Origin of the sequence: Arcobacter siniprincipis (SeqCode), from assembly GCF_048571125.1 — a bacterium.
In the GTDB taxonomy this organism is placed as follows: domain Bacteria; phylum Campylobacterota; class Campylobacteria; order Campylobacterales; family Arcobacteraceae; genus Arcobacter; species Arcobacter siniprincipis.
In genome coordinates, this window is record NZ_CP182343.1 from 3051735 (window position 1) to 3167077 (window position 115343).

At 28.8% G+C, this 115343-nt stretch carries 123 protein-coding genes and 1 rRNA gene; 38 read left to right on the forward strand and 86 right to left on the reverse strand.

Annotation, left to right across the window (positions count from 1 at the left end; all coding sequences use genetic code 11):
* Nucleotides 1-173: 173 nt before the first annotated feature.
* The 29 genes from ACNI3D_RS15510 to ACNI3D_RS15650 all read right to left on the reverse strand — a co-directional run bounded on the left by ACNI3D_RS15510 (nt 174) and on the right by ACNI3D_RS15650 (nt 21799).
* Nucleotides 174-410 carry a hypothetical protein gene (locus ACNI3D_RS15510; RefSeq protein ID WP_419767231.1) on the reverse strand — a complete coding sequence of 79 codons (237 nt, stop codon included), beginning with the start codon at nt 408-410 and terminating at the stop codon, nt 174-176.
* Nucleotides 352-792 (reverse strand): hypothetical protein, encoded by a 441-nt coding sequence (locus tag ACNI3D_RS15515; RefSeq protein ID WP_419767232.1) that lies wholly within the window; start codon nt 790-792, stop codon nt 352-354. Before ACNI3D_RS15515 ends, ACNI3D_RS15510 begins: the two co-directional genes overlap by 59 nt.
* Before the next feature lie 9 nt (nt 793-801).
* On the reverse strand, nt 802-1371 hold the full coding sequence (locus tag ACNI3D_RS15520; RefSeq protein WP_419767233.1) for a hypothetical protein: 570 nt from the start codon (nt 1369-1371) through the stop codon (nt 802-804).
* Complete coding sequence (locus ACNI3D_RS15525) at nt 1337-1651, reverse strand: hypothetical protein (RefSeq protein WP_419767234.1); 315 nt, start codon at nt 1649-1651, stop codon at nt 1337-1339. The genes ACNI3D_RS15520 and ACNI3D_RS15525 overlap by 35 nt, the downstream gene beginning before the upstream one ends.
* A gap of 10 nt (nt 1652-1661) precedes the next feature.
* The gene (locus tag ACNI3D_RS15530) at nt 1662-2099 is read right to left on the reverse strand and encodes a phage holin family protein (RefSeq protein ID WP_419767235.1); all 438 of its coding nucleotides are present in this window, start codon (nt 2097-2099) and stop codon (nt 1662-1664) included.
* 5 nt (nt 2100-2104) lie between these two features.
* A complete protein-coding gene (locus ACNI3D_RS15535) occupies nt 2105-2827 on the reverse strand; it encodes a hypothetical protein (RefSeq protein ID WP_419767236.1) in 723 nt (240 codons plus the stop codon).
* A gap of 12 nt (nt 2828-2839) precedes the next feature.
* Entirely contained in the window at nt 2840-3820 is a 981-nt protein-coding gene (locus ACNI3D_RS15540; RefSeq protein ID WP_419767237.1) for a hypothetical protein, read from the reverse strand.
* A gap of 2 nt (nt 3821-3822) precedes the next feature.
* Nucleotides 3823-4719 carry a hypothetical protein gene (locus ACNI3D_RS15545; protein ID WP_419767238.1) on the reverse strand — a complete coding sequence of 299 codons (897 nt, stop codon included), beginning with the start codon at nt 4717-4719 and terminating at the stop codon, nt 3823-3825.
* Entirely contained in the window at nt 4720-9588 is a 4869-nt protein-coding gene (locus tag ACNI3D_RS15550; protein ID WP_419767239.1) for a tape measure protein, read from the reverse strand.
* A complete protein-coding gene (locus tag ACNI3D_RS15555; RefSeq protein ID WP_419767240.1) occupies nt 9581-9823 on the reverse strand; it encodes a phage tail assembly protein T in 243 nt (80 codons plus the stop codon). The genes ACNI3D_RS15550 and ACNI3D_RS15555 overlap by 8 nt, the downstream gene beginning before the upstream one ends.
* Nucleotides 9824-9882: 59 nt before the next feature.
* Nucleotides 9883-10269: a hypothetical protein gene (locus ACNI3D_RS15560; protein WP_419767241.1), complete on the reverse strand. Its 387-nt coding sequence runs from the start codon at nt 10267-10269 to the stop codon at nt 9883-9885.
* A gap of 61 nt (nt 10270-10330) precedes the next feature.
* Nucleotides 10331-10807 (reverse strand): hypothetical protein, encoded by a 477-nt coding sequence (locus ACNI3D_RS15565; RefSeq protein ID WP_419767242.1) that lies wholly within the window; start codon nt 10805-10807, stop codon nt 10331-10333.
* Nucleotides 10808-10816: 9 nt separating this feature from the next.
* On the reverse strand, nt 10817-11179 hold the full coding sequence (locus ACNI3D_RS15570) for a DUF3168 domain-containing protein (protein WP_419767243.1): 363 nt from the start codon (nt 11177-11179) through the stop codon (nt 10817-10819).
* Nucleotides 11176-11655, reverse strand: a complete 480-nt coding sequence (locus ACNI3D_RS15575) for an HK97-gp10 family putative phage morphogenesis protein (protein WP_419767244.1) — start codon at nt 11653-11655, stop codon at nt 11176-11178. The genes ACNI3D_RS15570 and ACNI3D_RS15575 overlap by 4 nt, the downstream gene beginning before the upstream one ends.
* Nucleotides 11652-11969, reverse strand: coding sequence for a phage head closure protein (locus ACNI3D_RS15580; protein ID WP_419767245.1), 318 nt, complete (start codon nt 11967-11969; stop codon nt 11652-11654). Before ACNI3D_RS15580 ends, ACNI3D_RS15575 begins: the two co-directional genes overlap by 4 nt.
* The gene (locus ACNI3D_RS15585) at nt 11969-12529 is read right to left on the reverse strand and encodes a head-tail connector protein (RefSeq protein WP_419767246.1); all 561 of its coding nucleotides are present in this window, start codon (nt 12527-12529) and stop codon (nt 11969-11971) included. The genes ACNI3D_RS15580 and ACNI3D_RS15585 overlap by 1 nt, the downstream gene beginning before the upstream one ends.
* Complete coding sequence (locus tag ACNI3D_RS15590; RefSeq protein WP_419767247.1) at nt 12530-12928, reverse strand: hypothetical protein; 399 nt, start codon at nt 12926-12928, stop codon at nt 12530-12532. It abuts the gene before it with no gap.
* A gap of 9 nt (nt 12929-12937) precedes the next feature.
* On the reverse strand, nt 12938-14077 hold the full coding sequence (locus tag ACNI3D_RS15595) for a phage major capsid protein (RefSeq protein WP_419767248.1): 1140 nt from the start codon (nt 14075-14077) through the stop codon (nt 12938-12940).
* Nucleotides 14074-14808, reverse strand: coding sequence for a head maturation protease, ClpP-related (locus tag ACNI3D_RS15600; protein ID WP_419767249.1), 735 nt, complete (start codon nt 14806-14808; stop codon nt 14074-14076). Before ACNI3D_RS15600 ends, ACNI3D_RS15595 begins: the two co-directional genes overlap by 4 nt.
* Nucleotides 14801-16000 carry a phage portal protein gene (locus ACNI3D_RS15605; RefSeq protein WP_419767250.1) on the reverse strand — a complete coding sequence of 400 codons (1200 nt, stop codon included), beginning with the start codon at nt 15998-16000 and terminating at the stop codon, nt 14801-14803. The genes ACNI3D_RS15600 and ACNI3D_RS15605 overlap by 8 nt, the downstream gene beginning before the upstream one ends.
* A gap of 258 nt (nt 16001-16258) precedes the next feature.
* Nucleotides 16259-17893, reverse strand: coding sequence for a terminase large subunit (locus tag ACNI3D_RS15610; protein ID WP_419767251.1), 1635 nt, complete (start codon nt 17891-17893; stop codon nt 16259-16261).
* On the reverse strand, nt 17883-18443 hold the full coding sequence (locus ACNI3D_RS15615; protein WP_419767252.1) for a P27 family phage terminase small subunit: 561 nt from the start codon (nt 18441-18443) through the stop codon (nt 17883-17885). Before ACNI3D_RS15615 ends, ACNI3D_RS15610 begins: the two co-directional genes overlap by 11 nt.
* A 95-nt stretch (nt 18444-18538) precedes the next feature.
* Nucleotides 18539-18880 carry an HNH endonuclease gene (locus ACNI3D_RS15620; protein ID WP_419767253.1) on the reverse strand — a complete coding sequence of 114 codons (342 nt, stop codon included), beginning with the start codon at nt 18878-18880 and terminating at the stop codon, nt 18539-18541.
* Nucleotides 18877-19257, reverse strand: a complete 381-nt coding sequence (locus tag ACNI3D_RS15625; protein WP_419767254.1) for a hypothetical protein — start codon at nt 19255-19257, stop codon at nt 18877-18879. Before ACNI3D_RS15625 ends, ACNI3D_RS15620 begins: the two co-directional genes overlap by 4 nt.
* Nucleotides 19254-19862, reverse strand: a complete 609-nt coding sequence (locus ACNI3D_RS15630) for a hypothetical protein (protein WP_419767255.1) — start codon at nt 19860-19862, stop codon at nt 19254-19256. Before ACNI3D_RS15630 ends, ACNI3D_RS15625 begins: the two co-directional genes overlap by 4 nt.
* Nucleotides 19859-20794, reverse strand: coding sequence for a hypothetical protein (locus ACNI3D_RS15635; RefSeq protein ID WP_419767256.1), 936 nt, complete (start codon nt 20792-20794; stop codon nt 19859-19861). The genes ACNI3D_RS15630 and ACNI3D_RS15635 overlap by 4 nt, the downstream gene beginning before the upstream one ends.
* A gap of 131 nt (nt 20795-20925) precedes the next feature.
* Nucleotides 20926-21072: a hypothetical protein gene (locus ACNI3D_RS15640; RefSeq protein WP_419767257.1), complete on the reverse strand. Its 147-nt coding sequence runs from the start codon at nt 21070-21072 to the stop codon at nt 20926-20928.
* A gap of 2 nt (nt 21073-21074) precedes the next feature.
* The gene (locus ACNI3D_RS15645; RefSeq protein ID WP_419767258.1) at nt 21075-21575 is read right to left on the reverse strand and encodes a phage regulatory CII family protein; all 501 of its coding nucleotides are present in this window, start codon (nt 21573-21575) and stop codon (nt 21075-21077) included.
* Entirely contained in the window at nt 21572-21799 is a 228-nt protein-coding gene (locus tag ACNI3D_RS15650) for a hypothetical protein (RefSeq protein ID WP_419767259.1), read from the reverse strand. The genes ACNI3D_RS15645 and ACNI3D_RS15650 overlap by 4 nt, the downstream gene beginning before the upstream one ends.
* A gap of 98 nt (nt 21800-21897) precedes the next feature.
* Here ACNI3D_RS15650 and ACNI3D_RS15655 point away from each other — a divergent pair, with 98 nt between their 5' ends.
* On the forward strand, nt 21898-22518 hold the full coding sequence (locus tag ACNI3D_RS15655) for a S24 family peptidase (RefSeq protein ID WP_419767260.1): 621 nt from the start codon (nt 21898-21900) through the stop codon (nt 22516-22518).
* A gap of 119 nt (nt 22519-22637) precedes the next feature.
* Here ACNI3D_RS15655 and ACNI3D_RS15660 read toward each other — a convergent pair whose 3' ends face one another.
* Nucleotides 22638-23303 carry a hypothetical protein gene (locus ACNI3D_RS15660; protein WP_419767261.1) on the reverse strand — a complete coding sequence of 222 codons (666 nt, stop codon included), beginning with the start codon at nt 23301-23303 and terminating at the stop codon, nt 22638-22640.
* On the reverse strand, nt 23296-23475 hold the full coding sequence (locus ACNI3D_RS15665) for a hypothetical protein (RefSeq protein WP_419767262.1): 180 nt from the start codon (nt 23473-23475) through the stop codon (nt 23296-23298). The genes ACNI3D_RS15660 and ACNI3D_RS15665 overlap by 8 nt, the downstream gene beginning before the upstream one ends.
* A gap of 337 nt (nt 23476-23812) precedes the next feature.
* On the opposite strand from ACNI3D_RS15665, the gene ACNI3D_RS15670 reads away from it, so the two are divergent.
* Nucleotides 23813-23995, forward strand: coding sequence for a hypothetical protein (locus ACNI3D_RS15670; protein ID WP_419767263.1), 183 nt, complete (start codon nt 23813-23815; stop codon nt 23993-23995).
* Between the two features lie 686 nt (nt 23996-24681).
* On the opposite strand, the gene rrf is transcribed toward ACNI3D_RS15670, so the two are convergent.
* Nucleotides 24682-24797: ribosomal RNA gene (rrf, locus tag ACNI3D_RS15675) — 5S ribosomal RNA — on the reverse strand.
* Between the two features lie 609 nt (nt 24798-25406).
* Between rrf and ACNI3D_RS15680 the strand changes: the two genes are divergently transcribed.
* From ACNI3D_RS15680 to ACNI3D_RS15810, 27 genes are all read left to right on the forward strand, one after another.
* On the forward strand, nt 25407-26168 hold the full coding sequence (locus ACNI3D_RS15680; protein WP_419767264.1) for a hypothetical protein: 762 nt from the start codon (nt 25407-25409) through the stop codon (nt 26166-26168).
* Nucleotides 26169-26171: 3 nt separating this feature from the next.
* Nucleotides 26172-26345, forward strand: a complete 174-nt coding sequence (locus ACNI3D_RS15685; protein WP_419767265.1) for a hypothetical protein — start codon at nt 26172-26174, stop codon at nt 26343-26345.
* Nucleotides 26338-26547: a hypothetical protein gene (locus ACNI3D_RS15690; RefSeq protein WP_419767266.1), complete on the forward strand. Its 210-nt coding sequence runs from the start codon at nt 26338-26340 to the stop codon at nt 26545-26547. Before ACNI3D_RS15685 ends, ACNI3D_RS15690 begins: the two co-directional genes overlap by 8 nt.
* A 21-nt stretch (nt 26548-26568) precedes the next feature.
* A complete protein-coding gene (locus ACNI3D_RS15695) occupies nt 26569-26829 on the forward strand; it encodes a hypothetical protein (protein WP_419767267.1) in 261 nt (86 codons plus the stop codon).
* Nucleotide 26830: 1 nt separating this feature from the next.
* Nucleotides 26831-27109, forward strand: a complete 279-nt coding sequence (locus ACNI3D_RS15700) for a hypothetical protein (protein ID WP_419767268.1) — start codon at nt 26831-26833, stop codon at nt 27107-27109.
* A gap of 32 nt (nt 27110-27141) precedes the next feature.
* Nucleotides 27142-27282: a hypothetical protein gene (locus tag ACNI3D_RS15705; RefSeq protein WP_419767269.1), complete on the forward strand. Its 141-nt coding sequence runs from the start codon at nt 27142-27144 to the stop codon at nt 27280-27282.
* 650 nt (nt 27283-27932) lie between these two features.
* Entirely contained in the window at nt 27933-29177 is a 1245-nt protein-coding gene (gene dcm, locus ACNI3D_RS15710) for a DNA (cytosine-5-)-methyltransferase (protein ID WP_419767270.1), read from the forward strand.
* A 9-nt stretch (nt 29178-29186) separates the two neighbouring features.
* Nucleotides 29187-29429: a hypothetical protein gene (locus tag ACNI3D_RS15715; protein ID WP_419767271.1), complete on the forward strand. Its 243-nt coding sequence runs from the start codon at nt 29187-29189 to the stop codon at nt 29427-29429.
* Nucleotide 29430: 1 nt separating this feature from the next.
* Complete coding sequence (locus tag ACNI3D_RS15720) at nt 29431-29787, forward strand: hypothetical protein (protein WP_419767272.1); 357 nt, start codon at nt 29431-29433, stop codon at nt 29785-29787.
* Nucleotides 29784-30047, forward strand: a complete 264-nt coding sequence (locus tag ACNI3D_RS15725; protein WP_419767273.1) for a hypothetical protein — start codon at nt 29784-29786, stop codon at nt 30045-30047. Before ACNI3D_RS15720 ends, ACNI3D_RS15725 begins: the two co-directional genes overlap by 4 nt.
* Nucleotides 30044-30454, forward strand: coding sequence for a YopX family protein (locus ACNI3D_RS15730; protein WP_419767274.1), 411 nt, complete (start codon nt 30044-30046; stop codon nt 30452-30454). The genes ACNI3D_RS15725 and ACNI3D_RS15730 overlap by 4 nt, the downstream gene beginning before the upstream one ends.
* 4 nt (nt 30455-30458) lie before the next feature.
* The gene (locus ACNI3D_RS15735) at nt 30459-30689 is read left to right on the forward strand and encodes a hypothetical protein (RefSeq protein ID WP_419767275.1); all 231 of its coding nucleotides are present in this window, start codon (nt 30459-30461) and stop codon (nt 30687-30689) included.
* On the forward strand, nt 30631-31734 hold the full coding sequence (locus tag ACNI3D_RS15740) for a tyrosine-type recombinase/integrase (RefSeq protein ID WP_419767276.1): 1104 nt from the start codon (nt 30631-30633) through the stop codon (nt 31732-31734). The genes ACNI3D_RS15735 and ACNI3D_RS15740 overlap by 59 nt, the downstream gene beginning before the upstream one ends.
* Before the next feature lie 144 nt (nt 31735-31878).
* On the forward strand, nt 31879-32190 hold the full coding sequence (locus ACNI3D_RS15745; protein WP_419767639.1) for a hypothetical protein: 312 nt from the start codon (nt 31879-31881) through the stop codon (nt 32188-32190).
* On the forward strand, nt 32187-34655 hold the full coding sequence (locus ACNI3D_RS15750; protein WP_419767640.1) for an FkbM family methyltransferase: 2469 nt from the start codon (nt 32187-32189) through the stop codon (nt 34653-34655). The genes ACNI3D_RS15745 and ACNI3D_RS15750 overlap by 4 nt, the downstream gene beginning before the upstream one ends.
* Nucleotides 34656-34681: 26 nt before the next feature.
* A complete protein-coding gene (locus tag ACNI3D_RS15755) occupies nt 34682-35269 on the forward strand; it encodes a class I SAM-dependent methyltransferase (protein WP_419767641.1) in 588 nt (195 codons plus the stop codon).
* A gap of 62 nt (nt 35270-35331) precedes the next feature.
* Complete coding sequence (locus ACNI3D_RS15760; RefSeq protein WP_419767642.1) at nt 35332-36045, forward strand: FkbM family methyltransferase; 714 nt, start codon at nt 35332-35334, stop codon at nt 36043-36045.
* 1 nt (nt 36046) lies between these two features.
* Entirely contained in the window at nt 36047-36910 is an 864-nt protein-coding gene (locus ACNI3D_RS15765) for a glycosyltransferase family 10 domain-containing protein (RefSeq protein WP_419767643.1), read from the forward strand.
* Nucleotides 36907-37866, forward strand: a complete 960-nt coding sequence (locus ACNI3D_RS15770; protein ID WP_419767644.1) for a glycosyltransferase family 25 protein — start codon at nt 36907-36909, stop codon at nt 37864-37866. Before ACNI3D_RS15765 ends, ACNI3D_RS15770 begins: the two co-directional genes overlap by 4 nt.
* A gap of 2 nt (nt 37867-37868) precedes the next feature.
* Nucleotides 37869-38057, forward strand: coding sequence for a glycosyltransferase family 25 protein (locus tag ACNI3D_RS15775; RefSeq protein ID WP_419767645.1), 189 nt, complete (start codon nt 37869-37871; stop codon nt 38055-38057).
* A 59-nt stretch (nt 38058-38116) separates the two neighbouring features.
* Nucleotides 38117-39355, forward strand: a complete 1239-nt coding sequence (locus ACNI3D_RS15780) for a glycosyltransferase family 2 protein (RefSeq protein ID WP_419767646.1) — start codon at nt 38117-38119, stop codon at nt 39353-39355.
* A 78-nt stretch (nt 39356-39433) separates the two neighbouring features.
* Complete coding sequence (locus tag ACNI3D_RS15785; protein WP_419767647.1) at nt 39434-40120, forward strand: NAD-dependent epimerase/dehydratase family protein; 687 nt, start codon at nt 39434-39436, stop codon at nt 40118-40120.
* 8 nt (nt 40121-40128) lie between these two features.
* Nucleotides 40129-42300 (forward strand): glycosyltransferase, encoded by a 2172-nt coding sequence (locus ACNI3D_RS15790; RefSeq protein WP_419767648.1) that lies wholly within the window; start codon nt 40129-40131, stop codon nt 42298-42300.
* A 9-nt stretch (nt 42301-42309) separates the two neighbouring features.
* Nucleotides 42310-42717, forward strand: a complete 408-nt coding sequence (locus tag ACNI3D_RS15795) for a class I SAM-dependent methyltransferase (RefSeq protein WP_419767649.1) — start codon at nt 42310-42312, stop codon at nt 42715-42717.
* Nucleotides 42718-42738: 21 nt separating this feature from the next.
* A complete protein-coding gene (locus ACNI3D_RS15800) occupies nt 42739-42972 on the forward strand; it encodes a hypothetical protein (RefSeq protein WP_419767650.1) in 234 nt (77 codons plus the stop codon).
* 18 nt (nt 42973-42990) lie between these two features.
* Nucleotides 42991-44082, forward strand: coding sequence for a glycosyltransferase family 2 protein (locus tag ACNI3D_RS15805; protein WP_419767651.1), 1092 nt, complete (start codon nt 42991-42993; stop codon nt 44080-44082).
* Nucleotides 44075-45133 (forward strand): glycosyltransferase family 2 protein, encoded by a 1059-nt coding sequence (locus tag ACNI3D_RS15810; protein WP_419767652.1) that lies wholly within the window; start codon nt 44075-44077, stop codon nt 45131-45133. The genes ACNI3D_RS15805 and ACNI3D_RS15810 overlap by 8 nt, the downstream gene beginning before the upstream one ends.
* Here the strand turns inward: ACNI3D_RS15810 and ACNI3D_RS15815 are convergent.
* From ACNI3D_RS15815 to pseB, 20 genes are read right to left on the reverse strand one after another with little or no spacing between them, the layout of a single operon-like run.
* Nucleotides 45123-47456, reverse strand: coding sequence for a hypothetical protein (locus ACNI3D_RS15815; protein ID WP_419767653.1), 2334 nt, complete (start codon nt 47454-47456; stop codon nt 45123-45125). The genes ACNI3D_RS15810 and ACNI3D_RS15815 overlap by 11 nt on opposite strands.
* Nucleotides 47457-47461: 5 nt before the next feature.
* Nucleotides 47462-48592 (reverse strand): methyltransferase domain-containing protein, encoded by a 1131-nt coding sequence (locus ACNI3D_RS15820; RefSeq protein WP_419767654.1) that lies wholly within the window; start codon nt 48590-48592, stop codon nt 47462-47464.
* Nucleotides 48585-49898, reverse strand: coding sequence for a capsular polysaccharide export protein, LipB/KpsS family (locus tag ACNI3D_RS15825; protein WP_419767655.1), 1314 nt, complete (start codon nt 49896-49898; stop codon nt 48585-48587). Before ACNI3D_RS15825 ends, ACNI3D_RS15820 begins: the two co-directional genes overlap by 8 nt.
* On the reverse strand, nt 49895-51340 hold the full coding sequence (locus tag ACNI3D_RS15830; protein WP_419767656.1) for a CDP-glycerol glycerophosphotransferase family protein: 1446 nt from the start codon (nt 51338-51340) through the stop codon (nt 49895-49897). Before ACNI3D_RS15830 ends, ACNI3D_RS15825 begins: the two co-directional genes overlap by 4 nt.
* A gap of 8 nt (nt 51341-51348) precedes the next feature.
* Nucleotides 51349-52230 carry a class I SAM-dependent methyltransferase gene (locus tag ACNI3D_RS15835; protein WP_419767657.1) on the reverse strand — a complete coding sequence of 294 codons (882 nt, stop codon included), beginning with the start codon at nt 52228-52230 and terminating at the stop codon, nt 51349-51351.
* Nucleotides 52223-52942, reverse strand: coding sequence for a phosphocholine cytidylyltransferase family protein (locus ACNI3D_RS15840; RefSeq protein ID WP_419767658.1), 720 nt, complete (start codon nt 52940-52942; stop codon nt 52223-52225). Before ACNI3D_RS15840 ends, ACNI3D_RS15835 begins: the two co-directional genes overlap by 8 nt.
* Nucleotide 52943: 1 nt before the next feature.
* Nucleotides 52944-54005, reverse strand: coding sequence for a pyridoxal-phosphate-dependent aminotransferase family protein (locus tag ACNI3D_RS15845; protein ID WP_419767659.1), 1062 nt, complete (start codon nt 54003-54005; stop codon nt 52944-52946).
* The gene (locus ACNI3D_RS15850) at nt 54002-54889 is read right to left on the reverse strand and encodes a nucleoside-diphosphate sugar epimerase/dehydratase (RefSeq protein WP_419767660.1); all 888 of its coding nucleotides are present in this window, start codon (nt 54887-54889) and stop codon (nt 54002-54004) included. The genes ACNI3D_RS15845 and ACNI3D_RS15850 overlap by 4 nt, the downstream gene beginning before the upstream one ends.
* Before the next feature lie 5 nt (nt 54890-54894).
* A complete protein-coding gene (locus ACNI3D_RS15855) occupies nt 54895-56232 on the reverse strand; it encodes an ANL family adenylate-forming protein (protein ID WP_419767661.1) in 1338 nt (445 codons plus the stop codon).
* On the reverse strand, nt 56232-56933 hold the full coding sequence (locus ACNI3D_RS15860; protein ID WP_419767662.1) for an SDR family NAD(P)-dependent oxidoreductase: 702 nt from the start codon (nt 56931-56933) through the stop codon (nt 56232-56234). Before ACNI3D_RS15860 ends, ACNI3D_RS15855 begins: the two co-directional genes overlap by 1 nt.
* Nucleotides 56933-57220 carry a hypothetical protein gene (locus ACNI3D_RS15865; RefSeq protein ID WP_419767663.1) on the reverse strand — a complete coding sequence of 96 codons (288 nt, stop codon included), beginning with the start codon at nt 57218-57220 and terminating at the stop codon, nt 56933-56935. Before ACNI3D_RS15865 ends, ACNI3D_RS15860 begins: the two co-directional genes overlap by 1 nt.
* A gap of 8 nt (nt 57221-57228) precedes the next feature.
* The gene (gene pseI / locus ACNI3D_RS15870; protein WP_419767664.1) at nt 57229-58251 is read right to left on the reverse strand and encodes a pseudaminic acid synthase; all 1023 of its coding nucleotides are present in this window, start codon (nt 58249-58251) and stop codon (nt 57229-57231) included.
* Entirely contained in the window at nt 58248-58805 is a 558-nt protein-coding gene (locus ACNI3D_RS15875) for a hypothetical protein (protein WP_419767665.1), read from the reverse strand. The genes pseI and ACNI3D_RS15875 overlap by 4 nt, the downstream gene beginning before the upstream one ends.
* Complete coding sequence (gene pseG / locus ACNI3D_RS15880; protein ID WP_419767666.1) at nt 58802-59698, reverse strand: UDP-2,4-diacetamido-2,4,6-trideoxy-beta-L-altropyranose hydrolase; 897 nt, start codon at nt 59696-59698, stop codon at nt 58802-58804. The genes ACNI3D_RS15875 and pseG overlap by 4 nt, the downstream gene beginning before the upstream one ends.
* Complete coding sequence (pseF, locus tag ACNI3D_RS15885) at nt 59695-60396, reverse strand: pseudaminic acid cytidylyltransferase (protein ID WP_419767667.1); 702 nt, start codon at nt 60394-60396, stop codon at nt 59695-59697. Before pseF ends, pseG begins: the two co-directional genes overlap by 4 nt.
* On the reverse strand, nt 60389-61528 hold the full coding sequence (pseC, locus tag ACNI3D_RS15890) for a UDP-4-amino-4,6-dideoxy-N-acetyl-beta-L-altrosamine transaminase (RefSeq protein WP_419767668.1): 1140 nt from the start codon (nt 61526-61528) through the stop codon (nt 60389-60391). Before pseC ends, pseF begins: the two co-directional genes overlap by 8 nt.
* Nucleotides 61525-62628, reverse strand: coding sequence for a GDP-L-fucose synthase family protein (locus tag ACNI3D_RS15895; protein ID WP_419769004.1), 1104 nt, complete (start codon nt 62626-62628; stop codon nt 61525-61527). The genes pseC and ACNI3D_RS15895 overlap by 4 nt, the downstream gene beginning before the upstream one ends.
* A 1-nt stretch (nt 62629) precedes the next feature.
* Nucleotides 62630-63751 (reverse strand): GDP-mannose 4,6-dehydratase, encoded by a 1122-nt coding sequence (gene gmd / locus ACNI3D_RS15900; RefSeq protein ID WP_419767669.1) that lies wholly within the window; start codon nt 63749-63751, stop codon nt 62630-62632.
* A gap of 19 nt (nt 63752-63770) precedes the next feature.
* Nucleotides 63771-65189: a mannose-1-phosphate guanylyltransferase/mannose-6-phosphate isomerase gene (locus tag ACNI3D_RS15905; protein WP_419767670.1), complete on the reverse strand. Its 1419-nt coding sequence runs from the start codon at nt 65187-65189 to the stop codon at nt 63771-63773.
* An 11-nt stretch (nt 65190-65200) separates the two neighbouring features.
* The gene (gene pseB / locus ACNI3D_RS15910) at nt 65201-66193 is read right to left on the reverse strand and encodes a UDP-N-acetylglucosamine 4,6-dehydratase (inverting) (protein ID WP_419767671.1); all 993 of its coding nucleotides are present in this window, start codon (nt 66191-66193) and stop codon (nt 65201-65203) included.
* 104 nt (nt 66194-66297) lie between these two features.
* On the opposite strand from pseB, the gene ACNI3D_RS15915 reads away from it, so the two are divergent.
* From ACNI3D_RS15915 to ACNI3D_RS15935, 5 genes are all read left to right on the forward strand, one after another.
* Entirely contained in the window at nt 66298-66510 is a 213-nt protein-coding gene (locus tag ACNI3D_RS15915; RefSeq protein ID WP_419767672.1) for a hypothetical protein, read from the forward strand.
* Between the two features lie 87 nt (nt 66511-66597).
* On the forward strand, nt 66598-67638 hold the full coding sequence (gene recA, locus ACNI3D_RS15920) for a recombinase RecA (protein WP_419767673.1): 1041 nt from the start codon (nt 66598-66600) through the stop codon (nt 67636-67638).
* A 151-nt stretch (nt 67639-67789) separates the two neighbouring features.
* Nucleotides 67790-69067 (forward strand): phosphopyruvate hydratase, encoded by a 1278-nt coding sequence (eno, locus tag ACNI3D_RS15925; RefSeq protein ID WP_419767674.1) that lies wholly within the window; start codon nt 67790-67792, stop codon nt 69065-69067.
* Between the two features lie 12 nt (nt 69068-69079).
* Complete coding sequence (locus ACNI3D_RS15930; RefSeq protein WP_129100856.1) at nt 69080-69337, forward strand: septum formation initiator; 258 nt, start codon at nt 69080-69082, stop codon at nt 69335-69337.
* Nucleotides 69334-70143, forward strand: coding sequence for an AMIN domain-containing protein (locus ACNI3D_RS15935; RefSeq protein WP_419767675.1), 810 nt, complete (start codon nt 69334-69336; stop codon nt 70141-70143). The genes ACNI3D_RS15930 and ACNI3D_RS15935 overlap by 4 nt, the downstream gene beginning before the upstream one ends.
* Here the strand turns inward: ACNI3D_RS15935 and ACNI3D_RS15940 are convergent.
* From ACNI3D_RS15940 to ACNI3D_RS15965, 6 genes are all read right to left on the reverse strand, one after another.
* Nucleotides 70117-71274 (reverse strand): cation:proton antiporter, encoded by a 1158-nt coding sequence (locus tag ACNI3D_RS15940; protein ID WP_129100854.1) that lies wholly within the window; start codon nt 71272-71274, stop codon nt 70117-70119. The genes ACNI3D_RS15935 and ACNI3D_RS15940 overlap by 27 nt on opposite strands.
* 13 nt (nt 71275-71287) lie before the next feature.
* Nucleotides 71288-72139 (reverse strand): biotin synthase, encoded by an 852-nt coding sequence (locus ACNI3D_RS15945; RefSeq protein WP_419767676.1) that lies wholly within the window; start codon nt 72137-72139, stop codon nt 71288-71290.
* Nucleotides 72126-72641 (reverse strand): YfcE family phosphodiesterase, encoded by a 516-nt coding sequence (locus ACNI3D_RS15950; protein ID WP_419767677.1) that lies wholly within the window; start codon nt 72639-72641, stop codon nt 72126-72128. The genes ACNI3D_RS15945 and ACNI3D_RS15950 overlap by 14 nt, the downstream gene beginning before the upstream one ends.
* Before the next feature lie 2 nt (nt 72642-72643).
* On the reverse strand, nt 72644-75037 hold the full coding sequence (gene topA, locus ACNI3D_RS15955; protein WP_419767678.1) for a type I DNA topoisomerase: 2394 nt from the start codon (nt 75035-75037) through the stop codon (nt 72644-72646).
* 89 nt (nt 75038-75126) lie between these two features.
* Nucleotides 75127-75906, reverse strand: coding sequence for a UDP-N-acetylmuramate dehydrogenase (locus tag ACNI3D_RS15960; RefSeq protein WP_419767679.1), 780 nt, complete (start codon nt 75904-75906; stop codon nt 75127-75129).
* 2 nt (nt 75907-75908) lie between these two features.
* Nucleotides 75909-76772 (reverse strand): menaquinone biosynthesis family protein, encoded by an 864-nt coding sequence (locus ACNI3D_RS15965; protein ID WP_419767680.1) that lies wholly within the window; start codon nt 76770-76772, stop codon nt 75909-75911.
* Nucleotides 76773-76917: 145 nt separating this feature from the next.
* Between ACNI3D_RS15965 and ACNI3D_RS15970 the strand changes: the two genes are divergently transcribed.
* Nucleotides 76918-77274, forward strand: a complete 357-nt coding sequence (locus tag ACNI3D_RS15970) for an EF-hand domain-containing protein (protein WP_419767681.1) — start codon at nt 76918-76920, stop codon at nt 77272-77274.
* A gap of 39 nt (nt 77275-77313) precedes the next feature.
* On the opposite strand, the gene nuoN is transcribed toward ACNI3D_RS15970, so the two are convergent.
* From nuoN to ACNI3D_RS16040, 14 genes are read right to left on the reverse strand one after another with little or no spacing between them, the layout of a single operon-like run.
* A complete protein-coding gene (nuoN, locus tag ACNI3D_RS15975; protein ID WP_419767682.1) occupies nt 77314-78795 on the reverse strand; it encodes an NADH-quinone oxidoreductase subunit NuoN in 1482 nt (493 codons plus the stop codon).
* Nucleotides 78795-80321 (reverse strand): NADH-quinone oxidoreductase subunit M, encoded by a 1527-nt coding sequence (locus ACNI3D_RS15980; RefSeq protein WP_419767683.1) that lies wholly within the window; start codon nt 80319-80321, stop codon nt 78795-78797. Before ACNI3D_RS15980 ends, nuoN begins: the two co-directional genes overlap by 1 nt.
* Nucleotides 80322-80334: 13 nt before the next feature.
* A complete protein-coding gene (nuoL, locus tag ACNI3D_RS15985; RefSeq protein WP_419767684.1) occupies nt 80335-82266 on the reverse strand; it encodes an NADH-quinone oxidoreductase subunit L in 1932 nt (643 codons plus the stop codon).
* Nucleotides 82267-82566, reverse strand: coding sequence for an NADH-quinone oxidoreductase subunit NuoK (gene nuoK, locus ACNI3D_RS15990; protein WP_129100844.1), 300 nt, complete (start codon nt 82564-82566; stop codon nt 82267-82269). It lies immediately after the preceding gene.
* The gene (locus ACNI3D_RS15995) at nt 82563-83135 is read right to left on the reverse strand and encodes an NADH-quinone oxidoreductase subunit J (protein ID WP_129100843.1); all 573 of its coding nucleotides are present in this window, start codon (nt 83133-83135) and stop codon (nt 82563-82565) included. The genes nuoK and ACNI3D_RS15995 overlap by 4 nt, the downstream gene beginning before the upstream one ends.
* Nucleotides 83136-83143: 8 nt before the next feature.
* Nucleotides 83144-83767, reverse strand: coding sequence for an NADH-quinone oxidoreductase subunit NuoI (nuoI, locus tag ACNI3D_RS16000; protein WP_129100842.1), 624 nt, complete (start codon nt 83765-83767; stop codon nt 83144-83146).
* Complete coding sequence (nuoH, locus tag ACNI3D_RS16005) at nt 83764-84771, reverse strand: NADH-quinone oxidoreductase subunit NuoH (protein ID WP_419767685.1); 1008 nt, start codon at nt 84769-84771, stop codon at nt 83764-83766. Before nuoH ends, nuoI begins: the two co-directional genes overlap by 4 nt.
* 1 nt (nt 84772) lies before the next feature.
* The gene (locus ACNI3D_RS16010) at nt 84773-87247 is read right to left on the reverse strand and encodes an NADH-quinone oxidoreductase subunit G (protein WP_419767686.1); all 2475 of its coding nucleotides are present in this window, start codon (nt 87245-87247) and stop codon (nt 84773-84775) included.
* Nucleotides 87244-88068 (reverse strand): hypothetical protein, encoded by an 825-nt coding sequence (locus ACNI3D_RS16015; protein ID WP_419767687.1) that lies wholly within the window; start codon nt 88066-88068, stop codon nt 87244-87246. The genes ACNI3D_RS16010 and ACNI3D_RS16015 overlap by 4 nt, the downstream gene beginning before the upstream one ends.
* Complete coding sequence (locus tag ACNI3D_RS16020) at nt 88043-88339, reverse strand: NADH-ubiquinone oxidoreductase subunit E family protein (RefSeq protein ID WP_419767688.1); 297 nt, start codon at nt 88337-88339, stop codon at nt 88043-88045. The genes ACNI3D_RS16015 and ACNI3D_RS16020 overlap by 26 nt, the downstream gene beginning before the upstream one ends.
* An 11-nt stretch (nt 88340-88350) precedes the next feature.
* Nucleotides 88351-89577 carry an NADH dehydrogenase (quinone) subunit D gene (gene nuoD / locus ACNI3D_RS16025; RefSeq protein ID WP_419767689.1) on the reverse strand — a complete coding sequence of 409 codons (1227 nt, stop codon included), beginning with the start codon at nt 89575-89577 and terminating at the stop codon, nt 88351-88353.
* 3 nt (nt 89578-89580) lie between these two features.
* Nucleotides 89581-90402, reverse strand: coding sequence for an NADH-quinone oxidoreductase subunit C (locus ACNI3D_RS16030; protein ID WP_419767690.1), 822 nt, complete (start codon nt 90400-90402; stop codon nt 89581-89583).
* On the reverse strand, nt 90402-90911 hold the full coding sequence (locus ACNI3D_RS16035; RefSeq protein WP_419767691.1) for a NuoB/complex I 20 kDa subunit family protein: 510 nt from the start codon (nt 90909-90911) through the stop codon (nt 90402-90404). The genes ACNI3D_RS16030 and ACNI3D_RS16035 overlap by 1 nt, the downstream gene beginning before the upstream one ends.
* Complete coding sequence (locus ACNI3D_RS16040) at nt 90893-91282, reverse strand: NAD(P)H-quinone oxidoreductase subunit 3 (protein WP_419767692.1); 390 nt, start codon at nt 91280-91282, stop codon at nt 90893-90895. Before ACNI3D_RS16040 ends, ACNI3D_RS16035 begins: the two co-directional genes overlap by 19 nt.
* A gap of 351 nt (nt 91283-91633) precedes the next feature.
* On the opposite strand from ACNI3D_RS16040, the gene ACNI3D_RS16045 reads away from it, so the two are divergent.
* A complete protein-coding gene (locus tag ACNI3D_RS16045) occupies nt 91634-94024 on the forward strand; it encodes an SEL1-like repeat protein (RefSeq protein ID WP_419767693.1) in 2391 nt (796 codons plus the stop codon).
* Nucleotides 94025-94057: 33 nt separating this feature from the next.
* Here the strand turns inward: ACNI3D_RS16045 and ACNI3D_RS16050 are convergent, their stop codons facing one another.
* The 6 genes from ACNI3D_RS16050 to nfo form a co-directional block, all read right to left on the reverse strand.
* Nucleotides 94058-95791 (reverse strand): ATP-binding protein, encoded by a 1734-nt coding sequence (locus tag ACNI3D_RS16050; protein WP_129100833.1) that lies wholly within the window; start codon nt 95789-95791, stop codon nt 94058-94060.
* An 89-nt stretch (nt 95792-95880) separates the two neighbouring features.
* The gene (locus tag ACNI3D_RS16055; RefSeq protein ID WP_419767694.1) at nt 95881-96237 is read right to left on the reverse strand and encodes a hypothetical protein; all 357 of its coding nucleotides are present in this window, start codon (nt 96235-96237) and stop codon (nt 95881-95883) included.
* Between the two features lie 135 nt (nt 96238-96372).
* Nucleotides 96373-96945, reverse strand: a complete 573-nt coding sequence (locus tag ACNI3D_RS16060) for a hypothetical protein (protein ID WP_419767695.1) — start codon at nt 96943-96945, stop codon at nt 96373-96375.
* Nucleotides 96946-97391: 446 nt separating this feature from the next.
* A complete protein-coding gene (gene dcm, locus ACNI3D_RS16065; protein WP_419767696.1) occupies nt 97392-98714 on the reverse strand; it encodes a DNA (cytosine-5-)-methyltransferase in 1323 nt (440 codons plus the stop codon).
* A gap of 133 nt (nt 98715-98847) precedes the next feature.
* The gene (locus ACNI3D_RS16070; RefSeq protein WP_419767697.1) at nt 98848-100224 is read right to left on the reverse strand and encodes a Sau3AI family type II restriction endonuclease; all 1377 of its coding nucleotides are present in this window, start codon (nt 100222-100224) and stop codon (nt 98848-98850) included.
* Between the two features lie 219 nt (nt 100225-100443).
* Entirely contained in the window at nt 100444-101289 is an 846-nt protein-coding gene (gene nfo, locus ACNI3D_RS16075; RefSeq protein WP_419767698.1) for a deoxyribonuclease IV, read from the reverse strand.
* Nucleotides 101290-101458: 169 nt separating this feature from the next.
* Here nfo and ACNI3D_RS16080 point away from each other — a divergent pair, with 169 nt between their 5' ends.
* A complete protein-coding gene (locus ACNI3D_RS16080) occupies nt 101459-103150 on the forward strand; it encodes an L-lactate permease (protein ID WP_419767699.1) in 1692 nt (563 codons plus the stop codon).
* Nucleotides 103151-103183: 33 nt separating this feature from the next.
* Here the strand turns inward: ACNI3D_RS16080 and ACNI3D_RS16085 are convergent, their stop codons facing one another.
* Together ACNI3D_RS16085 and ACNI3D_RS16090 are read right to left on the reverse strand one after the other, a co-directional pair.
* The gene (locus ACNI3D_RS16085) at nt 103184-103597 is read right to left on the reverse strand and encodes a hypothetical protein (RefSeq protein WP_419767700.1); all 414 of its coding nucleotides are present in this window, start codon (nt 103595-103597) and stop codon (nt 103184-103186) included.
* A 17-nt stretch (nt 103598-103614) separates the two neighbouring features.
* Nucleotides 103615-106023, reverse strand: a complete 2409-nt coding sequence (locus ACNI3D_RS16090) for a methyl-accepting chemotaxis protein (RefSeq protein ID WP_419767701.1) — start codon at nt 106021-106023, stop codon at nt 103615-103617.
* A 202-nt stretch (nt 106024-106225) separates the two neighbouring features.
* Here ACNI3D_RS16090 and ACNI3D_RS16095 point away from each other — a divergent pair, with 202 nt between their 5' ends.
* On the forward strand, nt 106226-106789 hold the full coding sequence (locus tag ACNI3D_RS16095) for a flavin reductase family protein (protein ID WP_419767702.1): 564 nt from the start codon (nt 106226-106228) through the stop codon (nt 106787-106789).
* Here ACNI3D_RS16095 and fumC read toward each other — a convergent pair.
* The 6 genes from fumC to ACNI3D_RS16125 form a co-directional block, all read right to left on the reverse strand.
* Nucleotides 106786-108183 (reverse strand): class II fumarate hydratase, encoded by a 1398-nt coding sequence (gene fumC, locus ACNI3D_RS16100; protein ID WP_419767703.1) that lies wholly within the window; start codon nt 108181-108183, stop codon nt 106786-106788. The genes ACNI3D_RS16095 and fumC overlap by 4 nt on opposite strands.
* Before the next feature lie 60 nt (nt 108184-108243).
* Nucleotides 108244-109086 (reverse strand): DUF5718 family protein, encoded by an 843-nt coding sequence (locus tag ACNI3D_RS16105; protein WP_419767704.1) that lies wholly within the window; start codon nt 109084-109086, stop codon nt 108244-108246.
* Between the two features lie 256 nt (nt 109087-109342).
* Nucleotides 109343-110326 (reverse strand): HpcH/HpaI aldolase/citrate lyase family protein, encoded by a 984-nt coding sequence (locus tag ACNI3D_RS16110; RefSeq protein WP_419767705.1) that lies wholly within the window; start codon nt 110324-110326, stop codon nt 109343-109345.
* A 144-nt stretch (nt 110327-110470) separates the two neighbouring features.
* Nucleotides 110471-111532 (reverse strand): MaoC family dehydratase, encoded by a 1062-nt coding sequence (locus ACNI3D_RS16115; protein WP_419767706.1) that lies wholly within the window; start codon nt 111530-111532, stop codon nt 110471-110473.
* Between the two features lie 9 nt (nt 111533-111541).
* Entirely contained in the window at nt 111542-114061 is a 2520-nt protein-coding gene (locus tag ACNI3D_RS16120) for an aldolase/citrate lyase family protein (protein ID WP_419767707.1), read from the reverse strand.
* Nucleotides 114062-114073: 12 nt separating this feature from the next.
* Nucleotides 114074-115207, reverse strand: a complete 1134-nt coding sequence (locus tag ACNI3D_RS16125) for an HpcH/HpaI aldolase/citrate lyase family protein (protein ID WP_129100818.1) — start codon at nt 115205-115207, stop codon at nt 114074-114076.
* Nucleotides 115208-115343: the final 136 nt, after the last annotated feature.

Sequence of the window (115343 nt, forward strand, 5' to 3'; positions counted from 1 at the left end):
CGTGTGAATTCACACTGTTAAGCTTTTAAAAAGCTTCGACATATCCTTTGAATTTCAATTTTTTTTTATTTATATTTAGCACATTTAAATTATTATATTAAAAAAATATTTTAAATACTATTTTTATTGCAATTTGTAATATCTACTTTTAGAAGTTTTAAATTACATAATATTTATTCTTTCACCAAAGACTTAACTCTCTCTAACTTCTCTTTACAACTATTCGCAACTTCCCAAACATCAGTTAATAATGTAGCAGTATCACTTTGCATGGCATAGTTTTCTTTTTTATTTGGCAAGTCTTTACAATCTAATAGTTCACCTGGTATTGTTTGTTTGACATAGATAGTTTTAGTTACTGTTTTTGTTGTTTGAATTTGTTTGGTCCCACAACCTGTTAATAGTATCAATAAGGATAGGGGCAGTAGGTGCATCATCATTTTTTTTAACATGGGTTATTTCTCCTTTTATTTTTTCATATATTATTGCATCGTTTAACTCTTTTTTATGTTGTTCACTAAGAGCTGTTAAACTTTTCTCCTGATCTAGTTTATATTTATCAAATTCTTTTTGATTTTCTTCATTAGTTAGAATTGTTTTATTTAGTTCTGTTCCTGTAAATGTTAAAGCATCTTGAAACTCTAATATTGTTTTATCTTTTTGTTCTATCTTATAATCCATATAATAAAATCCACTACCAATAGCAGCTATAAAAACAACTATTGCTAAATATAGATATATAGAAGAACCACTAAAAAATCCTACAGCACTTTTGACTATTGTTCCCCACATCTTCACTCCTTACCAAAATATATATTTACCATCTGAAAAGAGTTTATATTTTTGTCCGTATTTATAAACCTTTTCAGAATACTCATAGTTAATGTCACATGCGTTTATCTTTTGACCATTATTAAAAGTGATAGTTTTTCTTTTACAGTACTTTTTTGCTATATCATGTGGTATTTCTCTTATACCTAATTCATTTCTTGCCCTTGTAATCTCTTTGTTTACTAGACTTCCACCATTATAAACTTGGTATGCAACCCAAAGGTGCGAACTATATGCTTGTTTTTTAGCATCTTTCATAATATAGGCTTGGGCTAGAAGCTGATTTTTTATTGAACTTATATTGTCAATACCTTTTTTGGATAAAAAGCCTTGCCACCATCTATAAGTAATTTGAGCAACTCCTTGACTTCCTACTCCATCACGACTGATAACATCACGACAATTGCTCTCTTGTCTAAGTTGACCTACTGCATACCAATATGGGTAATCAAGCCCAAAAACTTTGTAGTGGGCTCTTCTTACTTCTTGAACATAACTATTGCATCTATCCGCCGAAGCAGTAACACAAAGGAATAACAATATATAAAGCAATCCTCGCATAATAAGCTCCTGTTTGTTCTACTAAGGGTTTATCCCAATCTATCTTTGTAAAAAAAGCTTTTCCCATGTAGTGTGCATGAAGTCCACCCCAACTTGCTAATAACATTTTTAATATAACTAGCTGAATTGGATTAGGAAATGAGTTATAAATCCCTTCCATAAAAATTGTCATTGTTATTACAAAAATAATTAAGTCAAATAAAACTCTAGTTATGTTTTTAACTGTACAGCCATTAAGTCCACATGAGATATATTTCATTTTTTATCCTTTAGTCAATTAACTTATAAAATTTCTCAATAAACTTTCTTATCTTATGGGTAAGTTTGTTTATTAAATCAGGTTTTTCAATCTCTTCGCCACTATAAATACTTATTGCATTTAGTAAAATACTTATTGTTTCAGCTATTATCAAAAGCTTTATAATAGTACTTACATATCCACCAAATACATCAAATAACTTTATTCCAATGAACATAAAAGAAATAGATATAGGGATGATTAAGATAACTACCTTAGCAACTATTCCACTTATCATTACTTTGTATTGAAAGGTTTTGAACTTAATAGACTTGATAAGTCCTAAACTATAGTCTATAGCTATTAAGACACATAATATAGTGACCATTTCAACATCAAGTTTTAAATAAGCTAATAACCACATAAATGGAACATACGCTGAGTTACTAGCTATTAATTTTGTCTCCATCATCCTCATACTCCCCAATCAATATCATCAATCAAAGTTCCATTACTCTCAGCATTATTGCTTATGTCTCTGATATTATCTATCCAAGCATAATCATTTGCAAAAGCACTATCCATTCTAGGATTGTTAAGTTGCCAAAAGATTGGATATTTTGCTTCAATAATTTCTCTTGCTTTTTCTTTTATTGCAGATACTCTCATTTTTTCTTTTAAGTCTGTATCTTCTACCCATGTATTAGATTGAGCATCCCATTTATCAAACTCTTTTGGTGTAAGAAGAGTAAATCCCTCTTTAATGTCGCCAATATAATCTACTAATGAGATAGATTTATCAGCAGTTGAATAGACAGTTTTATTTCTATAGTCTTTTTTGGCTAACCATTTATTATTATTCTTATCAAAAATAGCTACTTCATCATTTAATAAATTACAAAGTTCTATCTCTGTTGAGTTATCAGGTAAATCAAAAAGGTCACTATCTTTTAATTTAAATTCATCAACTTTATTGAGATATTCAAAAGTATCTACATCATATATATATCTTGTTTTTGGAAGTGGTATTTGTTTCCATTCATCATTTACTAATACTAACTTTGTATCTTCAATTAATATTGGCAATGGTTTTGTTGTTTTATTTGGTAAATCATTACCCAAAAATTTTAAATCTAGTTTTTCAGTATAAAGATATTCTTTAGTGACTGCATCTACTGTATGTACATTTGTTTTCATAATTATTTTCCTTTACTTAGCTACTATTAGAGGTAAAGCCCCTATACTTCGAACTGTGTTATATGTGTTTCCTGTGTTATTAATTGAAAGAGTATGACTATGATTCCCTGTAGTACTAGTATTAGAATTAATATCATTTTCATATCCACCATTACCAGAACCAGTATTTCCAGTATAAGCTTTATGTGTATAATTATGACTATGATTCCCAGTTGTATTAGTACTACCACTATGATTATGACTTTTAATACCATCAGGATGATAAACCCCAGCATTTGTATCACCTATTAAGGTAGCATCAATCAAATTCATAAGTCTAAATGTTGTACTTCCATTACCAGTACTAAAATAACCACACATACCATTTGCATTTTCTGTTTGCCAATCTGTATCACTTTTTAATAGTGTTGTTTGAGTTTGAATAAAAGCCCATAAATCAGGATAATCAGTTCTATTAAAAGTACCACCACTTTGTATAAGTTGGTTAGGTCTTGGAGATTCTAAAACTTCCAATGATTGTGTACCTATGGGGATTGCTTTTGAGATAGATTCAGTTAAATCTTTTTTTAATGTTGCTATCGCTCCACTAGTTTGATTTAAATTATAGGCTAAGGAATCATTTAATACTTCATTCAATGCTTCATTCAATGCTTCATTCAAACTATCTATCTTATTACTAGAATAAGTAGTAGTACCACTAGCTGTAGTATCATTAATAGAACCCTCAGGCATACTTGCCATTGTGGTTGTTATTATTTCTTTTGATTCTAAAACATACTGTTTATTTTCTGCTACTTGTAGTGCACTATTATTTATCTCTGTTGCTACTGTATTTGCTTGGGTCCTAAAAGTATTTAGGTTTAAAACTATACTTCTTAGTTTCCCCCAAACATATCCTGCATTTGATCTAAAGATTTCAGGGTCCTGCCCTTCAACAGGAATTTTAACAGGGTCTAATTCTGTTATGGTTTCTGTTATTTGTGATGCTGCCATTATTATGATACTCCTTCGATTTCAATTTGATACTCTGACATTTGATAGCCTATAGGTATGTCAAAGTCTTTAAAAAACCCATAAACCAACAATGATGAAAAGCCTTTTTCTCTTTCATCTACGATAAATAAGCAAGGAACCCCGTTATAAATCTCTACAAGTTCAAATACACTATCTACTCTTTTATTATCTACTAAGACATTTGCTGTGATTCTTTTCCAAGTCAAGGAATTATCAGTCTTAACACTTCCGTCTGATTCTTTTGATTTAGAGATTAGATTTCTAGTACCTAAAGTTGGACTTGAATTTATAAGTGTTATTCCCCAATCCATACTCGTACCAAATGCCATATGAGTGCATTTAGCATCTGCTAAATCGTTATCAATAGTTATTTCCATCGTTGCATTATAAATCATAGGTAATTTTGTAAAATGCACTGCAGCTCTTCTTTGTGCTTTGACATAAGTCCAATCATACCAATTAGATACAGGTCTTACAGTTGCTTCTATAGTATGATTGTATCTCTCATCGCCATTTGCATCTTTAACAACTATATTTATAAACTTTGCTTGTATTCCAAAAAAAGCTACAGTATCAACATCACCTACATTTAGTGTGTATTTTATACTTTGAGCATTTATCGTTGAGTAACTTCTTCTTGGGTCAAAGATTTTATATCTATTTGTTTTTCTTTCTGCCTTCCAAATCAGATTATTAGTACCAGGTGTTATATCTTGTGTAGCTGCTTTTAGACATTTCCAAACAGTATCACCCAATTGTGTTAATTCATCTACTGCATATACTTTTGAAGCTGACTCATCATATACATCAATATCAGCTTCATATTCTGATACATTTGTACTTTTTATATCAATAGTTGCTTGTGGTGCTATTAACATCTATGCTCCCTGTTCGTTTGTTGATAAATATGATGATTCTATATTTTCAGTCATTTTTCTTAGTTTTTTTATTTCATTTGCTTGTGCTCTTATGATATATCTTGTTTCTTTTAACTCATTTATTACCCCTGACATATCCACAGAAATATTCCCACCACCTGTTGGAATACCATATCTTCTAAGACTATCTGAGAAGTTTTTATCAAGTACCATTTCCCCTTGATGTATTTTTGCCACTTGATCATATGGTACATATGAAGTTCCCACATCATAACTTGGTAAATCAACTAGTTGGCCATTTACCATTACTTGATTATTTGAGATTGCTCCTATTGAATTAAAGAACTCAATCATATTTCCAAAGGCATTTTCATCTAGTGATTGTAGTTTTGTGAAAAAGTCTCCTGCATCTACTGTGCTTAAATTTATATATGATAGATTTGTTCTTAATTTTGCTAATTCATCTGCATAAGTCAAAGCACTTTGTGCTTCAAATGATGTTCTAAAAGTAATTTCATTAGCTGCTGTTAGATTTCCACCATTTGAAAAATTAGAAATATCAAGAGGATTAGAATTTGTTCCTGCAAGTGCCTGAGCTAATGCAGTTATTACTCCTACACTTGCTACATCTGTTGCATTTCCACCTGAGTCTAAAACTTTTACTTTTAATATAGAATTATCAAGGTCAAGTCCATCTTGCAATGATTGAAGTTCATTTACTAAAGTATTTGTAATATCTGTATTATCTCCATTTTGTGCACTTTGTATTGAAGTTGAAAGAGAATTAATATCAGAAATAAGAGAAGATAAATTTGATGCTTCACTATCTGTTAGATTTCCATCTTTTGCTAAAAGAGTATCAATACTTGCTCTTTTTTGCCAAAATGATTTTATAAGCTCTTCTTGTGCATTTGCACCATCTGAGTTTGACAATAGTTTATTTACTGTAGTTTCTACACTTTGAGTTAGCTGTGTAAACTTATCAGACATTTTCTGAACAGCACTTACTGCTGTATCAAAGAGTTCAAGACTTAGTTTATCAAGGTCAAGTGCGTTTTGTACTTGCGTATAAAATAGTTCTTCTGTATTATCAATCAAACTTTTATAATCATCACTAAGTAAAACTATTCGACCTAACAACTCTTGACCTTCTGCAGTTGATATATCAATACCTTCTATAAGTTTTTTAAACCCTTCAATACTAGAAGGCATACTTATATTTAGGTTATCAAACTCTTTTTGCATCTGTTGAGTATAAAAAGTTAGCTGTTCTTCACCATTTAGAAAGTTTTTAAAATAATCCTCTAATGCCCCTGAAAGTTCATCCGCTCCCCCTGCTCCTAAAAGCATGTCAGATGTCAAATATTTAGACTCTTTTCCTACAAGAGACAACATATCTCTTACATCTTCAAAAGTTGTATATAAAGTATAAAGTTCTTCTGTAGTGCCTGAGAAGTTTTCTATCATCTGAACTACACCATTGTTAGTTCCGTATACTGCTTCATCAAGTTTTTTAATTGACTGAGTTAAAACTTCAACTCCAACATCACCTTGTTTATTTACAATATCTTTATAATTTATATCTTCAAAGCTATTACCCAGTCTATTTATATAATACTCAGCAACTTCCATACCTGATGCAACTCTTGTGAGAGTTTCAAACAGTCCTTCTCCTATACTCTGAAACTGTGTCAATGCAGGGAAAGCAGTTTGAGCTATATCATCACCTATCTTTGAAAATATATTTGATATTTGTTCTTGTAATTGTTCCCCTGATTTTCCTTTTGTAGAGATTTTCCCAATACTTACTATAAAATTTGACAAACTATTTTCTATATCAGCCGAGCTTGTATCAAGTGCCTCACCTGCTTGTAAGGTACTATCATATAGATTGCTCAAAACTAAACTAAACTGTCTTTCTACTTCATCGTCTAAACCTTGAAAGTATGTTTTTACTTTTGTTTTTGTAGAACTATGAAACCAAGACTTTTTTTTGATTTTAGTTGTTATCGTTTGATAAGCTTGTCCGTTTATTTGCTCTATTGCATCTGATAATAATGCATTGTTAAAATTTATACCATAATCTGTAAGCTTCTGTTTAACAGATGTCTTACCAAATAATCCACCAAGTATCGCACCTGTCAATTTATCAGTTGCTCCACCTAAAAAATTAGATACGGGATCTATTGCAGTTGCTATTTTGTCAAGTTGATTTTGAAAAGTTATTCCTAATCCCTTATCATCAAAACTTACCTCTGTATAACCTTCCCCAAAAGCAAAACCACCATTTTGGATAAGTAAAGCTGAAACTCCACCTATCTTTTCATCTATTGATAAAAGGCTTTGATTCATACTTGATAAAAGTTGGAATTCAGGTCTTGCATAATCTTCTAAAATCCCTAAAGAGTTCGTAATAGATTCACTTGCTTTACTTGTATCACCTAAGACACTTCCTGTACCTATATTTTCAACTTGTGCTGAAAAAGAATCAGAAGATGAAGAAACACTATCACCACCAAAAGCAATATTTGCAGAACTTAAAAGTGAAGCTACACTTGCAGCCATTGCAGCCATACGAGCAAAAGCAGTATAAGGGTCACCACTTCCTTGTGTAAGAATCGCTCTAATACCTGCAACCATAGCAAGTCCACTCTCAACGACATGAAATGCAGCAGCATCTTTTGAACCTTCATCAAACATTTGACTTACAGCCCCTGCTAATGTTCCATATCCTACTATTTGCGATTGGATTGAAGCTTCATTTATAGCTTTTGTTTTTTTAGTAAGATTTATCTCAGCAGTTTTGTATTGTTCTGAGTCTTTTGATATATCTTTAGTAAGTTTATAAAACTCATTTTGTGCTTTTAATTTCTCTTTTTCACTTTTCTTTTCTATGGTACTAAGTTGCATAGATGATTTAGCAATATTTTGAATAGTATTAGCAACACCTTCTAAGTTTGCATTCCAATCAAGAGCAGATTCACTTAAAGAGATTTGTGAGTCTAGTAAGCTCATATACTCTTCATTTGCTGTGATTAGATTATCTGTTTTATATTGGTTTTCTAAAGTATCATATACATTTTGTAACTCTTGTGCAGTTAGTATCCCTGTACTTGAAAGCTCTATGAGTTTTTGATTTACAGTTTCAATCCATTTATCATAACCCGTTCCCATTATCTGAGTATATGCACTTTGAGTTTTTATAAGATTGTCTAAATTTTTATCTTGTTCTTTTTTAATTTCTTCTATTGTATTGAGTCGTTCTAATTGCAAATTTCTTAAAGTAGACTCTTTAAATCCCATTACATCAGCTAAAGATAATGCATCTTCTGTATATTGTAGATGATTTTTTAATAACTCTATATTTGATTTATCAGTACTATTTATATTACTTTTTATCTCTTCTAATTTTAATTGATGTAATATTTCTGACTCTGTATCTGGTTCTTTTATTGAGGTTTTAACTTTTGGAGTAGTAATATCTTTTACTTTATTTTCTTTTAAAATACCCTTTAAAGCATCTTTTACCTCAATACTTGATTTTCTTAGATTGTTAAATCTATTTCTTACTTCATTAAGATATTCTAAGTCTTTTCTTTTCTCATTTTCTGATTCAAAGAAACCATTATTTGCTACATCTGCTTTTGCATTGGCTAAATTTAAACTTGCTTGTGCTAATTCTGTAGCTATCAGTGATTTTCTATATTCAAGTTGTTTTTTAGTAAGTTGTTTTAAATTTTCATTCAATCCACTATATGCATCGTCTAATATTTCTGATTTTTCTGCATTTTCTATAAATGCCTGTGTTAATTCATATACTCCAAAAGCTACAATCCCAAATATAGAAGCTCGAAGAACAATATTTAATGCTTTCATAGATATTGTACTTAACACTATACTTCTATTTACAGCTCCAAAACTTCCACCAAATGCCAAGTTATAAGCTGTCGCCATTTTTACAACACTATTGTATGTTTTATATGCGACTACTGTTGTTCCAACTGCAGTTGATACTTTAAAAATCTCATTTGCGATAAACCCTATTGTTTCAGGACTTTCGTTTAATGTATCAATACTTTGTGAAAGCTCAGTAAATCCATCAGATACAACTTTTGTAATACCATAAGTTTTATCAAATGTACCTATTATCATAGTTGTTGAGTTATTTAATTGTGAAAGTGATTGTCCAACAGTTTTATTTACACTAATAAACTCTTTACTTACCCCTTCTGCTTGATTTTGTAGGGCTTTTACTATGGCTTCACTTGTTATTTTACCTTCTGCTCCTAGCTGTCTTAGTTCTCCAATAGTTACACCCATACCATCAGCAATTGCTCTTGCTAGTCTTGGAGATTGTTCCATAACAGAATTTAACTCTTCACCTCTTAAAGTACCACTTGCCAAACCTTGTGAAAGTTGAAGAACAGCAGCATTCATAGAGTCACTACTTCCACCACTTATAATCATTGATTTAGAAATAGTATCAGTAATATTTATGAGGTCTTGTTGACTTACATTTAAGGTCTCTGTACTTCTTGCTAACCTCGAATATAAATCAACATTGCTTAATAAATCAGTTCTTGTATTTTGTGATATTGCAAATAGTGCAGCCTGCACTTCTGATAGTTGCTTAGTATTATCTGTAACTAACTTTAGCTTACTATTTACAGCTGTCATATCATCAGCAACACGAGTAAAACCTTTTGCTGATTCCAAAGATATATAAGCTGCTGCAAAACCTGCAACTGCTCTTTTCATAGATGTAGTAGTTTTAGTAACAGCATTTTCAGCTCTATCGAATCCAGATATTAATTTTTGTGTATCAGCTTTTACATCAATTAAAACTGTTCCTATTGTATTTCTACCCATTTTTTACTCCAAAAATAGCTTTTATTTTTTCTTCTAGTTGATCCTCATTAGAAGAACTACTATCACCTATATCTCTTATTAGGAACTGATTCCACTCATTATTTCCACCCATTACACTTGAAACTATATAAGTCAGATTTGCCATTTGATATTCAAGCCTATCTGCCATAAATGGTTCTTCTCTGTAATATTCAAACCATTTTATAAACTCATCATAAGACATAGTATTTTTCAACTGAGCAACGGTCTTACCTAAGTTCAATGCTAATTTAAAGAGAAACTTTTGTTCCTCTTTTACTTTTTTTCAATATCTTCTTCACTTAACTGCTTTTTAGCAGTCTCTTTTATTTGGATTTCTAATTGCTTTTTATAATCTTCTTTTTCTTTTTTTGATTTTCCAATCATAGGAATCTCACTATAAATCTCAAAAATTAAAGCTTGTCCAACACTATTAAGTTTTTTCAACTCTTCATCTGTAAAAAATGTAGGTTCAACCATAGAACACTCAACAGCATAATGAACTGCTTCTTTTTGCTTTTTTTCTCTCATTAGTTTTTCTACTATTTCAACTTCTGATATTAAAAGTTGTCTAATTTTAAAACTTTTTTTGCCACCAAGAACTTGAGGCTTAATAACTTCATCTTTTAAAAAACAATCACTTAACATACTTCTATCTGACATAATATTTTCCTTGTAGTTTTTTTATGTAGTATTTGGGAGGGGAACTACTAAAACCCCTCTTTTATACTCCTGCTGTTGCAGCAGCAACTGTTGCTAAACCAATTCTTTCAGCATTGAAAGATGATTTAAGTTTTCCGTTTTTCTCACCATCAACTTTGAAGTTAGATACTCCACAAATTTGTTTGATAGTTGTACCTGTTCCTGTTGCATCTATCTTATTATTTAACTCAATAATAATTTGAACATCACTATTTGCATCAATTGCATCTTCAAGAATATTAATCCCTTCACTTCCCTCAGGATCATATAATACACTCATAGAAAAAGCAGCTTGTGATAATGAACCAAGAGCAATAATCTCATCATATTGAGTATCATTCATAGGAGTATACTTTGTAGTATCTCTTGACTTATCTACAATTGTTCCAACTGAATCTACATGTCCAATTGCTACTGGTGAACCATCAGCTACACCTGCTGTAACTGTATCTACTAAAATTTTAATCCCACTTGCGTTAGGTGCTTTACTTTTAGCCATCTTTTTTCCTTATATATTAAATTTAAATTCAATCATCTGTCTATAAAGTTTTGTATCATCTTCATAAGGCATATCCCTAGAAACTAAATCATATGGATAATGCTTAAACTCATACAAAGCCTTTTTAACAGCAACTTTTAACTCAAAAGCTTCGCCGTATTTGAAACTGTAACAGTCCAACTGAATTGCTACATCTTCATAGCTTACTTCCCCTTGTAATGACTGAATATCTTCATCATTGACAATGGTATAAACAATCGCAGGTTTACTACACCCTTGTGGCATCACTTTTGGATATATATTTTCTCCAATAAGATTGCTTATATCAGCGTCATTTTCTAAATGCGTTACTAAATCATTTATAAAATTCATCTTCTTTTAGCCTTTTCAATTTCTCTTGGAAGTCTTTCTTCTATATATTTACCTGTGGCTTCTATTGACTGTCTACTTTGTTGTTCATATGCAGGTCTCATAAATGGAGAAGGAACTGATGTTGAACTTCCATACTCTTTTCGTGCCCAATTATTTCCTTTTCTTCCTTCTTCAACAATATTTGAGTAGTTATAATGTTTTTCATTTTTCCTATCTTGAATCTTATGCATTTTTTTTGTTAAAGGAGCAACTGCAAAACTAATAATATTTTTATTTTTAGAATTGATTTTTACAACACCTATTGCTTTTTTTAATGTGCCTGTATCATCATTTTCAATATTTGAACGAGCATCATCAACAATAGGTTTACACCCTGCTCTAACTGCACCATTCATTACATTTTTTTGAATATTTTTAGGAAGATTTTTAAGCCCTTTTAAAACTTCTTCTAGTCCTTTAAATTCTGAATCAATCACAATATTTCCTTTGCTATGATTTCTAGTTCTTTACTTCTCTCACCTACATTTATTACTGAAATAATGTCAAATGTTCTATCACCATATTTAATACTCATCTTCGTATCTATACCAGGTATGTATCTGCATTTGATTTTATGAGTTGATTCAGAATAACGCTGATTACTCATATATTTTTCACTTCCAGATATTGGAATAATATTTGACCAAGCCATTTCAAATGATTCTGGGATTTGAGTTGGTGAGCCATAATCATCCCGTCCACTTTTCATTGATATAAACTCAATTTTATGTTTTAAAGAACCTGCTCTCATCACAAACTTCTTATCTTATATCTATCAAGTACATTATTTACATGATTTGTTTTAGCAACAATTGTCCCTATTACTAACTCTTCTTTGTACTCATTTAATGTAGATACTCTAACATTGAGCCAATTTCTTAAATCCTCAGGGAAATTATCCCCATAACCACACTTAAAAGTGATTTTTACTGCTTTTTTATGTGTTTTCCCAAGAGAAGGGATTGTTTCAAAATAAATAATCCCAACTTCATGTTTTTCATAAAGATAATAAGTACTTGAATCCACCTCTTGATAAACTCCATCTAGGTCCATTGTCTCAATTTTATCTACTGAGATAATCGGATTTTTTGGAAGTTTTATTTCATGAGAATGAATACAAGGCAAATATAGCTCATAAGTAGCATCTGCAAACTGTCTATTTGTAATATCCTCAGCCTCTTTGATTGCTGATTTAATTAGTTCTTGTATATTTGCATCATCATTATTTCCAATAGCTTTTAAAAAAGATTTTGCATCATCTAGTTTTAAAACTTTGTCAAGTGATATTGGTGCTACTATTTGAACTAACATCTATTTACCTTCTCCCTCATTGTTATCTTTTGATAAATCATCTTTTTTATTGTCATTAGCATTATCATTATTTTCACCTAATCCTGCATATGATTTATAATAGTTTTCACCATCACCTAAAGAGTGAGTGATTTCATCCACTCTTATTTGAAGTTTTGATCTCTCAGCTTCAAGTTCATCTTTATGTAGTATTGCTGCAGCTTGTTCTTCTTTTTCTTTTTGAATAGTTTCTTCTTCTTCAATTTCTTTAAGAGCTGTCTCATATGCTTTTTTATTAGTTGGTTTTGCAATACCTGCTGCAACCAATCTAATAGCTTCTTTGTTTCCAAAGTCATGTTTAGAATTGACTTTGAAAACTTTTTCACCACTCATTCCCTGTAAAAATTCGACATTCAACATGATTTATCCTTACGCTGCAGCGTTTTGTCCTACAACAAATGCTTCATCTATCATTCTTTTTGCATCAACTCTAACTCTAACTTTAAACCCTACCATACCTTGGTCTGCATATTTTTCATTTAATCTTTGAATAGACATATCACCTCTATCAGCAATGTGATAAAATGTAAAATCTCCAAATACTAAGAATTTAGCAGATGCACCCATATCAGGCATATTTTCATCAATAATATATGGTCTACCTTCTAAAGTTCCATTTTTAATTTCATCTTTGAAAACTTTTTGACCATTTCCGTTTTCAATAGCTCTAATCTTTTTAAGAGTTTTACTATTAAATCTCCAAGTTGCTCTTTGTCTATATGCTTCACCAAGTGCATAAAAAATAGATGAGATTTCATCTTCTGTGATTGCATTAACTGCTGCAGTTGTTGTTTCAGTTGTTGCAACAAGACCAGTTGAATAACCATATGGTTTTTTTGTACCATCACCACTACAAAAAGCAGGTGCTTCTGCTTTATCAATCCCAATTGCAATTTGTCCAGACATATATGCATCAAAATCAATCATATTGTCTTGAAGTAACTCTTCTGATACTTTAATAATACCACCTAGTTTCCATGCTCCAATTTGTTTATTTCCAAATTTTGAGTCAGTTACACCATAGTCATTTCCCTCATCAATCCATGTAAATGCAGGAGCATCACCTTCAACTGGAATATTTTTTGTTGATTCAGTTGCATATACTGTTGAAATACTTCTTGTTCTTGAAAATGTAATTAACTTTTGAAGGACAGTTTTTTGATATGTTTCAGGAACAATATAACCACCATCGGCATCAACTCCAACAGTCATTGTTGCTCTAAAATCACCTAATTCAGCACCAGTAATATATGCGTTGAAACCTTTTTTATACTCAGGAGTTGCAATAGCTCTTGCAGTGGCAGCAGGTAAAACACCCTCTTCTTTAAAAGAATCCATATCCCCTTTTGCTTTTGAAATATCAATATCTCTTGATAATGCATCAAACTCTTGTTTTGTTTGGTTATATTGAGCCTTTACAGTCTCATCCATAGTTGGGTTGTTTTTTACCAACGATTCCATTGCTTCAAATTTTTCTGCTCTCGCAGCTATTAACTTAATTAAACTCATAGGTTCATTCCTTTTTTTATGATTTCTATTTCTCTTAATCTATTTTCGTGTTCAGCAGTATCTGCCACCTGATTCCCCAAAACTTCAACATCATCTTGCACTTGTGCAAGGAATCCATCTTTAGTGAGTTTTGCAGCCATTTGCACGAACTCATCTTTATTAAAATTTTCCGACATATGTTTACTACACCCTTTAAACTGCTCTTTACTTAATGAAATAGCCTCCTGCTTTGTAGTATCTGTTTCTGTTGATATAATACTGTCACAAAAACCATTTTTTAAGATTTCATCACCATAAAAGTACGATTCATCATCCATAAGTTTTTGAATCTCTTCTTTTTTCTTACCTGTTTTAGAAATATACTTTTTAGCTAGAATAGAAGATAAACCTTCTAAAATATCAGCAGTATGTCTCATAGCTCTATGATCTCCTACGCAAAAAGACCAACCGTTATGGATCATATATGTTGCATTGTCATATACTGAAATAGTATCTCCTGCAAGTGCAATATATGAAGCCATTGATGCAGCTAAACTTGTAATAACTACATGGATTTGACCTCTATCGTATGATTTAAGAGCGTTATATATTTCTATTCCTTGAAAAATATCCCCACCAGGACAAGAAATCTTAACTGTTACATCTCCATCCATCCCTGCTAATAGAGAAATAAATCTTTGTGCAGATATTCCCCAATCACCAATTTCATCATTAAGTAATAATTCATTCATTATTCTGACCTTTTTTTATAATATTTTTAACTGTGTTATATGATGTTTGCATGAAGTACTCATCGCCACCTTCATATCCGTTTTCATCCTCAAAACCTCTTATCTCATTTGAGCTATAACCTGCTATTCCATGCATAGTTTTATAAAACTCACCTCTTGTTTTTGTATCTGCTCTCATAAGTGCGTTATATTTAAATTTGATTGATATTTCATCTTCTTGTTTTTCTGTAAGTAAAAAGTTTAATCTAAATCTCTCTTCACATAAAATAATGATTGGTAATAATGTACCCGTATAGAGTCTTTGTGATTTTTCTTCAAGATTTCCATATGCTGTATTTGTAGAATCATTTAACATATCAACAGGTACACCAAAAAGTACTCCTATCTCTTCTCTATTTAATTTTTTTGATTCAATCCATTGGGCATCTGTATTTTTCATCTCAACTGGTGTAAATTTTAAACCCTCTTCTAAAAGCATAGTTTTACCTGCGTTTCCTACACCTTCAAATTTATCTTCTAAATCATCTTTTAATCTTTTAAATGCAGGTTCAGTAAGAGTTCCAGTCTCTTTAGTAAAAATACCACTAATAGATACACCATTTTTAAATACTCTATTTCCATGTTTACTTGTGTTATCTGCATATTCTAAAGTTTCTCTTGCTATTTCAACTCTTGTAAGACCAATAAGTCCTTCTGAATCAGGTACATCCATAAGATGTAATATCTGATAATCAGGAACTTTTTTATTATCATAGGTATAGATTTTAGTTCTATTTGGTCCCCATGTTACTTTCATCAAGTCAGCTTTTAAAGGATAAAGTGCTTTTACACTTGCATCTCTATTAAATATGATTTGGCAGTAGTGATTTCCTCTTAGGTCTAAATCTTGACTTAACATCTTTTTCCACTCAAAAGCTGTTAAGTTAGGATTTGGTTTATATCTTAGGATTTTATATAAAGGATTTTTTCTAGCTTCTACTTTTCCTGTTTCTGTTCTTCTATAAACTTTTATAGGTATAACTGCTAAGGCATTTGCTTTTATATTTACACAGCCAAAAACATTTACAAGTCTTTGTGCTGTTGCAGGAGAGATTCTACTTGAACGACCAAATAAACTTCTAATCCCTGATGTATCACTTGTACTAATATTTACATTTTCAGCTCCTAAAAATGAGTTTAAGAATTTCTTCATTCTGTAACCTCTGCTTTATTAGCAAAAGTCAAAAATAAAACTACCAATAAAACTGAAACAATTAATGATATACCTAACACATAAGTACATGCTTTAGCATAAATAAAAAATGTTCCAATACTAAATACTATTGAAAGGAGAACAAACAAAAAAAGTAATGCGATTGATAGTTTTATTTTTTCCATGAGAGAATCATACAAAATTGCCGTCCATCCCGATGGACATTGGAAAGTTTTGGAAAAGAATTTGTAAATTTGTCTAAAGAGACCGTAATCCCCTAGTTTCATAAACTGATTCTTTGTTTTCTTCTGTGGCTTCATAATAAGAAAGTGCATTTATAATAGCAGCTGGTCCGTCTATTTTTCTATTTGGGTCTGTTTTATCAGGTTTGATATTTCCTGCAGCATCAAATAAAATAGTAAGATTTGAAATCATCCAAGTAGTAACAGGGTCTCCATTATGTATAAGCTTTTTACTCTTAACAAGATCCAATAAAAACTTAGTAGGAGAAGTTAAAGAGATATATCCTTGTCTTAATGGGATGCAATCTTCAAAACCATTATCAACTATACGCTTTACTAGATGTTTTGCTTTGTATGCATCATATACAACTGCATTGGTATCAGGGATATCTTCTTCAATATCATTATAAATATAATCATAGTCAATAGTACTACCAGGTGTTGCTGTTATATATCCTTGATTTACCCATGATAAAAGTGGCACTTTAAGAGTTCGCTCTCTTTCAAGTACATTATCTTTTGGTATATAGTAATTCATCTTTAAATAGTAAATATCATCTATCTTATAGATTTTAGCTTTTGCTGTAAAATCATCTGTAACAGATAAATCAAACCCTTGTACTTTTTTGATATTTGTTTCATCTGCTAGTTTACCCTCGCACTCTTTCCATTCATGGATAGGAATATAAGATTCTGCTGCATTGGTCCATATATTTAGATTCTTTACTAAGAAGTTGTTTTTTGTCTCTGGTCTTTCGTATGCTCTCTTTGCTTGTCTTTGCATATAATCCTTTGATACAGATACTCCATAGTTTGGATTTGCTTTTATCCAAGTCTTTTCTTCAAATGGATCATCATCTTTATCAGGTTCTGCAATAAAAGCAAAAAAGGTATCATCTTCAATTGCACCATCTAATATCTTTTTCCCATATTCATACATATTGAAAGCAGGGCTCATAAGTTTAAATCCACCTGTAGTAATTGATAACATAAGTGGTTGTATTCTTGAACCCTGACCACTTTCTACAACTTCAAACAAACTATTATCAGGATGGGCATGATATTCATCTGCTACACCTATTGTTGGATTACTTCCATCTTCTGTATCGCTATCTCTTCCAAGAGTTGAAAATGTAGTATCAGTTTTTTTCATAGTAATAACACCATAAGAAGTCATGCAATCCTCTTTTAAATCCTTATGAGCATTTACCATTTTTTCTACACCCGTCCATGCAAGTTTTGCTTGTTTGTTTTTTGTAGCAAATATAATAACTTCCCCACCTATTTCAAATCTTATTATACTATCTGCTATTGTAATAGCTGAGGCAAGAAGGGTTTTACCATTTTTCCTAGGTATAAAGAAAAAGACTGTATTAAATCTTCTTACCCATCTGTTTTTGTCATTTAATCTTTCCCAACCAAAAGCAATCACAATAGCTTTCTTTTGCCATGCTTCAAGTTTTATATTTTGTCCTGCGAATTCACCTTTATAATGATTTAGCTGCTCTATGATTTTGATATAAGCTATTCCTAATTTCTTATTAAATCTAAGATGTGGTTTTTCTCCATTTTCAACAGCTAAAAGGTCCTTTTGATGTCGTTCAAAAGTTTTTTCATAATATGGTTTTAACTCTTCACCATCAAATATCATTTAGATCCTCATCATCCATATTTAATTCAGCAACTACATCAAAGATACTTTTTTGTTCTTGTCCTGGTCTGTCAAATTTGAGTCCAAGTTTTTTTCTAGCTGATATTGAAAGCCCAAGTTGATTTGATACTGTTATAAGATTTTTTTGTACAGCTTGATATGCATTAAATGTTGGATTTAGATATGTTCCACCTGTCTTAAGACTTCGTAAAGTATATCCTTCTATTTGAACTTGTTCTGCAAGATAAAGATATTCTTCATAACTCTTAGCAACCATTATTATCATAGGTTCATCTGTCGGTGAGTACTGATTCCCTAGTTCATTTTTTATTTCATCCATTTTTCTTAAGGCAGTTTTACCAAGTATTTTTTCATGCTTTTTTTCTTGTAAATTGGAAACTTTTTTGGAATTTCGATGTGATGTATCCCAATTATATTTTTTGACAAAATTTGCGATTTGAGTGTGACTAGTGTTATAATCTTTAGCTATGGCACGATAAGAGTCTTTTGTTTTTTCAACTCTATCTTTGATTTTGTCTAAGTTTTCCATTTATACCCTACCCCTCGAGAATGGTTTGTGTAAAAAGTTGTGAGGATGCTCGGTGTTCAGACAGTTCTTACTGTAGAAAAAAGACCACCCCCCTCTTACTTGTTCCATCTATTTCCCTCTTGATTTTCTTTAATATTATGGCAACTATTACACATCGGTTGTAAGTTATCATCATCTAGTTTACTTCCACCATCTTTTATTGCAATTATATGATCAACCATTTCAGCAGGTCTTTTACAACTAACACAAAATGGACTATTATTTAATACTTGTTCTCTTTTATTCTTCCATACTTTACTATGATAAAATTTATTTGAGTCTTGATTTCTTTGAGTTTTATCATAAACTTTTGCACTAGTTTTTCTACATTGTGGACAGCCTTTATAATTTGCTTCTTGTTCAAATAATCCATGTATAGGACATATTCTTTTACTCATTTATAAAATCCTAACAATGTATTTTTAGTCAACCAAACAGTATGAATAAAACTATCAGCTTCTTCTTGTGTTATCTTGCAGCAGATATAGTTTTCATCTAATAACTTTTTAATATCACAATCCAATTTGACAAAAAGAAAAGTTCCTTCTTTGATAATATCAGCTTTAATATCTATGTTTCTATTATGTGCTTTAGAAAAATATCCACAACTTAATCCTAATTTTTGTTGAACAACAAAAGCTAACTCATATGCTTTCTTATCTATCTTTTGTGGAGCATTTTCTAATATCTCCAATACAATCTTCTTTGATACCTCAGGATACTTTGCAGTTATCTCTCCTGCATAGTCTAATAAGTCTTTTGGTAAATTATTCATGCACTTCTCGCTTTGATTTGTTCTAAGATTTTTTGGTCTTGTGTTTTATTTTCTATTTGATTTCGTGGATCATACTTGATAAGAGTTTGTACTGTTATCACTTTCAATAACTCACTTTCAAACTTTGGTTTATTTCTCTTAACTAAATTAAATATTACAACCTTATCTCCAATCTTAAAAAGATATTTTAAATCAGATTCAGAAAAATATAATTTATCACCTGCCTTTGTTTTTTCCATACAGAAATCTCTAATATCTTTACCTTCTGCCTCAATCTGCCAAGCTATTCTATCCATCAACCAACATGTTTTTTTAAATAAATATTCTGAATAATTTTCTACTTTCTTTTTAGAACTATCAGATAATCTAGGTCTTGTGTAATAATCAAAGTCTTGTTTCAAACTATTAAACTTTTGAACACCATTCATAAAATTGTACTTTTCCATTCTAAAATTATTTTTAATAAAGTCTTTAAACTTTGGTAAATCATCGACAGGTATTGTCTTAATATCCTCAATCATATCTGCAATTGTAAATTGGCTTTCTGTTTTTATATTCAACAACTCTGCTATATATATTACGAAATCATCTGGTCTTATACTCATGATATTATCCTCGCTTCTTCTATATCTTTATCAGATTGGTTATGATTATTAAAATAACTTTTAATCATGTCATTGGTTTTATTATTACCTTGTGTTGGTTTCAATTCTTTAGCTACTTGATAATCTCTATAAGCTCTATCTTGAATAAAATTTAAAAGTGATTTAATATATTTTTCATCAACTGGTAAAACTTTAGAATAGTTTTCTAATCCGATTAAAAGCATTTGAAGATTATCTTCAGGTGGAAGTAATGCCATTGCATTTATCGATTTTATTTCTTTTATTTTTTCTTGTAGTTGTGAGATATTTTTATAATAAAAAGTGATTATGTCTTTAGGCTTAATTTCATAGTGTGATAATATAGTAGAGGGATAATGTATAGTAGTAGGATATGTCGGATTTATTTCCGAGTTATTTTCGGATTTATTTCCGAGTTTATTCGGATTTATTTCCGACATAGTGTCATTTTCATTATTCGGATTTATTTCCGACATAGTGTTTTTGTCTATATTTAGATTATTACTATCGTTATAATAGTCATTTTTACTATTTTTAGTTATATCGTTGTTATTATCTTCTTCAATTTTTTCGGATTTATTTCCGAGTTTATCATTTGTATTGCTTGAGTGATATTTTTTTCCCAATTCAGTTATCTTGATACAGTCTCTTTTTCCACTTTTAACATAATCAATAAGTCCTAAAGTTTCAAGACTTTTTAAGTGTCGATAAGTTGTATCAGGTTTTAAATTTAAAAGAGGCAATTCACTACATATAGTTTGTCTTGCTACCCAATAATATATTTCATTGTCTATTGCTACAGCTTTTGCCCAAACAGCAGATGTAGTCAATAAGTCAAATATATGTGCTTGATTTATATTCTTTATACCTAATTGTATGGCTTGGTCTTGGCTAACTTGGATTTTATACTTCATATTTCCCTCTTAAAAATTTCTTCTTTTTTTTAGCTTTTTTTATAAACTGCTTTATCCTCCTGTGTTAGTATCAACACAAGAAGGACTTGATTAAAAATCAACGGTATGATTAAATAGTTTTTAGATACTAATTATTTACACTGCATCACCTCTTTTGGAATTGTTAAAGCCTGTATCATCTTCGTTCTCATTTTAGTTATAAGTTGAGTTAGTTTCTTTAACTCTTTTGTTTCTTCACAAGGAATCCAAACCCTACCATGACAAGTTCTATACCACATGACTATTCCTCCTCTGTTTCTTTGTTTTCAAAGTCTTGTTTCAGCTGTTGAAGTGCTTTTATTGCTTCGTCTATTTCTGTTATACTTTTGATTTTTTCTTTCATAGTTACTTTTTCATCCATAAGAGATTCTTTTGACTCTTTGAAAGCTTCACCAAACTCTATCATTGCAACATCTACTTGAATATTTATTTCATTTGTATTTTTACTATGTTTTAGTACATCTAGCTTTTTAAGTTCAAAGCCATGTTTTCCTGCAAAATACTCCAAAGTAGAAAAATCTCCACATAGCTCTAAGTGTTGATTCCATTCGCTTACTGTTATATCATTCTCGTTGTTCGAGGGTTTCAATTTAGCTTCATAAGTTGATTCACTCATGCCTAACTCATGAGCAGCTTCTGCTACTGTAAAACTATTATTTAATCTATCTTTATTAAAAGATTTTCTAAATAGTGATAAAAACCTAGAATCCTTAGAATCTTTTTTAAATTTATATTCTTTCATGACACCTTTTCCTTGCTTGGATATTTACTTTCTTTTTCTTCATCTGTTATAGTTTCATTAATATATGATTTAATATCTTTCCATGAATCAAATGGGATATTAAAATCATTATTAAGAGTTAAGATAATCTCATAAGAAGGTTTTCTTTCACCCCTAACAATTGCATTAACAGTTGAAGTTTTGTAAAAAATTTGCAAAATTTCTTTTAATTTATTTTTTTCCATTAAGAATGATACGATATGTATCTTTAAAGAAAGTTTAAATTAATACATAATGTATTTTTAAAATTGATACAATTTGTACTTTATAAGAAGGAATTATTTTGAAAAAAAAATTAGAAGATTTTCAATTTGCATATAATTTGAGAAGAATTATGAATCATAAAAATATTACTGGGGAAAACTTAGGTGAACTATTAGGAGTAACAAAAGGTACTGTTATTCACTGGGCAAATGGTACTAGATTTCCAAAAGAAGAATCAATAAGAAAACTTGTTGAAGTTTTAAAAATTTCATATGATGATTTATTTTGGGGAGAAGAAAAGTTAACTATGAATAAAAAGATTCCATTAATTGGTCTTGCTCACTGTGGCGAACCTGCAATTTATGATTTAAATGGATATGAGCCTATTAATGTTCCTGACAATATTTATAAAGAAGGAATGTATGCAGTAAAAGTAGAAGGTGATAGTATGCTTCCTAAAATAGCGAATGGTGATATTTTATATTGTTTATCAGAATCTAAAGTACATATAAATAGTGGAGATATTGTACATTATAAATTAGATGAAGATAGCGGTGTTAAAAAATATAAAATAAATGAAAATGAAACTATTATTTCGCTAATTCCCTTAAATAGTGATTATGAAGTTATTAATATACATTGTGATGATATTATAGAACTTTCTATGGCAAAAGTTATTGGTTCATACCGAGAATTTTAATAATATATAGGTTGAAAAGGATTATATACTTGAACTTCCATCACTTAAAATATAGATTTATGATAAGTGCTATACTTTGGATTATTTTGATTGTTTGGTGGTGGACAAGTAACTAAATATCAAGAAAAGAATCCAATAAACTCACTTACATTATTCTTAATACTTAGTAAAAAACCCATCACTTTATTAAGCTCTTCTACTTTTTTATAAACCTTTTCTAACTTATACTGTATCTCTTTACTCTTTATACTTGAAAGTTCAATTTTGTACAGATAGATTTTCCCAAGAAGTATCTCATAAAGTTTTTTAATTGCATTATTTCCAGTTATTGAGTGCTCTTTTTTTGCTGCATCCACTGCATCACAAATCCCAAATATGATAACTCTTTGTTCATCAGTGACTTCGGTATCGTTTTCAGCTTCATCTCTAAGTTCATCAGAAAATTTAACTATGTCTTCAACATCATGTGGTCTTTCAATATTTTCAAAAAATGCAAATACAGTTGATGCGTGATTTGCATCTTTAGTAGCTAAGATAGGTTTTACATCTCTTAATCTCAAATTTAAATTTGGAAAAGAAAGCACTTCATATATATCTTTTAAACTATCTTCATCTGCCCCAATCACTCTTAAGACTCTCTCACACTCTTCTATTATAAGAGCTCTTTTCTTCAAAAGTTCTATTTGGTTCTTTTCTTCAAAAATTTTTTTAAACACTTCATGGAGTGATTCATCTTTATTTTCATATTTACAAAGATTTCTTATAATTTCAACTGTTTTATTCATCTGTTTTTACCAATCTTGTTATGGCATCTAATTCATTTATTTTGATTTTAATCATATTTATTATAACTTTGCTCTCTTTATTTATTTTAAAATCACCTTTTAACATATGCTTTTTTAATATATCTATTTTAGCATCAATATCTTTAATTATTATTTTATCTTGTTCTCTCATTACTTTACCTTTATTAAATATTTTTTAAATTATATCATAAAAAATATTTATTAATACATATTGTATTAATTTAAGTTTACTCAAAGAATACAAATTGTATTATTTCATTATCACTAATATTTAAAGTGAAGTTCTTAAAACAATCCAATGTTAAAAATCCCCAACTATAAGATGAAGATAAACATCATCTAGGAGGTATCATTCGCCCAAAGAGGTTAAAGAGTGATTTTGTTTATTGAGGTTATGTACAGCTCACCAAGAAAAAAAAGAGTTGGAATATTTATATATTTGAGTTATAGATTTTATAGTTCAATTATATAAATATAAAGGAGAAATTATGACCATAGGAGATGGAATTGCTGCATTTGGTATAGCAATGTTTGGTATTGCTTTTATGATAGCAATTAGTAATGGACACAAAAATGATGGAACAATTGTATATGAAAAAGAAGAAGAAACATCAACTAATAAACCCTATAAAAAGAAGAAGAATTCCAATCATGACAAAGCAAATACCTAAAAATCTGTTATTTCTAGGATGACCTGATGTAATGCCACCTGTTGGCATGAATTCATTTGGTGTGTGGAGTTTGGTTTGTAGTGGATGATTTATCCATTCGCCAAGACCAATTAAAAAACAACCTAATGAAACAAGTTGTACTAAGCTATTACTTGTTTCTTGAATTTCAATAAAGAGAGAGAAAAAAAGTATAACTCCTGATAATACTGTTACTGCATGGTACCAGTAATCAATATTTAATTTAGCCAAAGGATTATCCATAAGTGAGCCTTTATATATAAGTTTGTAGCAAAATAATTATATCAAAGGTTCTCTTATGTGTAATACATAAAGAAAAGAAAAGTGCTGGAGCTATTTATATTTGAGTTATTTATATATTAGATAATTCAATAGTGGATATAAAACCCGACCGAAGTCGGGACAGTTATAAATAATTGTGAAGAAAGTCTATAACTGTTTTAATCAAAGCACTAGCTAGTGATTTGTTTGTTACTTTTCCTACATAGCGAGTAAGACAAGTACCTAAAATTAATGGTAATCCGATATACGAACACCACGCTATAATTATACAGATTAAAATTAGGGCAATATTTCTATTCCCTAAAAATGTTGGTAAATTAATCATTAGTTATTTTCCTTTAAAAAACTAATTCAGCCTTATAAAGGCACACAAGCTGAGCGACTGAACCTTGCAACGACCTACATTCCCACTCTTGAAAAAAGCAGTATTATCGGCGATGTATTGCTTAACTTCTAGGTTCGGAATGGAGCTAGGTGTTTCCAATACTCAATAATAACAAGGCAAAAAAAAAGCCATTCTTTCGAATGGCCCTTTAGTCGCTTTTTTGTGTGTTCTAAATGATTAAATACCTCTGTATCTGTAAGATCTTCACTTCTTACATTCCTAGGAGTTTAAAAATGAACTAACATGAACAACAAGTTAATTCCACGAAAATATTAAATAATAATCTCTAAGAAATAACTTCTGATGTACACGGATTATATAGAATTTTGTGTGCACTGTCAATACATTTGTTATAACACACTGGGTAACTTTATAAAATCATTCATTTTGTGAAGTATTTACACAGAAAAATTACAAAAAGTAATACTATTTATAAATATTTATACATATTTATAGAAGAACTTATTTAAAAAAAAGACTCTATTCTATATATAAGCCACCACAAAACTACAAATACAAAGGATGATTTCGATTTTTTTTAATACTGTGGTGGTTTTTATATGGAATAAAACTTGGTAGCGACATGAATGTCGGGACCAAAAAAATAAAGGATAAATATGAGTAAAAAAAATAAAATCTTATGCCCTGATAAGTAGGTATTAATTAGAAAAAGAAAAACAAGAGAATTAGAATTTAAACCAGTTATAAAAATGAAAGGATTAAATTATGCTAAGAAAGAATTACAATGAAGATTTAAGAAAATTAGATAATTTGGAAAAGACTTATCAATTAATTAAAAACAGAGCAGAAACAATAAGACAACAGTTTTTAAATGATGAAATTTATGAAGATACAATAGAGGGCAAAAAGCTAGGAAAAGAATTAGACACATCAGAAGAACTAGAAGAGTTTTTAAATGATGAAGTTGTAACTTTTGAAAGGGATAAAGATTTTAAAATTATTAGAGATAAAAAATTCGGAGCATGGGAAAATTATGTAACTGATATTTTATTTGATATGAAAGATATTAAATCCGATAAATTATATTTCTATGATAAATATAAAGATGATGATAGATTGTATGAATTGTACTTAAACTCAATGTCGATTTGGGATAAGGTCTTAGATGTTAAACATTTCAAAGAGCTTTTAATATATCTTGATAATGAAAAGTATATTGATGAAGTAAAAACAGCAAAATTTGAGTTCACTATTTTAGATAAAGAGCATGAAGATAGAAGAGAATTTAATGAGTACAAATTTATTATCACTTGTAATAATGGTTTAGAACTTGATTTGTTTGCAAATGGTAGAACAGAAACACATGAGAAAGTAAAAATCTATTCAAAAGATTATGAAGAGGATTACAGTTTTATAGGTACACATATTAAAGAGATAGTAAATAAATTTAGTCTTCTTAAAATGATTAGAACTGCAATAACTGGAATCGAAAATAAAAAATACAAAATGTATTTAAAGAAAGGATAAACCATGTGCAAAGCAATCATAATAAAAAGTAAACCGATCACAAAACCATATAAGCTGCAGGAACTAAAGAGAACAAATGAAGAGGAAGATTTAGAAAAACAAAATCCATTATTAATACCAAATGGAGTCAGATTAGGAACATTAAAAGATTTATATATAAGGAGAGTGAATGGATAAGCAAAAGCTATTAAATCTTTTATTACTAAAGATTGAAAATGTAAAAAATCAACCTGATAATACACTTTTTAATGTTGATATTAGAATAAAAGAAAAATCAAAATGCCCAAAGTGCAGTTCTTATAACTTTCTTTGTGGTGGAGTTACCATCTATGAAGAAGAGTGTAAAGACTGTGGTTATATATTTAGAGATGATTATTAAAAAAAAGGGGAAAAACTGTAAATGGAAAAAATAGAAATAACAATAGATGATGCAGTAGGTAGAAGAGTAAAAAGACTAAATAGACAAAAAGATTTTTTCAATATGCTCTTTAGCATACTTGTTATCTTACTTGTCGTAAAAGTAGCAATGGAAGTATCACAGTTTGAAAAAGAATATAAGCAAACTAAAGAGCTAATTAAAGTTACAAAAGAAAACACCAAAACATATACTAAGTTGTTGAATGTACTTGGTTATTTTGATATTGAAAAGGATGGGAAATAAGATGTGTAAAAAAGTGGATTTAAAAATAGAAGTAAACATTGAGTTTCAAATAAAAGAAGGGTTCTTAAGTGAAGAGTTAATGGATGCATATGAAGAGCATTTCCATGAAGTTTCTAATGATTTGGATTTCGATAGGTTTGAAACTAGAGAAGAAAAACACGAGGCAAATATTGGTTGGTACTTGATAAGAGGAGAAACTGATTTCATAGAAGGATATGGGAAGGTTGATGATTTTATTGAAAAATCGAATATCACTCTAACGGATGCAGAAAAATATTAAAGAATTAAGTAAAAAATATAAAAGGAAAAAGTATGAAAAAGTCAGTAGAAAAAGCTTTAAAAAAAAGTATTCAAAGTCTATTTGAATGTAGAGAAGAGGTTAAAGGTAAAAGAAGAGTGCAAATAGATAGAGCGATAGGACACTTATTAATGGCTACGAAAAAGAAAAAATAATAGTGAAATAGAAAGAATTATGAAGAGCCATAAACTCTTCATATTCTTAACTTTAAATCTGTAATTTACACTAAAAAGTGCTTGAAGATTATATCAAATGTAGTTTAAATTGAGTTTTGAGTATCAAGGCTTTGTTTAGATTATATAAGGAGAGGATTATGACTATAAATAAGTTTTTAGAAAAAGGTAAATTTTATTACCACATCTAAATTTGAACAAATTTCATTTTTTTAAGGCAACTTTTTAAAAGCAAATCTTTTATTATGCCATAGTTTTGAAGGCCCATATTTCATATTTTTAAAACCAAATGATTATAACAAAAATGAAATTCTCAAAATTATTAAAAAACACATTTTGTTTATTTTAATCCATATCTTTACATGATAGCTCCTTTCAAAATATTTACTACATTCTAAATTCACTTAGTGAAAATTGAAGGTAAGGTGTAAATTAAATTTTACAAAACTCCGAAACAATTTGGGGGTAGGGGATTTGTTAAATTTTAAAAAATGATAGGTGTCTTAATTGAAAACTAGCTTAAGCAGTTCATATTTTTACTCTAAATTTTAGAAAATACAAGTACCTCTTTCGCTTCCCTTCCCATTCGCCATGGCGAAACCCAACTTTATAAAACAATCAAGGAACAAACTATGAGTATAAATGAGAAACCAAATCTACCACTAAGAGTTGCAACTGCTTTTAGTGGTGGACTTGCTGCTGTTGAATTTGCTCTTAAATATGAGAATACAAAGCATGAGATAATCTTTGCTTGTGAGTGGGATAAATATGCAAGGCAACAGTATCTTAAGTTTCATGGTAAGCCTAAAACATTTTATAATGACATCAAAGAACTATGTGCAAAAAAGTATTTATTCTTTATTGATTTATTTGTTTGGGGTAGTCCTTGCCAAGATTTATCACTTAGTGGAAATCGTGAAGGTCTTACAGGAAGTAAATCATCACACTTCTTTCATGGTGCAAGAGTTCAAGAAGAAATGAAACCAAAAGTTTTCATCTTTGAAAATGTAGTCGGGCTTTTATCCTCAAATGGTGGAGCAGATTATAAACTTGTATGTGACACTTTTAGAAAACAAGGTTATTATATTCATTTATCAAGAATGAATGCAAAAGATTATGGAGATCCACAAAATAGAGATAGGATTTTTATAATTGGTTTTCTTGATGTAAATGCTTACCATAGATACAAAACACCTGAAAAAATACCACTTGAATTAAGACTTAAAGATGTTCTTCAAAAGTGGGTACCGGAGAAATACTTTTTATCTCAAAAAATGATTGATGGGTTTATTGCACATAAAGAGAGACACCAGGAAAGAGGTAATGGATTTGGTTTTAATCCCACAAGTGGAGACAAAGTTGCTGCATGTTTAAATACTGTATCCGGTAATCGATCAACTGATGATTATATAAAAGTAGGATATATAAATCAAAATACACAAGCGAGTAGCGTAGTGAGTGTAGATGGTGTATCAAATACATTAACAAGTGGCACTCATGGATATGCACAAGGCTACTTTATCAACTCAAATACAAAATCAGGATATGAAACTGCAAAAGACTATGACTGCATAAACTTATCAAGACCTACTTCAACTATAAGAAGAGGAAGAGTAGGAAAAGGTTATGCACAGACTTTAGAGTGTAGTGGGAATATTGGAGTTATCTATAACTTTATGATTAGAAGATTAACACCATTTGAAACATTTAGACTTCAAGGGTTAAAAGATGAAGATATTATATTAATAGTATCAGATACACAAGCATACAAAATATCAGGAAATGCAATCAATGTAACAGTTATGAGACATATATTAAGAGCATTGTATCAAAAGCAAGAGGTAGTTAGTCCAACTAGCTTATTTGACTTTATTTAAGGAGAAGATATGAACTTATTTGGAGAAAATCCCAAACAAAAAAGAAATATCCCAGAAGTACCTCAAAACTCAAAGCCATACTTTCCAAGTAATGGAAGTGAGGGCTTGTATTTTGAAGATATTAATTGCTTAAAATGTTCAAAGTATTCTAAGTGTTCAATACTAAGACGGACTTATGAAGGTAAAAAAGTTAAGCAATGGATTAAAGAAGAAGGCAAAGAGCCTAGATGTATAAGTTTAAGGAGAAAGTAGCATGAGCCTAAACCTATCAACAGATTTAGAAAACTACATCAAAAAAAGATATGAAGAACACAAAAGTTCAAGTTATAGACCTCTTGCTTTTGATGTTTTTAGAGAAAATATACTTTCAAATAAAAGTATAAAACAGCAGTTACATATAAAAGAACAGCAAAATAACAAAGAGTTTTATATATGTACTGGTAAATGTGGCAATACACTCCATAAGAGCAATTATACTTATATAAATGGCAAAAGAGACACAGAGTGTAAAGACTGCAAAAAAGAGCGAATAAGAGCAAGTAAAAGAGAGTATGCAGCAAAAAGAAGAGAAAGACTAAGAGAACTTAAATTGAAAGGGAGAGGAAGATGAATTTATTAATTGAAAAAATAATAAGAAAAATGTTTGAGGAAAATTGGAGTGGAGAAAGTACACTTAAAAGTATAGATACTATGAAAAAGCAATTACATAAAAATCTTAACGACCAACTTAATGGATATTGGAGTGGTCATACTGCATATTACATAATGACTAAAGGTGGATTTCTTATTGATGGCAAAAGTAGTACCAATAAACAATTAACACCATTAGGGGAAGTGTTTATAGAACAATATAACGAGGAAAAACAATGACACCAATAAAATTCAAATACATATTCAGTAATGGCAAAGAGTTTAAAAACACAATACTAACTCTTAAAGAGATTGAAAACGGGCAATTAAAAGCCTTTACAAATAATATACCATGTAGTTTTGAGTTGGTTGCTGTTTGTCAGTTTACAGGACTAAAAGTTAAAAATGATATTGAGATTTATAAAGGTGATATTGTTATTTATTATAAAGGATATGTTGATGATTCATGGACAGATAATATCCAAGGAAAACATGGAATTGTTGGACAAGATGAAGAAAATGGATATATATGGTATGCAACATTTATAAGAAATAAATTTAGTGGAGTTGGCAAATTAATACCTAGTGGAGATAATTTTGAAGTAATAGGCAACATCTACGAAAATAAAGAGTTATTGGAGGAATAAAACTATGAGCTATTATGACATTAAACAATTAAGCCAAAAAACACACTATTCAGTTAATACATTATATAAAAAAATCAAACACTTAAAACAAGGCGAGCACTATTTTAAACCAAATGGTGGTAAACTAATATTTGATGAAAGTGCGGTTGACTTCTTAGTGAAAGGAGAAAACAGCAATGGCAAAAGCATACCTACGGAAAGACAGCCAATTTGTTTGGATAAGTTTCTCTCATAATAACAAAAGATATAGAAAAAAAACTAAGTATGAAAAAAGCCAAAAGAATCTTAAATTAGTACAAGAAGAAATCATACCTGTAATGATGCATAAAATCAAAACAGGTGAAATCATACTTGAAAAAGTAAATAAAAAGTTATTCAAGTATTATAGCGATTTGTTTTTGAAATCTAAAAGAGATTTGAAGCCTAACTCATTAAAAGAGTATTCAAGGTATATTGGATTTTGGAATAGTTTTTTTGCTGATCGTGACATAAAAGAGATTAAAGCATCTGAAATAAAAGAAGCTATCTTTACTAAAGATATAAAAGTTCAAGGGATGAAGGACCATTTAGTTATTTGTAAAGGCATTTTTAATGAAGCCTTTATTGATGATGAGATTAATTCTAATCCTGTTGATAAAATTAGTTTACCAAAGGCAAAGAAAAAAGAGATTTTACCATTTACCAAAGAAGAAGTAAAAGCTATTCTTGATAATGCAAATGGTTTTTTCAAGGCTTATTTAGCAGTTGCTTTTTATACAGGAATTAGAACAGGTGAGCTACTTGCTCTAAAATGGCAAAATATAGATTTTAAAAATAAGAGAATCTATATTAATGCAACAGTAGGAAACTACAAAGAACAAACAACAAAAACAGGTACATCAACTAGATATGTTCCTTTATTTGATATTTTAGAGCCTTATCTAAGAGAACAACAAAAGAGAACAGGATTGAATAAAAATGTTTTTTGCACAAAGAATGGGAGACATTATTCATCATCTAATCTAACCATTTATGAATGGAGACCTTTATTAAGACGGATTAAAATCCCTGAAAGAAGAATGTACGAGACAAGACATACTTTTGCAACAAATATGATTGAGTCTCAACAGTTTAGTTTGAATCAAATAGCAGCATGGTTAGGTCATGCAAATATTCAAACTTTAATCAATAGATACAACAAATTTATTCCCTCAGAAATTGCCAAGTTTGATGGTCAATTTGATGTATTTAAAGGCGAAAATGACACAGAAAATGTCACGCAAAATATTACAAGTGCTTAAAAGCTTTATATAAAGGGCTTTTTAGATTATCTAGCCAAAAGAAATATATTTTTACTTAATGAAAAATCTATTTTTGATCACAAATTAAAATATTTTATGACATTACATGCAAAAAACATATATATTGTTTATTTTAATAAATTAATGAAAGAATTAACTATAGATGCACAAGCTAATAAGAAATTCAAGAAAGCTTCGCACATTTTTGATAATTTAGAATATCTTGGGTTTACAGAAAAAGAAGCATTAGAAGTTGATTATAATTATATTAAACTATATTATTTACCTCTAATTAATAAATTTGGAATAAATGTAAATCTTGATGATGATTACAATTTTTATCAATTAAATTGTATAGATTCAATAACACTTGCTTTAAATTATCCTAAATTCATTTCTCATTTCTTTAAACTTCGTAAAACTATACTTGAATTATCATTACAAGGAAAAATATGAAACTTTTAAAAAAAGATTTAAATAAGTATCTCACTCCACACTTTATAAAGTTATATAAAAATTATTTTAGTGATTTTCATGAAGTTGAAGTAATCCATCCGAAAAAACTTCTCTCTCCAAAAAGATTTGATATTCTTATAAAATATATTTATGCTTGGCATAAAAAAAATAATATAACATTAAAATATGCAATAAAAATATATAAACATCACATAGGTACCTGGAACAATTTCATTGAAGGTGACGGATCAAAAAACTGCTTTGATGATTATCTAAATAATTTTAATTTACTTATCGATAATAAATTTGATTCTAAATCTTCCCTAATTCCAGTAACAAAAGAAGGAATAATACTTGATGGAAGTCATAGAACAACTTCTTGTATATTAAATCAAGAAAATCCTTCTATAGTTGTTTTAAATATCCCTTCACCTAATTATGATTATAAGTACTTTAGAAAACTTGGTACTGATGAAAACATTATGGATTATGCAGCATTAAATTATGTGGAACTAGATGAAAATTTATATTTACTTTTTTTGTTTCCTATTGCAAGGGACAAAGACCTCAAAGTAGAAAAAATTATTGAATCAATTGGTGAAATAGCCTACTCTAAAGAACTTAAGTTAAATGAAGATGGAATGCATAATTTAGTTGTTCAATCTTATAGAGATGAGAAATGGATTGGTTCTCAAGATGACAACTATCATGGTGCAAAAAAAAATGCAAACTTGAAATATAAAGAAAATAAATTATTACAAACATACCTAATAAAAGTTAATTCACATGAAGACACATTAATAATAAAAAAACAAATTAGAGCTTTATTTGAATATGGAAATAACTCTGTACATATTACAGATACACATGAAGAAACTTTAAGATTAGCTCAACAAATATATAACGAAAATAGTGTAAATTTTTTAAATTTTTCTATACACCACAATAATCAAAAATTCCTAAAACTTTTTGAAACATTTAAAAATAAATACAATAAATTAAAGTATCATGAACAAAAAGGATTTTGTATTGATAGTAGTTCAGTTCTAGCAGTATTTGGAATAAGAGATTGTAGAGATATAGATTTTCTTGCAAATAATAAGAAAAAATCAACTCTCTTAGAAGATTTTGAAATAGATTGTCATAATGAAGAATTGAAATATTATCCTTTAGATTTAGATGAAATGTTATTTAACCCAAATAATTATTTTTATTATGATAGTGTAAAATTCTTAACTTTACAAAATGTTAAAAACATGAAATCAATTCGTGGTGAAGAAAAAGACTTTAAAGATATAGAACTTATTAATAATAGTCTAGTAAAAGACTTCATGGTAGAACAATGGTATAGTCAAAATGGCGAAGATTTTATTCTAAATGAATTATTAAAAAATACAACCAATGGTTTTTTTGTAGAAGTAGGCTGTATAGATGGTTTAAGATTTAGTAATACATATAAATTTGAAAAAAAAGGATGGAAGGGTATTTGTATAGAAGCACATCAAGATTATATTCCTTTTTTACAAAAGAATAGGTCAAATAGTACTGTTTTAAATTATGCCGTTGGTGAAAAAGATGAAGATAATATAACTTTTTATGCCAATTCAAGAGGTAGTTTATCAACATTAGATAAATCTCAAGAAGAACATTTTAAAAGTCATTATGGAGAATGGTTCACGGGATTTAAGGAACAAATTGTTAAAAAAAGAACATTAACTACCATATTTGAAGAAAATTGTGTAAAGGATATCGATATTCTCTCAATAGACATAGAAGGATATGAAATTGAAGCAATTGAAGGGCTTAACTTTGCAAAATATCAACCAAAAATTATAGTTGTAGAAAGTACAGGTAATGAACATGAAGAAGTTTTGGACAATATTTTACTAACAAATAATTATAAAAAAGCCTTTAGATTAAGTGAAAATATTTTTTATATTTCCAACAAACTAAATATAAATTTACTAAAAAATGAATATTCAATAGAATTACTTACAACTGAAAATCCTTTTGATAAAGAAGGAAATATTACTACATCAATTAAATTAACATTTGACAAATTAACAAATCAGTATTTTAAAACTATTGCTCCAAACTTTAAAAAGAACTCAAGTAAAGTTGTTTTAACAACAGAAAAAAAAGAACAAATTATTGATAATTTAATTTTCAAAATAGAAAATAGTGAATATGAAAGCTTTTCAATATATGGAATTGGAGAATTAACAATATCTCTCTTAGCACGTTTATTTTTAATTAGTTCAAAAAAAAGAATTAATTATTTTGTAGATTCTAATGCTAAAGAATCATCTGTTTTCCATTCAAGAAAAGTTTTAACTCCAGAAAAAGCCTTAAAACTTGGAGAGAGCAACTTTATAATTGTAGGTTTTTCTCATGTATTAACTATGGAAAAAAATCTTTTATCTCATACAAATTCCAATATTAATATTATTATTAAACCATTTTAAATTTTATATAAAAGGATATTAAAAATATGAGTAAAAACAATTTTATTGAAAAAGCATTAGAATGCAAAGGTTGGACCTCAAAAGAAAAATTAAATTTAATTTTTGATCTAATTCAAAAGATAGAACATTTAAATGGAGATATATTAGAAATTGGTTCTGCATGGGGAAGAAGTACTGTTTTAATTGCACTATCATCTAACAAGAAGGTATGGTCTATAGACCCTCACACTGGGGGCATTGTTGCAATTTCAGAAAAAAAACCTCAAAATTCTTTTGATGAATTTTGTACAAATTTAGAAAAAAATTTTATTTTAGATAAAGTTAATATTTTAAAATATACAACAAAGGAAGTATACGAAAAGAAACTATTACCTAATACTTTAAATTTTTCATTTATTTTTATAGATGGACTTCATACAGCTGAAGCTGTAGCATTAGACTTTAAACTGGCTTATTCTAAACTAATAAAAAATGGAATATTAGTTTTTGATGATTACTTTGAAAAGTCAATTCCAGAATATACAAAGATGATTGATAAAATATCTAAAGAATTAAATATTGAATTAATAAAAGAATTTAATTCCAAATTAGTTTACTTAATAAAATATACTTAAAATTATTCTAATTTATAAAAAAGGTAAATAAAATTGAAAGTACTAAAAAATAAAGGATTTAAGTGAATAAAGATTTATATTTAGAAAATCGTGAATATGTTAATGATGCATTTTCTCAACAAAAGAGATTAATAGGATTTAAAGATAAAAAAATTATATTTGATGTTGGTGCACATATAGGGGAAATTTCTGAACTTTATACAAGACTATTCCCAAAACATGAAATACATTCTTTTGAACCATATAAAGATTCTTTTTCAAAGTTATTAGAAAAATCAGAAAAAAATATAAATATTATTCCAAATCAAATAGCATTGGGGAGTAATATAGGCAAAAAATTCTTAAATAATAATGTGGCTAGCCCCACAAATTCTTTTTTGGAAACTCATGAAAAAGCATCTTATTATTGGTCTGCACAATGGTGTACTACTATTGAAAAAATTGAAGTTGATGTTACAACAATAGATTACTATTGTAAAGAAAAAAATATTTCAAAAATTGATGTACTAAAATTAGACACACAAGGTTATGAATTTGAAATTTTAAAAGGTGCAGAATCAATGTTATCTAATAATCAAATTTCACTTATATATTCTGAAGTAATCTTATCGTCTACTTATATTAATCAAAAATCATTAGCCCAAATTACAGACTATCTAGACACGTTTGGATATAGATTATTTAATATATATAACCCTGCAATTAGTAAGAACAAGGAATTAAATCAAATTGATGTAATATTTATTTTAAGTTCAGAAAAATTAAAAGATATTTGATATGTTAAAAAATATTTCAGTTAAAATTGTTAAAAATTGGACTAATCCTGAACTTTTTAGACAACTACCTAATAACTCACATAATATGTGGAATAATATTCAATTTACATACGATAAAAATCTAGAAACAGATTATGCAATAATACTGAATTTTATTCCTAAAGATAGTGAAGAAATATTGAAAAATTCAAAAAAGATATGGGCATTTATGCAAGAACCTTGTATAGATGGAATAAATAAATGGGTTGAAACTGGACACGAAAATTTTGAGAGGATATATACTCACCATATTTTCAATAATGAATCTAAATATATTCCAACGCAAACTTGCTTGCCATGGCATGTTGATAAAACATTTGATGAATTAATAAATCTTAAATCAATAAAAAAAACAAAAAGAATTTCTTGGATAGTTTCAAACCTTAATTATTTACCTGGACATAAACTAAGAATGGAACTTCATAGTGAAGTTATAAAACAACAACTACCTATTGATATTTTCGGTAAAGGTATTAACCCTATAAAAGATAAATTTAATGGTTTAGCCTCTTATAAATATTCTATTGCCATTGAAAATAGTAGCAGTCCACATTATTGGACAGAAAAAATTTCTGATTGTTTTTTATCATATACAGTTCCAATATATTACGGATGTACAAATATAGGAAACTATTTTCCAAAAGATTCTTTTATACAAATTAATCCAGAAAATACTAATGAATGTATAAATCAAATATTAGAGATTATTGAAAATGATAATTATGAAAAAAGATTAGATTCTTTAATTGAAGCTAGAAATCTTGTATTGAATAAATATCAACTTTTCCCTTTTATAGTAAATGAAATTAAAAAAGATATTTTATGAAAACTTTTATAATTAATTTAGAAAAAGATATTGAAAAGAAAAAAGTAATTAATAACATATGTGAGAAACATGCCTTAAACTATGAATTTATATGTGCAATATATGGTTTCAATTTGGAAGAGAGTTATATCAAGTCAATCACAAATAAAAATGGATCAATCAGTCAAATTAACAGAGAACTCAGTAAGGGAGAAATTGGTTGTACGTTAAGTCATATGATTATTTATAAACGAATTATAGATGATAATTTACCTTATGCTTTAATATTAGAAGATGATGCTTTTTTTGATGATAAACTAGTAACTTTTATTAACACTTTTAATAATTTTAAAGAAGATTGGGATTGTATTTTATTAGGATATTACATTGGTTCTGATCACAAAAATTTCACTATAAGTTTTGATAAAAAGATTTATTCAAAAAATTTTGCCTATATTATGACTTCTCAATTATTATCTGGAACACATGGTTATTTGATAAGTAATCAAGGAGCAAAGAAATTACTTGAGTATAATAAAGAGATAACTCTTCCTATAGATTCGTACACTGGAGATTCTAATTTAATTAAGCAATTTTGTATATATCCACCTATTATACATATTAATGATCAATTTGATATTAATACAGAACTAGAACAAGATAGAAAGAGACTAAGAGCTCTGTATAAAAACTTGGAAATTGTTAAAAACTTACATAATCAAATTAAAGGGATTAACAAGTGCTTTAAAATAATTATTTATGGATATGGAACTATTGGAAAACTTTTATATGAAAGAATTAAAGATAAAGATGAAATATATAAAATTATTGATTCAAATTTTAATTTAGATGAACTAAATAAAAATGAAAATATTTTATTTATCAATACAATTTTATCAAAAAATGAATCTATAAAAATAACAAATAAATTAAAAAGTTTATTCTTAAACTCTAAAATAATTTCGGTAATGGAATAAATATGGAAATATTTGTAATAAACTTAAAAAAAGACATAGAAAGAAGAGTATATATGCTTAACCTTTTAAAAAAATATAATTTAGATTTTGAATTAATTACGGCAATAGAAGGCAAAAAATTAAAAGATGTTGATATTATAATTGGGAAAAGGAAATTTAATGCAGAAACTATTTCAAACACATTGGTTTAATATTCAATTTAGCTCTTTTGCTGAATTAGATAAAGAAAATATAGCAGGATCAGAGTTTTATGAATAAATTTTCTCATAATAATACAAATCCTACTATATCTGTAATTATGACTCTTTATAATGTATCTTCATATATAAAAAAATCTCTTACCTCTGTTATGAATCAAACTTTTAAAGATATAGAAATTTTAATTATAGATGATTGTGGGAATGATGATTCTCTTGAGAGAGTCAAGAAATTTAAAAAATATGATTCTAGAATTAAAATTATACAAAATGAGAAGAATTTAGGGCCAGGGAAAAGTAAAAATATTGGTATCAAAGCAGCAAAAGGTGAATATGTCTTTTTTATAGACGGAGATGATTACTTAAATCTACAAACTCTAGAAAAATTATATTTAAAAGCAGTGAAAATAGATGTAGATTACATAGGATATAACCATATAAAGATCTGGGAAAATAGCGATAAAATTGTATATCATCATTTTGAAAAGTTTGAAGATAAATATTTTCAAACAATGGGTCCTATTACCAAACTATATAAAAAAGAATTTCTACTAAAAAATAATATTTTTTTTGATACATTTAGACATTCAGAAGATATGTCTTTTGCATTTCAAGTTTATATGTTTGCAAAGAAATATACTTGGTTAGATTTTGATGGATATTACTATATTCAACATTCAAATTCTTTTTGTTATCAACAAAATAAAAAAGAGGATAAAAGAAATTCTCTAGGTATAATTAAAGCATTAAAAAAGATAGATATACTATTAGAACAAAATGTAAAGAATAAAAACTTCAATTTTTTATTACATAAACTTCAATTTATTAAACTAAATTACCTTTATACAAGTTACAGAAGACGCCATCCGGAAAATTTAACTTTCTTTTTGGGACATGTAAAAAAATACTTAAGTGATTTTCCTGAAATATATGAAAAGTTTTTGCAGAAGATTTATAACCCTACTATATTGAATTATTCAAAAATATTAGAAAAAGAGTTAAGAAAAGATTCTAAAAAGAAGTTTATCTTATATGGTTTTAATGATTTGGCAATTAAATTACATGAAATATTTTATAAAGATATTTCTGCAATTATTGATAAAAATAAGCAAGGGGAAATTTTTCAAAATCACATAATACAAAATCTTGAAAAAATTTCTACATATCAAAAAGAAATTTTTGTAATTACAGCAATTAATGATACATACATAAAAGATATCAAAAAAAGTATTGTTTATAGATTTCCTAAAGCAAAAATAATTCATTTACATAATAGTTCAACAGATTTATAAAAATAATTATTAATAAGTTTAATGTAAATTCTAAAAAAACTTGATATTATATAACTATCAAAAAAAGGTAACATTTATATGATAATAGGTAATGGATTGATTGCAAACTCTTTTTCAAATTTCAAAGAAGATCAAAAAATATTAATTTTTGCATCAGGAGTATCTAACTCCAAAGAAATAGATATCTTACAATATGATAGAGAAGCAAATTTACTTAAAAATGCTATTCTAAACAATAAAGATAAAAAAATTATATATTTCAGTACTACAAGTATTTATGATAAAGAATTATCTACGCAACTATATTGTAAACATAAGTTGCACATGGAAGAGTTAATAAAAGAGCTTTCTTTCAATTTTATTATTTTTAGATTACCAGAGATTGTTGGAAATAATAACAAATATCAAATTATTGGTTTTCTAATACATAAAATAAAAAATAAAGAGCCATTTGAAATATGGGAAAATGCTACAAGACATTTAATAGGAATCTCTGATGTAGTCAAAATCTGTAGTTATTTAATTTATAAAAAAGAATATAATAATAAAATAATTAATATATCATCCCCAATTAAAACCCCTATATTGGATTTAGTTTTACATATTGAACATATCTTAAATAAAAAAGCTATTTACTCATTTATAAATAAAGGAGATAGTTATAATATAGAAACACCAGAAATGGATTCTTTAAAAAAAAAACTAGACATAAACTTTGATGAGAAATATGTAAATAATCTTATCTCAAGATATTATAAACTATAGGAAAAACATTGGATAATTTTTTGGATATACAACTAACGAAAGACAATATGGATATATTTTATATTAGAAGATCAATAAAAAATGCAATAGACGAAAATCTATATAATTTTCATGGTAAATTTTTAGATTTAGGATGCGGAGATATGCATTATCGGAAATATATTTCATCTAATTCAGCAATAGAAGAATATATTGGAATAGATATTGAACACCCAAATTATCATAAAGATAAAAAACCTGATTTGTTTTGGGATGGAGTAAATCTTCCCTTGGAAGATAATAGTATTGATACCATTATGGCAACAGAAGTTTTTGAACATATACCTAATTTACAAAATGTTATTACTGAAATAAATAGGGTGTTAAAACCTGGAGGAATGATCTTTTTCACAATTCCATATCTCTGGCCCCTTCATGATGCACCTTTTGATGAATACAGATATACACCTTATTCTTTGGAAAGAATATTTAGAAAAGCAAATTTTAATATGATTCAACTTGAACCTACTGGTGGATGGGATGCTTCTTTAGCTCAAATGATAGGTTTGTGGATAAATAGAAGCCAAAAAACAAATGAAAAAAAAGAAGAACTTAAAGAAAAATACTTCTCTTTATATCAAAATTTAATAGAAACTGATGCTCCTGATAATAATTTTACAACAAATAATATGATTACAGGAATTATAGGTACAGCTTTTAAAGATAAAAGGAAAGTTATCGTAGGAAAGAACTTAGCTATATTTACCCATAACCTGAATGCTATAACAGAAACTTTTATAAAAAAACATATTAATCTAATATGTCCAGATAATACATATATACTAACAAGTAGTAAATCTAATAATAAAAATATATTACAGGTAACCTCAAAATCTAACTTCTATAAATTTAATAAAGAAGAAGAATCTAAAGTTATAAACTTTTTTGAGAAAAATAATATCACTCATATTCTAATAGAGTTTGGAAATATTGGCTCTTCACTTGTAGAATTAAATAGTAGATTACTCCATCTTCCTATCTTTGTATGTTTTCATGGGTATGATGCTTCTATGATGTTAAGAAAAAAAGAGTCTATCGATTATTATATGTGGATGCAAAGAAACATAAACAATATAATAGTTGGTTCTAAAGATATGAAAAATAGACTGATTTCTTCAGGATTTGAAAAAAATAAAATTTTAATAAATAATTATGGCGTTGATATCCCAAATGAAACATCAAAAAATGTTGAAGATGAAGTTTGTAAATTTATTTTCATTGGAAGATTAGTAAATAAAAAAGCGCCTTTAGTAACATTGGAAGCATTTTCAAGAACTTTAAAAAAAGTACCAAATATTACATTAGACATTATAGGTGATGATGGTGGTAATGGCTATATGAAAAAAATCAAAGAATACATAAAAAAGCATGATTTAAATGAATCAGTAACTCTCCATGGTAGTCAAGATCATTTATATGTACAAGAAAAAGTCATGTCTTCTTCTTGCTATATCCAACATTCTATTATTGATCCTGAGACAGGTGATATGGAAGGTATGCCAAATATTCTACTAGAAGCATCTTCTTATGCACTTCCTGTTATTTCTACTTATCATGCGGGTATTCCTGAATGCATAGAAGATGGTATTACCGGCTTTCTAGTACAAGAGAATGATATCAATAATATGTCAGAAAAAATGGTATTGTTAGCAAAAGATAAAAAATTAAGAAAAAAGATGGGACAAAAAGGCAGAGAAAAAATATCAACTAATTTCTCTACTGAAAAGTCTATAAATGGTTTAAAAAAACTTATTTTCAAAAAATCTTTTCCTATACATAATTTTAAATATTACCCATTGGCTAAAAAAAATATTGAAAATATTGCGTATAATTTTTTATTAAAAGAAATCCAATTACTTCCACCTGAAACTAAAATCATAATATATGGTTTTGGAGAATTAGGAAATAGGTTATACCAAAATTTCAAATTAAACAAAAATATTATTGAAATAATAGATAAAAATAAAAAAGGTTATATAATAGATAAAATTAAAATCTCAGAACTTTCAACTATTAATAACAATGAAAGTTATACTGTATTTATAACTGTTTTAAACAAATCTCACATACCAAGTATTATTGATGGAATTAAATCACATATCCCTAATTCTAAAATTATTAGTACTTTAGAACTAACATAAAGGAGTTACATGAAAAGATTCTGTCCCATTTGTAAAACACATTCAGAAGAATTTGAAGAATTTGGATTTATACCAAGAAAAAACGCGAGATGTCCTAAGTGTGGTTCTCTTGAACGTCATAGACTAATCTGGTTATATATAAAAGAGAAAACAGGATTTTTAAAAGATATAAATAAAAAAATGCTACATGTTGCACCTGAAGCTATTTTTCAAAACCTTTTTCAAAAGCAATTAGGAAAGAATTATCTATCTTCTGATATTTGTGATCCTAAAGCTATGGTGCAAATGGATATTACAGATATTAATTATCCTAATAACAGTTTTGATTATATATATTGTAGTCATGTTTTAGAACATATCGAAGACGATATAATGGCTATGAAAGAACTATATAGAGTTTTATCACAAGAAGGATAGGCAATACTTTTAGTACCAATAATGGTAGAGACTGAAACATTTGAAGATTTTACAATAGTTGATAAAGAAGAAAGATTAAAAATATATGGGCATCCTGACCATGTAAGAAATTATGGTTGTGATTATCCTGATAGGTTAAAAAAAGCAGGATTTGATGTAGATATAATTTACCCTAAAGATTTTCTAAGTAATGATGAAATTAAACTTATGGGTATTACATCAGCTGCAGGTGAAATTTATTTTTGTAAAAAATAGTTTATTAAAAGGATAATATTGAATCAAAAAAAAGTGAGCATAATAATGCCATCATACAATAGAAGTACTCTTATTGCCAAAACAATAACTAATGTATTTGAACAGACATATTCTAATATAGAGCTAATAGTTATAGATGATGGTTCTAAAGATCATACGAAAGAAATATTAAATAACTTTTCAGACTCAAGATTAAAATATTTTTATCAAAATAATGCAGGTGCCTGCGTTGCAAGAAATCATGGTCTCAAAGTTGCATCTGGGGACTATATAATGTTTATGGATTCTGATGATTTAATGGATCCAATTAAAATAGAAAAACAAGTTCAAGCACTAGAAAATTCTAATGCACCATTTGCAATATGTGATTTTACTTTTGTCCATGAAGACAAAGAAGAAATTGTTTACAATAATGGTAACTTACATGAAAATATAATTAATTTTAAAAGTCCATTTATTATGACTACTTTAATGAGAAAGGAAAGTATTCCAAAAAGTTTAATTTGGAATAAACAATTACAAAGACAACAAGATATGGATTTTTTATTTAGATATTTTACTCTTTATGATAAATGGGAATATACACCAGGTGATTTTTGTAAATATATTCAACATGAACATGGAAGGATATCAAATAGTTATAACATGGGCTTACAAATTCACGAATTAAAAAAATCTATGATTGATTTCTTTACCAATCACGATGATTTAATCCCTGAAAAAAACAAAAGTATATGTACTCTTTATTGTAAGACATTAGATAGCATAAAATTAAAAGAGTTTTCAAGAGATTATGGATTACTTTTTGAAAAAATTATGGCATTAAAAAACAATGGTGAAAAGTATGTAATTTTTGGAAAAGGAAGTATGGGAAAAACAATCTTTAGTCTTTTAAATGAACAGGTAATAACATTCATTGATTCAACATCTGAAAAAGTTGAAAAAGAAATAGAAAAAGAAGAAGTTTATAGTGCCCAAATTTTAAATAATTTAGAATATGATAAAGTTTTAGTTAGTTTACTGGGGAGAAAAAGACCTGTTATTAGACATTTGACAACATTATTTAATATACCAGAAAATAAAATACTTACATTTGAAGATGATGAATAATATGTTATATCCTACTATTTCAATTATAACTGTTACTTACAACGCAAAAAAATACTTGGAAAAAACAATAATAAGTGTATTGAGTCAAGAATATGAAAAAATAGAATATATTATAATTGATGGTGCAAGCACGGATGGAACTATAAATATTATTAGAAAATATGAAAAAGACATAACATATTGGGTAAGTAAACCAGATAAAGGTATTTATGATGCTATGAATAAAGCAATTAATATTGCTACTGGAGAATGGATTAACTTTATGAATGCAGGAGATGTATTTTCTTCAAAAAGTACAATAAAAAATATTTTTTCAAATACATATAATGAAGACATCCTATACTCTGATAGTAATATCATTGATAATAGTGGGACGATTATTAGAACTGCAAAAGCTACTAATTTAGAAAAGTTATTAAAACCTGAAATGCCATTTATTCATCAAAGTGTTTTTGTAAGAAGATCCCTTTTAGAAAAATTTCCTTTTAGAACAGATTATTTTTTAGCATCTGACTTAGATTTTTTTATTAAACTATATATAAAAGGTTATAAATTCAAATACTTACCTAATATAATAATATCAAACTTCTTAGTAGGAGGTCTTCATACAAACAATATGATTAAATATATAGCAGAAGGCACAAATTCATTAATAAACTTACATCCAGACATAAAAAAGTACACTAAAGAGTTAGGTATAGTTAATGCTTTTGAAGATTTAAATAATAATTATCAAAAATCAAACTTCCCACATAACTTAAGTAAGCTATTATCAAATGTAGAAAGTATCTTATCTAAAAAAAATAATGTATTGATATATGGATATGGTCTTTTTGGAAAATTATTATATTCTCACTATAAAAATAAAGTTATAGGAGTCATAGATAACAATTTAGAAAAGGAACAAGATGTACAAACTATTATAATTTCTGATATTCCAAAGTACAATTATGATTGGATCATCATTTCTCTTTTAGGTCGAGAGGAAGAAGTAAAGCAAGCTTTACTTTTAGAAGGAGTTCCTTCAAATAAAATAATAACTATACTTTAACAATTCCATTTATGCAATCAATAATATTTACACTTATGTCATGTGAGTGACAACATTCACTAATATATTCATGTATTGGGTCAATAAAAGCTCCACTTGCAATTAAGATATTCGAATTATTTACTATCGTATTTTCAAGAGTATCAACTATAAATTTATCGACTCTATATGTACCAGAAATAGCTTTTGAATCAATCAACCCTAGAACTTTTACATTATTATCATCTAATTTAGGGAGTAACTTCTTAAAAAAATCTCCCGTTCCAAAAATATATATTTCTTCTATATTATTATTCTTTAATGTATTTACTAAATTTGTAATAGCAATATTTGTGTCTCTTAAGTCAAATATCCCTTTATGTAAGGAAATCTCATATTGATTAATTTGAGTGATAAAACCTTCGACCCATTCAAAATATTCTTTCTTATAGTTAAAATAATTCAAATGATTTATATATAAATTATCTTTATAATATTTGTCTTGTTCTTCTAAATCAACTATTTTCTTTACTTTTACATTACGTCCAGCACCAATGTCAAAAGTAAGATTTCCTAAAAAATTAGCTTCATCTATAGTAGGTAACTCAATTACTCTAGATAATAACTTAATTAACTCTTCACTCTTATATTTATTTTCTTCTAATTTATACAGTTTAGCCATCTCAAAAAATACTTCTATTCCATAATTAAATGATTCAATTATTTTAGAAGGTACCTGTTCCGTAGGTTTTGTAATAGCTTTAACAATATTTTGTATTTCTTCATAACCAATTGTGGTGTCTTCTAAACCATTAAATAATACTTCAGTTGCTGCTGGTGAACGATATAAAGATTTTATATTCTTTGTATTATCTTCCTCATTGTGAAAAAAGCTTAATGTAATCTTTTTAATTGCATTATCTAATCCTTGTTCACTCATATAAAATAACCCATTCAATTTAGAGACTCTGCATATATTTTCTAGACGCTTTAAGACTGTACCTGTTGATCCAAAATCAATTATTATTGAATTATGTTTTACTCCTAAATCTTCAATATATTTTGATATTAGCATTCTTTCATGTTCAATATTTCTTTTAATTAACAACTCATTTAGTTTAATATCATCATATATTATTTTTAATAAACTAATATTATTTACTTGTATTAACTTTGTATCTCCAACGAATAAATTTTTGTGCTTATAAATAATATCATTTGTAATATTTATCTTTAAAAGCTTATAAAAATCTTCTACACATATAGATTGATAAAGATAATTATTTATAAAAGTATTATCATCTTCGTTTAGTAATTCATCAATATCCAAACAGGCAAGATATGTTGAATGACGAGAGGCATATATTAAATTAATATCAATATTAGGATTTAATAAGGTTAAGCATTTTCCAAATATTTGCCCTTCTCTCATAACAAAATTTATCTGTTCTAAATTATACTTTTTATAAATATCTAAAATCCAATTTGAGAAATACCATAAGATAGGTCCATATATCATAGATCCTAAAGTGTAAAAGAAAGTACTTTTTTCATCAAAATAAGGATTAAGTATACAAGATAAGACTCTTAAATTATTATATTTTGGAAACTTATTATTTAAATATTTATACTCAAAAGATTGCATTTCTAAGGCATAATTATTTAAATTATAATATATAGTATTAATTCCCATCTTTTGAGGAACAATAATATCTGAATTATTATTATCACCAATATGAAGTTGTTCATTAAAGGTATATTCAAGTTTTTCATTTATTAAATGAAATAATTTACCACTAAATTTTGCTACTTTATATTCACTAGAAATAAATATATCTGAAATAATATTTTTATTCTTAAGCTTAGATAATACTAATTTATCTATGTGTTCATTTGATAAATATATATCAGATATCAATATAATCTTTTTATTATACTTATGAGCTAAATATATCCATTCCTCTATTTGTCTATTAATATATAAATTTTTGTTTTCAACTGATAATTCAATATTCATAATAATATTTTGTTGCTTTTCAGTTATAGGTAATTGCTTATAAATATCTTTCAATGTAATATCGTCTTGGCATGTTTTTCTTAATTCTCTAGCTAATCGCTCTGCTTTAACTCTATATTCTTTAAATAAATATTTTGATTTAAATATTTTTTTAACAAATTTATTTTTACCTACTTTTAAAAAGATATCATGTGGCTTTGATACTTTCCGAAAAACTAAAGTTTCAAAAATATCAAAAGACACTAACATTATTTGAGGACTTTCTAAATATTCTAAATATTCTTTTTCTAATTTGCTATTTTGATAAAAATATTTATGCTTGAACATTTAAACTATTTCTTTGCAACAAATATTATATAATGACCATCATCTATTTCTTCAATACTAGAAGGTTCTTCTCTTTTTTGTTGAAAATACTGAATATTATTAAATCCGTATTTTTTCAAAATATCATCGATTTCTTTTACTGTAAAATGTCTTGTGTGAAATAAAAAATTTTGTTGAATAAATGGCATAATAGTTTCATTTGGTGTTGAACCAATGAACAAACCATCATCTTTAATACTTTTAGCAATCTTTTCAATATATTTTTCAGGTGAAGGAAGATGTTCTATTGTTTCAAAAGAAATAAAATAATCTGCCTTTTGAACTTCTAATTCATCATTCTCTAAATTTACGATTTTAAACTCTATTTTTTCGTCATTAAAATGCTCTTTAGCATGAGAAATAGCATCTTGAGAAATATCTAGACTTTGAACTATCTTTGTATTTGAATTCTGGGCTAATACATAAGAACCATATCCCACACCACAAGCACCATCTACTACTATAGAATTTTGCTTTGTAATATATTTTGAAGCAAAAAGATACCTATTTAAATGATCTTTTCTTATTTGTTCAAGTGTTGTTCCAACTTGCCTTTCTCCACTATACTTTGGTTTATTTGCTTTAACAATTAACTCTTTTTCATCTTCTATTTGCACACTAATATTTACAAAACCTATTCTTTCTAAAAGAAGTTTTATTCTTTTTTCATTGTAACCTGATTTATGAATATCTTCATAAGAAGTACTGTAATCACTTTGCCAAGGATCACATTTATTTTGTTCTCCCCAAAATCCAACAAAACTACTCTTAGCATCAGATAACTTATTTTTAAGGCTCTCTTCATTCCATTCAGCGCTAAGCCATAAGTTACAATAATAATCCATATTTGGCACAATAAACTCTATTTTCCCATTTGTTTTTAATATTTTAAACCAATCTCTTAGTACTCTATCTGCTTCATAATTCGTTAAGTATTGAAGTAAATTTATTGAATATATAAAATTAACTTCCATTAAGTATGTTGATAATTCCCAAGGACTACAAACATAATCAATATGTTCAAATTTTTTAACATCGCAATGAAAGAAACCTTCTTTTCTATCTTCTTTACACCCAACATATATATTTTTATCCATAAATTTCCTTTAATCTTTTGTCCAAATATGCCATTACAAAGTTATCTACAAAATAACTAATATTTTCTTTATCTGTTATGTTGATATTTTTTCTTTCCATAAAATATGATATAAACTTTTTAATATATTCTATGTTTTTATTTGTTAATTTTGGTATTAAATTATCTTCTAAATCTTTAAAGTCTTTTATATTAAAAGTAGCACTTTGATAATCAACTTCTCCAAATGTAACTACTGGTTTAAGATGAAATAATGATTCAAACCCAACTCCTGAATTGATTGTATACACTGCCATTGATTTTTTTATGGCAATATGTATTGAACCTTCATAAATAGTTATATTATTATTCTTTTTAAACTCATTTATGAGACTATCTACTTCTTTTAAAAAGCATCGAGGATGTCTTTTTATTACTATACTAATATTCTTTTTATTTAATAGCTCAACAACTCTTTTTATCCAAATAATAGGTTCAAAATATGCTTTTTTCATCACACTATCATCAAAAACTTGTAAAGGAATAAAAATAAAATTATCAGGTAATTTTTCTTCTTTTAAATGAGGTTGAATATATTTACTCAAATTTTTATCAATATACTTTTCTTTATAAAATAAAAAATCTTTTTGTGCTTTATTAATATCTACTTTTTCTATTTCATTTAGTTCATTTTTATCACAACACAAAGAGCTCCAACCACTATAACCCATGTTATCAATATTTATTATATCGAAAAAATACCCCTCTTTAAAATGAATTTTATTAGGATCATTTTTCCCAAAACTATGATAACTAAAAAGCAAAGAATTTTCTTTTATCTGTCTTTTTCTAAAATAATTTTCATCATTGTGTTCTGTTGGAACTGTTATGATTTTCTGATTAAACTTTAACAATTCTTCTAATAATAAAGGTAAAAAAGCATGACTAGAATCTTTGCCATTTTTAGCTTGAAAATCTGGTGTTTCAACTTCAAAGAAAAAATCTTTTGGAAAGAATCTTGATATTTGTCTAGATTCAATTAATAATTTATTTTTTAAATTACTTAACTGTTTATAAATCTCAAAAGAATGATTTCCACAAATAATGATTAAAGCATTCTTTAGTTTCTGAAGTTCTAAAAAATCAATAATAGGAATAGATAAAAAAGATTCTTCTTTTTTATTATTATCAAAAATATAGTCAATATTTGAAAAAAGTTCATAGTTCTCAATCAAAAACTTTGTTCTAAGTGATGCTCCACAAAAAACTATTATTCCATCATGTTTTTTTATATTTTGTATTAATTTCTCTGTATTTTGAATCATCATAGTAACTTCTTTATTTCTTCATGTAAGAGGCTTGAAGCCTTTTGATTTTTATTTTCAAACATTTTTTCAAATATTAATTTTCTATCTTCTTTATAATTATCATTTTCTAAATTTACCAATACTTTATCTAATAAATCTTCAAACATATAACACTTATCTCCAGGTGAATGACTGAAATAATCCAAGATTACCCCTTGCTCTGCATTTACCCACTCTTCATAATCATAACAAAAAAATACAATAGGTTTATTCACATACAAATAATCGAAATATACAGAAGAATAATCAGAAATCAACATATCCGAATACTTTAAAAGAGGATAAATATCCATATGTGATTCATGAATAATTAAATTTGATAAATATATATTTTTATTTTGATAAGAACTAAGGTCATCTCTAATCTTTTGTGCAACAAAAGGGTGCATCTTGATGATTATTTTTAATTCATTATCTTTTGCAAATTGATTCAATTTTTCATAGTCAAGAGGATTACTTTTAAAACCTAAAGGTCTATGAGTTGGCATATATACTATATACTTATAACTATCATTTTTCATCTCATTTAATAAATTTATATCAACATTAATATGTTCAATGCCATCATTATGTAAGACATCATTTCGTGGATATCCACAATGTATTATTTTTTTATAGTCATATATCTTACTAAAAGAATACTCACTTACAAAAGGAGAAGTTGAAAGAACAATATCATATTTTAGAACTTTATAATTAGTCAATACCCCTAAAGTTTCTATTGTTATTCCATGCCATAATTGTACACTTTTACCTATTTTTAAACACTCTACTAATAATTTGTCCACTGGATTGTGATCTATAATCTTTATGCTTGCTTCAAAAACTAGGTCAATAAACTCTTTTGTATCATAATCAATAACATCAATATCATGTTCTTTAAAAATTTGGATATCTCTTTTATTATTCGTTGCTAAATAAACTTTAAAATTTGAATATTTTTTTAAGTATAAATATAAATACTTAATATTTAAATCTATAAAATCAATCCCAATTAATAAAACTACATCTTTAGAAAGTATATAATTCTTTTGTTTTTCAACAAAGTAATCCATTAGCTGATTTTTATAGGAGAATTTTTCAGCTAAAGGCTCTTTATCATTTAAAAAGATGTAATCATTTTTAATTTCATCAAAACGAACACAGATTATTTTTTCTTTAGAGATATATTTTGTAATTTCGTTATAAATTTCTCTTTCATGGTTAGGAGAATAAATAAAGATAAAATCAAACTCTTTTAGTACTATATCTTCAACTTTATATATATTTTCTCCGTCTAAATTTTTATCAACATATCCTAAAAAGTTTAGAGGAATTTGGGTTAAATGATTTTCTAGAATCTTTGTACTATTGGAAAAAGGATAAATAAAACATTTTTTATCTTTGAAAAACTCTTTATTCATAAATTATTCTACTTTCTATACAAATAAAAATGACTTGACTTTAAAAACCTATCAACAGAGTTTTCTACAACTTCTTCTAGCATAAAAGGGTTAGTTTCAATAATTTCTTTTTGGTTTTCAAATAAATTAAAATATTTAGTTAAATGATATAAATTATAAGCATAATTTCTATAACACTTTTTAAAATATTGACTAAAAATACCTTCTTTATAAAATTCTCTATTTCTATAATAAGCAACATAGTTTTTTGACTTATAATCCTCAAAACCAATTATTCTCGTACTTTCACGAACTATTAAAATTCCATTATTATTTAAGAGTTTAAGTAAATTATTAAATACCTTATCTACACTTTTTTCATTTGTATACATAAAAATATCACCCACAAAAATAAAATCAAATTTTTGTAAGGTAGAATTATCCATTGTCATAAAATCATCATTTATATACTCAATTTTGTGATTGTTATTCTCTTTTTTATTTTCATCAATTTGTTTAGTAGATAAATCAAGTCCAACTATAAGTTCAAACTTATTTGAGAACTCACGGGTATATCTTCCATTTCCACAACCTATATCTAAAGCTATCTTTTTATTTTTACACTCTTCTTCTATGATTTTATTTAATAATTGTGTTTCATAATCAAATCGTACTTTTGAAATATATTCATCATTTGTGATATATCCACCATCTTTATATTTTTTGTATGCATTAGACCAAAAATCATTAATAATAAATTTTTCAGTATCACTTGTATCAATTGAACTATCAAAATAGTAGTGTATTTTATCTTGTAAAAAACTATACTCTTCTTCTAATTTCTTTTTCTCTTCTTCAATAGCATAAAGTCGTTTTCTAGCATCTATTAACTCTTCATTTAGTTTATCCATGATTTCCCTTAGCCTTCAAATATTCTTTAATTCTCTCATAATCTTCAATATAATCAACTTCTGCCCAAAATGTACCATTTATATCTTTTATAAAAACAATTTTTTCATCTATTGAGCGATAAAAAATATCTTCCCACCAATAAACATGTTTTTGCTTATTTATAAGTTTATTCAATCTATTCTTCATAAATAAGATATCATCTTTATTTACTTTTGCAATTCCTACATATTCTCCAGTTGTTTCTTCTAGCGTAAGTTCTTTCCCATAATTAGTCAGTTTATTATTTTCCCAAGAAAACTTATAATCTGCATCTTCTATTCTTGAACTATCAGATAAAAATAGAGGGGAGTTTTTTTCTTCAAATAGTATATCTAGCACTTTTTCTTCAATAAAAACATCACCATTCATAATCAATAAATCATCTTCTTCATTTAAAAAGTCTTGTGCAAACCATGTTGAAGCTATGGAGTTTGTAACATCATAAAATGGGTTTTGATAATGTTTATATGGAAATTCTTTTATTGCATCTAATATAAAGTGCTCATTATATCCAGTAACTATTGCTATATCAGTAATACCTTTTTTTAACAATAATTCAAAAGTATATTTTATAAGTTCTATTCCACCAACTTTTACACAACATTTAGGTTGACCATTTAAATGTCTAGATATTCTACTTCCAATTCCAGCTGCCATAATAAGTGCTTTCAAGTTAACCCTTTTTGTAATATTTTTTCAAATATTTAAATAATACATCTAAGTATTTTTTATCCATATTTCCCATGTGAGATATTCTTATAACTTTGTCTTTTAGATCACCTCCACTTGGAGTTAAAATAATATTATAATTCTTTTCAAAAAACAAAACTATATCATAAGCACTTTTACCATCACTAGGAGTTATTGCAGTCATTGCATTTGGCATCTCATTAACATAAAATTCAAAAGGAAACTTAGAAATCTTTTTTCTGAAATATTTTGCTAGGTTGGAAGTTCTATTTATAACTTTTTCAATACCTTCATTATCAAGCTCTTTTAACCTAAAGTGCAATTGTTTTATTATTGATATTGCTGGTGTAAATGGAGTTTGTCCTCTTTTTATATCTTCTAAATAATTCTTGAAGTTAAAATATACATTATTTATATTTTGAATTCTACTCAAAGCTCTTGGACTCAATATTATCATGGCCAATCCAGGAGGTAAGGCAAGTCCTTTATTTGAGCTTATTATCAATGCATCTATATTTTGTCTTTGCATATCTATATCATCACAAACAAAACTACTAATTGCATCAACAATATTCACCAAATTATTCTTTTTGCAAAATTTTCCAACTTTTTTTAGATTATAAAATCTTCCAATTGTTGTTTCATGGGCATTTATTATAAAAGAGGTTTTATTTTTCACTTCAATATTTTCAAAATCAATCTCATCATTTTTATTAATTATATAATTAAGATTTTTAATATTATGTACATCACAAATATCTACAAATCTTTGACCAAATCCTCCACCATTTACAATTATTGCTTCATCATTTTCATTTAAAAGATTCATTACTGTAGCTTCCATAGCACCTGTTCCAGATGATGTTATAAATACCACATCACTATTTTCAGGAGCATTCGCAAGCTTTAATAGAAGTCTTTTTGATTCTAACAAAATATTTGAAAAATAATCATTCCTAAAATAAGGAACTTGTTCTTTCCCAATTTTTAAAATTTCTTTTGACATAGGTACAGGACCTGGAGTAAAAATATATTGTTTTTTCATTTTTGATTTTCCATAAATTCTATCAATTCTTCTTCCTTTAATAAATTGCCATAATCTTTATATGACCACTTTTTAGCAGGAATTTTCCAATTTTTACCATACAATAATGTTACATATGCTTCTTCATTATTTGGTATAAGAAGTTTCATATCTTTATAATCAAAATAGTTCTCACCATCTACAAATTCTTTATTAAAATATAAATAATAATCAGCTTCATAGTCCATTACATAATATTTACCTATATCTACAGCTAAATTTATATCTACAACTGTTGGTTCTGTCTCTGCAGGATTTGAATTTGATTTTATGATTATTTTATCAATTTCATCTTTTTTGGTTAGTACCCTATCTTCTTTATATATCACTTTTATAAGTTTATTTTTACTTAATATTTTGTTTGAATTAATTATATTCCATATCTTTTCCAAATCATTTTGAGATTTTATTAGAATATCAACATCTGGTACATCAGAAAGATTTTGTCCCCTCAATAAACACAATAATGAAGAACCTTCAATACAATATGAAATATTATTTTCTTGCATCTCTTTTGCAAATTCTCTTATAATATCATCTGTATTTTCAACTCTATTATTTGTAGAAAAACTAAGAGTATTATCTTCTATAATCCATATCTTATCTTTTTTAATATTTAGATTTTCAAGTTGTTCTTGCATACTATCAATCCATACACCGCTAATAGCAATTTTGTCAAACTCTATATTATTTATATCTTCGACACTACAAATCTCAATATCATTAAACTTTGTTCCATGTAAAGCAGAATTATTATCTATAAATTTTACAATCTCATATTTTTCTCTTAATTGTCTATAGATAGCTCTACCTGCTATTCCTGTACCAAAAATTACGATTTTCATATAATTTACTTTCTTCTTATTTTTTTAAATCTATCAGAAAAATTAGTTCTCTCTACAAGATTTACTTTTGTAGGTATTTTATAATTATTTAACTTTCCTTTACAAAAAGCCCGAACTAACTTTTTCAACTCTTTTTTATCAAGTTCTTTTGAACAAACTACATCACAAACAACTGTTTGTCCTGTGATTGCATTTTGTTCACTATAGACCATACAATCTTCTATTTCATCCATAGATAAAACAACTGATTCTACCTCAGCAGGTAGAACTTTTTCTCCACCTACATTGATGACTTCTTTTCCACGACCTATAATTTTTAGATACCCATCTTCTATCTCTTCAACCAAATCTCCAGTTTTAAACCAACCATCGCTTGTAAAAGAGTCCATGATAGCATTTAAGTATCCTAAAACTTGAGTTTTACTTCTTAGCCAAAGCTCTCCATCTACTATTTTGTACTCTTGGTTTTCATCTTCTATTTTCATATACAAAGAATCAGATGATTTGGAACTTGTAGTACTAATTCCTGTCTCACTTGTACCAAATGTTTGTAGAAATTTTACCCTTGGAAATATCTCTTTTAGTTTTATCAAAAGTGATTCTGGCATAGTTTCAGTTCCATAGGTTATCATTCGAAGAGTTCGTAAATTATAGTTTAAATATTCCCCTGAGATTAAAATAAGATTTAAAAATGTAGGACTAGAGGGTAATACCATGATTTTATAATCTTGGATAAGCTCACAAATTGTTTTAGCATCTCTATTTTTTGGGATGATTAGGCAAGCTCCCATTGAAAGTGCATTAAAAAGTGTATTTAATCCACCTATGTGGTCAAACATAAGGAAAACTAGCATATTCATAGCTTTTGCTCTTTTATCCTTGTAAGTCTCTATTAGATTATCAAGATTGTGTATCATTGCTTTTGGTTTACCTGTACTTCCACTTGAGAAAAGTACTAGTCCAGAGTTTTTATTATTTTTTAGAGTTTTTATCATCTCAGGGGAACTATTTACAGCTAATTTATCTATTTTTATTTCACCATCAATTTTAATACTATATTCACAAAATGACTCTTCCATATATTCATTTTGCAGTTTTTCTAAAGTTGTAGTTATGGGTACTATTATATTTTTATTATCATATAAAGCAAAAAACAAAGCTATATTTTCAAAGGAATAATCACCCAAAATAGCAACAACACTTGATGTTTCTATTTTATCTTCTAATATTTTTCTATACTCAAGGATTTTTTCTAATAAATTTTCATAAGAGTAACTCTTACCTTCAATTATAATGGCATCTAGCCCTTTAAATATAGAAAATTTATCAAATAAATAATTCATTAGTTAGAAACCCCACCAAGATATATTATCTGCCCTGTTATAAAATCACTTTTTTTACTAATAAAAAAATCAATCACATTTTTTATATCATCAAATTGCCCAAATCTTTTTATGGCTTGTTTTGTCAAAAGTTCATCTATCTTATCTTTTGGAACTGCTTTTATTAAGTCAGTTTGAACAGGGGTTGGTCCTATTGCATTTACTGTTATATTAAAAGGTGCTAGCTCTTTTGCAGATGTTTGGGTGAAATTCTCTATAGCTGCTTTACTTGCAGCGTAGATAGCTTCTCCTTCAAGTCTAAGAGCACTTGCAACTGTTGTATAGTTTACAACTCTTCCATACTTTTGTTTCATCATCACTTTTGCTACTTCTCTAGTAAAAATAAATGTCCCTAAAAAGTTTGTAGCAAATATCTTTTCAACACTTGATACAGATGTAGTAAGGATATGATTCATAGATGCCATTCCAGCATTGTTTAATAAAATATCTATCTTACCAAACTCTTTTTTTACAACACGAACCATCTTTATAACTGCTTTTTCATCATTTACTTCTAAAGAAAAGTGTCTATAGTTTTCATGTTTTATAGAACTCTCCCCCCTTGAACAACCTATTACTATTTCACCATTTTCCAAATAATAGTTTGCTAGGGCTTGCCCTATTCCTTTTGATGTTCCAGTTATAACTATAATTTGGCTCATTATTCTTCCAAAAGTGATTTAATATAAGTTGTTAGACTCTCAACGCTTCTAAATGGAGAAGTTTTAGCACTCATTGCCTTTTCATCTGCTAAAACAATATCTTTATCAAACTCGTCACTAATTCGCTCTTCTAAGTCAGTTATAAAAGATACTAAAGCTAATGAATCCATGCCATTAGTTCCATAAAGTTTTGTCATACTTGTAGGATTTTCGAAGTTTTCATTCTCTAATTCTTCATTTAACTCAACTAAAGTTTCACATATTATTTTTTCTATTTTCTCTATCATATCTTCTCCTACTCTACTCTATCGCCCAAAGTATAACCTTTTGTAGCAGTTGTTCCTATTATATCTTTTTTATATTTAGGATGTTTACCGTATCCTGGTCTTACACTTTTTATATTCTCTTGTGAGAAGAGTTCGCCTTTTTTTATATCTTTACAGACATATAAACTTCTACAAAATCTTCTTTGAGATTCTCTTTTCTCATCAAGTCTATAATCAACTCTTCCAAGAAGTTTTTCAGTATCTCTTATATCTTTTACCATTTTAGTAAATGCAAGCTTATCCATTGAAAACTCACTATCAGGTCCTCCAATAGATTTATCCAAGATAAAATGTTTTTCTATAACTCTAGCTCCAAGGGTTACAGCGGCTATGGGAGCAGTACTTCCAATAGTATGATCTGAAAATCCACTTATTACTTCAAATGTTTCAGCCATATCTGGTATCATTTTTAGATTTGCCAATTCCATTGGTGCTGGGTAGGCACTTGTACATTTTAAAAGTATTATCTCTTTATTTCCAACTCTTTTACAGATATTAACTACATCTTCTATCTCTTCATAGGTAGCTATTCCTGTACTTATAATAATTGGTTTCATTTTAGATGCTACGTACTCTACAAGTTCATAATCAGTGATTTCAAAAGAGGCTATTTTGTAAGCACTTGGATTAAACTGCTCTAAAAAATCAACTGCACTTTTATCAAAGGGAGATGAAAAAATATCAATATCAAGGCTTCTAGCATAAGAAAAAAGTTCTTCATGCCACTCCCAAGGAGTGAAAGCTTCTTCATAAAGTTCGTAAAGGCTCTTTCCATCCCATAAAGTTCCACCATCTATCATAAAATCATCTTTTTTACAATCCAAAGTTATGGTATCGGCTCTATAGGTTTGGATTTTAATAGCATCAGCTCCAGCTTCTTTTGCTGCTTTTATTGTATCAAGAGCAGTTTGTAAAGAGCCATTATGATTTGCACTAAGTTCAGCTACTATGTATGTTTTATCTCTAGTAAAATCAAACTTCCCTATTTTCAAACTTCAACTCCATCATAAGAAATTATTTCAAAATCAAACTTTTTAAACTGTTTCATCACTCTTTTTAAAAATGGTTTCTCTTTAGCATTTTCAAACTCTAGATTGCTCATCTTCATAGATATTATTTTATCATCTTCTTTGAAAATTTTAAAGCCTAAGTTTTTGTCATAAGATATTGTATTGATATTCTCTTTCTTAACATCTAAAAATATCTCTTCTTTTTGAAAAGTTTTAAAAATATACTCTAAAAAATAGATTGGAACAAAAGATTTAATCATAATATTTGCCTCTTCCAAAAAGAAAATTCCCCATTTAATATCTTCTTTTATATTAAAAATATTTACTCCACCTATAATTTTATCTTCAAAAATTATGGCAAAAAACTTTTTATCACTATTTTTTAAACCCTTCACAAAACTTATATGATTTATAAGTTCTATAACACCTATATCTAAAGATACATCTCTAATATAATCTTTATTCCTTATATCTAAAAGGTCTTTATGCTCTTCATTTGATAAAAAAAGATAATCTTTTAATACTATTTTATTCATATCTTTGCCTCAAACTTTTTTAAAAACTCTTTTTTTGAAAATCTTTTCATACAAGCATGTCTGTTCTTTTTTAGATACTTCATCATAAACTTTTGATTTGAAGCTGTTTGTATGGCTATAAACTCTTTATTTAAATATATTATTTCATGTAGTATTGTACTTGGACTTACTATTGCTAGGTCTATTTTATGGATTAGTTTAGCTACATTTTTACTATTTATTATTAGTTTTATATTCTCATAATCTTTTATAAACTCTTTTAGGCTCTTTATATTTTTATTTGCATTAGTTGTTAAAAGATAGATTTTTATATCTTTTTTCTTTTTTAGACTTTTCAAAACTTTTAGAGAAATATTATCAAAATCACTTCCACCAAAGGCTATTAATATTTTTTTGCTTTTTGATTTATTTCTTCTTAGATGCTTATAGTACTTAAACTCTTCTCGTATTAAAGTATATTTTTCACCACATCTTAACTCACAAAAAGATGGCACTAAATCTTTATATTTTTTTTCTTGGGCATAAATGTTGTGATTTAACAAAATATCACAATAGTGTTTTTCATAAGTATCATCAAAAACTAAAACTTTCAAACTAGGATTTTGATTTTTGATTTGCTCTTCATAGCCATAATCTATTCCATAGTGGTCAATGATTAGAAAATCTATATTCAAGCTTTTTATTAAATCATCTAACTCTTCTACATCATTTGAATTTAATATTTTTAACTCATAGCCTGCATCTAAGATTTTACTATTTATATTTCCCTCTAACTCTTGACAGGCAAAAGTTATATTTGAGTTAAAATAGCGCTCTACTAAAGCCAAATCCCGCATAATATGCCCAATACCAATTTTAGATGAAGAGTCAGCTCTAACTAAAATATTTTTCATGATATTTTCTTTTGTCTTTTTAGAACTTCATATAAAACTTCTGCTCTCTCCCAATCTTCCAAAGTATCAATATCTTGAACTAAATACCGAGGGAGAATAATAGGAATAGTATCTTTTCCAAACATCACATCACTAGATTGTTTATGTAAATTTTTCCAATAAAATTGTCCTGCATCTTGATAAGCTTCTTCTAAATCTTGACTTCGTTTAGAAAAGTTTTCAGGCCAAAACATCTCACATCTATCATTTTTGATTTTAAAAGTTCTCTGAATTGGAAAAGGCATAGAAGTTGCACTAAAGGAATTAACAGCATCACTATTTTGAAGTCTCTCTAAGCCCTTTTGTATATACTTTACTTGAAGTAGTGGTGCTGTTGCATAGATACTGCAAACATAATCGTACTTTTCACCCTGATTTTGTAAAAAAGATAAGGCATGTGATATTACAGCACCTGTTCCAGTAAAATCATCACTTAGTTCAACTGGTCTTAAAAAAGGAACCTCAGCCCCATACGCTTTGGCAACCTTAGCAATAGTTTCATCATCTGTTGAAACTACAACTTTGTCAAATAGTTTTGATTTTAAAGCAGTTTCAATAGTATATGAAATAAGAGGTTTTCCAAAAAAATCTTTTATATTTTTTTTAGGAATTCTTTTACTTCCTCCACGAGCAGGTATTATACAAACACATTTAGACACCTAGCACCTCTAACATTGATGTGATTACATAATCTTGTTCTTTATTTGTCAAAGCAGGATAAAGAGGTAAAGAAATAGCTTCTTTATAGTATTTATCCATAATAGGAGTATTTTCTTCTCCATATCCCAAGTTTTTATAATATGGTTGTTTATTAATAGGAATATAATGAAATTGCAAGCCTATACTTTTTTCTCTCATTTTAGTCACAAACTCATTTTTATCAGTATCAAATCTATCAAAGTCAATATACACTACAAAAAGATGATAAGCAGATTCGTTAATAAAATCATATATAGGTTTTACAAAATCATATTTTTCAAAAAGCTCACAATATCTTTTTGCCATTACTCGTCTTTTATTTAAAAACTCATCAAGTCTTTTTAATTGTGAGATACCCAAAGCACAAGCTATATCTGTAAGTCTATAATTAAATCCCAACTGGGTCATATCATAATGCCAAGGTGCAACTTCACTATTTGCTTTCATGCCATGATTTCTTAAAACTAAAAGCTTCTCATAAAGCTCTTTTGAGTTTGTAGTTATCGCTCCACCCTCACCTGTAGTAAAACCTTTGACAGGATGAAAAGAAAAAGTTGAGATATCACTATTTTTGCAAGAACCAGCTTTTATCCCATCATTAACTGCCCCAATCGAGTGGGCACAATCTTCTAAAATCTTAATACCATATTTCTCTTTTAACTCTTTTAATTTTTTTTGATTAACACTAAGCCCTGAAAAATGTACCACATAAATCGCTTTTATTGAAGAGTCTTTCTTTAACTTTTCTTCACAAAGGTTCAAATCAATATTTCCATCTTCACAAATATCCACAAAGATTGTTTTTGCATTAACATAAAGAATTGAATTTGATGTGGCTAAAAAAGAGTTTACAGTTGTAAGAACTTTATCTTTTTCGTTTAAAAGTACAAGTGAGGCCAAATGTAAAGCAGCAATTCCATTTGATACTGCCACACAATATTTAGCGCCAATATATTTACAAAGAGCCTCTTCAAACTCTTTTATTTTTGGCCCAGTTGTTAAATAATCACTCTTTAATGCAACAACCACAGCTTCTATATCTTCATTTGAAATATTTTGTTTGCTATAAGGGATAAAATTAATTTTATTCATTTTTCATGTTTTTCCAAATACCAATTATAAACTTTTTCAATACCTTTTTTCAATTCTACTTTATGTTTCCAACCCAAAGTATGGAGTTTAGAGGTATCAGTTAACTTTAACATAGTACCATCTGGCTTTAGTGTATTAAATATGAGTTGACCATTAAATCCTATGATATTTTTAATAAGTTCGGCGAGTTCTTTTATTGATATATCCATACCTGTTCCTATGTTTATGTGTGTGTTTTTTATCTCTTTATCATTAGTATTATAAATATCTTTACACCCCATTTTTGCTTTAGCAACAGGGGTATAGGATTTTAGATCCACAAAATCTTTATTTTCTAATAAAAAAAGACAAGCATCAGCCATATCTTCAGAATACATAAACTCTCTTCTTGGAGTTCCAGTTCCCCATATCTCTACTTTATTTTTATTTACACCAAAATTAGTTAAATATTCTTTTGCTTCATCAATTGATTTTAATTTTAAATCTTTTAAGACTTCTTCAAATTTACCTTCACTTAAAAGTTTTGCAAGGTGAATTTTTCTTATAAGTGCTGGAAGTACATGAGACTTCTCTAAATCAAAGTTATCATTTGGTCCATAAAGATTTGTAGGCATTACAGATATAAAATTTGTACCATATTGTAAATTATAACTCTCACACATCTTTATACCAGCTATTTTTGAAATAGCATATGGTTCATTAGTATATTCTAATTCGGAAGTTAGTAAACTATCCTCACTCATAGGCTGTGGAGCATTTTTTGGATAAATACATGTACTTCCTAAAAAAAGTAGCTTTTTCACTTTATTTACGAAAGATTGATGTATTACATTATTTTGAACTTGTAGGTTTTCATAGATAAAATCTGCTCTATAAGTATTATTTGCAACAATTCCACCTACTTTTGCAGCAGCAAGTATCACATATTCTGGTTTTTCAGTTTGAAAAAATACTTCTACATCTTTTTGATTTATTAAATCCAATTCTGTATGTGTTCTATATACTAAATTTGTATATCCTTTAGAAATTAGATTTTTTAATATAGCTGAACCTACAAGACCTTTATGTCCAGCTATATAAATTTTACTATTCTTATTCATATTATTCAAAATAACTCATAGTTTTATATCCACCATCTTTTAGGTAAACATCTTTTGTCATTAGTTTTAAGTCTGATTTCATCATATCATTCACTAAATCTTGTAATTTATACTCTCTATTCCATCCTAATTTTGTTTCTGCTTTACTAGGGTTCCCTAGCAATAAATCTACTTCAGTTGGTCTAAAGTATCTTGGATCTACTACAACTACTTCTTTACCTATTTCTATTTGATAATCTGAATTTGAACAAGAAGTAACATAAGCTTTTTCATCAACACCCTCACCTTTAAATTCTAAAGTAATACCTGCATATTCAAATGCCAATTTTACAAAATCTCGTACTGTTGTCGTTTGACCTGTTGCTATAACCCAATCTTCTGGCTCATCTGCTTGTAAAATCATCCACATCATTCGTACATAATCTTTTGCATGTCCCCAATCTCTTTTTGCATCTAGATTTCCAAGGTAAAGTTTATCTTGTAATCCTAATGCTATTTTAGATGCTGCTCTTGTTATTTTTCTTGTTACGAATGTTTCCCCTCTAACAGGACTTTCATGATTAAACAAAATTCCATTACAAGCAAACATTCCATATGCTTCTCTATAGTTTACTGTTATCCAGTATGCATACATCTTTGCTACTGCATATGGGCTTCTAGGATAAAAAGGTGTTGTTTCGCTTTGTGGTGTTTCTTGTACTTTTCCAAAAAGTTCAGATGTTGAAGCTTGATAGATTTTTGTTTTATTAGTAAGTCCTAATAGTTTTACAGCTTCAAGAATTCTAAGTGTTCCTGTTCCATCTGCATTTGCAACATATTCTGGTGTTTCAAATGAAACGGCAACATGACTCATTGCAGCTAGGTTATATATTTCATCGGGTTCTACTTCTTGAATAATACGAGTAAGATTCATAGAATCTGTCATATCACCAAAGTGCAAAATTAGGTTTCTATTTTCAACATGAGGATCTTCATAAAGGTGGTCTATTCTATCTGTATTAAAAAGTGAACTTCTTCTTTTTATACCATGTACTTCATAACCTTTTTTTAGTAAAAACTCTGCTAAATAACTTCCATCTTGTCCTGTTATTCCTGTTATTAGTGCTACTTTTTGTTTTGCCATATTCTTTTTCTATCCTATTTTAACTATTTCTACTAAAATCATCATCAATTCTAACAATATCATCTTCACCTGTATATTCACCAACTTGGGCTTCAATAATTACTAATGGTAATTTACCTTGGTTTTCAAGTCTATGTAGTTGTCCTGCTTTTATGTATGTTGACTCATTTGGATTTAAAATAAATGTTTTATCTTCAATTGTAACTGTTGCACATCCTGATACTACTATCCAATGTTCATTTCTATGAAAATGTTTTTGTAAAGATAATCTTTTTCCTGATTTTACTTCTATTTTTTTTATTTTATAACCAGGGCTATCTTCTAAAATAGTATATGTCCCCCAAGGTCTATGCCATGTTAAGTGTACATTATGAAGTTCACTTTTTTGTTCTTTTAGTTTCTGAACCACTTTTTTTACTTTTTGGCTAGAACCTTTTTTTGAAACTAAAAGTGCATCACCAGTATCAACGATAATACAATCTTTTATATCTACTGTTGCTATTTTTCTATCATTTCCATAGATTAAATTATTATTTGAATCTATTGAAATATGATTTTCATTTTCTGTATTATTATTTTCATCTTTTGGAAGTTCATCATACAAGCTATCAAAGCTTCCTACATCACTCCACGAAATATCTGAGGGGATTACTTTTACTTTATCTGATTTTTCCATTACAGCGTAATCTATACTATCTTCTGGTATATTTATCATATCTTCATGTTTTATTCTTATTATATTTTCTTTATTTGCATTATTAAATGCTATTAAAGAATTTTCATAAATTTCTGGGGAATATTTTTTTAGTTCATCTAGAAATACTCCTGCTTTAAACATAAACATTCCTGAGTTCCAGTAATAATTACCTGCTTTTAAATATTGTGTTGCTATATTTAAGTCTGGCTTTTCATGAAAGGCTTTTACATCATATTTATTCTCAGATTCAATATATCCATATCCAGTTTCTGCAAAAGTTGGAGTTATTCCAAAGGTTACTAATTTTTCATCATTCGCAAACTCTTTTGCTTGGTTTATAACTTTTTTATATTCTATTTCATTTTTTATTAGGTGATCTGAGGGTGTTACTAACATTATCTCTTCTTTAGGCAAGTCCATACAAGCTAAGGCAATTGCTGGTGCAGTGTTTCTTCCTATTGGCTCTAGAAGATATTTATTATTTATTTTATTTAAACTCGATGAGTCAAAAGATACCTTAGTATCTTTTTTTGTCATCTCCTCCAATTGGTCTAAAGATAAGAAATATTGTTCTGAATTTGAAACTATAAATTGATTTTCACATAATTTTGAGTTTCGTTCTACTGTCAATTGAAAAAGTGACTTTTTATTAAATAATTTTACGAACTGTTTTGGCATTAGAGTTCGGCTTATTGGCCATAGTCTAGTTCCACTTCCTCCACATAGTATTATATTTGTCATTTTTTCCTTTCTTAAATCTTTTTTATTAAATTTAAAAACTCTTTTTCACCCAACCACTCACTATTTTTGGTCGAATTATATTCAAAGCCTTGTTCAACTTGAATACCTTTTTCTCCTAAATTATTCTCAAAATAATCTCTTACAGCGTGGAACTTAATAGTAGGTCCAATTACAAAATGATCTTCAAATTCTATTGTTAGATGGGAATCATCAGATGGACACATTATTTCATGGAGTTTTTCTCCTGGTCTTATTCCAACTATTTCATGGGGTAAGTTTGGTGCCATTGCACTTGCTAAATCAACTATTTTCATAGATGGAATTTTTGGTACAAAAATCTCTCCACCTTTCATTCTCTCAAAATTTTTAAGTACAAAATTAACACCTTGTTCAAGTGTTATCATAAATCTTGTCATTTTTTCATCTGTGATTGGTAAAGATTCAGCTCCATTTTTAATTAGTTTTTCAAAATAAGGAACAACTGAACCCCTACTTCCTAAAACATTTCCGTATCTTACTACTGAAAAAGAGATATCTCTTTTTCCTACTAAGTTATTAGCTGCTACAAAAAGCTTATCTGATACTAGTTTTGTTGCTCCATAAAGATTTACTGGATTTGCTGCTTTGTCAGTGGATAAGGCAATTACTTTTTTCACCCTATTATCAATGGCTGCATCAATAACATTTTGTGCTCCATCAATATTTGTTTTTATACATTCCATTGGATTGTATTCTGCTATTGGTACATGTTTTAAAGCTGCTGCATGAATCACATAGTCTACATCATTCATAGCTTTTTTTAATCTACTTGCATCCCTTACATCTCCAATAAAGTATCTCATGCACTTATTGTTATAATCTTGGGACATCTCGTATTGTTTAAGTTCATCTCTTGAATAAATTATTATTTTATTTGGTTTATACTTTTCAAGTATCATCTTAGTAAACTTTTTACCAAAACTTCCAGTTCCACCAGTAATTAAAATATTTTTATCATTAAACATTAAAAGCCTTTATTTATAATGTTCAATTTTACCCAATATATTATTTAACTTTTATTTTAAGAGCAAATATGTAATAATTTAATAAATTCAAACTTAGGTATTTTATGTCAGAAAATTTCATTCCAGAAGATATTATTAAAATTCAAAAAAAACTTGCAAGCTTTGAAAAAGGTTCAAGGAATTATAAAAAATATACTAAGATACTAGCAAAGCACATAAAAAAATTTACTATGAAAAAAAGAGTTAATTCCCATATTAAGACAATTGAAAACATTCAAAAGATTGATGAAGAGATAAATAAAAAAGAAAAAGAATAAAATTTTATTGCAATTTGTAATAATTTTTCTTAATTAAAAAACTTTCTGATAGAATTACACAAAATTAAATAACACGCAGGAAAAATTATGGATGATAATCAAAAAAAATCACTAGACTTAGCAATCAAACAAATTGACAAAGCTTTCGGAAAAGGTTCACTAGTAAGATTAGGGGATAAAGAAACAGTTCCAGTTGAGTCTATAAGTACAGGTTCATTGGGACTTGACTTAGCATTAGGGGTTGGAGGGTTACCAAAGGGAAGAGTAATAGAAATATATGGACCTGAATCTTCAGGTAAAACTACACTTACTCTTCATGCAATAGCAGAATGTCAAAGACAAGGTGGAGTTTGTGCTTTTATTGATGCAGAACATGCACTTGATGTAGTTTATGCAAAAAATTTAGGAGTAGACACTGATAACTTACTTGTTTCTCAACCAGATTTTGGAGAACAAGCTTTAGAGATACTAGAAACTGTTATTAGAAGTGGGGCTGTTGATTTAATAGTAATTGACTCTGTTGCAGCACTTACTCCAAAAGTAGAGATTGATGGTGATATGGATGACCAACAAGTAGGTGTTCAAGCAAGACTTATGAGTAAAGCTTTAAGAAAAATTACTGGTATTTTACATAAAATGAACTGTACTGTAATCTTTATCAACCAAATCAGAATGAAAATTGGAATGACAGGATATGGAAGTCCAGAAACTACAACTGGTGGAAATGCACTTAAATTTTACTCTTCTATTAGACTTGATATTAGAAGAATAGCAACACTTAAACAAGCTGAAAATTCTATTGGAAATAGAGTAAAAGTAAAAGTTGTAAAAAATAAAGTTGCACCTCCTTTCAAACAAGCAGAGTTTGATATTATGTTTGGAGAAGGTATCTCAAAAATGGGAGAACTTGTTGATTATGGTGTTAAACTTGATATTGTTGATAAAGCTGGAGCTTGGTTTAGCTACAATGACAGTAAAATCGGTCAAGGAAAAGAGAACTCAAAAGTATTCTTAAGAGATAATCCTGAAATAGCAAAAGAGATTGAAGATAAAATTCTTGAAGCTATGGGAGTAAATGATGCTGTACCATTTGATGGCGATGAAAGTTCAGAAGAAGGTGAAGATTAATCTAAGAGAAAACTCTCTTAGATTAAAACCTTTTATTACTACAATATCCAAAACTACCCCAAATAATCACAAATACCTCAAACCACAAAAGAACTTTAAAATAAAATTTTAGATAAAATAATATAAATTTAAATATTTATAGGAGACCTACGTGGTATATATTGATAACATTTATGCTGATGAAGTATTAGATTCAAGAGGAAATCCAACAGTTAGAGCAACAGTAATTTTAAGTGATGGTACAAAACAAAGTGCGATTGTACCAAGTGGGGCAAGTACTGGAAAAAGAGAAGCACTAGAATTAAGAGATGGGGATGATAGATTTTTAGGAAAAGGTGTTTTAAAAGCAGTTGAAAATGTAAATACTACAATTGCAAATGAAGTAATCGGTTTAAGCCCATATAATCAAGCAGAAATAGATGCTACAATGAAAGATATAGATGGAACAAGTAATTATTCAAACCTAGGTGCAAATGCAGTTCTAGGTGTTTCTATGGCTGTAGCAAGAGCTGCTGCTGCATCTTTAGAAATTCCTTTATATAGATATTTAGGTGGGGCAAATGCTATGACTATGCCTGTACCTATGTTTAATATCATAAATGGTGGAGAACATGCAAATAATTCTGTTGATTTTCAAGAATATATGGTTATGCCAGTTGGTTTTGAAAACTTCAATGATGGATTAAGAGCAGTATCTGAAATCTATCAAAACCTTAAAAAAGTAATTGATGAAATGGGTGAATCAACTGCAGTTGGTGATGAAGGTGGGTTTGCCCCAAATTTAAAATCAAATGAAGAACCTATTCAAGTTATTTTAAAAGCAGTAGAAAAAGCTGGATACAAAGCTGGTGAACAAATTGCAATCGCACTTGATGTTGCAGCTTCAGAAATCATAAATGACAAAGGTCTTTATGTATTAAAATCTGAAAATAGAGAATTAACTTCAAAAGAGTTAGTTGCTTATTATGCTGATTTATGTTCAAAATACCCAATTGTATCTATCGAAGATGGATTGAGTGAAGATGACTGGGATGGTTGGAAAATATTAACTGAAGAACTTGGTTCTAAAATTCAACTTGTAGGTGATGATTTATTTGTTACAAATGCAAATATCCTAGCAGAAGGAATTCAAAAAGGAATTGCAAATTCTATTTTAATCAAACCAAACCAAATTGGATCAGTTAGTGAAACAATGCAAACAATAAGACTAGCACAACGAAACAATTATAATTGTGTTATGTCACACAGATCTGGTGAATCTGAAGATGCCTTTATTGCTGATTTTGCAGTGGCATTAAATTGTGGACAAATCAAAACTGGAAGTACAGCAAGAAGTGATAGAATCGCTAAGTATAATAGATTATTGGAAATCGGTTCTGAAATAGCATATGCTGAATATTTAGGGAAACAACCTTTTTTCAAAAAATAGTAGTAGAATAATATGGCAGAAAAAAGTAATCGTTTTATAAGTAAAGAGGTCAAACGATTTACTGTAATAGCAATAATTTCTATTGCTATTACACTTTTTCTAAGCTATCATGTGGCAAACTTACTCTTTGGAGTAAATTCTTTTGAGGTCTATAAGTCACTTAAAAATAAAAGGTCTTATTTGATTAGTGAAATTAATAGACTTCAAGAGAGTAATGCGAGATTACAAAAAGAATATTTTGAATTAAAAAATTTGGAGCCAGAAGAATGAAATCTTTATCTTTAATTGTTACATCACTATTAATGGTTGCTTCTTTAGAAGCAAGGGAAAATCCGTTTATGCCAACAAAAGCATATAATGATGAAGTTGCAAGACTTATGGAAATAGATCAAAACTATCCACCTGAATTTATGGAGAAAAACCAAGATATTCAAACAGAAGATATGACTCCTGTATTAAGAGAAGGTGATGTAAATAAACCAGCTCCTACTGCTGTTGCAAAAAGTGAAGAAGAGCTGAAAAAAGAGCAAATGGAAAAAGAAGCTCAACTAAGAAAAGAAAAGGAGCTTCAAGAAGCTCTAAAAAAAGTTGCAATTGCTAAAAAAGAAGCTGCAGAAGCAAAATTAGCAAAAGAAAGAGCAATCACAAAAGCTAAAGAACTTGAAGAAAGAGGCCCTGTAATTTATGTAAAGCCAAGAGCTACAACAGAAATTATGCCAAATGAGACGGAAACTCCTACTATGCAAGATGACACAAAAATGGATGTAAAAAATGTAGAAATACTACCATTTTTAAAACTTGAATACTCAAATGATAAAATGGCTTTAAATACAAAATATAAAATTATGAAAAAATTTTATCTAGAAAATGAGAAAAAATTAATCATTGATTTTAAAGCTAATGTTTCATTTTTTACTAAAAATATAGTTTTAGATTCTACTAACTTCAAAAAAATAACTGTGGGGAATCATGGAGAAGAACACTTTTTTAGAGTTGTTGTAGAAGTAGAAGATATGCCTTCAAATTATGATGTTTCTTTTGATGATACTTTAGTTTATATTCTTCCTAAACAATAAGGTATTTAATAATTTTATTATTATCATTACAATTAGAACTTCTAAAATAGAAGCTAATATAAATGCATAATAATAAAATTGCGTAATACTATGATTGTGATATGCCAGAGTAATAACTGCTATTAAAAGAGTAAGTGGCATTGAATGAGAAAGTCCTATCAATAAAAACTTTCCTCCCTTTAAATCTTTCATAAATAAAAATGATGCTACAAATCGTATGAAAATCATAGCTACAACTATCATCAAAGCTTTTACAAATAATCCATCATGAAATAAAGATTGTAACTCAAATGAGGTACCTACATGAATAAAAAATATTGGCACAAGCCAACCAAACCCAAAATGCTCTAGTTTTGTGGGAAGTGCTTTATTATGCTCAAAAAAAGTTTTGATAAAAGTTCCAGCAATAAATGCTCCAAATGCAACTTCAAGTTTCAGATAAATCATTATAGTAATCAATAAAAAGAAAATAGCCATAGAAACACGAATATCTTGTTCTTGATGATCTTCATCTGGCATAAGATATCTTTTTATCTCAGGATACCACCATAATAAATTATGAAATATCTTGTATATAATTATCAACACAACTAAAAAAGCTGTAAATAACATCATTGTTTTTGCAAATTCCCAGCCAAATCCAACTTCAAGTCCAGCAGAAACTGTTGTTAAAACTATAATAGAAACTATCTCTCCAACAAGACCTATCAGAATAGATAAAGATACCCAATCCTCTTCTCCATACTCTTTTTTAAGTGCAGCTAACATACCTATAGAGATCAAAGGAAGAGTAACTACAAAAATATTACTTAATTCAAAGTACCAAGTAATAATAAAAGATAAAGAGAATAATATAGCATTATAAACAAGTGATTTTTTCAAAATCAAAGGGTCTGAATCTATTATCTTTCTTAAATCAACTTCAAGCCCTGCTAAAAACATCAAATATAAAAATCCAAGTTCTGCAACTAACTCAAAAATAGTGTGTTCTGTAATAAGTGAAAAATATACAGCAAGAGCACCCAATATAATCTCAACAGGAACCGTTGGTATTTTAGTAAACTTTGATACTAACGGAGATATAAAAATTATAGTTGAGATTGTAATAATTATTAGGATTTCATCTGTCATTTAGTTTCCTGTTTTAATCTCTTTCTCTTTTTATTTTAAAGCCTAACTTTTCAAGTTCTTCCATATCTTCAATTGGAGATTTTCCAGCAGTTGTTAAATAATCTCCAATAACAAAGGCATTTGCACCTTTTTCAAAGATTTTATATTGTTCTTCTCCAAACATTAACTCTCTTCCACCAGCAACCATGATTTTCATAGCATTTGGCACCATTTTTCTAGCTAGCGCAATTAATTCAAATGCCTCTTCTCTTGTAACACTATTTTCGACAATTGGCAAAGCCTTATTTGGATGAAAGAAGTTTAAAGGTACGTTCATAGGTTCTAATGATGCGATTGATTCAAGCATAGAGATTCTTTGCTCTTGAGTCTCACCAAGACCAAAAATTCCACCACAGACAAGTCTTAATCCCACTTCTTTTACATTTTTACAGGTTTGATATCTCTCTTGCCAAGTATGAGTTGTAACAATTTGGGGATAATAATCTTCTGCTGTTTCTAAGTTATGATTATACGCATCAACACCAGCTTCTTTTAATGTTTGAAGTTGCTCAACACTTGCAGTTCCATTACAAGCAATTAATATAAGTCCTAGATTCTCTTTTTTTACAGCCTTTGCAGCTTCAACAACAAACTTTAGTCTCTTATCATCTAAACCTTTTCCAGCAGTTACTAAACAAAATCCATTAGCATTATTTGCTTTTGCTCTTTTTGCTTCTTGGACAATTTGTTCTATCTCTTTTCTTTTATATCTTAATATATCTGCTTTGTATTTTACACTTTGTGTACAAAATTTACAGTCTTCATTACATGTACCACTTTCAATATTACAAATAGCACATAAAAATATTTCTTTATTTTCGTTCATATCTAATCTCTTTTTTTAAAAATTCTTTTTCATTAATATTTCTTGAGTAATAATTAATTATATACTCATTTGGGTTAATTTCCAACAATACACACTCACTCAAAGGTTTCTCTCTAGCGCATATTTCACCAGGATTTAAAAATAAAGTACCTTCTTTATAGTCACTTTCAAATATATGAGTATGTCCAAAAATCACTACATCACTATCCCCATTTAGATAAAAAGGTAAGTGCATAAGTTTAAACTTTACATCTTCAATTTTAAATAAATAAGGTTCGTTTTCTATTTTGTATTCATTTGAAAGATACACTAAAGAGTTGTCATTATTTCCATAAACACACACATAAGGCAAACTTGACTCTTTTAATAATTCTAAATTTTCTTTCAAACATAAATCACCTGCGTGAACCAAGTACTGTGCACCTTGTAATTTTAAAAAATCAATAGCTTCTTTTGTAAAATCAACTTTATTGTGACTATCAGAAAGAACTGCTACTTTCAAGTTTATTTCTCTTTTTTAGCAGTTGTTTTCTTTGTTGTTGTCTTTTTTACAGGAGCTCTCTTCGCAGGAGCTTTTTTTGTTGCTGTTTTTGTCGTTGTCTTTGCAGCAGCTGTTTTTTTAGCTGGTGCTCTTTTTGAAGTTTTTGAGTCATTTTCAATAATACTTAAACAATCTTCCAACTCTAAAGCTGCAGCATCTTTACCTTTTGGTATTTTATAGTTTTTTCTACCTTGTTTGATATAAGGTCCATATCTTCCATCAAGAACTTGAATTTTTTCTTTTTCAAAGTTTTTAATAGTAGCTTTTGCTTTTTCTTCATCAATTTGTTTTATTATTTCTAAAGCTCTTGGTAGTTCAACTTTATAGGGATCATCTTCTTTTAATGAATAATATTTTGTTTTTACTTGTAAATATGGACCAAATCTTCCAATATTTGCTTTAATATCTTCACCATCAGCAGTTTGTCCTACAACTCTTGGAAGAGTAAATAAAAACATCGCTTCATCCATAGTAATTGTATCCATATTTAGATGAGCTGGAATCGCTACGAAAAGAGGTTTTTCTTCATCATCTTTTGTTCCAATTTGAACAAATGGCCCAAATCTTCCTACTCTTGCACTTACAGGTTTTCCAGATTTTGGATCAGTTCCTATTTCTCTTATTTGTAAATAGTCTTCTTTATTTACGCTCTCTTCTTTTTCATCGATAGTTTTTTTGAAATCCCCATAAAAGTCTTTCATTACTTGTTGCCAAGCAATTTTACCATCTGCAATATCATCAAACTCTTCTTCAACTTTTGCCGTAAACCCTAAATCTAAAATATTAGGGAAATGGTCAGTTAAAAATGAATTCACAATTTCACCAGTTGGTGTAGGTATAAGTTTTTTATCTTCTGATTTAGTTATATACTCTCTTGCTTGAATAGTAGAAATCGTAGGAGCATAAGTTGATGGTCTTCCTATTCCTTCACTCTCTAATTTTTTTACAAGTGAAGCTTCTGTATATCTTGCTGGTGGTTTTGTAAAGTTTTGTTCTAAATCTAATTTTTCTAAATCTAATTTTGTTCCAACTTTAATTGATGGTAATATTTTTTCACTACTATCAAGTGCAGATTCAGGATTATCACTTCCTTCTGTATAAACTTTCATAAATCCAGGGAAAATAATTCTTTGTCCCTTAACTTGAAATTCATACTCTTTATCTTTTCCTGCACTTATTTTATATGTAGTATTTGCTATTTTTGCAGTTTGCATTTGAGTAGCAAGTGTTCTTTTCCAAATAAGACTATAAAGTCTAAATTGTGCATTATCCACATAAGCTTTTATCATACTTGGTTTTAAACTTAAATCTACAGGTCTAATAGCTTCGTGAGCCTCTTGTGCCCCTTTAGCTTTTGATTTGTACACTCTTGGGCTTTTTAGGCTATATTCAGCTCCATAGGTTTTCTCAATCACTTCTTTAGCTGCACTTGTAGCAACTGTTGAAAGATTTAAGGAGTCTGTTCTCATATATGTAATCAAACCACCTGTATGATTTGGAATATTTTGAATATTTCCCTCATATAGCTGTTGAGCTATTACCATAGTTTGTTTTACAGAATATCCAAGCTTTCTACTAGCTTCTTGTTGTAATGTTGAAGTTGTAAAAGGCGCTGCTGGATTTCTTTTGCTTTCACTTTCATCTATATCAAAAAGTTCAAAATCACCTTGATTTATTGAAGCTTCTATCTCTTTTGCTTCTTGCTCATTTTTGACTTTTTTAACTTTTCCATTGATTTTTGCTAATTCAGTATTTAATTGGGGATTTATAAAATCAGCTTTTATTTTCCAAAACTCTTCTGGAATAAAGGCTCTAATTTCATTTTCTCTATCAACTATTATTCTAACAGCAACACTTTGAACTCTTCCAGCACTTAGTCCATATCTTACTTTTTTCCATAATAGTGGCGAAAGTTCATATCCAACAGCTCTATCTAAGATTCTTCTTGCTTGTTGGGCATCAACCAAGTTTTGATTTACTTCCCTTGGATTTTCTAGGGCTTTTAAAATTGCACCCTTTGTAATCTCATGAAATACGATTCTTTTTAGTGGATTTTTTTCAACTTTAAGTGCAGGGATAAGATGCCAAGCAATAGCTTCTCCCTCCCTATCCTCATCGGCTGCGAGGTAGATAGTTGTATCTTTTGTTATCTCTTTTTTCAAATCAGCAATTACTTTTCTTTTATCCGTGGAAATCAGATATTGAGGTTTGAAGTTATCAGCTGGGTCAAACCCTAATTTTGACTTTGGTAAGTCTCTTACATGGCCCATAGATGCCATAACTTTATAATCTGATCCTAAGAATTTTGAAATTGTTTTTGCTTTTGCTGGTGATTCGACGATAACTAAATTTTTCACTATAAAAATAACCCTTCTGATTTTTTTTGAGCAAGAATTCTAACATAATTAGATTAAAAGCACTTAAGCTTTAAAATTAACATCTTTATCTAAAAAATTATTACCTCTGTTTGTAAATCAATATTAAACTCTGATTTTACTCTCTGTTTTGCAATATTTATCAAATAAATAGCATCTTCAAAAGTTCCACCACCATTATTTACTAAAAAATTAGCATGTACTTTCGAAAAAGACATTCCATTTTTACTAAAACCTTTTAAGCCAACTTGCTCTATCAATCTTCCCGCACTATCTCCTATTGGGTTTTTAAAACAGCTTCCCGCACTAGAAGTTTGTGGTTGATTGTTTCGCATTTTTGTAAAAAGTTCATTCATTTCTTTACTATATCCACTACTTATATTAAATACAAGTTCATAAACTATAGTATCTATATTTGTATTTCGATATCCGTATTGTACATCTTCTTTTTTAATATAACCATCTTTTGTTTTTATTGAGTCTATATAATTGAAGATTTCCCACTCTTTTAAACCTGCATTCATTTTAATCAAACCACCAAGATTTCCAGGAAGTTTTCCAAGAAATTCAAAATTTGCTAGATTATTTCTTTTTGCATAAGATAAAAGTTTACCAGATTTTGTAGCACAACCAACATAAAGCTTATCATCAACTTGTTTTATATAATCAAATTCTTCACCTAAAACTGCAAATTTTGGAGGAGTATTTGAGACTAAAAGATTATTTGCACGACCAATTATTTGATATTCTTTATAATCTCCTATCTCATTTATAACCAACACCTCTAATGTTGGTCCTATATGAATTGATGAATACTTTGAAAAGTCTATACTCTTTTTGTAATTATTCATTATTATTTATTACGAAGTTCTTCATATTCACTTGGAATTAAAAACTCCCTTGATTTTACAAGACTATTATAGAAGCCATGTTTATACCCTAGTTCATATAGCTTATCTAAAGCATCATATTGAAGTTCACTCAAACTTATAGAATCATCATTTGCATAAAGATCTAAATACTTATCAAGTGTTGGAGCATCAACTCTTATAAGTCCTCGCTCCAATAACATATCAGATAATATTTTCTTATTTTTATTTGCAACATGAACTGCTTTTATTAGAGTATTTTCATAATCAATTGCATAATTTAGTGGAATTGATCTTCTTAAACACATTCCTCCAAGGGGAAGAGGTAAATCTTTTCCAGCTAACTCTTGCCAAATATCCCAAATCTCACGTTCAACTTCTAAACTATCATCATAATTTAAAATTGATTCATGGATTAAAACACCTGCATCAACAGTACCATCAATTACAGCTTGTTCTATATCTAAAAAGTTCATATAAGTAATTCTTGCATCTGGATAAGCGATTCTAAATAGAAGTCCATTAGTTGTATATTCTCCACTTAAAGCCACTTTGAAGTTTTTCTTTAATTTTGTCTCTTTTTTCTTTACTAATTTTGGTCCATAGCCATTACCAAAGGAAACTGCTGTTTTTAAAAGTGCATAATCATCTTTTACAAAAGGATATAAAGCAAAAGAGATTGCACAAATATCATATTCACCATTTATAGTAGCTTGATTTAAACTCTCAATATCATCTGCAATATTATCAAATATTGTATCTTTTGGAGTAACCCAACCAAATTTTATAGCATAATACATAAATATATCATCGGCGTCTGGTGAATGTGCAACACTAATTTTTCTCAAAGTCTATCCTTCTTTTTTTATGAAAAAGATTGTATCAAGTTATGGTTTTATCTTTGGTTATATAAAAATATGAATGAGTATTCAAAAGCTTTGCTTTCTTTTTATTAAGAGAGTATAATTAGTTAATCTAATTAAGGAGATTATTATGAAAGCATGTAAATTAGTCCTTGGCCTTTTAGCAGCAGCAACATTAGTTTCAACACTTAATGCTACTGATTATACACAAAGAGGACCTTCAAGTTTTGAAGAGTATGACACAAATAATGATGGTTTTGTATCTGAATCTGAATTTTATGATTTAAGAGCAAAAAAAATGGAAGCAAAGGCAAATCAAGGTATGAGAATGAAAAATGCAGCAAATGCTCCAACTTTTGAAAGTTTTGATACAAATGGGGATAAAAAACTAAGTAAAGAAGAACTTTTAGAAGGTCAAATGAAAAATATGAAACAAAACATGAATCAAAAAGGTATGGGAAAAGGAATGAATAATTCCAACCAATAACTCTCTTCACAAGGTCATATTTATGACCTTGTGATTGATTTAATATCCAGCTATTTGAATATAGTAAGAGATAGTTTCAAGTATATTTTGAATAAAGAATATTGAAATAATCATAAACACTGCACAAGAGGCAACAATCACTTTACTAGTAGTTGTAGCATTTACCATAAATTTTATTCCCTCAACACTTGGTTCTTTTAAGAACATATAAACTATTGGTTTTAGATAATAATAAGCTGCAATAGCAGAGTTTAAAGCCATAATAAGTGCTAATACCATATATCCACCATTAACAGCTGCTCCTAAAAGATACATTTTCCCCCAAAATAGTGCAAAAGGAGGAATCCCAGCAAGTGAGAGTAAAAATAAACCAAAAATAACAGCAGTCATAGGAGATATTTTAATAAGTCCAGCATATTTTTCTAAAGCATGGTCTGTATTAAAAGTATGATAATCTTTACTTCTATTTAGCCATAACATAGCAAAAGCCCCAAGGTTTGTAACTGAAAATAAAATCCAATATAAAAACATAGCAGTAGTTGCTTGCGTTGTACCTATCATAATAGCAGATAAGGCAAAACCTGCATTTGAAATAGAAGAGTATGCAAGCATTCTATTTATATCTTTTTGCAATAGGGCTATTACATTTGGAATAGTCATTGTTAATACAACAATAGCTATTAAAATAGCTTCCACAAACATATTTCCAGAAGAGACAAATATCTCAAAAAATCTTAAAGCTACAACAAAACCTGCTATTTTTGGAACAATTGACATGAACCCTGCAAGTGAAGCAGTTGAGCCTTCATATACATCTGCAACCCAAACATGAAAAGGTACTAAAGAAAGTTTAAATCCAAGAGCAGCTAAGATAAATACAATTCCAAGTAATATAAGAGGATAGTTTTCAAAATCACTTGTAAACAATACTTCAGAAATCTTACCAAACTCTACGGTTCCTGTTATAGCATAAAAAATCATTGATCCAAAAGCAAAAAAAGCAGCGGCTAGAGCACCCATTGTGAAGTATTTTATTGCAGCTTCTATTGCGTTTGCTCTATTGTGCATAGCAATAATTGTATAAAGTGCCATTGAGGCTGTTTCAAGTCCTACAAATATCAAAATTAGTGAATCAGAACTAACCATAAATTGAAAACCTGCAATCATAAATAAATATAAGGCATAAAATTCTGGATATCGTTGTTCATTGAATCTTTGTTTTGTAAATGATAATAATATAAATAAGATAGAAGCAATTACCATAATTGCTTGAGCAAGAATTGAAATACCATCAATCATCATCAAGTCAAACATACCTCTAACATCACCATTATAAGTTACTACTGCTACTAAATCTACTATTAAAAATAAAACAGCCAACATAATATACAAAGACTTGTCAAGTTTTTTATTTGCCAAATCTATGCATAAAATAATTAAAGCTCCTACAATGGCAATTGACATAGGAACTAAAGTTTGAATATTTAAATTTGCAAAATCAATTGAAATAGCTGGTATCATTATTTTGCCTCCCCAATTGTATTTGACGACATAAGTTGTACTTTAGAAGCTGGTTGCTGTGCTTTTATTTGCATAACTTGAACTAAATGTTTCACAGAAGTATTAACTGGTTCTAAAATAGGTTTTGGATAAATTCCTAAAATAATAACCAAAGCAACTAAAGGAATAAGTGCAACTAACTCTCGCCCCTTTGCATCTTCTAAACTCTCATTTTTTGTATTTGTTATTGGTCCAAAAAAAGTCTTTTTATATAATACAAGCATATAGACGGCCCCTAAGATAATAGTGAGTCCAGCAATTATGGTAAAAAGTGGTGATACTTTAAAGAATCCCAATAAAGATAAAAACTCTCCCACAAAACCAATAGTTAAAGGCAGACCAATCGAAGCCATAAGCATAATTGCAAAGATTGTTGCATACTTTGGCATAACCTTAGCCAAGCCTCCAAATTCACTCATCATTTTAGTATGTCTTCTATCATAAATCACACCTACAAGCATAAACAGAGCTCCTGAAACAATACCGTGTGAAATCATTAAGAAAATTGAACCACCAATTCCCTCTACATTTAAAGCAAATGTTCCTAAAATAATAACACCCATATGTGATACAGAAGAGTAAGCAATTACTTGTTTTATATCTTCTTGGGCATAAGCTACCATTGCTGTATAAACTATTGCTATAAGAGCTAATATTGCCATTGGTATCATAAAATATACTGTTGCATCTGGAAATAGTGGAAGTGAAAATCTTATAAATCCATAAGTTCCCATTTTAAGCAATACTGCTGCAAGGATTACCGAACCAATTGTTGGAGCTTGTCCGTGTGCATATGGAAGCCAAGTATGAAATGGCACCATTGGAACTTTTATCGCAAAGCCTAAGAAAAAGGCTACAAATAACCAAAGTTGCATATCAAATGGAAGAATAAGCATATTCCAATCTAAAATATTAAAACTCCATGAACCTGCTGTCACATAATATACATAAGCTAAATAAAGCATACCAAGAAGCATAACTAAAGAACCAGTGAAAGTATAAATAAAGAATTTAATTGAAGCATAAATTCTTAAATTTCCACCCCAAGCTCCGATTATATAAAGCATTGGAATAAGTGATAACTCCCAAAATAAATAAAATACAATTGCATCTAAAGCTAAAAATACACCTACCATAGTCATTTCTAAAAATAACACAGTAATAATCATGTTTTTTAAAGCTCTTTTTTCAGTTAGTCCTATAATTGATATAAAAGTCATAAAAGTAGTCATAAGAACTAAAAATAGTGAAATACCATCTATTCCTACAACATAGTTTATTCCATAAGCATCAATTAATGGTGCTGTTTCTAAAAACTGCATATCAGGCATCGAGCTATCAAAGCCAGACCAAACTAATAGTGAAATGAAAAACTCAACGGCTGTTACGATAATTGCATAAGTTCTAATAGAATCACTCTTTACTAAAAACCCTATAAATGCAGCAAATGCCGGAAAAAATATTAAAATTGATAAAATATGTTCCATACTTTCTAACCCTTTACTTTAAAAACCCAAGCGCTACACTTAGAACTAATAATAAAACAAACCCATAAACCATCACTTTTAATAGTGTCGATAAATTACTTGATTGAAGAGGTCTAACCCCTTTACCTGATGCATAAACCATTTTTCCAATACCATCAACAATAAAATCAATAATTTTAAGATCAATATATTTCCATGCAAATTTACTTATTGCCAAATATGGTCTTGTAATTACATACTCTAAAAAATGAGGTATATAATATTGATTTGCCAATAGTTTATAAAAAAAGCTATCTTTTACATTTTCACTAAAATAAGTACCTGCTTTTACATACCTAAGCGTTGCAAATAAGACTCCAGCGATTGCCATTGCACTTGTTACAAGAATAAGTACAAGTACAACTTCTTCATGAACATGAACATTTAATCCTGGCAATACTTTTATTATCATCTCTTCAAAAGAATCTTTAAACCAACCTGTAACAATTGCAAGTATTGCAAGTGGGCTCATAGCTGCTATTACAAAGCTATAAGTTTCATGGGGATGATAATCAAGTTTTTTAAATCTCTCTTCACCAAAAAATACATACATAACAAGTCTAAATGAATAAAATGCTGTTAACCCAGCTGTTACCCAAAGAATAGTCCATAAAATATATTCATGGGCTCCAAAGGCAACTTCTAAGATTAAATCTTTAGAATAAAATCCTGCAAGTGGCCAAATACCTGAAAGAGCAGCTGAAGCTATTATCATAATAATAGCAGTGCCTTTCATATGCTTATACAACCCACCCATATTTTTTATATTTATCTCATCATTTAAAGCATGCATAACATTTCCAGCCCCTAAGAAAAGAACTGATTTAAAAAAGGCGTGTGTTGCCAAATGAAATAGTGCTACCCAATAGGCACCAAGACCAGCTGCTACAAACATATACCCAAGTTGAGATAAAGTAGAAAAAGCAATAATTTTTTTGATATTAGAAGCTACCATTGCTTGAGATGCTGCAAATATTGCAACAAAAGCACCAAGGCAAGCAATTCCATATCCTATTTCAGGAACAGCGGTAAAAATTGCATTTGCTCTTACTAGTAGATAAACTCCAGCTGTTACCATCGTCGCGGCATGAATTAGTGCAGATACTGGAGTTGGACCTTCCATTGCATTTGCAAGCCATTGATTAAATGGAAATTGTGCTGATTTACCCATAGCACCAATAAAAAGGAAAATTGCAATTGCTATTATAATTCCATGGGATAAGCTTCCAATATTTGCAAATACTACATCATATTGTAATGAACCCAAATTCCAATAAATCAAGAATATTCCAACTAACATACCTAAATCTGCAACTCTATTCATAATAAAAGCTTCATTTGCTGCATATGAAGGTGAGATTGAAGAGTAAGGTGAAAGAGTAGAATATGGTGAAGTGTATACATCTTTTGATTTTGCTTTATCTTCTTTGTGGTACCAAAATCCAATCAGTCCCCAAGAACAAAGACCAACACCTTCCCATCCAATGAACAATCCAGCAAAGTTATCACTCATAACTAATATCATCATAGAAAAAACAAAAACTGATAACCAAGCAAAATATCTATTAAATGATTTGTCATGATCCATATAACCAATTGAATGAATATGCACTATAGTTGAAACAATAGTTACAACTACCATCATCGTAGCACTAACTGCATCTGCTACAAAACCAAAAGGAATACTAAGATTTCCTATTACTATCCAATCCATAAGTTTTACACTTATTATCTCATCTGATGAAATAATATTAAAAAGTAAAATCAATGAAGCAACCATAGAAACAGCTAACATCAAACTTGTGAAAATCCCAGTAAATAAAGTTTTAGGTTTCATTGAAAATAGTGAGGCAACTATTGAACCAACTAAAGGAGCAAATAACGCAATATATACAAATTTTTCCATTTACCCCTCCATATTTTGTAAAGTATCTAAGTTGATAGAATTTTTTCTTTTATATAATAAAATTAATAATCCCAAACCAACAGCAACTTCACTTGCAGCAATTGCTATTATAAAAAATGCAAACATTTGACCTGTCAAATCTTGATGGAAATGTGAAACAGCAGCAAGTCCGATATTCACAGCATTTAACATTATTTCTGTTGAAAAAAATAGCATTAAAAGATTTTTTCTTCTAATCACACCTACTAAACCTAAACAAAATAGAAGTGATGAAAGTATTAAATACTCATTTAAACTCATTTGCTATCCTTTTCATTTGATGATTCAAGGGCATCTATTTCATCTTCACTAAGTTCTGAATATGATACATCCATCTTTTTACCAGCAAGTATAATTCCACCTATCATAGCAACTAATAACATCACAGCTGCAACTTCAAAAGGAACTAAAAATTTTGTAAATAAAATAACCCCAACATCTTGAGTATTTCCATACTCTGGATGAACTGCATAATCAGAAATTATATTAGTTGATATAATTGGAGAAAGAAAAGCTACAACCGTAATAAGTGCTGCTAATCCACTAAATAAAAATACTAATCTTGGATTTTGAATTTTTTCTTTTACTTCACTCATAGAATCAAAAAACATCATTCCAAAAGCATAAAGAGCCATAACAGCACCTGTATAAACTACAATTTGTACGATTCCTAAAAAATCTGCATTTAACAAAAAGAAAAATGCAGAGATAAAAATCATACCAGCTGCAAGAGAACTTAGTGCATATAAGGCATTATTTGTAAATACTGTTATTCCAAACATAAATACTGTCAAGATTGCAAACAAATAAAAAGCTACTATTTCAAACATCATATCTCCTAATACTCTAGTGGAGTTTTTTTGATTTTTTCATCAGCATCAGGAGATACTGCACCAAAACCTGGATACTCTTGTTGTTGTGCTAATTTATCAAGTGGAGTTAATAAATCATCTTTTACAACAAAGTGCGCTCGTTGTTCTCCTGCATTTTCATATCTTCCCCCATGAACAATGGCAAGTTCGGGACAAACCTCAGCACAATATCCACAGAAAATACATCTACCGAAGTTTATTGTATATTCTAAAACCTCTTTTCTAGAATTTTCATCAATTCGTGTATCCATTCTAATACAATCAGAAATACAAATTTTTTCACAAAGTCCACATCCAATACATCTATTTTCACCTGATTCTAAAAGACCAAGTAGTTTATGTACAGCTCTATATCTAGGTCCTATTGGTAGTTTTTCAGCAGGATATTGCACTGTGTGCATTTGTTTATTAAATAAAGCTTCTCTCATCATATTAAAAGTAACTCTTAGTCCAGTAAAAAGTTCCCCTTTTATTGATCTTTTAAATATTTGTTTAAATTCTTGCCAAGGAGTTTCAGGAGAACTATTATCTTGAATATTTATATAATCATGCTCGCTTATATTTCTATTTTTTAAATCTTCTAAATTCATCCTATACTCCCAACTATCATTACAAATGCACCAGTAAGTAAGATATTAACTACTGCTAGTGGCATTAATATTTTCCAACATAACCACATCAATTGATCTGGTCTTACATGTGGCCAAGAAGCTCTTGTCCATAAGAAGAAAAATATTAAAAATGATACTTTTAAAATAATCGCTAAACCACCTGGAATAAACCATAAATCATTGTACCCACCAAGAAAAATCAGTGAAATCAAAAATGAGATTGTAAATAAATTTGCATATTCACCTATAAAAAACATTCCCCATCTCATTCCAGAATACTCTGTTGCATAACCTGCAACAATTTCAGCTTCATGTTCAAGTAAATCAAATGGTGTTCTGTTTGTCTCTGCAAATCCTGCCATCACAAAAAGAATAAAAGCCAAAGGTTGAGTCCAAATAATCCAAGAAGTAAATCCTGCACTTTGATACTCATTTATATCAATTAAAGATAAAGAACCCACTAACATAAGAGGTGCTAAAAGTGCAAGTCCAGATACAACTTCATAAGATAAAAGTTGAATGGCAGTTCTTGCCCCTCCTAATAGTGCCCATTTATTTCCACTACTCATACCAGCTAATAAAGGCCCATAAAGTCCAACTGAAGCCACACCCATTACAAATAAAACACCCACATTGATATCTGCAATAATTGGTCTTATTGTATATCCAAAAATTTCAAATTCTGGAAAAAATGGAACTGCTGTCATTGCAATAAATGCTGTGGCTGCTGTTATAATTGGAGCAATCATAAAGATTGGTTTTACAGCATTTTGAGGAATAAAATCTTCTTTTGTAAATAGTTTTATCCCATCACAAACAATTTGTAAAAGCCCATAAGGCCCTACATTTGTAGGTCCCAATCTTCTTTGCATAAAAGCTAATATTTTTCTTTCAATATAAGTTGTAAACCCAGCAATTGCTGAAAATACAGCTAATATAACTATAGCTTTAACAATTGTTTCAATTATAATACTTGTCTCCATATTACACCTTTTTTACATTTGCACTTGTAAATCTATATCCAGAGAAAAGTGCCTTCGTATTTAACTCTTTCTCAAAGCTTGACACATATGCAATTTTCCCTGATACTTGATTATCAGTATAAACACTTACTTCTACTTCAGTCCCATTTGTACTTAGTAGCACTTTATCTCCAGCACTTAATTCCAACTCTTCTAAAAATGCTTCATTTGCAAACATTCCACTTTCTAAATTATCTTTAAACTCATGGGCTATTGCTGTAAATTCATTAAATTGATTGATTGGGTTTGCTTTATAAATAGTTATTTCTGAAGAAGTAACTTCAAAACTTACATTTTGTTTTTGAGCTATTTCATCACTTGCTTCCACATCAAAAGTATTTAAAATATAACCTCTATGTTCACTCCAATCATTTTCAAAGTAGTTAGTTAAACTATCAAATTCAACTGCTTGGAAACCTTTATCTACTGGTAAAGATTTTGTATATGAAATGGTATGTTCAACTTCTGTTCCTAATAAACTATTTGCAATATCATTCAAGACATAGCCTTTATAAGGTAAAGCTGCATTTGTAGGAACAACTCTTTTATCTATATTTGTAAATGTTCCTTCTTGTTGATTAAGAGCTGGCATATCTAAATTGCCGTCCCCTAAAGCTGATAATTGGAAATCTGCTTTTACATTGTATCCTACGCAATAACTTCCTTCTTCTTCATCTAAATCACAAATCAGACTTACACCTAAAGTGTTTGTAGAAGTAGGGATAATCATAACTTTAAATTGCGTATATTTTTCTACTAAGGCTGCTAATTTTGCAAGATTTTGTGAATTTGGATGAGTGATTAAATCTTCACCTAAAATCAAGGTGTAGCTATCTTTTTTATCTTTCATAGCTTCAATAGTTTCAAGTAGTGTTGCATCTGCATTTATCTCATCAAGTAATCTTGTATATTCATACTCAACTTCTTTTGTAACTTTTTTAGGAACCATCTTAGTTACTTCTTTTTCTTCATCACTCTCTTCATCTTTTACGATAGATACTACTTTTTCTTTTATCATCTCAGTAATAGATTTAACTCTTGTCTCTTTATATGAGTTAAGAGTTGTTTGAATATTTTCTGGCAAGTTTTCACCAAATCTATCTAAAATAAAGTATAAAATAGACTCTTCTGTTAGTGGATTATGATAAATAAACTCTGTAGTTTTTCCCCTTTTACCACATTGTTCCATTACAGGGTCGCCCATTGGATGAAAATATAATCCAGCTCCTTTATTTATAACAACTGAATTATTAAAAGCATACTTTGTATTTGGAGAATCAGATTTTAAATAAGACCCAACAGAAATTACAAAGTTAGAATTATGTATATCTTTTAAATCTGCACTATAAAGTGATTTACCACTAACACTTGAATATGCTTCAAGGAATTTTTTATAAGTTAAGGCATCACTATTTATAAGTTTATATCCAAAATTCTCTTTTAGCTTTTGTAAAATAAGAGCCTCTTCATTTGTAATAAAAGAGTTAAACTTAATAGTATCTGCTTTTTTAAAGGCTTCAATTGCTTTATCAAAAGCTATTTCATTTTGACTTTCAACTCTATTTTCAAAGTCATATCCAAATCTAGCAGCTCCATTTATTGAAGCATAATGATGTTCATTTGTAACCCTATAGATTTTTTGCACATTATGATTTACTATTGACTCATGTTTCACTTCATAATAAAGCAAGGCACAATCACTTGAGTGAGGATTTGCTGCAGGTATTTTTGTAAGTTCCCAAGAGTTTGATTTATACTGGAAATCATTTGATACTAAAGCTCCTACAGGACAAACAGAGATACACTCTCCACAATCAACACACTTATCTTCTTCAAAACCTATAAGTGATTTATTTAGTTTATTCCACATAGCATATGCATCTTTTGGCATACTTGCTTTAAATACACTAGGAAGAGCATCAGCTCCTCTTTTTACAGTTGATAAAGCATTTGAACCAATCATATCTTTACATACTGTTACACACTTCTCACAAACAATACAAAGTCCTGGGTCATAATTCATTACTCCCCAATGTTGTCTTGGTCTATTTACATCTCTTATGGCATAACTTTGAGAATCTACTTTTTGATAAAGAGTATAATTTTGAAGTTCACAATCACCACTTTGATCACAAACTCCACATTGTAATGGATGATTTACATCATAAACTTCCATTACTGCTCTTCTTTCTTTTTCAATATTTTCAGTTGTAGTTGTGATACTCATACCAGCTTTTACTTTTGCATTACAAGCATAGATTTGTTTCCCATCAGATTCAACTAAACATAATCTACAGGCTAATGTTGGTGAACATCTAGTTAAATAACAAATTGCAGGTATAAATATCCCATTTGCACGAGCAATATTTAATACAGTATCACCCTCTTTTGCCTTTAACTCTTTGCCATCAATTGTTAAAGTAATCAAGTCACTCATTCTTCAACCTTTTCAATTTTTACTTGCTTATACCTATACCCTAAAGATAAGAAGCTAGTATCTTCTTCACTTACACCACAAATTGCAATAGTCCCTTGCAAGTTTTTATCTAAGACAAAAGTTTTTTGTAAAGATTCTTTTCCATAATTTAAAAAGATATCATCTTTATCTTGCACTTTTGCAACTCTAGCAAATGATTCACTTCCATATACAAAACTATCATCTTCATCTGTGTTATATTTATAAATTACTGTTCCATTATATGAACTTAACTCTTCAACATCTTCGAGAGTTTCATTTGAAGTTATTTCATCATCTGTTAATATAACTACATTAAAATCAGTAAACTCTTCAAAAGCTTTTAGCATAGAGTATAGATTGTCTACTCTTTCATGGGTAAATAAATCTTGCCCTATAATTATAGTTTTGTTTTTTTTATCTAAAGATCTTTTAATCATCTCTTCAAACTCTTCTTCCCCGGCACTACTTTCAGCGGAGATATAACCATGATCTAAGTCTTTTAAATATTTTTCTAAAGAAGCACTTCTATTTTTTGTAAAAAAATCTAAAAGTAGAGCTAAAACTCCCTCTTCGCTTCCAACTTCATACTTTAAAAACTGTGTATAGAAAAGTTTTAAATCAATATCATCTATAGGATGCATATAAATAAATTCTGCTTCATTTTTTGCAATAGCTTCTAAAATCAAATCTTTAACTTCTTCGTTATCTCTTGAAATCATTGAACCTAAACATATAATGTAATCACTTTTTGAAACTATTTCTAAATTTGTATTTTTATTCATCATCTTCATCTTCTTCATCTTTTTCTTTTTTTGGTTCTTCTTCAAATGGTTTTATTTCTGGTTTTACTTTTTTTACAACTATTGTCCAATCTACTTCATTGAACTTTAAAGAGTTCATTAAAGTATACCCAGCTTCATAAATCACATCTGCTGATTTTTGAATATGTGAAAAATCTCCTATTTCAAAAAGGAATATTGCATTTTCACCATCTTTTATATCTTTATCCATAAGTTCCAACATTCTAGAGTAGAAATCATCTTTTAATGGTCTTAAATCATATCTTTTCATATATCTACTCCTTATCTATCAATCTCACCAAAAACTACGTTCAAGTTACCAATAATAGTAACAACATCAGCTAATTGGTGACCAACTAATATTTCTTCTAAAATAGAAGTATGCCAAAAAGAAGGTGCTCTTAGTTTCATCTTGTATGCATAAGGACTTCCATCACTTACAATCATAAATCCCAACTCACCTTTTGGTGATTCTGTTGCCACATAAACTTCACCACGAGGTGGTCTCATACCTTGAGTTACTAAAACAAAGTGTTGCATCAAGGCATAATTTTGAGTCATAATATCCTCTTTTGTAGCAGAGATATATTGAGGTTCATTTGCCATAAGTTGTGAAGGAGAAGCTTTATACATAGGAACCAATTGTCTTAATATTTTTGATGATTCTCTCATCTCTTGCATATGTACTTGATATCTAGCAAAACTATCTCCAGCACTTGCTATTGGTATATCAAAATTAAGCTCTGGATATATACCATAAGGCATCTCTTTTCTTAAATCCCATTTTTGACCAGTAGCTCTCAATATTGGTCCCGTACATCCCCAAGATTTTGCTGTTTCATTATTGATTACTCCAACATTTTCAAGTCTCATTCGCCAAATTCTATTATCTGTTAAAAGTGCTTCATATTTTGGAATTTCCACTTGTAAAATATTTAAATATTTTTCTAAACTCTCACACCAATTATCAGGTAAATCTAAAGGTACTCCTCCTATTCTAACTGCACTATGAGTAAGTCTTGCTCCACAATAGTCTTCTATCAAGTCTAGGGCAAACTCTCTTTCTCTAAAGGCATATAAAAATACAGACATAGCTCCCACATCAAGGGCATGAGTTGCAAGCCAAAATAGATGAGAGATTATTCTATTTAGTTCTATTAACATAGTTCTTATTACTTCTGCTCTTCTTGGTGCTTCTATTCCTAGAAGTTTCTCAACTGCAAGGGCAAATCCATAATTATTTGAAGTAGCAGCAATATAATCCATTCTGTCTGTTGTTGGCAAAAACTCATTATAAATCATATTCTCACCCATTTTTTCCATACCTCTATGTAAGTATCCAATATGAGGCCTAGCTTTTATTATCTCTTCACCTTGTAGTTCTAAAATAAGTCTCATTTGTCCATGGGCAGATGGATGTTGTGGTCCAAAATTGACCACCATAGTATTATCTTCTCGCTCGAAGTTTATATTTTCAAAAAAAGGTTTTAGTCTATTGGTTTGTTGCATTATCTACCTTCTCTCATCTAATATTTTTGATTTTTTCGCATCAAAATCTTTAACAAGTCGTTTTCCAAAAAGTTTAACACCACCCTCTTCGGTATAAGCAAGAGGTGTCTCTTTTTCTTCTCCCTCAACTATTGGTGTTCCAAAAGGAACTTCATGACCTAATCTTGAGAATCTTGTAGTGTCATATCTATCAATAGCTGCATCGTCTCTCTCTTCTGGACCTATTTCTTCTCTTGCTTCTTTTCCAAAAATATGATCTACTTCGTACCATTGTGCAACTTCATCACCATGAAGAGGATATGTCTTTCTTAAAGGGTGGTCATACCAATCATCAGGCATAAGTATTCTTTTCATATTTGGATGATTTATTACTTTTACCCCATACATATCATACATTTCTCTCTCTGACCAGTTTGCCATTTTAAATAAAGAATAAACTGATTCTAGAGTTTGTTTTTCTTCAATAAAACACTTAATTCTCATTCTTTTATGTTTACTCATAGAAAGCATTTCATAAAAGATTTCAAAACCTTTTTTATCAGCTAGATAATCTATTGCAGAAAGTTCCATAAGCATGTCATATTCTAACTCTTCTTTTAGAAGTTTTAGTGTAGTTACATTATCTTTTGGGTTTATATATATTACTAATTCATGATTTTCAATATAGGCTTCTAGTATTTGAACTTTTGAACTTATCTTTTCAATATCTTTTTCATAGATTTCATCACTTTTATAATCAGTTCTAGGAACCATTGGTGATACAAAAAATCTATCATTGTAGTATGATTTTTTTTGTACATTATCTTTAGGAGTATATTTTCTCATTATACTAACCTCTTTTTCTTTTTAGATAAAAATGAAGATTCTCTTCTTATTTTCTTTTGAAGCATCATAAGAGCATATTGCAAAGTTTCAGGTCTTGGAGCACATCCAGGAAGATAAATATCCACAGGGATTACTCTATCTACTCCTTGAACCGTGGCATAAGTGTTAAACATCCCACCTGTATTTGCACAGCTTCCCATAGAAATAACCCATTTGGGATCTGGCATTTGGTCATATAGTCTTCTCATATATTCAGCATGCTTTTTTGTCAAAGTTCCAGCAACAATAAGCACATCTGCTTGTCTTGGACTTGCTCTAAAGATAGTTCCAAATCTATCAAAATCGTATCTTGAAGCACCAGCTGCCATCATCTCAATTGCACAACAGGCTAAACCATAAGTCAAAGGCCATAAAGAGTTACTTCGCCCGAAGTTTACAATTTTGTCAACAGTTGAAAGAGCAATAGGTGCTCCACCATCTTGAAAATATTTTATTTTATGCTGTGCCATTCAAGCGCTCCTTTTTTCCATGCATAAATAAAGCCAATAGTTAATAATGCAATAAATAGAATCATCTCCACAAATCCAAACCAACCTAAGACTTTAAAATCCACAGCCCATGGAAACATAAAAATAATCTCTATATCAAATAAAATAAATAATAAAGCCATAAGGTAAAATTGTACAGAGATAGTATTTGGTTGCTTTGTAACTTCTGGACCACATTCATAGTATGTAGTTTTTAATTTTTCTGTATCAAGTCTTGCCATTTTTCTACTTACAAGCCTTGCTAACCACACTGTTGCAATAAAAGCACCAAAGGTTAAAACAAACATAACAAAAACACCAAAATACGGATGAGAAAAATCCATATGAGTCATATTACATCCTTAATTTATTTATATTTAAAGAATTTAGTTTTTTCATTTTAATTTACATTCAGCTAGATATTAGCAAAAAGCTTTTAAATCTAGACTTAATATTTATACATATAAAACATGCATTTATTAAAAGTTTATTCCTTATTTACTCAAAAGATAGATAAAACTATTTCATAATGGATTTATAATAAGCTTGGCTTAAAATAAAATAAATAGTTCATATTAGTTTTTAGAATAACATCTTACAAAGTTCTATATATGCAATATTTATTCCATAATTATTTTTTTCAACTATTTTAAGCTTATTTTCTCTACTATTACGACTTAAATAATTTTTTACATGGAGAAATAATGAAAATACTATCATCACTACTTTTTATTACGCTGTTTTTTGCAGCTTGTACTAATATAAGTTCAACAAATAGAAATATTGATTCAAAAGAAAACCTAATACAAAAATCTAATAATGGGAATATTCCAGCCATGTTGGATTTAGTAGAGTTTTATAACTTCCCTGAAACAAAAGAAGGACTATATTATTTTAACAAATGGTATCCTCTTATAGAAAAAAGCGAAGATATCCAAGGGCAAACAAATATTGCTAAAATCTATTATAAATATTCTGATATGTTTATAAATGGAAAAGAAAAAGCTACCGCTATTTTAATGAAAACATCTGACTTAGGAGATATAAATTCTTCTGTACTTCTTATAAAAAAATATTTGCAAGGATATGCAAATAAAGATGCGAATCAATTACTAAATAAAGTAATTGATAAACTATCAAAAAAACAATTATCAGATTTGTACACTGAATTTTCAAAAAAATACGATAAAAAACCAACAGCCAAGATTTTGGAAACAATGGAGAAAAAGGGCTTTGAGGAACCTTTTATAGTAAAAATGGAATATCTTAAATCTTTAATTTATAGTAGAACAGACACTCAAAAAGAGAAAATCTCAACTTTTGTAAATGAAGTGATTATTTCTAAAAATACAGAAAATATGCTTGCAACTGCACAACTATTAAAAAGACAATACGATTATAAAAATGATGCAATTAAATTGTATGAGGCATCTTTGAAATATGATTCTTCAAATAGTCAAGTATATTATGATATTTATAGAATTTTTAACTATTCAAGATCAAAAGACACCCTAAACATAGATAAAGAAACAGCTATAAGTTATTTAGAAAAAGCTTCTGATTTGTCTAATGAAGATGCTTCGAACGAATTATTAAGAATATACGCAAAATCACAAGAGTATATAAATGAGTATGTAAAGTTAAAAGAAAAACTACTTCAAAAGGATAAGGGGAAACTGGTATTAGCAAAATATTATAAAACCCATGGGAAAAATAATGCTGCAAATGAACTTTTTGAAGAACTTGCAGAAAAAGGTAATATTGATGCAATAATTGAAATCACAACAAGAACTCAATCAAAATATAATTTTGACCCAGAAGAGTTTCAACTAATAAAAAAGTGGCAAGAGTATGCTATAAAAAGTGATGATAAAGAACTTAAAAAAGAAATAATTAAAAAAATAACATTAAGTTACCGTAAAAAATATTTTACAGACTTTTTAGAAGAATTAAAAAAATCAGATACTCAAGATTATAAAAATATTTTAACACTAAGAAATCTTGCAAAAGAAAGCTATCGTGCTTATGATTATCAAGAAGCTATAAAATACTACACTTTAGCATCTTCTTATGGTGACATATTTAGTAAAAGAAGCCTTGCCAAACTTTATTTAGATAGTAAGGTAAACAAATATGATGAATCAGTCAAAATACTAGAAGAACTTACAAATAAGGGAGACGAAGAAGCAAGAAAAGATTTAATATCACTTTATACATACCCTCCATATGGATATGAGAAACAACCACTAAAAGCAATGGAAATATATAAAAAATATGCACTAAAAGGTGATATTAGATCTATTGAAAAATTAACTATTTTTTATATTTGTGATACTTGTGGAAATGGAAAATATATAGATTATAAAGAAGGAATTAAATACCTTAATCAACTAATAAAACTACGAGGAGAAGCTAGAGACTATGCAACACTTGCTTGGCTTTACAACTATGGAAAAGGCGTAGAAGTTAACTTAGAAAAAGCAAAAGAGAATTATTTAATAGCAATAGATAAAGGATATAAATCTGGATATTACAGACTTGCAAATCTATATTATCATGATGATAAAACTTTACCAATAATAAGACTTGATTATAATGAAGCATTAAAATACTTAAAATTGGGATATGAAGAACATGACAAAGATAGTGCCTTTTTATTAGCAAAATTTTATGAAAAAGGTTTTGGAGTTAAAAAAGATCTTGAAAAGGCAGTTGAATATTATAAACGAGTAGCTTATTCAAATGACAGTGTTTCTAATTTTTTAGGTAATTATTATAAAAAAAGAAAAGAATATGAAAATGCAAGAAAATATTTTTCTTATGCCGCAAGTAATAATTATGGTGAATCTCTTATTGATTTGGGAGTTTTATACGAAAAAGGTCTAGGTGGGAAAAAAGATATTAATAAAGCTATTGAGTATTATGAAAGAGCTTACAAAAAAAATACATCGCAAAAAGATATAGCTGCATACAATCTTGGATTAGTGTATCAATATGGAAAAGGTGATATCAAAAAAGATATTAAAAAAGCAAAAGAGTGGTATAAAAATTCAAATTATAAGAAAGCAAAAGATAAATTAAAAGGCCTAAAATAAGTACTCGAAAGAGTACTTATAAGATAACTCTTTTTAAAAAAAACCAACCTTATTTTCAGAGTCAAATTGAGATTTTTGCTCTTTTGTAATATGTTCTTTGAAGTCTTCCATTTTGAAAATTGGCTCATCCATAACTGCCACTTTATAAGCAGTATTTTTAATCACCAACTCTATTTGTCCACCTGTTAGTTCTATCTCTGATATTTTATTTATATCAAAGTCTTTATCCAATGGGATATTTTCTGGTAATAGTTTTTTCCAAAGTTCTAGTCTTTGTTCTTTGTTTGGTTTTACAAACTCAATTTTATAATTAAATCTTCTTGAAAATGCTTTATCCAAACTCTCTAAAAGGTTTGTTGTAGCGATTAGTATTCCATCAAATCTTTCAATTTGTTCTAAAAAGATATTTTGCATCTGATTATGCATCTTATCACTACCACTTGTTGATTCTGTTACCCTTGAACTTAAGAATTGATCTGCTTCATTAAGTAATAGTATTGGCTCACTTTTTGTTCTATCTCTTATATCAACATATGTTTCAAAGATTTTTCTAACATTTTTTTCACTCTCACCCACATACATAGATAGTATTTTAGAACAGTCAAAAGCTAAGACTTGTCTTTTAAGTGATTTTGCCATAGCTAAAGCTGTAAGTGTTTTACCAGTACCTGCAATACCATAGAAAATGATTCTTGCATCAATTCCTTTTTTTCTATCTTTTATTCCCCACTCTTTAAGTCTATTTATTACTTTTTTGTCAACTTGTTGTAAAAGAGCATCTAATGTTTCTTTTGTTTTTGGATTTAAAACAACATCTTCTAATGTTTTATCAGTAGATATTAGTTCAAACATATCTTGCTCTTTTATTACATTATCAATTTTGATTTTTGAAGCTCTTGTTTTCTTTTTTGCTGGGTGTGAGATTTTGTATAAAACTTCATCTGGAATATAAAAATTTCTATTTATCCCACCAAAAGGAGTTAACATCTCATCATAATCTACAAGTCCAGTTGAAACTAATTTTGAACTCTCTTCTAATAAACTTCTGTTTTTGATTTTTTCATAATCATCATGTGAAATCAAATCAATAAGTGAATTCATATCTCTTATTGATTCATCACCACCTGAATACTCCTCTTTTAATAAAGCAATAAATATCATTTGCTCTTGTTCATTTAGATCATTTTCTTTGAAAAACCCTACAAGCATGATTTCATGTGGCGTTGCTATTACTCTTTCTTTTATTCTATTTTCCAAAAGTGTAAGTTTTGATTTTAGTCTTTTTATATTTGGAGATTTTTCATCAAAATTATGTTTCACTACATTTAATTTTTGTGCTAAATCTATTTTGAAAAACTGGTCTTGCAAATATTCCAAGTGATCACTATATTTTGTAATCTCAGGTAAAGACATATCCATAGAACCATCTTCCATAAGTTTTAAAAATGATGGAGTTAAAGATACACTAGAATTTAGTAACTCCAACTTTGATAATTCACTTAGTTTTACAGGTGTAAATGAGTTTTGAACTAACCAACCCAGTTCAAGTAGTGATTTGATAACTTCAAGTTTTTCTAGATGTTCATATTTTTTTACATCATAAAACTCTGATAAAATATCAATCACCATCAAAGCATCTCTTCCACTTATATACTCTTTTGTAAGATATTGAAGTATTTTTCCCTCTTCTAAATTACACTTCAATTGTACAAAAAGGTCCTCTTTTTGCAAGTCTATGCTTTGTATAAATTTAATTAATTCGTTCATTTAATAGTTATTCCTGTTTTTGTTATATCTGTAAAATTTTCTTCCATAAATATCAATAATACATTAAAAAATCTTAAAAGAAGATACTCCTATTTTAAGATTTTATTTAAGCCTTCATAAAAAGTATCAGTGTCGATTTTTTCTTTAAAGTATAGCTTCTCACTTCTTTTTAATGTATCGATTAAAATCTTCTTATCTTCTTTTTTTACATTTTTGATATCATCATACTTAATATATACATTTTTTGTAAAATCTATATTAAACTGATTATTTATAATTGTTATATTATCTTTACATAAGCCCTTATATCTTGACTTATAATCATATATCGTATTACAAGAATTGTTTTTATAAAACTCTTCTATCATATTTATATTAGATGAATCCATATATAAAACCCACCCAATAGCAACTAAAAACGGAGAAAACAAAAGAAGTAAAATCATAAAAAAGATCCCTAATATTTTTTTATATTTTACATGAGTTTTTATTAAAGTAGATTATGAAAATATAATTAACTAAAGAAATAAATTTTATCTCTTTAGTTAAAAGCTGAGATTTTGTAGTTGTTTTTTAAAGTATTAAATAGAAAAAGATTTTTCTATCATATCTTTTATTTTTTCTTGTAAATCAGGATTTTTATCTAAGATTTTTAGACTATTATAAATCTCTAATAATTCTGATTCTTCAAATGTTGAAATATCATCAGCTGCTGCATATACAAATTCAAGTTTTACATAATCAACATTTTCATCACTTGTAGTTTTTACAGAGATTTGACTATTTGCAAAGGCATTTTTTTCTATGTTTTTTACAATATCATCACTAAAACTCAAAGGAAGATTAGGATTGATTGCTATATGAATAAAGATTTTATTGCTTCTTATTTTTATAGAATCAATATCTACACAATCATAATGTTCATAAATTATCTTATCACTTTTAGCAAATAAATCATACAAAGGACACACATCAAGTACATTTTTCTTTTTGAACTGTGGCAATGCTGATATCATAAGAAAATAGTTATTAAATTGTTTTCTATCAAGTGGTCTTGCTACTATTTTTTTATGTTCAAAACTACTATTAAAAAGTGTCGCTGTTCTATTTAAATCAAGAGTGTTGTTATTTTTTTGCTCATTGTTGTTTATCATAAACCATACCTTTATTGTCTTAGGTTTATTATATATTTTTGAAGATTTTTTTAAAATGATTTTTTGTATGAAAAGAGAGAAATTAGAGATGAAAAAGAGTTTCTTAAACTATTTTTAAGCAAAGTAATTCGTTTTAGACTGGTTTTTTTGATTTAAAATTATAAATCTATCTTGAACATCCTTCGGCTGTCTCACTTTCACTTTTTTTATCCGCAAAAAAAGTAACATGCACGAACAAAGTGAGCAAATTCTGCTTGCAGATAAAAAAAGCTCTCAACAGCTTCATCGGTCTTCGACTTCCCAAATCTTATGACTATGATTTACTTTCAAATAAAACTCAAACAATTTGGCTCAACGCACGAAGTTTGCCTTGTGCATTTAATACAAGTTTTCCTCCACTTCGATGTTGTTTTTTGGGGGATAGGGACATTTGATTAATAAATTTTTTAGATTATCTCATTTAAAAGAGTGTGTCCTAATTTTTCTACAATACCTACTACTAAAGCATTTCCCATTAAAAAAGCTCTTTTACTATCAGTAACACCAACAGTATGATTATCTGGAAACATATTTAATCGTTCAAGTTCAAGAGGAGTTAATCTTCTATATTTGCCATTAATTTTTATTACATGCTTAAACCGAGAAGCACTTGCTCCTCCTTCACCTGTAATAATTGTACGAGAAGGTTTTTCTAAACAATCGGGAAATCCCATACTTCCTTCTGTATATAAATATTTATGTCCAGTATTTTTATTTATTCTTTCAATAGATTTTGCACCTTTTTGATATTCCCATTTCTTTAGTTCTTCAGAATCTATATAAAATTCTTTTGGCACATTTTTTTCATCTTCTAAGAAATCTCCCAAAACAGAAATCTTTCCATTATAGTTAGCACTACATTTCGCAGTATAATATATTCCATCTATCATATATCCAGCATCTAAAAATGCATTTTTCTTTGGTGTTTCTTTATTGAAATTATCTGTAATATCAACTAGGTTATCACTTAAATTATTAATTAATAACTCTTTTTTTTCAATTTCATTTATAGGAAATGTTTTTGCAAAAATTCCAATATGATTTAAAATCTCTAATGTATTATTTTCTTTTAAAATATTATAAGATTTAGTATCTTGTTTTGTAGCAAAAATAAAAATACGTCTTCTTCTTTGAGGCATGCCATAATCACTAGCATTTATGACTCTCCACTCTACTGCATAACCTAGCTCATTTAAAGAAGATAAAATAATTGCGAAATCTCTTCCTCTCTGACTTGCAGGTGATTTTAGCAAACGGTCTACATTTTCTAGTAATAAATATTTTGAAGCATTTTCTTTTTTATCTCTGATAATTCTATGTATTTCCCACCATAAAACACCTTTTTTACCTACTAATCCATGAGCATTTTTTAAAGTACTTGCAACAGAATAGTCTTGACAGGGAAAACCACCAACAAGTAAGTCATGGTCTGGTATTTCTGATACATCAACACTAGAGATATCTTCATTACAATGATTTTCAAAACCAAATCTAGCACAATATACATCAGATGCATGTTGAGTTTTAGTAGAAGGTTCCCACTGATTACTCCACACAATTTTAAATTCACTATTATTTTTTTTAGCTTTTTCTAATCCTATACGAAATCCACCAACACCAGCAAATAATTCAATTGTTTTAATAGTTTGATTTGTAACATCCATTTGCTTGTTCATATTCTTTTGCTCTTCTACCTTCTGATAAAAACTAAATAAGTTGGGTGATTTCATAGTACTTCCTTATCTAATAATAAAAGAAGTATACAACCAAATTAAAGATTTAATTTAAAACATTACAATTTGCAATATCTATATATATTTTCACATTATATCTTATTTCTTCCATAAGATCAATTAATAGACTTTAAATTATGTCCTTTGTTTTTAACTGTTCTTGTATATATTTTGCATTTAACCAAAAACATTTCTTTACTTCTTTCGTCCCATGTGCTGTTTCAATAGTATCATTACCTTTTAATCCATGAGGTCTTACATGAGCAACTACTCCCTCTTTTATTGATGGTAATTTATCAGTTTTGTTATCCCTTATTCGTCGTACTGTTTCATCCCAAACCCACTGTGCTTTATCTAAATCTTTAACTGGAAAATTCCAAAATCTTATCTCCTTAAAAATATCACCTTCTTTAGTTTTTTTAAATATTAAAAAAAGAAACTTCTTAGAACTAAGTTGATTATAAAAAGCTGACTCTTCCCAAACTTCATTTATAATATCCTTGTATCTAAATATTTCAAAAGAAATAGATTCTTTTAAAACACCTGATGATTCAATAGCAATTGCTTTCAAAGTAATATTTGCCTTTTCAAACTCTTCTATTTTATTAGTTGAATAACCTAATAACCTATTAACTAAAATTCTTCTATGGTGTTTAGGTCTTTTATTCTCATAAACGATATGAAACTGTTTTTCTAACTCTAAATTACTTTTCCCTATATATGGCTTTAGACGAGAAAAAATATTCTCTTCAATTGTTAAAGGTAAGTTATCTTGAATTAAAGAAACATAGCCTTTATCTTCATTTCCTAAAAACTTTTTAATCAAATAGTTAATATATGTATTCTTAAAAGAAAATGCACGTGGTTTCGCTCCTTCATCATTATAGGGTTGAGGACGTCTATTTGTAGATTTACTTGCTTTTGTAGCTGCTCCTAAATATAAAGTGTCACCCTCAGATAGTAAATGAGCTTCTCCTCTTCTAATTTTATTTACAATAGTTTCCCAGTCTTTCTGAATTTGTGCGATATCAGCGTCAGAAATCTCGGATAATAAATTTAACATTTTTACAAATTTAAACTCATATTCAAGAAGACTCTTATTCCCTTCAAATAAATAGAACATAAGGAGGAGTAGTTTATTTTTCTCTAAAAATGAACTTGTTTCCCAATTTTCATTAACAACTGTCATGTAGTCAATCATTGAAAATACTAAACGTTCTTTTGCAGAATATTTATTTTTTTTATGAAATTTTAAAGGTGTAGTCTTTAACTCCATACCTACTTCTTTAAAGTCAGGGGATTTATCATTATTATTCTTTATGCCAAATAAATATTCTTCGACTATATCACCTAAAAGACCTTTCCTTTTGCCTTTATATTCATTAATTTTCTCTTCTAAAATACTTATAGCACCATCATCTAAAATTTTATATAGACTTTTATCAATAAATTGTTTTGAGTATTCTAAAATAGATTCTTTTGAATTTTTATCATAGTTAAATTTCATTTTATTACTTTCATATGATTTATTTAAGAGATGATTATAACTCAAACTATATTAATAATTATTTCCATAGTTAGAAAGGACTTAAAAGAATATGCAGATTTTTAAATAGGTCAAGGCGGAAAGAAAATTATACGAAGGATTTTACTTGTAGTAAATGAGTTTGTATGATTTTCTTTCCAACGCAGAGATATGACGAAAGATGTATGTTATTTTAAGTCTTTATTTTTCTACAAGATTATATAAATTAGCAATCTCTTCTGCCCAGATTTCCTCATTAATAGTCTCAAGGACTAGAGGAATATCATCCATTCTCTCATCATTCATAATAAACTTAAAAGCATCCCAACCAATCTTTCCTACACCTAAAGAATCGTGTCTATCTACTCTACTTCCTAAATCTGGTTTTGAGTCGTTTATGTGCATTCCCATTAGGTATTGTCTTCCTACTACCTCATCGAACTCTTTCCAAGTTTTATCGTATGCTTCTCTTGTTCTTATATCGTATCCAGCTGTGAACATGTGACAGGTGTCTATACATACTCCAACTCTGCTTTTATCTTCTATTTTATCTATGATATAAGCTAGATGTTCGAACTTGTAGCCTAGGTTGCTTCCTTGTCCTGCTGTGTTTTCTATCACTAGTTTTACATCATTTGTGGCATCGATTGCTTTGTTCATTGAAACTGCTATATTATCTAAGCACTCTTCTTCGCTTATCTTTCTTAGGTGGCTTCCTGGGTGAAAGTTTAGTCTGTCTAGTTTTAGGATTTCACATCTTTCAATCTCATGGATAAATCCATCTAGTGATTTTTGACGACTCTCTTCAACTGGGTGTCCTAAGTTTATCAGATAACTATCATGTGGTAAAATATGCTTTGGCAATATTCCACACTTGTCCATCTCTTCGAACCATTTATCAAGAACATCATTTTCTAAAGTTTTTGCTGCCCATTGTCTTTGGTTTTTTGTAAAAAGGGCAAAGGCTTTTGCTCCTATTGCTGTTGCATTTATGGGTGCATTATACACTCCACCACTTGCGCTTACATGTGCTCCTACATATTTCATTATCGGTTCCTATTATCTTTTTTGGGGGATTTTACTAAATCTTGGATTTTATGTTCCTTATTGTTTCATTTTAGTTCATATATTAATAAATGCTAGATAAATGCTATTTTTATCATGTGAATATCATTTCCTTTAATTATTATTTAGTTTGAAAAAATAAGGAGATTTTATGGAGATAAGCACACAAGCTCTTTTTGCTGCACTACCTATATTTGTTGCAGCAATCTTATTAGTTGGATTTAGATGGCCAGCTAAGAAAGCGATGCCAGTTGTATTTGTAGTGACTGCACTTGTAGCCTTTTATGTATGGCAAGTAAGTTTTAATAGAATACTTGCATCATCAATTCAAGGTTTTTTAATTACACTTGCTGTTTTATGGATAATCTTTGGTGCAATTTTATTGCTAAATACACTTAAACACTCAGGTGCTATAAAAGCAATTAGAGAAGGGTTTAATAATGTAAGCCCAGATAGAAGGGTACAAGTTATTATCATAGCTTGGTTATTTGGTTCATTTATAGAAGGGGCTTCTGGATTTGGGACAACAGCTGCCATTGCTGCTCCACTTTTGGTTGCTATTGGTTTCCCTGCAATGGCTGCTGTTATGATTGGTATGATGATTCAAAGTACTCCTGTATCATTTGGTGCAGTTGGTACTCCTATTTTAATAGGAGTTGATAAAGGTTTAGATTCACAAAGTATTAGTAACTCTTTGCAAGCTGTTGGTTCGAATTGGGAAACATACTTACAAATCATCACAAGTGAAGTTGCAATCATCCATGCTATTACAGGAACATTAATCCCACTTTTTATGACTCTTATGATGACTAGATTTTTTGGTCAAAATAAATCATGGTCAGAAGGATTATCAATCTTACCATTTGCTATATTTGGTGGATTAGCATTTACTATTCCTTATGCACTTACAGGTATATTTTTAGGGGCAGAATTTCCTTCTATTATAGGTTCTCTTGTTGGACTTCCAATTGTAATTTTTGCTGCTAAAAAAGGTTTTTTAATTCCAAAAGATACTTGGGATTTTGCACCAAAAGAAAAATGGCCAATCAGTTGGGTATCTAAACTTGAGATGAATATGGATGCTATGAATACTAAAGTTAATATGTCTTTAACTAAAGCTTGGATTCCATATGTACTTGTTGCAATTATTTTAGTAGTTACAAGAGTATCAAGTGAAGCAAAAGCTTTTGTTACAGCTTGGGTAATACCTTTTAAAGATATTTTAGGTGAAGGATTAAACTACTCTATTACGCCTTTATATTTACCAGGTGGGATTTTGATATTTGTAGTTTTAATCACTTTTTTCTTACACAAAATGGAATTCAAAGAGATAAAGGAATCTTTTTCTGAGTCTTCAAAAGTTATGTTAGGTGCGGGGTTTGTACTTGTATTTACTATTCCATTAGTTAGAATTCTTATCAATTCAGGAGTAAATACTGCTGGTTTTGATTCTATGCCTGTAGCCATGGCAAACTTTGTGGCACATTCTGTTGGTGATATTTTCCCATTATTTGCTCCATTTATTGGTGCTTTAGGAGCATTTATTGCTGGAAGTAATACTGTTTCAAATATGATGTTAAGTCAATTCCAATTTGGTGTTGCAAATGCCCTTGGACTTTCAACTGCACTTATGGTATCTCTTCAAGCAGTAGGAGCAGCAGCTGGAAATATGATTGCTATTCACAATGTTGTGGCAGCATCTGCTACGGTTGGATTACTTGACCAAGAAGGGGAAACAATAAGAAAAACAGTTATTCCTACACTTTACTATTGTTTAGTTACTGGGATTATTGGTTTAATTGCTATGTACTATTTGGGAATAACAGATCCATTAGTAAAATAAATTTACAAAGAGAGAATCTTCTCTTTGTAATTACTACTTACAGATTTTTTGATCACTTTTTTTACTATACAATCCATTAATAGCTTTTTGCAAAATATGTATTTCATAACAAACTCTTCCATTTGTTTTATTTCTATTGACTAGTCCTGTTATTTCATATACTTCAATTGATTTTGGATTTGGGAAAATCCCATCTACGGGCTTATGTTTAGACACAAAAATCTTATTTGTATCAAAAATATAATAACTTTCATAATCCACATATTTTACAATGTTATTCTCTTTAAACTCGATGCTAAATGGTTCATCAAAACTATTATAGAGTCCAAAAGATATATTACTTCTTTTGTCCTCTAAATTACTCATTTCCCAAATTCCTACAAGTTCTTTAGGAGTAATAGCGTAAATAATTGAAATCAATGATGCTATTAAAAGAATTATTTTCATCTATACCTCTATATTTATTAAAAGCTTTCCCACTCATCATTAGCATTTGACTTTTCTGCTGTAATCACTTTTGATTTTTCTTTTTGAGTAGAAGTTTTTTCACTTATTTTTTTATTTATAGTTTTAGAAGATTCAGCCACTTTTGTAGAACTCTCTTTTTTTACTATATTTACTGATTTACCTTTACCCTCAAAGTTATTTAGATTTACATTATTTACAATATCTATTGCTATTTCATTTGTTATTTGAGCAATATCATTTGTTTTATCTGCAACTGATGCATTTTCTTGTGTAAATTTATCTAATTGACCAACTGCATCAGCTATTTGTGCCATACCTATAGATTGTTCTTTTGCTGCATTTGTTACATCATCAATTAATTTACTTGTTTCTACAATTTTTGATTCAAGGTTAGTAAAACCTTCTATCATTTTAATACTTATTGTTTTACCATTATTTGCTTTTGTAGTAGCACTTTCAACTAACTTCTTAATCTCTTTTGCAGCTTCTGCAGAACGAGATGCTAAGTTTCTAACCTCTTGTGCAACTACTGCAAAACCTTTTCCAGCCTCACCTGCTGTTGCAGCTTCTACTGCTGCATTTAGTGAAAGTATATTTGTTTGGAAAGCAATTTGATCAATCACAGTAATTGCTTCATTTATATTTATAACTGTATTATTGATATCTTCCATTGCACTAACAGTATCATTTGCCAAGCTTTTACCTTGAGTTGCTGATTCTTTTGTCTCATTTGAGATTGCATTCATCTCTTGTGCTTTATGATTTGTTTGTTCAATTGTACCCGTGATTTCATCTATTGAAGCAGCCGTCTCTTCTAATGATGCAGCTTGAGATGTAGCATTTGAACTTAATGTTTTTACATTTGAAGTAAGTTCATTTGAACTTTGTTGTAAAGATAATCCATCCTCTTGATTGTCTCTTAACATATCTGTAATCATTCTATTCATTTCAATTATTTCTTTTCCGATTTTTCCAGAATGTTCACTATCTAATGTAGCTGTAAAATCTCTTTTCATGTATGAGGATAAGATTTGACTTATTTTATTTAAATCTTCTCCAACTAATTGTGCTAAGTTCTCTAACATAGTATTTAGAAGATTTTTTAGCTCATTAAGAGAATCTGTGCTTGTGCTTTTATCTATTCGTTTATTTAAATATCCTTCACCCACATGATTTACTACATTTTTAACATTTTCAAGTAATTCATTATCTTGATTTATTCCCTCTTGAATTTTAGTTACATTTTTATTTATACTTTTAGCCATGTCACCAAATTCATCATTTGAATTGATTTCAATTGCTTCTGTTTTGTTTGTCTCTTTATTTAAATACAAGAAAAATCCATCAAGTCCTGTACCAATTGATCGTAGATTAAAATTAAGTTTTTTAATAGAAAAAATAACCACTCCAGCCATTAATAAGATTCCAATCAAAGAAGCTATAATAGAAAAGTTTCTTATAAAATATGCATTTTGCAAATACTCATTTTCAGGTACAGTTAAAAACAGATTCCAATAAATCCCTTCATTTCCAATAGAGACAGCTTTTGAATAATAAAAATTAACCAACCCATTTTCTCCTACTCTTGTAAAAGTTGTATCTTTATTCTCTTGTGCTTTATTTAGAGCATTATTAAATTCTTCTGTTGTAGGAAGTAAAACTCCTAATTTTTCTCTTATTGGATGGGCTAAAGTATATTTATATTGTCCTACAAGAAAAAAGTAACCAGTATCATAATACCTTGTCTCTTTTGATTTTTTAGCAAAGGTTTCTAAATTAATATCAATCCCTGCTACCCCTATATACTGGTTATTATTGTACATAGGTACTCCAATACTTACCATAAGTACTTTTTCTCCATTTACAGGATATAAATATGGCTTAGTAATATATAATTTACCACTTTCCATAGGACCCTTTATCCATGCATCTTTCTCAGAATAAACAGCACCAGGAGAAACAGATATTCCAGAATCTGTTCTTGTAATATAAGGATTAAATTGTCCAACCTTATCATAACCTTCTTTTCCAGCCAATTCCATATTCTCAGGGAAAAGTAGTGTCTTATCTTTTATTTTAAACCAAGTACCAACAATAATCTCATTATGATTTAAGATATCTTTAAAGTATTGAATTACTTCTTTTGGTTCTAAGCTAAGGCCAGTTTTAAAAGTTGCCTCAAACTTTTTACCCATTAGTCTAGTAACAAGAATCGTTTTCTCAACTTCTCCTTGTATTATACTAGCTTCTTTGAATGCAGCTTCTTGTAAATACTGCGTAGCCTCACTTTGTGAAGTTTCATATGAATATTTAATAACAAAAAACATTGTTATTCCAAAAACTATAATCATCGTACTTAATACTTGTAATAATAACTTATTACCAAAACCTAACTGGCCTCTCATTTTTTCTCCCTTTTTGTTTCTGTTAATAATTCGTTAATATAATATTATACTCCAATTTGGTTACAAAAGAGACCATTAAGCTAATATCTTTGCAAATAATTAAGATAGTTTAAATAATCTTTTATGCACAGAAATTAACATTTTATGTAATTTTAAAAATTGCTATAATAAACTAAAATATAATTAAATAAAAGGTTACTATATGATACTAGATTATGAGAAAATAGATGATTTAAATAGATATAAAATAATATCTGATACAGTAGTTCCAAGACCTATTGCTTGGATAGTAACAGAAGATAATGGAGTTATAAATGCAGCTCCTTTTTCATACTTTATACCAATATCAAGTAATCCCGCTACTTTAATTGTAGCCATTGGAATAAAAGATGATGGTACTCCAAAAGATAGCTTAGCAAATATCTTAAAAACAAAAAAGGCCACAATTTGTTTTGCAAATAAAGACAATGTGGATAAAGTAAAACTTTGTTCGACTATGTTAAAAAAAGAACAAAGTGAGATAGAAGAGTATGATATAAAGGTACAAAAAATACTTGAAGATTTCCCACCTATGATTTCATCTTCTCAAAGTGCTTTATTTTGTGAATACTACGACACAGTTAAAATACCTGGGAAAACTACACCTCTTATTTTAGAGATAAAAAAACAGTTCATAGAAGATGATAGAATCAATGAAAAAATGCATGTAAATGTGGAAAATATTGGAAGAAGTGGAGCTTTTTTTAAAGCTATGGTAGACCTTTAAATCTTAGGTCTTACCATCTCTTGGGGTTTTACATACTCATCAAACTCTTTTTCACTAAGTATTCCCAATCTTAGTGCTTCTTGCTTTAAAGTTGTTCCATTTTTATGTGCAGTTTTTGCTATAAGTGCTGCTTTTTCATAGCCAATATAAGGATTTAGTGCAGTTACAAGCATCAAAGAATCATTTAGATATTTTTCTATATTTTTATTATTTGCACTTATTCCAACAGCACAATTATCATTGAAAGCATTCATTGTGTCACTCAAAAGTCTAATTGATTGTAAAATATTATATGCAATCACTGGTTTAAATACATTTAATTCAAAATTCCCTTGACTAGCACTAATACTAACTGTTGAATGATTTCCCATAACTTGGACAGCAACCATTGTCATGGCTTCACTTTGGGTTGGATTTACTTTTCCTGGCATGATTGAACTTCCAGGTTCATTTTCTGGAATATTTAACTCTCCTATTCCACATCGTGGTCCTGAAGCTAACCATCTTATATCATTTGCTATTTTCATCAGATTACTAGCTAAGGCATTTAAGGCTCCACTTAAAAAAACCTCTCCATCATGGGAAGTTAAAGAGTGAAATTTATTTGGATGTGAGATAAATTTATATTTTGTATTAGTATTTATATTCAAGTTTTCACAAACAAGGCGCGAAAAATCTGGGTGAGAATTTAGTCCTGTACCAACAGCCGTTCCTCCAATAGCAAGTTCACAAATATACTTCATACTATCATCGATTTGATTTAGTGCTTTTTCTAACATCTCAACATAAGCTGAAAACTCTTGTCCTAGAGTAAGTGGTGTAGCATCTTGAAGATGTGTTCTTCCTATTTTGATGATATTTTCAAACTCTTTTGTTTTATTTTCTAGGGTTGTTTTTAGTTGATTTATTGCAGGAATTAGTTGTTTTTGTAACTCTAAAACAAAAGCTATTCTCATGGCACTAGGATATGTATCATTTGAACTTTGACCTTTATTTACATCATCATTTGGATGTATTAGTTTTTCAACTCTAAAATCTTTTCCTAAAAGTTCAGTTGCCCGTGAAGCTATTACTTCATTTAAGTTCATATTTGATTGGGTTCCACTTCCTGTTTGCCAAACAGCTAAAGGAAAATTATCATCAAGTTTTCCCTCAATTATTTCATCACAAACTTTTGATATAACATCTTTTTTTTCTATTGAAAGTTTTTGTAAATCATAGTTTACTATTGCACATGATTTTTTTAAGTATGCAAAAGCTTTGATTATCTCTTTTGGCATTTTTTCAATACCTATGGGAAAGTTTTCCAAACTTCTTTGGGTCTGAGCTGCCCAATATTTATCATTTGGAACCTTGATTTCTCCCATAGTATCTTTTTCAATTCTATAATCCATCATAATCCCTTTGTTTTTGTTAATTATATATCAAAAAACAAAGAGATTATTTAAAAAATATTATTGAACTATTTGATGAAGTTTAGAACACTGTGAAAGTAATACTTCTGATCCTGACATATCTTGTAAAATATCTTCAAAAGAGTGAAAGTGTGCATTATAAACATATATAAATATTTCATCCCCTTTTTCTAAATAGTGATGTTTACCAAACTCAGTATATGCCGTAGCACCTGCTGCTATTAAGATACCTTTTTTATTATTTATTTCTTTGAAATATTGAGGTAAAGCTTCAAGTGGACCTACTTCTTCTTGGGTGTTAAATTTATCTATCATCCAATCTTTTAATTGACCAAAAAAGTATGAGTATGAATTTACAGCACTAATTGTTCCATAATCATGTACAATTCCATCTCTTTTTAAAAATGAAGCGATATGGTATTTGTTCAAAATTCCAGCTTCATCAAAACTATCTATTTCAATAAATTCTGGCGCAATTCCCTTTGATGATCTTCCCCAATTTTTTTTAGTGCTTAACATCTTCCCATCTTGCACTCTGTTTGAGCAATCATTAAATGCCCCAAAATATCTTGGTTTTAAATCTACTAATTTGTCATTTTCATATACAAAATCACAAATTAATCCTACTTCTGCTTCAACTTGTAAATGCTCTATTCCATTATGATTTATCTCATCTGTACAAATAGGAAATTGTCCTAAATAACTCTTATCATTTGGAATATAAAAAGGAAATAATCCCTTTGGTGCATCTTTTTCCTCTGTTTTGATTACTGAAAATTCATCGGCCTCACCTGCTTCCCCTAAGTGATTTGCGAAGTTTCCTGCAACACCAAAACCTAAATAATCTTTTAAGTCTTCTGTATTTATATTATATTTTTTCATTTTTTTGCCCTTAATTTTAAAAATTTAGACAATTTATTTTTTATTTTGGGATGATTATTTTTTAAAGTGAGAATATTTTCGTGAAGTTTATGTGGGTAGTTAAATTATCTTATGTAAAACTCTACCAGCGGTATAAACTCTTCTCACTGCAGTTGGCGAGCATGACGACTTTGTTAATTATCATTATTAATCCTTTCATAGTTTTTCAGATAAGAATATTATCCTCTTATCTGAAAATTTAGCTTAAAAAATAAAATTAAGCGAAAAATCTTTTTTCTACTTCATCTTGAAGTTTTCCACCAGAGAATTTAGCTCTTTGAACTAATTCCCAAAAGTATCTATATGTTGCTCTATCATGTAGTTCACCATCATATTGAATAGGTCCCCACTCTGCATTTTGTGCAGCTAATAAAATATTTTGTGCAGCTTCAAGTTCTGTAAAATCTGGTTTCATAGCATCTACGATTGCTTGAACTTGTGTTGGATAGATTGACCACATTCTCATAAATCCAAACTCATTTCTTGCTCTCTCCGCATCTTTAAATGTTTGGTATGGATTTTTTAAATCTAAAGTTACATTGTGACAAGGAATAACATGATTTTCAATAGCTGCTTGACATACTTTTGCTTTAGCAGCTGCAATTAATCTATGTTCAAATTGACCTGGGCTTCTCATATTAATAGCAGCAATTGCACCTTGGTAACCAGAAACAAAGTCCATAAGACCGAAATCTAAAACTTGTAACCAAGGTAGCGTTGCAGTTTTTTCAACATCTCTTAATGCCCCATGAGTTTCAATTAAAATATGAATTGGAATCTCTCTTTTTATTCCAGCTTCCTTTGCTACTTTTTGAATATACTCAATTTGTGTTTTAGCATCTTCATAACAAGTTGATTTTGGCAAAGTAATATATGCAAGTTTTTCACCAGCACCAGGTACTAAAATATCAATATCTTGTCTCCAATCAGGATGTGAGAAATCATGGATTCTCGTCCCTGCCATAGCATAAGGGTTTGCTTCAGAGTCTACAACTCTTACTATCATTTCTGCATGTTCTACTTCTTTTCCTGTTTCTGCTCCATCTTCACAATCACAAGTGATATCAAAAACTGGTCCTAGTTTTTTTTGCATTTCAAAGCCTTTTAAAATAAGCTTTTCACTTCCTGCAAAGTGCTCACAAGTTGGGATTATTGGTAAAGATTTTCCTGATTCAAATAGTGCTTCGTTTGGGTGTGTCATAATTTCTCCTTTAAAATTGGTTCCCTATTTTAAAGGGACCTATATGTTTAATGTCTTCTTTTTAACATGGGAAATAAATTCCCATTAAAAGAAGCAAAATCCTAAAGAAGGCAACGAGTTGCCTCTATCGTAATACTCTTTAATTTAATTTTTTTTAGGGATTACAACAGTGTAATCTAAATCTAATACAACTTCTTTTTTATACTTTCCATTTTCATCAAATGCTGTATCAAAAGTCTCTGGTCTTTGGTTTTTAAGAGCAACTGTTCTCAGTCGCAATAACCCTAAATCTTCTCTTTTATGATTGATAGTCTCAACTACTTCAGTATAAGCATAAATAGTATCACCTGCAAATGTTGGATTGGAATGTGCTCCACTATTTATAGAGTAAATCCATTGGGCATTTTGTAAGCCGTTAAATGAAATACTTCTAGCTATTGAAATAACATGTCCCCCATACATAAGTCTTTGACCCATTGGTGTACTTTTCATCATAAAATCATCAAAATGTACTTTTGCATTATTTTGATAAAGTTTAGTAGCTAAGGTATGATCACTATCATCAATAGTAATACCCTCTGCATGATTTAATCTTTCACCTACTTCATAATCTTCAAAAAAATAATCTCCACCAGTTACATCTGTATTTATATCTTTTAAAACTGGGATATTTATCTCTTCTTTTATGGCTTGAGTTTTTGCAAAACTTGGAACACTATTTATTCCACTCATTTCGCCTTTGTTTCTTTTGTGAACCATAACCCATCTTTTAAGATTTAAAACTTCATTTTCATCTTGGTTATATCCAATAGAGTGCACATAAACTACTCCACTTTTTCCATTTGAGTTCTCTTTTAAACCTATAATTTCAGTCTCAAGCCTAACAGTATCTCCTACAAATACGGGATTTGGGAAAGATACTTCTGCATAACCTAAATTTGCAATTGCATTTAAAGATATATCTTGAACAGATTTTCCAAATGTCAAATGAAACATCAATAAATCATCAAGGGGCTTTTTTGTATAACCCATCTCTTGAGCTAAGATATCCGATGAATTTAATGAAAATCTACTTCCAGTAAGGGCAATGTAAAAAGATACATCACCATCACTTATTGTTCTTGGAAGTGGATGAACTATTTTTTGACCAATTTCAAAATCTTCAAAAAAGTTTCCAAAATTGATTTTAGTACTTATTTTAGACATTTTTCTTCCTTATTTACCAAATAGATTTTGACCTAAAGATTTATATGTTTCATAAAGAGTTATCATCTTTTTAGCCCATTTGATTCTACTAATATCAACAAGTTTATCTTGATATAAAATCACTTCTTTTCCATCTTTTACAGCATCTTCATATAAAGAAATCATCTCTTCATACTCTTTTACCTCTTCTCTTTTTGGAGTAAATATATCATTTATATACTCTATTTGTACAGGATGAACTAAAGCTTTTCCATCAAATCCTAAATCAAAAGCATCTTTTGTAGAATCTTCACAAGCAAACTCATCATGTACATCATAATGTGGTCCATCAATTACTACTTTATCATAAGCTTTAGCAGCAAGTGCTATTTGAGATAGATAATTAATAATAGCTTTTGAACCTTTTTTTACATCTATTTGAAGTCTATTTGCAAGTTTATTAGAACCTGCCACTACAACTTCAACTCTAGAGGTTGCAGCACATATCTCTTGGATATTTAAAACTGATAGTGGTGATTCTATCATTATCATCATCGTTAATTCAGAATTTACCTCATCAATTAATTTTGCTGCTTCTAAAACATCTTCTTTATTATCAATTTTAGAAAAAAGTATTCCATCAAGCTCTAGCTCTTTTGCAAGTTCTAAATCCTTTTGTAAATCTTCACTTCCTAAATTATTAACCCTAAGTATTCTTTCTGATTCTCCAAATTTTGAACCCTCTTCTTTAAATACCTCTTTTAAAACAGCTCTTCCAGCCTCTTTTTGTTCTGTTAAAATAGCTTCCAAATCAAAAATTACAGTATCTGCTAAAACAGTTTTTGCTTTTTTCACATACTTTTTATTGTATGAAGGAACATATAAAAGTGATCTTCTTGCTTTATATTCTATAATCTCTTCCCCAACACTTAAAGCAGCCTCTTGTTCATGGATGTTTTTAACAAGTTGTTTTCTTAAAACTTTACCATTTTTAGTTCTTGGATAATCACTTATGGCAAATATTCTTTTAGGCGCTTTGTATTTTGCCAAGTTTTCTTGAGAATATTTTAAAATCTCAGCCTCTTCTTCTTCACTTAAAGGTTTATGTCCAATTACTGCAATAGCAACTAAGGTTTTATCCTTTTCAATATCTAAACCAAAAGCAACACAATCGGCAACTTTATCATGGGTTTTTACAACTCTTTCAATCTCATGTGGAGATACTCTAAAGCCAAAGGTATTGATAATATCATCTTTTCTACCTATGAACCAAATATATCCATCTTTGTCTTTTTTGGCATAATCACCTGTAAAAAAGTATCCATCATGTTTAGCTTTTGCTGTTTCATCATCCAATTGCCAATACTCTAAAAATAAACCTGGATCATCAACTCCAATACAAATCATTCCCTCTTCTTCAGTTCCAACTTCTTCTAAAGTATTTGGATCTAACAGTTTTACAATATGTCCTGGTTGTACAAAACCTGCACTTCCTGGTCTTATAGGATTATTAACAGAGTGTGAAATATAATAAGAACATTCACTCATACCTATTGCTTCATAAATATCTTGTTTAAATCTTTCTCTCCAAAGTCCTAACATCTCATCTGATAAATGTTCTCCTGCACTCATGCAGTATCTTAAACTTGGACAATCATCTATTTTGAAATCAGTTTTTTGAATAATTTGTCTATAAATAGTTGGAACTCCAATAAAAATAGTACATTTATGTTTTTTAATTAGGTTTATCCAAGTTGAAGCATCATTTGCACCTTCATAAGCAATAACTGTATGACCATTGTATAAAGGATCCATCAAAGCTGAACCTAAAACATAAGTCCAATTAAACTTCCCAGAGTGCATAATTCTGTCATTTTCTTTAAAATTAAACCAATACTCAGTTGCAGGAGTTCTTCCTACAAGTGATCTATGAGAATGTAAAACACCCTTTGGATAACCAGTTGTTCCTGATGTATAAACCAAATATGCAGGCTCACCTGATTTTGATTTGTAGTGATTTGGTGTTGCATCACCATTTTTCAAAATCTCATTTAAAGCATAAACATTTATACCTTTTGGTTTTTTAAGATTATCAACACTATCAATTGCTGCTACAATTATTGTTTTTAGATTATCTACATTTTCTAAATATGGAACTAGGTTTTCATACATAGTTGCAGACATAACAATGGCACTTGCTTGTGAATCTTCCGCAAGATATTTAACCTCAGAACCACTTAAAAGTGTAGAAGTAGGAACTGCAATAATTCCAACTTTGATACTTCCAAAAAATGAAATTGGATAAGCCAATGAATTTTTCAAACAAACTAAAACTCTATCCCTTGCCCCAATTCCAATACTTGTAAGGAAATTTGCAACTTGATCAGATTTTTTAGCTAAATCTTTATATGTTATTTCATCAGTACCTAATTTGTCATCTTCTATAACCATTGCTGTATTATTCTCTTTTGGTGTTCCCAAATGAGCTGATGTACAAGCAACCCCGATATTTAAAAATTCAGGTACTTCGATTTTAATAGTTGAACTCATATTATCTCCTTACTATATTTGACCATAAGGCCAGTTTTCTTTAAATGTATGTAACGGCATTTTATTTAATACTGTTAAGGCAAAAGATTGATCCTCTTTACTTAAACTTCTAAGTGCATATCCTCTTAGAAGATTTTGTAAAGACTTACCAAACATTGGGGGATCTAACATCTCACCTTTGTATCTAATAGCTCCACTTAAAAGTGCATCTGCTTCAATTGCTGCACTTAATATTTCTATATCTTTTGCTATCTCTTTAGGACTTGGAGTAAAAGCAACTTTACAAACATTTATATGGTTTGGAGTAATTACTTGTTTACCTGTTAATCCCATAGCTGTCTCTCTTTTAGCATGTTCATAAACATGTCTTGAAGCATTATCCCCATGTAAATCTAACCATCTTCTAATATCTTTTTTCTCAACACAAGAATCAGGTAATGAATTAGGAGTAAGTAAAACTTCAACCCCTCCAATTACACCTTTACCTTTAATTCTAGCTTCCATTGTAAGCATATTAAAAAATGTCTCTAACTCATCAATCCAACCCTCAGGTGTGATTTTATATGCCATTGCTTTTGAGAAGTCATGGATACCAAATACCACATGTTGAACAGTTGAGTGACTCATAAGTCTATCAGCTATTTGAAGTGATTTTGGATGCTCAATGATTGGTTGAATTTGTAAACTACTACCAATAGAAACCAACCAAGAAGATAAATCTCTAATCTCAGCATCTCCATAAACTTCACCAGCTTTTGCTAATACAATTGCATCGATGTATTTATGAACTTGTTTTAACATCTTTAAATCTTCTTCATACTCATCAGTTCTAAAAGGGTTAATTCTAATAGCTATTTGAAAATCCCTTTGAGGAAATTTTGGTAACTCTTGAATTAAAAGTTCCCTACTCATAGCTTTTTGTCTACAACCATCTTCTAAATCAAATAACACTGTATGTGCTTTTGTTTTATAAGCGTGTTTTTGAAGTCTAAGTTTTGCTTGCTCCATAGTCTCATAGCTTCCATCTAGTGGATTAAACTTAATTGGAGGATAATATATTTGAATCCCTGGCCAATATCCACCAAGTACTGGTTTCAAATCGTCATTTGCTGTTAATTTTGATAAATCTATTACAGAAGAAGTCATGATATTTACCTTTATAATTTTCTTTTTGTAAGGGAATTAATCCATAGGTAAAATAAACTCAAATATAAATTATAATATTAATTTTTATATTAAGTAATAATTTATAAATAGTTCTAGATACCATCTTTAAGTGCTT

What these genes read in the sequence shown, in the direction of transcription:
- ACNI3D_RS15515 (WP_419767232.1), bottom strand. Translation starts at nt 792, where the DNA reads ATGTGGGGAACAATAGTCAAAAGTGCTGTAGGATTTTTTAGTGGTTCT.
- ACNI3D_RS15525 (WP_419767234.1), bottom strand. Translation starts at nt 1,651, where the DNA reads ATGAAATATATCTCATGTGGACTTAATGGCTGTACAGTTAAAAACATA.
- ACNI3D_RS15530 (WP_419767235.1), bottom strand. Translation starts at nt 2,099, where the DNA reads ATGGAGACAAAATTAATAGCTAGTAACTCAGCGTATGTTCCATTTATG.
- ACNI3D_RS15535 (WP_419767236.1), bottom strand. Translation starts at nt 2,827, where the DNA reads ATGAAAACAAATGTACATACAGTAGATGCAGTCACTAAAGAATATCTT.
- ACNI3D_RS15540 (WP_419767237.1), bottom strand. Translation starts at nt 3,820, where the DNA reads ATGGCAGCATCACAAATAACAGAAACCATAACAGAATTAGACCCTGTT.
- ACNI3D_RS15545 (WP_419767238.1), bottom strand. Translation starts at nt 4,719, where the DNA reads ATGTTAATAGCACCACAAGCAACTATTGATATAAAAAGTACAAATGTA.
- ACNI3D_RS15550 (WP_419767239.1), bottom strand. Translation starts at nt 9,588, where the DNA reads ATGGGTAGAAATACAATAGGAACAGTTTTAATTGATGTAAAAGCTGAT.
- ACNI3D_RS15560 (WP_419767241.1), bottom strand. Translation starts at nt 10,269, where the DNA reads ATGTCAGATAGAAGTATGTTAAGTGATTGTTTTTTAAAAGATGAAGTT.
- ACNI3D_RS15565 (WP_419767242.1), bottom strand. Translation starts at nt 10,807, where the DNA reads ATGGCTAAAAGTAAAGCACCTAACGCAAGTGGGATTAAAATTTTAGTA.
- ACNI3D_RS15570 (WP_419767243.1), bottom strand. Translation starts at nt 11,179, where the DNA reads ATGAATTTTATAAATGATTTAGTAACGCATTTAGAAAATGACGCTGAT.
- ACNI3D_RS15580 (WP_419767245.1), bottom strand. Translation starts at nt 11,969, where the DNA reads ATGAGAGCAGGTTCTTTAAAACATAAAATTGAGTTTATATCAATGAAA.
- ACNI3D_RS15585 (WP_419767246.1), bottom strand. Translation starts at nt 12,529, where the DNA reads ATGTTAGTTCAAATAGTAGCACCAATATCACTTGACAAAGTTTTAAAA.
- ACNI3D_RS15590 (WP_419767247.1), bottom strand. Translation starts at nt 12,928, where the DNA reads ATGTTGAATGTCGAATTTTTACAGGGAATGAGTGGTGAAAAAGTTTTC.
- ACNI3D_RS15595 (WP_419767248.1), bottom strand. Translation starts at nt 14,077, where the DNA reads ATGAGTTTAATTAAGTTAATAGCTGCGAGAGCAGAAAAATTTGAAGCA.
- ACNI3D_RS15600 (WP_419767249.1), bottom strand. Translation starts at nt 14,808, where the DNA reads ATGAATGAATTATTACTTAATGATGAAATTGGTGATTGGGGAATATCT.
- ACNI3D_RS15605 (WP_419767250.1), bottom strand. Translation starts at nt 16,000, where the DNA reads ATGAAGAAATTCTTAAACTCATTTTTAGGAGCTGAAAATGTAAATATT.
- ACNI3D_RS15610 (WP_419767251.1), bottom strand. Translation starts at nt 17,893, where the DNA reads ATGATATTTGATGGTGAAGAGTTAAAACCATATTATGAAAAAACTTTT.
- ACNI3D_RS15615 (WP_419767252.1), bottom strand. Translation starts at nt 18,443, where the DNA reads ATGGAAAACTTAGACAAAATCAAAGATAGAGTTGAAAAAACAAAAGAC.
- ACNI3D_RS15620 (WP_419767253.1), bottom strand. Translation starts at nt 18,880, where the DNA reads ATGAGTAAAAGAATATGTCCTATACATGGATTATTTGAACAAGAAGCA.
- ACNI3D_RS15625 (WP_419767254.1), bottom strand. Translation starts at nt 19,257, where the DNA reads ATGAATAATTTACCAAAAGACTTATTAGACTATGCAGGAGAGATAACT.
- ACNI3D_RS15630 (WP_419767255.1), bottom strand. Translation starts at nt 19,862, where the DNA reads ATGAGTATAAGACCAGATGATTTCGTAATATATATAGCAGAGTTGTTG.
- ACNI3D_RS15635 (WP_419767256.1), bottom strand. Translation starts at nt 20,794, where the DNA reads ATGAAGTATAAAATCCAAGTTAGCCAAGACCAAGCCATACAATTAGGT.
- ACNI3D_RS15640 (WP_419767257.1), bottom strand. Translation starts at nt 21,072, where the DNA reads ATGTGGTATAGAACTTGTCATGGTAGGGTTTGGATTCCTTGTGAAGAA.
- ACNI3D_RS15645 (WP_419767258.1), bottom strand. Translation starts at nt 21,575, where the DNA reads ATGAAAGAATATAAATTTAAAAAAGATTCTAAGGATTCTAGGTTTTTA.
- ACNI3D_RS15650 (WP_419767259.1), bottom strand. Translation starts at nt 21,799, where the DNA reads ATGGAAAAAAATAAATTAAAAGAAATTTTGCAAATTTTTTACAAAACT.
- ACNI3D_RS15660 (WP_419767261.1), bottom strand. Translation starts at nt 23,303, where the DNA reads ATGAATAAAACAGTTGAAATTATAAGAAATCTTTGTAAATATGAAAAT.
- ACNI3D_RS15665 (WP_419767262.1), bottom strand. Translation starts at nt 23,475, where the DNA reads ATGAGAGAACAAGATAAAATAATAATTAAAGATATTGATGCTAAAATA.
- ACNI3D_RS15670 (WP_419767263.1), top strand. Translation starts at nt 23,813, where the DNA reads ATGACCATAGGAGATGGAATTGCTGCATTTGGTATAGCAATGTTTGGT.
- ACNI3D_RS15680 (WP_419767264.1), top strand. Translation starts at nt 25,407, where the DNA reads ATGCTAAGAAAGAATTACAATGAAGATTTAAGAAAATTAGATAATTTG.
- ACNI3D_RS15685 (WP_419767265.1), top strand. Translation starts at nt 26,172, where the DNA reads ATGTGCAAAGCAATCATAATAAAAAGTAAACCGATCACAAAACCATAT.
- ACNI3D_RS15690 (WP_419767266.1), top strand. Translation starts at nt 26,338, where the DNA reads ATGGATAAGCAAAAGCTATTAAATCTTTTATTACTAAAGATTGAAAAT.
- ACNI3D_RS15695 (WP_419767267.1), top strand. Translation starts at nt 26,569, where the DNA reads ATGGAAAAAATAGAAATAACAATAGATGATGCAGTAGGTAGAAGAGTA.
- ACNI3D_RS15700 (WP_419767268.1), top strand. Translation starts at nt 26,831, where the DNA reads ATGTGTAAAAAAGTGGATTTAAAAATAGAAGTAAACATTGAGTTTCAA.
- ACNI3D_RS15705 (WP_419767269.1), top strand. Translation starts at nt 27,142, where the DNA reads ATGAAAAAGTCAGTAGAAAAAGCTTTAAAAAAAAGTATTCAAAGTCTA.
- dcm (WP_419767270.1), top strand. Translation starts at nt 27,933, where the DNA reads ATGAGTATAAATGAGAAACCAAATCTACCACTAAGAGTTGCAACTGCT.
- ACNI3D_RS15715 (WP_419767271.1), top strand. Translation starts at nt 29,187, where the DNA reads ATGAACTTATTTGGAGAAAATCCCAAACAAAAAAGAAATATCCCAGAA.
- ACNI3D_RS15720 (WP_419767272.1), top strand. Translation starts at nt 29,431, where the DNA reads ATGAGCCTAAACCTATCAACAGATTTAGAAAACTACATCAAAAAAAGA.
- ACNI3D_RS15725 (WP_419767273.1), top strand. Translation starts at nt 29,784, where the DNA reads ATGAATTTATTAATTGAAAAAATAATAAGAAAAATGTTTGAGGAAAAT.
- ACNI3D_RS15730 (WP_419767274.1), top strand. Translation starts at nt 30,044, where the DNA reads ATGACACCAATAAAATTCAAATACATATTCAGTAATGGCAAAGAGTTT.
- ACNI3D_RS15735 (WP_419767275.1), top strand. Translation starts at nt 30,459, where the DNA reads ATGAGCTATTATGACATTAAACAATTAAGCCAAAAAACACACTATTCA.
- ACNI3D_RS15740 (WP_419767276.1), top strand. Translation starts at nt 30,631, where the DNA reads ATGGCAAAAGCATACCTACGGAAAGACAGCCAATTTGTTTGGATAAGT.
- ACNI3D_RS15745 (WP_419767639.1), top strand. Translation starts at nt 31,879, where the DNA reads ATGAAAGAATTAACTATAGATGCACAAGCTAATAAGAAATTCAAGAAA.
- ACNI3D_RS15750 (WP_419767640.1), top strand. Translation starts at nt 32,187, where the DNA reads ATGAAACTTTTAAAAAAAGATTTAAATAAGTATCTCACTCCACACTTT.
- ACNI3D_RS15755 (WP_419767641.1), top strand. Translation starts at nt 34,682, where the DNA reads ATGAGTAAAAACAATTTTATTGAAAAAGCATTAGAATGCAAAGGTTGG.
- ACNI3D_RS15765 (WP_419767643.1), top strand. Translation starts at nt 36,047, where the DNA reads ATGTTAAAAAATATTTCAGTTAAAATTGTTAAAAATTGGACTAATCCT.
- ACNI3D_RS15770 (WP_419767644.1), top strand. Translation starts at nt 36,907, where the DNA reads ATGAAAACTTTTATAATTAATTTAGAAAAAGATATTGAAAAGAAAAAA.
- ACNI3D_RS15775 (WP_419767645.1), top strand. Translation starts at nt 37,869, where the DNA reads ATGGAAATATTTGTAATAAACTTAAAAAAAGACATAGAAAGAAGAGTA.
- ACNI3D_RS15780 (WP_419767646.1), top strand. Translation starts at nt 38,117, where the DNA reads ATGAATAAATTTTCTCATAATAATACAAATCCTACTATATCTGTAATT.
- ACNI3D_RS15785 (WP_419767647.1), top strand. Translation starts at nt 39,434, where the DNA reads ATGATAATAGGTAATGGATTGATTGCAAACTCTTTTTCAAATTTCAAA.
- ACNI3D_RS15795 (WP_419767649.1), top strand. Translation starts at nt 42,310, where the DNA reads ATGAAAAGATTCTGTCCCATTTGTAAAACACATTCAGAAGAATTTGAA.
- ACNI3D_RS15800 (WP_419767650.1), top strand. Translation starts at nt 42,739, where the DNA reads ATGGTAGAGACTGAAACATTTGAAGATTTTACAATAGTTGATAAAGAA.
- ACNI3D_RS15810 (WP_419767652.1), top strand. Translation starts at nt 44,075, where the DNA reads ATGAATAATATGTTATATCCTACTATTTCAATTATAACTGTTACTTAC.
- ACNI3D_RS15815 (WP_419767653.1), bottom strand. Translation starts at nt 47,456, where the DNA reads ATGTTCAAGCATAAATATTTTTATCAAAATAGCAAATTAGAAAAAGAA.
- ACNI3D_RS15820 (WP_419767654.1), bottom strand. Translation starts at nt 48,592, where the DNA reads ATGGATAAAAATATATATGTTGGGTGTAAAGAAGATAGAAAAGAAGGT.
- ACNI3D_RS15825 (WP_419767655.1), bottom strand. Translation starts at nt 49,898, where the DNA reads ATGATGATTCAAAATACAGAGAAATTAATACAAAATATAAAAAAACAT.
- ACNI3D_RS15830 (WP_419767656.1), bottom strand. Translation starts at nt 51,340, where the DNA reads ATGAATAAAGAGTTTTTCAAAGATAAAAAATGTTTTATTTATCCTTTT.
- ACNI3D_RS15835 (WP_419767657.1), bottom strand. Translation starts at nt 52,230, where the DNA reads ATGGATAAACTAAATGAAGAGTTAATAGATGCTAGAAAACGACTTTAT.
- ACNI3D_RS15845 (WP_419767659.1), bottom strand. Translation starts at nt 54,005, where the DNA reads ATGAAAAAACAATATATTTTTACTCCAGGTCCTGTACCTATGTCAAAA.
- ACNI3D_RS15850 (WP_419767660.1), bottom strand. Translation starts at nt 54,889, where the DNA reads ATGAAAATCGTAATTTTTGGTACAGGAATAGCAGGTAGAGCTATCTAT.
- ACNI3D_RS15855 (WP_419767661.1), bottom strand. Translation starts at nt 56,232, where the DNA reads ATGAATTATTTATTTGATAAATTTTCTATATTTAAAGGGCTAGATGCC.
- ACNI3D_RS15860 (WP_419767662.1), bottom strand. Translation starts at nt 56,933, where the DNA reads ATGAGCCAAATTATAGTTATAACTGGAACATCAAAAGGAATAGGGCAA.
- ACNI3D_RS15865 (WP_419767663.1), bottom strand. Translation starts at nt 57,220, where the DNA reads ATGATAGAGAAAATAGAAAAAATAATATGTGAAACTTTAGTTGAGTTA.
- ACNI3D_RS15875 (WP_419767665.1), bottom strand. Translation starts at nt 58,805, where the DNA reads ATGAATAAAATAGTATTAAAAGATTATCTTTTTTTATCAAATGAAGAG.
- pseG (WP_419767666.1), bottom strand. Translation starts at nt 59,698, where the DNA reads ATGAAAAATATTTTAGTTAGAGCTGACTCTTCATCTAAAATTGGTATT.
- pseC (WP_419767668.1), bottom strand. Translation starts at nt 61,528, where the DNA reads ATGAATAAAATTAATTTTATCCCTTATAGCAAACAAAATATTTCAAAT.
- ACNI3D_RS15895 (WP_419769004.1), bottom strand. Translation starts at nt 62,628, where the DNA reads ATGAATAAGAATAGTAAAATTTATATAGCTGGACATAAAGGTCTTGTA.
- gmd (WP_419767669.1), bottom strand. Translation starts at nt 63,751, where the DNA reads ATGGCAAAACAAAAAGTAGCACTAATAACAGGAATAACAGGACAAGAT.
- ACNI3D_RS15905 (WP_419767670.1), bottom strand. Translation starts at nt 65,189, where the DNA reads ATGACAAATATAATACTATGTGGAGGAAGTGGAACTAGACTATGGCCA.
- pseB (WP_419767671.1), bottom strand. Translation starts at nt 66,193, where the DNA reads ATGTTTAATGATAAAAATATTTTAATTACTGGTGGAACTGGAAGTTTT.
- ACNI3D_RS15915 (WP_419767672.1), top strand. Translation starts at nt 66,298, where the DNA reads ATGTCAGAAAATTTCATTCCAGAAGATATTATTAAAATTCAAAAAAAA.
- recA (WP_419767673.1), top strand. Translation starts at nt 66,598, where the DNA reads ATGGATGATAATCAAAAAAAATCACTAGACTTAGCAATCAAACAAATT.
- ACNI3D_RS15930 (WP_129100856.1), top strand. Translation starts at nt 69,080, where the DNA reads ATGGCAGAAAAAAGTAATCGTTTTATAAGTAAAGAGGTCAAACGATTT.
- ACNI3D_RS15935 (WP_419767675.1), top strand. Translation starts at nt 69,334, where the DNA reads ATGAAATCTTTATCTTTAATTGTTACATCACTATTAATGGTTGCTTCT.
- ACNI3D_RS15940 (WP_129100854.1), bottom strand. Translation starts at nt 71,274, where the DNA reads ATGACAGATGAAATCCTAATAATTATTACAATCTCAACTATAATTTTT.
- ACNI3D_RS15945 (WP_419767676.1), bottom strand. Translation starts at nt 72,139, where the DNA reads ATGAACGAAAATAAAGAAATATTTTTATGTGCTATTTGTAATATTGAA.
- ACNI3D_RS15960 (WP_419767679.1), bottom strand. Translation starts at nt 75,906, where the DNA reads ATGAATAATTACAAAAAGAGTATAGACTTTTCAAAGTATTCATCAATT.
- ACNI3D_RS15970 (WP_419767681.1), top strand. Translation starts at nt 76,918, where the DNA reads ATGAAAGCATGTAAATTAGTCCTTGGCCTTTTAGCAGCAGCAACATTA.
- nuoN (WP_419767682.1), bottom strand. Translation starts at nt 78,795, where the DNA reads ATGATACCAGCTATTTCAATTGATTTTGCAAATTTAAATATTCAAACT.
- ACNI3D_RS15980 (WP_419767683.1), bottom strand. Translation starts at nt 80,321, where the DNA reads ATGGAACATATTTTATCAATTTTAATATTTTTTCCGGCATTTGCTGCA.
- nuoL (WP_419767684.1), bottom strand. Translation starts at nt 82,266, where the DNA reads ATGGAAAAATTTGTATATATTGCGTTATTTGCTCCTTTAGTTGGTTCA.
- nuoK (WP_129100844.1), bottom strand. Translation starts at nt 82,566, where the DNA reads ATGAGTTTAAATGAGTATTTAATACTTTCATCACTTCTATTTTGTTTA.
- ACNI3D_RS15995 (WP_129100843.1), bottom strand. Translation starts at nt 83,135, where the DNA reads ATGTTTGAAATAGTAGCTTTTTATTTGTTTGCAATCTTGACAGTATTT.
- nuoI (WP_129100842.1), bottom strand. Translation starts at nt 83,767, where the DNA reads ATGAATTTAGAAGATTTAAAAAATAGAAATATAAGCGAGCATGATTAT.
- nuoH (WP_419767685.1), bottom strand. Translation starts at nt 84,771, where the DNA reads ATGGAGACAAGTATTATAATTGAAACAATTGTTAAAGCTATAGTTATA.
- ACNI3D_RS16010 (WP_419767686.1), bottom strand. Translation starts at nt 87,247, where the DNA reads ATGAGTGACTTGATTACTTTAACAATTGATGGCAAAGAGTTAAAGGCA.
- ACNI3D_RS16015 (WP_419767687.1), bottom strand. Translation starts at nt 88,068, where the DNA reads ATGAAGAAGATGAAGATGATGAATAAAAATACAAATTTAGAAATAGTT.
- ACNI3D_RS16020 (WP_419767688.1), bottom strand. Translation starts at nt 88,339, where the DNA reads ATGAAAAGATATGATTTAAGACCATTAAAAGATGATTTCTACTCTAGA.
- nuoD (WP_419767689.1), bottom strand. Translation starts at nt 89,577, where the DNA reads ATGCAACAAACCAATAGACTAAAACCTTTTTTTGAAAATATAAACTTC.
- ACNI3D_RS16030 (WP_419767690.1), bottom strand. Translation starts at nt 90,402, where the DNA reads ATGAGAAAATATACTCCTAAAGATAATGTACAAAAAAAATCATACTAC.
- ACNI3D_RS16035 (WP_419767691.1), bottom strand. Translation starts at nt 90,911, where the DNA reads ATGGCACAGCATAAAATAAAATATTTTCAAGATGGTGGAGCACCTATT.
- ACNI3D_RS16040 (WP_419767692.1), bottom strand. Translation starts at nt 91,282, where the DNA reads ATGACTCATATGGATTTTTCTCATCCGTATTTTGGTGTTTTTGTTATG.
- ACNI3D_RS16045 (WP_419767693.1), top strand. Translation starts at nt 91,634, where the DNA reads ATGAAAATACTATCATCACTACTTTTTATTACGCTGTTTTTTGCAGCT.
- ACNI3D_RS16050 (WP_129100833.1), bottom strand. Translation starts at nt 95,791, where the DNA reads ATGAACGAATTAATTAAATTTATACAAAGCATAGACTTGCAAAAAGAG.
- ACNI3D_RS16055 (WP_419767694.1), bottom strand. Translation starts at nt 96,237, where the DNA reads ATGATTTTACTTCTTTTGTTTTCTCCGTTTTTAGTTGCTATTGGGTGG.
- ACNI3D_RS16060 (WP_419767695.1), bottom strand. Translation starts at nt 96,945, where the DNA reads ATGATAAACAACAATGAGCAAAAAAATAACAACACTCTTGATTTAAAT.
- dcm (WP_419767696.1), bottom strand. Translation starts at nt 98,714, where the DNA reads ATGAAATCACCCAACTTATTTAGTTTTTATCAGAAGGTAGAAGAGCAA.
- ACNI3D_RS16070 (WP_419767697.1), bottom strand. Translation starts at nt 100,224, where the DNA reads ATGAAATTTAACTATGATAAAAATTCAAAAGAATCTATTTTAGAATAC.
- nfo (WP_419767698.1), bottom strand. Translation starts at nt 101,289, where the DNA reads ATGAAATATGTAGGAGCACATGTAAGCGCAAGTGGTGGAGTGTATAAT.
- ACNI3D_RS16080 (WP_419767699.1), top strand. Translation starts at nt 101,459, where the DNA reads ATGGAGATAAGCACACAAGCTCTTTTTGCTGCACTACCTATATTTGTT.
- ACNI3D_RS16085 (WP_419767700.1), bottom strand. Translation starts at nt 103,597, where the DNA reads ATGAAAATAATTCTTTTAATAGCATCATTGATTTCAATTATTTACGCT.
- ACNI3D_RS16090 (WP_419767701.1), bottom strand. Translation starts at nt 106,023, where the DNA reads ATGAGAGGCCAGTTAGGTTTTGGTAATAAGTTATTATTACAAGTATTA.
- ACNI3D_RS16095 (WP_419767702.1), top strand. Translation starts at nt 106,226, where the DNA reads ATGATACTAGATTATGAGAAAATAGATGATTTAAATAGATATAAAATA.
- fumC (WP_419767703.1), bottom strand. Translation starts at nt 108,183, where the DNA reads ATGGATTATAGAATTGAAAAAGATACTATGGGAGAAATCAAGGTTCCA.
- ACNI3D_RS16105 (WP_419767704.1), bottom strand. Translation starts at nt 109,086, where the DNA reads ATGAAAAAATATAATATAAATACAGAAGACTTAAAAGATTATTTAGGT.
- ACNI3D_RS16110 (WP_419767705.1), bottom strand. Translation starts at nt 110,326, where the DNA reads ATGACACACCCAAACGAAGCACTATTTGAATCAGGAAAATCTTTACCA.
- ACNI3D_RS16115 (WP_419767706.1), bottom strand. Translation starts at nt 111,532, where the DNA reads ATGTCTAAAATAAGTACTAAAATCAATTTTGGAAACTTTTTTGAAGAT.
- ACNI3D_RS16120 (WP_419767707.1), bottom strand. Translation starts at nt 114,061, where the DNA reads ATGAGTTCAACTATTAAAATCGAAGTACCTGAATTTTTAAATATCGGG.
- ACNI3D_RS16125 (WP_129100818.1), bottom strand. Translation starts at nt 115,207, where the DNA reads ATGACTTCTTCTGTAATAGATTTATCAAAATTAACAGCAAATGACGAT.